We start from the raw sequence: 115343 nt of genomic DNA, 5'->3' as shown, positions 1-115343 counted from the left end.
GCGTCGAGAAGATCGTCCACGCAGGTGTCCAGCTCCTCCATGGTCAGTCTGCCCTCGTCAAGCGCTTTGAGAAGCTGCCTTGCGGAGTCCAGCCCCGGCGTCGGCATCTCCAGGTTCGAACGGCATGCCACGCCGCGGACATGGTCGTTGGAACCGCCCCAGTCCGTCACTACCATCCCGTCGAATCCCCATTCGCCCCGGAGGATATCCTTCAGCAAATGCTCATTTTCATTCGCATACGTTCCGTTTATCTCATTATAACTGGTCATCAGGGCTTTGGCCCCGCCCTCTTTTACCGCAATCTCGAATCCGGTCAGATAGATTTCCCGCAAAGTACGCTCATCAATGACGGCGTTCATTGCCATTCGCCTGAGTTCCTGGCTGTTTACCGCAAAGTGTTTCGGGCAGGCCGCCACTCCCTGGCTCTGTATGCCCCTGATATAGGATGCGGCCATTTTTCCCGCCTGGTACGGGTCTTCGGAAAAGTACTCGAAATTCCGGCCGCAGAGCGGGCTGCGCTTCATATTCAGGCCCGGGCCCAACAGCACATTCACCCCAAGGGCTGCCGCCTCGGCGCCCAATACCCGGCCCAGTTCCTCACCCAGCTCCTCATCCCAGCTGTTTGCGACCGTTGCCGCAGTTGGAAAACAGGTTGCCGGCAGAGAGGGATTCAACCCAAGGTGATCCCCCTCGCCCGCCTGCTTCCTCACGCCGTGAGGTCCGTCCGCACAGAAGATGGATGGAATGCCGAGATGCGGGATATCCCGGCTCTGCCATTCATTCTTGCCGCTTAAGAATGCCGCTTTTTCCTCCACCGTCATTTTTTCTATGATATCCATATGTTTCATAAATGCACCCGCTCTTTCTTTTCCCTCTTTAAAGCTTGGAATCCTCTGAATCATTTAACGGTGCGGATTCCAGGACTGGCGCCTCACCGCTTCTCTTTTTGTAGCGTTTCACAGCTACAAGTTCCAGACCGAGAATGCCGGCCGCAAGGATGACATCAATCACAATCGCCATTATCTGCCATGGCAGCAATCCGGTCTGTAAATTCTCCGCTTCATAGGCACGGCTGTTTACTACCGTATACATCACATTTTTGCATGCCTGGCGCATTGCCTTCACTCCGGTTGCGCTCTTCGTATCTTTTACATGGTTTGTTTCTGTGTCGTATGCCACCAGCATGGCGTCGGTGCCGTTCCGGATTGCCTGATCCGAACTCATGTAACCGTAAACACCGAAGTAGTCGGTCAGCACAAATCCTTTGAATCCCCATTCGTCCCTGAGTACTGTGTTGCACAGCTCGGAGGAACCGCCTGCCCATCTGGTACCGATATAGTTGAAGGAAGACATGACTGCCTTGGCTCCGCCCTCTTTCACCGCAATCTCAAACGGTTTTAAGTAAATTTCACGGATTGCCTGCTCATTCGTCCACGTACACAGCATGCTGGTACGGTTTGTCTCCTGATCATTTAATGCAAAATGTTTGATATAAGCGTATACACCGTACTGCTCCGCCCCGATGACCGCTTTTGCCGCAATCCTTCCGGACAGCACACCGTCCTCAGAATAATACTCAAAGTTACGTCCTGCAAATGCGGAGCGGTGGATGTTCATAGCCGGTGCATACCAGCCGGAAACTCCCATTTCATCGGCCATCTTTCCGATACTCTGTCCAAATGCCTCCGCAATGTCTTCATTCCAGGTACATGCGATCATAACTGCCGACGGGAAGCCGATGGAGCCGGTTCCTGTAAAGTTATTGTTGATGGAAGCCGGGCCGTCACAGTCGATGGTCTGCACCTTTCCGACGCTGCCCGCTGCCGAGGTCTGGTATCCGCCGAGGGCAATGACCGTATCCATGTCGCCGACCGTCATATTGTCGAGCAGGTCTTCCCACCGCGTATCGTCATAGGATGCGCCGCGCAGGTCGGCCAGTTTGATACTGTTCTTAGCTCCTGTCACCGGCATCTCATCGTCCGCCAGGTTCAGGCTCTCCGTATTATAATTGCTGTTGTTGATGAACAGCGCTTTTTCTTCGTCCTTAAGCGTCAGGCTTGCCGGTGCGGCCGTTGCCGCCTCATAGTTGGCAAATCCGTCCCTGCGTGAAAGGTAAGTCAGATCTCCCGCCGCGTAGTCAAACAGGTTGGTTGCCGTAAGTACATCGGTGGAACGTCCTTCCTCCCCTGTGTAGCGGATGGTTTCATCCACGGTATAAGTCTGTTCTGCCAGGATATTGTGGGAATCGCGGTTGATGCTGATGATATAGTCGCCCGCATCCAGCACATACCCCTTTGCATCCCGGTAATCATAAGACGCCATATCTTCCGCTGTAAATGTGATGGTCAAAGTCTGGGAAGCTCCCGGCTCAAGCAAATCCGTCTTGTCAAATGCAATCAGGTTGGCCGAAGCTTTTTCGATTCCACCGTTCTCATAAGGCGGATTGTAATAGACTTCCACCACATCCTTACCGGCGGTAGTCCCGGTATTAGTCACGGTTACATCAAAGCTTATTCTTCCGTCCTGCTCCGAGATTTCTCCCATTTCCTGTGTAAATTCCGTGTAGGAAAGTCCATATCCAAAGGGGTAAAGAACGGTTTTGTCATAATCGATCAGCCCCTCGGCCGCAGCCGTCTCGTAGAAACGGTATCCTACGTAAATGCCCTCCACATAATCGATAAAGGATGGGGTCGTGATCTCCTCTTTGCCGGTAAAGCCGGTCTGGGTCACCTTGAATTCATCCATATTGTCATAGGTAAAGTTTCCAAAATTATTTGACGTAGGCGTTGTTTCCAAATCAAATACAAAGGTATCGCTGGTTCTGCCGGACGGATTCACCTTTCCGCTCAGAACTGCTCCCAGGCCGTTAAAGCCGGACTGACCGGTTCCCGGACACCATACAACACTTTTAATCTGCTCATACTCGTTAACAAAACCGAGTTCCATGGCGTTTGCGCCATTGTAAACCACAACGACGTTGTCGAAGTTGGAGCAGACCAGATCGATCATATCTTTCTCCGTCTTATCAAGCTGGAGGAAATGTTCTCCCGGCTCAAAATCGTTATAGCTGTCGGAGTTATTTGTATAAGTCACCTGGCTGACATCCAGCGGCAGATCCGCGCCCTCACCGCCGACACGTGTAATTACCACCATTGCCGTATCCGAGAATGCCCTGGCGTTATCCAGCAGCTCTGCACTGTAGGAATCGGCCGTCGGCTCAGGAAGCGTCCAGTCCTGCTCCCACATTCCGACTACGGGACGGTCCGCGCGGTAGGATGTGTAGAAATCGGAAAGTTCGGTATTCAACTTGAAACCGGCGTTCTCCAGGCCCTGAAGAAGACTTACGGTCTCATAGGCATCGGACAGGGATCCGGAACCCGTACCGCCGTAGCAGGGGTTGGTGGATGCCCAGCCAAACACATTTAAATTGCCGCCTGCCAGGGGAAGCGTATTTCCCTCATTTTTCAGCAGTACGATTCCTTCCTCCGCAATCTCCGTACAAAGTTCCGTCGCCTCGTCGGATGTTTCCGTGGATATTGTGCCGTTACCGGTTGCGAGTGAAATCATGCTGGACATAGGTCCCCAGCAGATTAAATTTACGGTTACAACGAGCGCCAAAAGGATTGCGATCCCCGCCTCGGCGCGCACCAGTTTCCTCTTGTGCGCCTGCATCTTGTGCACTGCCACGATTGCAATAACCGCAAGTACCAGCACGACGGCAAAGCCGATAAGATATGGTTTGCAGGTATTTAATACATTTACCACATCTGCCATATTAATTGCTAACATATTCTACCTCCCTGTATCTATGTGTGCACCCGATAAAACCGCGGTGCTTTTGATGGTGTCACTTTACCATAATTTTTAGGGGCTGTGAAAAATTCTGCACAACTTGCAGGAAATGAGGCATGATTGGTAAAGGTGAATTGTTGGTTATGATAAGAATATCCCCCCTCCCATGTATCGGTAAAATGAGATTACAGATACATGGAAAGGGGGGGGCTGGAATGATGGAATGATGGTATAATGAAATAAGTCAATAATTGAATGACGCAGCAATGAGATGGCGCAATAATGGGATGGTGCGATAATGGGATGGTGCAATAATGGGATGGTGCAATAATGGAAATTGTCAAAACTCGTTTTCCTGATTCGCCTTTTCCGGTTCCCCCGCATATATTCTCATAGCCGCCTCTTCCTCAAACTGCCTGGAATACAGTTCATAGTAATATCCCTTTTTATTCAGCAGTTCCAGGTGGCTGCCCCGCTCTATAATCTTTCCATCCTTTACCACCAGGATCAAGTCCGCCTGGCGGATTGTGGAAAGGCGGTGGGCAATCACGAACGAAGTATGTCCCTTCAGCAGATGGTCCGTTGCATCCTGGATCAGCTTTTCCGTCTGTGTATCGATTGAGGAAGTCGCCTCATCCAGAACAAAAATAGCCGGGTTGGCAAGAACTGCCCGCGCAAATGAAATCAACTGCTTCTCACCGGTCGACAGCAGGCCGCCGCTCTCGCCCACATCGCTGTCATACCCCTTTTCCATTTTCGAGACCACCTTATCCGCGGACACACGTTCAGCGGCCTCCTCGATTTCTTCATCCGAGGCATCCAGGCGTCCGTATCTGATATTCTCCCGGACGGTTCCCGAAAACAGATGAGGGTTTTGCAGCACATAGCCAATCTGGCTGTGAAGCCACAACTGCGACCGCTCGCGGTAATCCACACCGTCAATCAGGATTCTTCCCCTGGTCGGCTCAAAAAAGCGGCCCACGAGGTTTACAAGCGTAGACTTCCCTGCACCCGTCTCGCCTACAATCGCGACATTCATACCGGCGGGTACATGAAGGTTAAAATGCTCCAATACATATTCCTTACCGTCCGGATACATAAAGGAAACATCCTCAAACACAATATCTCCTCGGATCCGTTCCCAATTTTCCTTATTGGGTGAAAAAGCATCCCCATACTTCGCAAGCACATCGGGCCGGTCCACCACATTCGGCTTCTGTTCCAGAAGGTCCATCACCCGCTCAATATTCGCCTGACAGGAAATGAGATCGGCCAGCAGTCTGGCAAGCTGCTGGATTGGTTCAAAGATAACGACCGCATAAGAGATAAATACGGACAAGGTCCCAAGTTTTATGAGATTCTCCTGCACCATATATCCGCCCTTTGCCAATACAACCGCGGATGCCACGGAGCTGAAAAATAAAATAGCCGGGATATAGACCGCATTCAGCTTCGCCGAACGGATCGCCGCATGATGCATATCCGATGTTCTTTCAAAAAACCGGTTTTCATTGTCATTTTCTATCACCATGCTCTTTGACGTCTTAACTCCGGTAATGCCTTCATTGTAAGAACTGGTAATCTGGGAATTAATCCGCCTGACCTTCCGGTTCCATTTTAGAATCCGGTTCTGGAAATACATCGTGAGCAAGGCGATGCATGGGACAATCACGGTAATAATCAGCGCCAGGCGGGCATTCAGGATAAACATAATCACAAATACGCTGACCACATAAATCAGGGCCCAGAACATATCCACCAGCCCCCATGCGATCATCCCCGCTATCCTCAGCGTGTCGCTCATGACACGGGCATGGATATAACCCACAGGCGTCGTATTGTAGTAGGAAAATGACAGTGTCTGCAAATGCTGGAACTGCGCTCTTTTTAAATCTTTTCCCACATTCATCTCGATCACCGTCGCCGCACGGACGGACAGGTAGACGCAGGCTGTCTGGCCTATAATGACTGCGATATAAATCAGTGCAAATATCCCAAGGCCATTCATATGGCCGGGTATGATAAACGTATCAATTGCATAGCTCTGAAACAGCGGTACGAGGATATCTACGCCCGCCAGCAGCATGTTGAGCCCCAGCGTAATTGCGAAAAACTTTTTATACGGTTTGAAAAATGGAGACAGCTTCATCCATATCCCGAAGCTGAAGGGACTGTTATATTCCTGTTCTTCGTACGCAGCCATCTTTTATTCCTCCATTTTCTCTCTGTCATCCCGGCTCATCTGGATTTCATAAATCCTGCGGTAGATTCCATTTTTCCGTATCAGTTCCCCATGGGTTCCGCACTCTTCTATTTTCCCCTGATTTAACACCATTATCTCGTCTGCTCCCATCAGTGAGGTTACCCGATGGGAGATCAGGATTACCGTTGCCTCCCTCATATGCTCTTTCAGCGCATGACGGATGTTATAATCCGTCTGGGAATCGACGGCCGATAAGGAATCGTCGAAAACCATAATCGGCGCTTTCTGCAGCAGCATTCTTGCAATGGCAATCCTCTGTTTCTGCCCGCCCGACAGAGTGACTCCCCGCTCTCCGACAAGTGTCTCATACCCGTCCGGAAAGTTCATGATAGCGTCGTCGATACACGCAATCTGCGCCGCATACCGGATCTCTTCCATCGATGCATCCGGAACGGAAGCCGCAATATTTTCCCGAATTGTCCTGGAATATAAAAACGGTTCCTGCAACACCATCCCGATATTTCTCCTGAGCGCCTCAATCGGAATATCCTGAATCGCTCTGCCGCCTATACAGATACTTCCCTTATTTCCGTCCAGCTCATACAGCCTTGAAAGAAGCTGGATAACCGTGGATTTTCCGCTTCCCGTTCCGCCTAAAATACCAAATGTCCGGCCCTCCGGGATCGTGAAGGAAACGTCCCGAAGCACCTCTTTTCCTTCCTCATAGCCAAAGGAAACATGGCGGAAGGAAATATCATATTTTCCGGTAGATTCTGTATTCTTCCTCCGGGATGCATCACATGATTTTCCTTTTTCGGATTCCTCCCCTTTTCCATATTCCTCTTCCTCGGAACGAATGATATAGTCTACTCGTTCAAAAGAAACGCCGGCTTTACTCATATCCGACAGGATACGGCCGAGGCCGCGGATCGGCCACACGAGCGTAGAATTATAAGCAGCAAACGCGATAAATTCCCCTACAGATATGGAGCCGTTTACCGCTTCCATGACTCCGAAAATAATAACCGCAACCACCTGCAGTCCCGTTATCAGATCGCCAATCCCCCAGTACAGGCCGGATAAAGTCCCCAGGCGGATCCACAGTTTTGCAAAAGCATTATTCTTCTCATCAAACCGCTCCATTTCAAACTGTTCACGGCCAAATGCACGTACCACCCGGACTCCTGTTGCATTTTCCTGCACCACAGTGGAAAGTTCTCCCTCTGCTTCATCCGCGGTGGTGAACCTTTTTGCTATCAGCCTATAAAATACCGTCGAATACACGATTACGACGGGTACAAACAGCAAAACGATGCAGGACAGCTTCACGTTCATGGAAAACATCATAACAAAAGAAATAACCACAAGAAATGCCGTACGAAACACCTCCAGAAGCTGTGTCACGACAAAACCGCGGATTACCTCCACATCGGAAGTACACCGCTGAATAATATCTCCTGTCTGATGCCTGTCGTGCCACTTCATCGGAAGTTTCTGGACATGGATAAATAATGTATCCCTTAAATTTTTCGCAAAATTCTCACCTGCTTTTGCCGTATTGGTACGGCTTATATAGGTAAAAATTCCCGAGGCTACCGCAACGGCCACTATCATCAAAGCCAGCACCCAGAGTTTATCCGACAGATAACTACCGCCGTTTCCGCTCAGCACCTCATCTACACTGAAACGGAAAATCTGCGGTGTCAGCGCATTTAATACGGTCGATATCAGCGACGCGGCTACCGCCACTGCAAAGTAGCCTTTTGAACCTTGAAGAAATCTAAATATTAAATCGATTTTTCTATTTTTTGATTTCATGATTTTTTCCTTGTTTTTATTTTGGTATTTTGGTCTATTATTACGAATCGGAGGGCAGATGTGATGTTAAATGCTGTTCTGCAAATTGCTGTTTTGATAACTGCCGTCTTGTTATCCGCTGTCTTGTTATCCGCTGTCTTGTTATCCGCTGTCTTGTTAAATACTTCCTCGCTGACTTTTGTCTGCCTTTTTTATTTTATCATTTTTAAAGAAGATTACAACTGAATGGCGAAGATATCTTTATAATAATCGTGTTACACGTTATTGTTCATATCGCATTGCGCTGTGAACAATAACACGTTTCGCGAAATAGCTCCCGAGTGAACAGTAACTGTTACACATTCAGCCGTTTATTCCATTTCTAATACAAATTCAAAACTTTATTATTTATCAGCATTATTTCCGCTGCATCTATGATAGTTGTCCGGTCCGCAAATAATGGGCCGGCTCTGAAATATTATGTGAACTTTATTATGATCAGATTCATTCCACATTCTTATTTATAGTAAATGAAAAAGCAGATATTCCTCACTCCCAGCCGGAATGTGCAATATCTGCCTTCTTTTTATTTATCCTGAATTTCTTACGCTAAACTCCTGCAGCCGTTATAATTTCATATCCGATTCATGAATATGGGGCTTCATCCACTTTGCGAATAAGGGCGGCGACGGAATATAACACACGTATTTCTGCTATATGTATAATAACCGGTATACGCCGGGTATAATGTCCACCTTTGCAATCATTATGCCTTGATTTCATAGCTTCCGTTATCAGATTTCTGAAATAACGGTAGCTTCTGCAGAAAGATAATGTCATCCCTCTTTGCCGCGTTTCCCTCTGCGAGAACCGCTGCTTTTTTAATGACAATTCCCTCTGCACTTTCAACCAGCGCTTCCAGTGCATAGAGAGACTCTCCGGTAGAAATCACGTCGTCAACAATACACACTCTTTTTCCCCGGATCCTCTCCGCATCATGACCATCCAGATACAGATGCTGCTCCCCTGAGGTAGTGATGGAATGCACGGAAACCGATACCACTCCGCTCATATAAGATTTAATGCTTTTTCTTGCAACGATAAACTCTTTTTTCCCGAGGATTCTGCTGATTTCATAGGCCAGGGCAATTCCCTTGGCTTCCGCCGTCACAATCACATCCACGTCCCCGATCTTCTTAACAAGCTCCGGTGCACAGGCCATAATCAATTCCGTATCTCCCATAATCACGAAGCTGGCGAAGGCCAGATCGTCCTCCAAATCGATAAAAGGCAGCTCCCGTTTAACACCAAAAAGATTCAATTCATAGGTTTTCATAAATGATTTCCTCCCTATACAGTCCAAGAATTACAGTCTAAAAATCACAGTCTAAGAATTACAGGCCAAGAATTCTGGCTGCAATTCCGGCAAGCATACCAAGAAATGGATTGGAGATTGCCGTAACAACGAGTGCACTTCCTCCTACCGCCGGATTAACCGCTAAAGCCGCCGGTGCATCAAGGATAAATGTCTTAAACAGGCCAAGCACAAGCAGAAATCCTGCAATAGACGAAGCCGGAACATAATTTCCAATCTTAGGAAGCAGTCCGCTTAACAGAATTGCGCCTACCACCATCATCATCGCCACACCTGCCCATACCGGGTGGGGTGCATTCGCGGTAGCGGAGATAATCGACTCAACCGGTGCACCGCCGAAGAAAGAGGAACCGATATCAGCAAGGGAAGAGATTAAAGTTAAATGATCCACATTAAAGGTGTCTGTTCCTGCCATACTGGCAGTGATTGCTCCGAAAGAAATATTGGAACCAATATTTAAGCAGACCATGCCGAGAGCGCCAAAAATAACCGTTCCGTTTATTGTAAATTTCTGACGCGTAAATTTGTCATCGGCAACAACAATATTTTTCTTTTCTTTATTAAATATGGCCGACGCTATACTGGAGACGGTGACCGAGATAACAATTGTGTAAACCAGTGTATTTGCACTGGTTCTGGTCAAAAGATAGGTAATCACCGCAGCGGCCAGAGAAACACCTCCGGCCAGACGATCCTCCTTAACCATGTTGACAGCCGCTTTTGTTAAAATCAGTCCTACTCCGGCCATCATTCCATTTGCAATATCCGTTCCGATAAACTCCACAATCCTGGTCAGCATTCCGCATGCTCCGACTACGGCAAGGATAACCGCTCCGATAAAAATCATGGTACACCGCTCCGAACGGTTTCTTCCGCTGGTACCTGCGTACGTTATCGTTTCCGCCTGAAATGAAATCGGCGCCACATTTCCAGTAATTACGTTTCCCGCTGCTCCGATAAAAAAAGCCATCGCCGTCGGAACGGCTGCAAATCCAAAAGAAAGCGCCAGAAGTCCCTGAGGCAGCGCGTTCAAAACAACACCAAATACGGCAAGTAAATCTGTCAGTAATGCATTCATTGTAATCTTTAGTCCCCCTTATTTTTATTAATTAGCATTACTTATAAAATATACATCTTTTATAAGTATACTTTTTTAAAAACAATTTGCATTGTAGCATATATTTTAATATAATAAAACTATCATTTTTACATAGTTATTATAATAATTTCATTATAATAAAAAGGGAGTTTTTACCATGACTTTAGAATCTTACCGGAATTTTATCGCAATTGTGGAATGCGGAAGTATTTTAGCTGCATCAAATAAATTATTGATTGCCCAGCCTTCTCTCAGCAATCAGCTCAAAAATATAGAAGCTTATTATGGAGCAAAGCTGTTAATCCGAAACCGGCACAAGCTGGAATTGACCGATGCCGGGCGTGTATTTTATCTGCGGGCAAGGGAAATCTGCCAGGCTGAAGAAAAACTTCACAACGAAATTCACAATAAAAAAACAGCTTTTTCCGAACTGTTAAAGCTGTCGATCCCAGCAGGGAACTCAGCCTATTTTCTTCACCATCTGTTCGATGATTTCCGGGCCGAATATCCCAATGTCAATTTTGATTTTTATGAAATTCCCAGCGATTTCGCGATTCCCAATGTCCTGAACCATGTGACGGAAATCGGGCTCATACGCTCCAACCTCCCCGGCTATGCTTCTCTGGCCGTATACCCCTATGAGAAAGAGACAATCGTGGCAATCTGCAGGCCGGAGCATCCTCTGATGCAGAAAGGTGATATGCTTGATATTTCCCAACTGGCAGATTATCCGCTGGCAGTTCCCTTTGACTGTCTGGATCTCGTCCGCTCTTCCTTTGGGCATTGCCTGCTGGCACCGAATATTTCAATTATCACTTCTTCCAATGCAACCGCAATCGAATGGGCCCGCTCCTTCGGCACAGTTGCCCTGGCCTCCCTGACAGCGGCCGATTTTCAGCATATTCATGACCTGTCGGTGAAACATTTTTCGGATGAAAATCTTTTTATTACCAGTGCTTTTATTGTTAATAAGGAATATCCGCTGTCGCAGGCGGCACGGAATTTTTTTGGGTTTCATGGGGTTGATGTTGAGTGAAGGGTGGGATAAGGAGCAATGAAGCTTTGTTATCTGCTCTGGAAAATTAAATTAACAGTAATGTAATTATTATTAGAAAATGGAGGAGTTTTTAGATTCACTTACTTTGAGTCTGTAAATCTCTATAGCCGGCCAGTAATTAAAGTTACTGGCTTTCATTTTGTTTATACTGCATAGTATTGATATTTTGATGCAGATAGAGAGTATTGCGTAGGGGAGAGGAAGATTTTGATTTTAATTCATGTTCCCGCTAAGGGAATGACTGATAGCATCCCGCTCCATTTTTACATTTCGCATATTTCAATCTATGTTCCCGCGAAGGGAACGACAATAGTCTTGCAACATGTTCTACGATCTGCTGTATTTCAATCCACGTTCCCCGCGAAGGGAACGACCAAGACCGACGTTGAAATAGGTCTCATCGCCAGACATTTCAATCCACGTTCCCCGCGAAGGGAACGACTTCTTTCTGGTAAAACGAGTCACTTAGATGCGCCGATTTCAATCCACGTTCCCCGCGAAGGGAACGACGGCGATTGACTACGCTAAGATCCAACAGATGCTTATTTCAATCCACGTTCCCCGCGAAGGGAACGACCATGTGATCGCCTCCTACGTTTATAAATCATGTATTTCAATCCACGTTCCCCGCGAAGGGAACGACAGCAAATATATCCAATATTATATCACAACACAGCCACATTTTTGTATTATTAGAATATTTCCTGCATAATACCACTCAAGAATCTAACCAAACATCTACTCTCTCTCCCCTTTTTGTGCACTTTTTCCGGTGCGAATCCCCCTGGATTTTCATGTGTGCTTCACATTCGCACTACAAAATCAGAGTGTCATCCGCCGCAATTCCTTTATCAACCCCTATATGCTCCACCTTCGTCTTATACTTATTGCCCAGATAATAGAACCTCAGGCTGTCGACCTCTTCATCTATAATCTCTGTCAAAATCGACTTCAGCAGCACACACTGCGCATTGTCCAAGATACACTCAAACACTGAATTTTGAACTCGGCGACCGTAGTTCACACATTGCTTGGCAACCTTTCTGAGTCTCGTTTTTCCTCCGGCTGTCTCCGTATTCACGTCATATGTAATCAATACCAGCAAATTCTCTCCTCACTTCCACAAAAATGGCGGATATGCGTCCAGATCGCCCCGCAGGTGTCTCGCAAGCAGCATTGCCTGAACATAGGGAACCATCCCCCACTCAACCTTTTCCTGTAAATACGGATGTGTCAGGGTTTCCTTTTTCCGGTTCTGCCACTCTGTGAGGAACCTTCTTCTGGCATCCTCCTTCATCAGAACAGCGCCATTTTCCTTTTTCAGGAAATCCCCCCGCTGAACAATTTTTTTGTTAACCATAGACAGAACAAAACGATCCGCCAGTACAGGACGCAGCTCTTCTATCAAATCCAGAGCCAGGGACACCCGGCCGGGGCGCTCCGTATGGAAGACGCCCACATAAGGATCCAGCCCGACAGTTTCCAGCGCGGCTGCAATATTATTTGTCAGCAGCGTGTATACAAAAGACAGCATTGCATTTACATTATCGGTCGGCGGCCTCTTGTTTCTTCCGGAAAAGGCAAAATCTTTCTTCTGCTGCAGAATCATTTCATCAAATATGCCGAAATAAACGCTGGCGGCCTCTCCTTCATAGCCCCTCAGGCGGTCCTTCGATTCGCTGGTGCGGATTCTGAGTGCAGCATCCTTAAGGAAAAGAGAGGCCCGTTTTACTTTCTCCGCATCAATCTGCATACCGTGATCCCGGACAGCGCGCTCCAGCACCCACCTCGCATTGTGTACCTTTCCAGTAATACAGTTTTTTGCAATCTCCAGACTCGCCGCCTCATCCATACACGTTCGGTACTGCTTGTCTCTCAACACTACATTTCCCTTTACTCTCCCCGTTACCCGTGCCAGAAATCTGCCGCTGGGGCTCACAAAGCAAAGAGAAATATTGCGCTCCGCACACGCTCCCATCAGTGCCGGGCTGGTTCCACGGTAACCGAACGAGACGATCCCCTCCAGATTATGGAGGGGAAGGCGCCCTATCTCCCGTTCCTTATCCAGCACAACAATATTTTCACCGTCCAGTGAAAGATAACTGTCTTCTGAAGTCACATATAAGGTGTTCAGCAGTTTTTTCATTTTTCTTCCTCCAGTGCCTGTTTTATATATGCTCCCACCGGCATGGTCTTTCCCAGCTTTGGCAGACAGATGTCTTTCAGGGAACAGCCGTTACAGCTCTTACTCCATCTGACCTTCGGAGTGTACCGCCGCTCATAGTACTGATGCATTTCCTGAAACATATCACGAACCCTGTCTCTCAGGTCATCTGTCATCTCTATGAGCTCACGTCGGCGTGTCTCACCGTAGAAAATAGCTGCTTCCGGTATGACCGTGGAAAACATTTCTTCCAGGCAGATTGTCTGGGCAGCAAGCTGCAGAATATCCTCCTCTGAAATCTTAGGTTTCCCCTTTTTATATTCAATGGGATAAATGCTGTATAACCCGCGATGCCCGTGGAGATGCACCCCATCTTCACTCCGATGAAATTCCACTACATCGCATTCCCCGCTTGCGCCCAGCGTCCGGGAAGAAACAGGCAGAGCCCTCGCAATGAGTACCTCCTTACGGTTTTCCGTCAAATACGGGTCATGCGCTTTTTTGTGCATCAACTCTCCCGTAACTGTATGCACATTTTCCGCCCATTGCTGCTCAATATGAATCAAGGCCCACTGCCTGCGGCAAAACACGAAATGCTGGATACCGGATATCATCAAATAATCTTCTTCCCTATATTCCACTATATTTTTCTATTTACCTCCACACATTCTACTTATATCTTTCTGATTACCTCCACCGTATCCGGAATCAGCTCTTCGTGAACCGTAACCTCATAGTCCTGGTACTTTCTCGGATAGAGAATTTCGTCCTTTTTCTTTACTTCCACGGCCTCAAACAACTTATAAGCAGGACAATCTCCCAATTCTTTACTGTGTTTGAATACAATTAATTCCCGAACAGCCATCTTTCCCCTTGCCGCCGAATGATCGTGTTCGAACATATTGATAATTGCCTCCCACAAGAGTTCCAGATCCTCCTCCGAAAAGCCGGTCACTTTTCTGGCAAGATTGGCAGAAATATATCCCTCCACACGGTAGAGTCCGTAAGGCACGATATTCTTTCTGCCCATCTCCGTACTCTTATTCCCCGCATCCTTTTCCGTTGTAATAGCCACTCGCGTGATCGTCACTTCCTGGCTCACAATTGGGTCAATACTTCGGGCAAAGCCCAACTGCACAGGCCCCCTCACCTGGCCGCAGTTTAGAGAAGCCTTTACAAATGTAGTCATAACTGCGCCAAATGTCCGGATATCAAAGAAGTTCTTACACATGAAATCTCTGATTTTCTGGTCTGCCTCGGGATCATTTTTCTTTAAATCCTTTGTTTTGGACTCGTCAATCTTTAAGTACTCAAATGCCTTGCTGTCGCTCCGGTTCAACGGAATATTCTCTTTTATATAGATCTGGTATCCTTCCTCCTCTTCTTTCACAATCTCCACATAATTACGGATTTTTCTCTTTAAGCAGACATCCGTCACCAGTCCGTATCCGCTCTCTGGATCGATTCTCGGCATATTTCCGGCATCCGGATCTCCGTTCGGATTGCCATTTTCCACATCAAACAATACGACAAATTCGTACCTGTTTTTAATCACTTCACCCATTACTTCTCCTCCTTTTTCTCGAAACGCTTCTGAACCTGATGGTAATATCCCAATATAAACATCCCCTGTTCTTCCAAGGACAATCTCCGCGGAAAGGCTAAAGGACATTCCTCTTCCACCTCGATCATCCCCTCGAGTCCGGTTAGCATTTTTTCATAAAAAATCCGTTTCCCGGTCTCCAATTTTCGGATATGACTGTTTTTCAGCTTCAACAAAATAGGAAATACCGACGCCGGCGCCGCACAGGCCGAGTTAAAATACCGATCTTTAATCGTCGCATTGATTCCAGGATTGGCGTCCTCCTGAATGGCCTCCAGCACAGCAAATTCCCTCCCCAATACATAAGCCACATCCTTACATTGTTCATTTAATCCCACAAAGCACCCCTCCTCTGTCCATTGTTTTCCGTGATTCCGAATCAAACAGGCCTTTATAATCGCCGCGCGCCCACGGGTGATTCTCCCCTGTTCCGCGCGAATCCGTATCAGCACATTGCTGTATAAGCTTTCCGGGTACTTTTTCCCAGACAAAATCGATTCAAACACCGATGCCGCCATGTTGGGCTGCGGTTTCTTTTCCTTGGATTTCTGGTTTACGGTCTCGAAAAGCACCCTCCAGGCACCCGGAAATTCAATTTTGTCCCAGGACGGCCTAATGATTTCCATCTGTTCATAGTGCTTTTTGATATTGGACAAAATTGTTCCAAAGTGATTCTCGTAAAAGAACCTGACCGACAGCCGCGCCGCATTGGGGGCCAGCCCCAGTATGTAGAATTTCTGCTCCGGATTGATCTGGATTCCGTCTACATCAATCCCCCGCCCGGCCTGCAGGTTGGAAAAAATCCCCCTCAGTGCCTCCTGGTTGTCGTCCGTCGGCTCCATTGCCCCCAGAAATAGATCCTGATAGAGCTCCTCGCCATCCTCCGCCCAAAAGAGAATCGTCGTATCTCCCAGCATAAAGATGTATTTTCTCTGAGAGAGCAAGTAACCTAGCGCCGTCGTATAGGCAAACATCGCATATTTCCCGACTGGTGCGTTAAAACTCTGCTCTTTTCCATAGGACTCAAAGGATGGTGCGTTGAAAGACACCAATGCCGCCCCGCTGGACTGTGCGCCCTGAACCCCCCGAATCACAGTATGAATCCGGGAAATCTCCGCCTTCTTTCCGGTCACAAGGCAAATTGCTTGGTTCTCGTTTCCAGCTGCCAAAAGAGCTTCATCCCAGGCATCACGTATATCCGGATCTTCCTGCGCGTACTGCGTTTCCACATAAAAAATCAGATTTCCGCCAGCCGTAATGTCTTCCCAATTCTCAAGCAGTTCCGGATTTTCCTTCGCTTTCATGGGATCCCAATTCTTAAAGAAATTTTTCACCGCCACAGCGGCCTTGCTCTGTACTTGTTCAAGAATGGACTCATGCTTTTCTCTAGCTGCCTGAAAACATTCTAAAACGCGTTTGCCGCTTCCATCCTTATCGATCCCCAGTAGATATTTGGAATTATCACACAAAAAATTTGCCGATACTCCTGAAGAACGGGCCGCCATCTCCGGCACTTCCATCATCTGCGGCACCCAGACCGTCTTTTTTCCCCGCTCCTCTTCCTGCTTGAGTGGAATCAGCCCCAGCAGTCTGCCTTCTGCGTCGATGTCCAGCGCATAGGTCACCTTTGCCCGACACCACCCCTGTCTCGACACTTTTCCCTGCTCCGCTAAAGTCTCATAGTGCTTTACCAACGCCTGCAGTATCATCGAATCACCTCGCAGTCCCTCAAATCCACAACACCCCGGCGCATGACAGCCCGAAAGAACATCGGCTGTATATCCTCTGGATTTGAGTAATCCATGTCGAAGAGCATAAATCCCAGATCCTTTTCTTCCACTACCTCATAGGCTCCATGAATCTCATCATCATAGAGACAGAAATTGACCGGAAATTCCCGGCAGCCAAAATAGGGTGTATGGTAACATTCTCCCCGCTTTAGCCGCCTCGTGATAATGTCCTTAAACTTTCCCGGATTGTCACTGTCATTTGCTCGATCCGTCATTTCAAAATGAGCCTCTATGACATACTCCACGTCCTTTAAAAGCAGCGAAGCTCTCTGGACAATCTCCTCTTTGCTGCTGATGAACAATTCCTTTTTAGCCCCGTTATAGACAGAAAGCGCATTGCTCGCCGAAACCTTGCTCTTGACCTCATTCCGTCGGATAGAGGTGAACTGAATCGGTTTCATGACGTGAATGCGGTCGATTCTCCACGCCAAGCCCGGATGCCAGTAGATGGCCTCCAGAATTCCCCGGGCGGCAGACGGCGTCATGATATCATAGCTGCAACGTTCCACTTTCATCTCTGGGCGGGAAAAAAGTGCATAATCACCCCAGACTTTCACTCTGACTCCCACACTCATCGCTTTCTCTCCCTTCTGTTGTATCTTGCATTTTGTATATTAACAATACGTAATTCTATATTGCTTAATATAAACTCATTTTCTACTTGTTTTTTGATTATGTGGTAGTACATACATTGTCATTTATATCTAAATAATTGTGATATAACCTCTCAACAAATAAAGAATTGTTGCTTTTCAACTATACATATACTTACAAATTTATGATATAGGTAAGGTAAAACTACAGGCTAAAAAATTCTTGAATAAATTTTTGAAATCTGTTACGATGTAAACATAAAAAGAACTATCGTCCACAAGTGGTCTAACCCATGAAGAAGGTAGAAAACACCGCTCTGACACCTGGCAAAGTTTCAAGGGTGGTTTTTCTACATGGCACTACTGAATAATCAGATAAATAAATGTCAGTAGTGCCAGCAAAAATAATCCAAATTGCATCAAATCACCAAAGCTAAATTCGTTCTTCATGAACACCACCCCCATTCTATGTAATATAGATCAACACTCCTGTGGACGATTGTTCTCTGAAACCAATATATCATAATTTACCAAGACATTCAATAAAAAGCATCACATTTCCTTTCTATTTACAATTAACTTTATTGAAATATTGTTTTTTATATGTTATACTATATTTGTCAGGATAAAACCTGTGGGTAGAAACAATAATGTTATGAGTAAAGAAGGGAATACTTCTCAACACAAGAGAAGTAAACTCTTCTTTATTTTTATCACCGTCGTATTTCGCAAGCTTAGTGTAATTTTTCAATCCACAGCGAGAGCCAGAATGAACCTGGCTCTCGCTGACATTTTACAACCACACCCCCGTCCCCAGCTCCACATGAATCTGCAAGCCAGTCTCTTCCGAATAATTCCCACAGTCCTTTAAAACAAAAAACTCTTCTTTCAACTCCTCCGATACCCCAACAACCATCCCGGCGCCATACAATTTTTGAAAAAGATTATCATAAATATTAACGCAATATTGTCCCGCCTCCCGGATTAATTTTTTTGACACCCCTTTCAACCTCAATTCCTCCGCAATTTCTTTGGCACGTTCTTCGATCGGAATCAAAATTGTTTTTGTATTCTGCTCGATCAGTTTAAATTCTCTTCCGACCGTGGAAAAAGCAAACCGGCCTTTTTGGAATTCATCTAAAATATTCTTTTTGTCCAGGGCAGATCCTTTAAAACGATATAATCTGGTAAAATAATCCTGAACCGCCTCGAGGGAAGCTATGTCTTCATGATTTCGGATTACCTGTCTTGCCGTTTCGATCTGCAGTTCCTGTCCTGGAATCTTTCTGGACTCTTCCAACTGAAAATAATAGGCAAAGCTGGTCTGGGCAGGCCGGTTCCCCTCTCTGTTGCACCGGCCTGCCGCCTGTATCATGGAATCCACGCCGGCCAGTTCCCTGTAGACGCTCTGAAAATCCAGATCCACGCCGGCCTCCACCAGACTGGTGGCAATGACAATACATTTTTTTCCTTTCTCTAATCTCTCCCGTATATCTTTCAGGCGATTCTGGCGGTGATTGGGATACATGAAGGTTGAAAGGTGATAGACTCCCTCCCCCTTGATTTTCTCATACAGCTTTTGTACGTTATTTTTTGTATTCAAAATACACAGCGCCTGTTCTTCCGTTCTCAGCCTTTCTAAGAGCTCGTCCTCCGGTATTTTTCCTAAATTTTTAAAGCTGGCTCTCTTGAAAAAGCGAAACTGTTCTTCCATGCGCGGACACAGCTCCGTATAATGCAAATCCTCTGGAAAGAATGGTTTCAAAGATGGCTGAGTCGCCGTACACAGCACAATGCTGCTCTCATAGTGCCGGATCAACTCCTCCATTGCGGCAATACACGGTAATAGATAATCATTCGGAAGCATCTGCGCCTCGTCAAAGATAATAACGCTGTTCGCAATGTTATGTAATTTTCTGCATTTCGAAGATTTATTGGAAAATAGAGACTCGAAGAACTGGACATTCGTCGTCACAATGACAGGCAGATCCCAGTTTTCCGTCGCCAGCTGCTTTGGCTTCAGTTCCTCCGTGCTTTCATAATCAATACCGCTATGATGTTCCAGAACATTTTCTTTCCCCAGAATATCGCTGAATACATTTGCGTTCTGCTCGATGATGCTGGTATACGGAATCACGTAGATGACACGCTTCATCCCATGCTCCGCCGCATGGTTCAGGGCAAATGCCAGAGACGCCACCGTCTTTCCACCCCCGGTCGGAACGGTCAGGCGAAACAGCCCCTTCTCTTTCTTTCCCTGCTCGATACAGTATTTAAGTATCTCCGTCCTTCGCCCGTTGATCGTATCCTTTTCTTCATTTACAACCCATTTCTCGATATGGCGATTCAACTTCTCCAAAAGTACCGGGATACATTCTCCCGCCATCCGGCCTGTACCGCCGTCCTTCATGAAGTCCTCTGTATCAAGATAATCGGCATCCACGAGGCAGGAATACAGCATGCGGATGAGAAAGCTCATGGTAAAGGTAGGATCTGTCTTCCCATCCCTCGTAAAAACAGGGGGTGAAAGAGGAGGTACTGATATCTCCTCTTGATATGCCCCATAGTCTTCTATTTTCTTCTTCATCCTGCCCAGGAAGGTTCCTCTTTCTCCCGTATCCGCGCTCGTTCCCGTGTCCGGAAGGCCGGCGTGATGGCCAGCAATACAGTACGCAGGGGCGACATAGAAACCGCCTTTTTGTTTGCCCAATTGCAGGCATAGTTGTGCTCCCGCCGTAGCATGATCTGCTGTCTCGCCGCTGCCTTTGATACGCCTCTGAAATTTAGCCGAATATTTCCCGATGTCGTGGAGCTTCCCGCAGAAATAGCCCCAGTCTCCATAACCGAACTCATTTGCAAACTTCTCTGCCAGGAGGGCCGTTCCCTCTAAATGATTTTTTATGCTTTGCTCCCGATTTTTATCTTCGCTGATATGCGCAAGGTATTCCATAAGCGGCTCCTTTCTGGCTGAAATTCAGCTATTAGTAGCTGTTCCTGATGTTCTGATTTTGAAAGACTCTTTACATACGCTTTCATTCCAACATAATGCAGTTGCCTCCTCTTGTTTTCCTCTGCTTCATATTTCTCAACTTCTTTGAGGAAATTTTGAACGGTTTCCGGCGCTATGGTGAATAACAGTGCCAGCATATGCTTACAAATCACACGTCTGCCATTCACAAAAGGGCAATTGCAGGTAGATTTTCTTGGATGCTGTTTATTAATATAAACGATGTAAGGCTTAGCACCATTCCCGTTTGCCTCCGTAAATATAGTGAGCAACACCCCAAACACTATCTAGAAATAGGGAAGCAGTGTGATTGTACGGTAGAATTCTATACCTGTAGCCGCTGGAATCCTGAAACCTGCCCATCGCCGAGCCCATAAAGTCAAAGTTTTGTCTTTTTTTCGCAGGATCGACTGTTCCAAAATTACTCTTTATCCGTTTTGTAATAATACATTTGCGGCTTCACATAGCCTCTTAAAAAAGCTTCTCTTTAATAAAAGCTTCTCTTATTGCCTTTTCATTTTACTTTTAAAATAGGCCTCCAATTTCTTGTTCGTAAAGTAAACTCTACACCCGTCCATGCCCCTGCTCAATAAAATGTAGTAATTATTTTTGATATATTCTACCAATAGAGAATCGTCAGGATCTTCTTTTTTTATAGTTTTACCATTCGTGTCATAAAACGAATCCCTGTTAGCGATAAGTTTACCATCGTCATCTATATCAATATCGTCACCAATGATCACTCCGATATAGTTTAAATCGACGCTTAAAACTGCATGTGTACACCCCACCTCATATTTAGAATTTTTCTGTTCCGTCCATTTTTCACTATTTGTATTCCACCGCCGCTTAAAATCGCCTTCTATGAAGTCAAATTTTCTAGGATCCTTTTTTGAAATCCACTCAAATGCATATCCCGATAAGATTCGGCTTCTTTCCGAACCAGGAAGCGACTGCTTTTCCTCTATCCATCGTTCTAATGCTTTCATACTGTGGACAATACCAAAATCATACTCTTCAAATACAGCGGGGTTATAGGATGCCGCCTCAATTTGCAATATATTTTTCAAGGCGCTAATATAATCCTTGCCATCCACCTCCTTAAATTGGCCCCTGATCCGAAACTGCTGTTCAAGCATAAGCTTATCAAACTCTTTACTGCCTCTTTCAAACGTCCCAATGTCGATGTCAGAAGGTCTTATCCTCTGATATTTATCGTAAAATATAACAAGATTATTTGTGATTTTCTTTAATTGCTGGAGCTCGTTATTCTCAATATTGTCCTTATCTAAATGCCTAAACATCCATCCGTCTTTAGAAAAATATTTTCTCAATCGCTGCCCTTCATCAACAATAATCGTATCATATCGCTTGCTTGAGTTTATAATCCCCGCTGCAGTAGCGACATTAACATTTAAGTTTAATTTTTTATATAGACTTCTAAAAAGCTTAGGAAGCGTTTTATTAGGCAATATTACAGCTATCGTTTCAGCAGAGAGCCCCTTTTCATTTACGAGATTATATACAATCGTATTGGTTAATAATGATTTCCCAGTACCCGGTTCCCCATAAACAACGATTCTATTCTGGGGCCTGTCCTTGTTTGTTATAGAATTACAAACAAAATTGACGATCATACGCTGTTGTTCCGACAGCGTTTTGAATGGAGAATAGCGGTATAGTAGAGTCATTTCAATATCTTTGTGGTTCAAAGTAACGAGTCCCTTTTTCTTCAAATCATTCCATACCGGGATAATAATATCACTATACGATTCCATTTTATTTGAATATTCTTTATACTTTTGATATACGCCTGGGTTCAATACCTCCCTTTTTTCAGCAAGAAAGCAGGCAATTAAAGCGGTTTCTAACTCTTTTATCACGCTCGAATTAAATAGACTTCCATAAATAATTAATAATCGCTTTAATCGTTCTCGTTTAATTATCTGTGAATGTTCCTGAAACCTTTCTAAAAATCTGCCAGACTCTCCAATATAAATTTTAGAATTATTATATAAGGCATATACTAACGGATAACTTTTATATGCACGGGCTTCGCCACATACTGTATCAAGCGGCTGACTCCTATATTGTTCATACTTAAGTTCAAAACCCGCAACATCAAAACTGTCAATTCTATAATTTAAGCCCATGATTATTTTTCACTTTCCAAATAAGCAGTATATTTATCACTCTTACCTTTGCATTTCTCTTTTGGATATTTTTTTCCATTTTTATTGATTTTTTCAATAACTGCACTAAAAATATCTATTTCCAAATCATCTGAAAGCATGAGCAGGTATATCAAGATATCAGCAATTTCATCTTTCATTCTATCCATATTTTTTTCTACTGCTTCCTCACTTGATTTCCATTGAAATAATTCCAGCAGTTCTGATGCTTCAAGTGAAATTGATATCGATAAATCTTTTGGATTGTGAAAACTTCTCCATTCTCTTTCGTCTCTGAAATTATTTATTTTGTTTATTAATTCCTGAATATTGTTATCTTTTGTCATAGCTGCTTACTCCCATCTGAATGATGTAATTCATTATTGTATCTATTCCCGACTGAGACTATGTAACTTAAATACCTATATTAAATATTTCTTTATCAAATTCATTTTTCTGAATATTCAAATAATTAATCAGATATTCTGTACTCATTAACCTCCTAATCTTATCTCTTTCTTCTTTTGTCACTTTCTTGTTCAGCTGTTTTCTTAGTAATAAATAATCATTTAGAATATTAGCTGTATATATTAGTGTAGTTTCTATAGATACAATACCTAGCATTAAAGAATCAATATAACTTGCAAAAACCCCAGGAGTTTTTATCGAATTATTACTTAGGCCAATATAAAAACTATGCACACTATTGGACAGCATATTAAATATAGCAGATTCTAAATCTGGACTAAAAATATCGACTCTTTTCCTTTAAAAAAATTGTTTTCCCGAAAGTATCATACTTTTTTCCTTATTACTAGCGTTTTGATATATGCTACTGTTCTTAATTTCTTCTCTTAAAAAACTAAAGTCATTAAGCCTCATCATAAAACTATTCATAGGAAAATCAAATTTCCGAAAAATATCTTTAATATTTTTATCATAATTTAAGACTTGTAAATTATATCTGAAATTCACCTCTTCTTCAGATATACCTCTTTCCGCAATATAAAAATATACATTCCCGCAGTCCATTATATTTCTTGCCGCCGAAGCAATTAACGCAAAATCTAATTCCGTATAATCTTTTAGACCTATACAAAATAATTGAGTAATGCTATTGCAATGCAACAAGACTTTTTCCACAATTTTTTCAGCCTCTGCTGATCTTAATGTTGTCGCTCTTTTATTATCAGTAATCAAACTAACTTTCTTCCCAATTTCGTATAACGCTTTCAATTCTTCCAATCTTATTTGGACTTTATCTGTACTCATGCTTTTTTCTCGTATTCAAATTAATAAATGAAGCCCAAAACTAGGCTTATATATTCGCTTAAATTGCCCAAAAATTATGCTTTTTTAACCTTCTTCAAATTGTTTTACTAAAATAGCAAACATTAAGCTATACCCTTATATATGTTTCCAAGTGCATTATTTTTTCATTAGTATCTCTCAGTTCAGAATTTTTAATTATACATGTTCTGCTAATGACACTTCAATATAGCTTTCCTCTCTTACCGTTAATTCGCGCAGATACTCTTACCCGTTATCAACACTATAGATACCACAGAAACAGATCACAAAGTCATGCTTTAATTTTGATTCATTTATATTTTTATACAGCTTACACTTAATACAATTCTTTCATATCCTCATAATCGCTTTCCTGTTGCCGTACTTACACGCTGCAACAGGACAACGCATTTTGTAAATCATTTACTGCATAGCCTTTTACTATGTAATCTCGAAGAACTTTATTTGCCCATTTGCGAAATGCAATACCACGTTTAGATTTTACTCGATATCCTCCAGAAATAATAACATCCAAATTATAGTGAGCAACCTGCCTCACTACAGTTCTTTCGCCTTCTTTTTGAACTATCGCAAAATTTGCGACAATTGCGGACTGATCCTGCAATTCCTCTTTCAAAGCATTGTTAATATGTTTTCCAATTGTTTTTACATCACGCTCAAATAATTCGGCCATCTGATTTCGGTTTAACCATACCGTATCCTGTTCCGGCGTAATGGGTACTTCTAACACAACATTACCATCTGTAAATAAAACAATTACCTTTTTATCCATTGTAACCCTGTCCTAATTATTTTGCATTACCTTTTTGCTGCAACAAAACTTCAATAAAATCGCCAGCCTATATTTTGAAACATCGAAACCCGAATTCAAAATCTTAACCATACCATAATCCTTGAAAATTATAACTACAAGAAACATTCTTTTCGCCAATAGCACTATATTTTGTGCTTAATCCCCTCTATTTTCCCTTTAAACCACAATTCCGCATCATTATTACTGACTCGACATGCGTTGAAAGGTGGATTTTATACTACATGGCAAAAGTATTTTCATAACATAATGGTACGACAATTTTACCCCTCTTACCCCCTTCCACCCCTTTATGAAAGAAATTCACTCCTTTTAATACACTTCCATATTCTATTTATCAATAAGAGACATAATAATATCTTTTTAACATATCTCTCTTAATAATTGCATAAAGTGAGTGATATCCATTAAATTTTGTATTTCAATTATAGCTCTAAAAACTAAAAATGCTTTTGTAAATTCTTCATAATCCTCCTGCCTATTTAAAGAAATAGTGAGTTGATACTCTTTATTATCATTATGTATTCTGAATTTAAAACTTCTATTTTCAACATCATAGCTATCTGAAAAATAAAATTCTTCTTCATTTTTTTTAATTGTCGCCTCTACCTCTCCCATTGTCATTAATTGCAAATTTAAATTTACAATCTCAATAATATTCCATATTAATTCATAGTAAACTTCCAAATCATCAACAGATGGTATTGTAAATTGATGTTCCATCCTATTCCGTATTTGATTAAGCTTGTTAACAGATTTATTTGGAAACATTCCAATGTCTGATAAAAATTGAGTTTTTCTTTCAAATTTCAAATTGTATTTGTTAAATATACCTTTTAAATTTATTGCCTCAAAGAACATATCAAGTTCACAATCAAGCGCCCTCTTTAAATTTGATATTACTCCAACCTTACCTTTTATATTATTTTCATGCAAATCAATTTGAGCATATTTCAAAAAGTCTTTTGGTGTTATCTCATAGGACGGGATATCAAATATCATACCAGTAGCTCCATCAACAACAAATTCGTCACACTGTAAAATCCAATTGACCAAATCCTTTATATTCTCCATATGTATCTCCCGTAATGCCATATATTCTTCTCATAATCTTTTAATATCTTTCAATAAAAGTATAAAATCTTTTGACAAAATCTTCATTTTCCTCCCCCCACCCCAGTAACCGGAAACTTATATCATTTCAATAAGTCAAAAAACACACCTACATATCCTGTCCAAATCCCTGAATCCCTTTGATTTACTGGTCTTTTCTCGTCAGAAGAGCCACGGTTTCGCAATGCCCAGTCATCGGAAACATATCACAACACCTAACCCTCTCCACCTCATACCCTCTCTCCCTCAAATACTTCACATCCCTGGCCAGCGTAGCCGAATCGCAGCTAACATAAACCACCTTCTTGGGCCCCATCCTGACAATTGTATCAAGGCAGACGCTGTCACATCCCTTTCTCGGCGGATCCACAACGATCACATCCGCATAAACCTTGTCCTTCTCATACTGTTCCGGCAGCACTTCCTCTGCCTTTCCAACAAAAAACTCGACATTCTCAATTCCGTTCAGTGCGGCGTTCTCTCTCGCATCCTCGATCGCCTGCGGCACTATTTCAACGCCATAGACTTTCTTTGCCTTCTGTGACAGAAACAGCGAGATAGTTCCAATCCCGCAGTATAAATCCCAGACTGTCTCCTCCCCGGTCAAACCGGCATATTCAAGCGCCGTTCCATAGAGCCGCTCCGTCTGGACCGGATTCACCTGATAGAAGGACAATGGCGAGATTCTATACTTTACATTTCCAATATAATCCGTAATATATCCCGGTCCATACAGATTGACAATTTCGCGTCCAAGAATTACATTTGTCTTCTCCGTATTCACATTATAAGAAATGCTGGTCATCCCCGGAACTTCCAGCAGTTTTTCCACAAAAGCATCCGAATGAGGCAGTTTTTTCCCATTCAGTACAAGGCATACCATCACTTCCCCGGTCTTAAAACCCTTCCGGATCAGGACATGCCTTACCAGACCGGAATGTGTCTCTTCCTGGTAAGGTTTTACTCCATACTGGTTCATGAGCGATTTTACTATCTCCAGAATCTCCCCATTCTCCCGAACTCCCAGCAGGCAATCCTCATTTTCAATAATACAGTGGGTTCTTCCCGCATAAAATCCGGCTATCACCTGATTCTCTTTATTCATGCCAAATGGAAACTGGGCCTTATTCCTGTAACGCCAAGGCTCTTCCATTCCAATAATCGGTTCCATCACTACCGGCTTCTGTTCGGCCACGGCAGACAGGCCGTTCTTATCACCCGGTAAATCCTCTCCAGGTAAGTAAAGATTCTCCAATTCGCCGATCCGTTTCAGATTATTAAATACTTTTCTCTCTTTAAATTTAAGCTGTTCGTCATAGTTCATCATCTGAAGCTGGCATCCGCCGCACTGGCGCGCCACGGGACATCTTTCTTTCACACGGCCTGCGGACGGTTCCAGCACCTGTAACAATCTGGCAAAACCATAATTTTTTTTCATTTTCATGGCCTTTGCCTCAATCCTGTCCCCAATTACTGCGTCCTTAACAAACCAGATGTAACCATCCAGTTTTCCAACGCCTTCACCGCTCTCACTCATGTCCTCTATTGTTAATTCAAATACATCATTTTTCTTAATATCCACGCGTTTATCTCCACATTTCCCTTATAATATTTTCGAATTTCCTATCTTAATTGTCTCTGTATCCATACCATCCCCGGATTTGTAGCTACTTGGTATCTGTCTATCTGCTAAATTTATACTTTTCCTGCGTCTAAGTCTTTTCGCCCCTATTTCCCCTGCCCTGCGTCTTCCTCGGTTCTCTATTTTCCTGGGTTCTCCATCCCCTGGGTTCTCCATCATCCCTGGCTCCCTATCTCCCTGAGTTCCCCATCAAAAATATCTCGCTCTCTCACCGCCGATATACTTAAGCCTGGTCCTCGCACAAACCACATGTGCCCCGCCAATCTCCTTCACCGCAATCCTCACCGGAACAGCAACTGCTCTCAAATGCATACCGATTAGCGTATCTCCGATATCAATCCCTGCATGGGCCTGAATCCGCTCCACTGCGGCAGGCGCCCTCATCCCCGCATATGCCGCCGTTGCGAATGAGCCTCCCGCCTTCAACTGGGGAACAACATTCACCATCTCATACCCATATTTTTCTGCTGCCTCTTTTTCCAGAATCAGCGCCCGGTTTAAATGTTCACAGCACTGAGCCGCCAGATAGATTCCTCTCGGAGCCAATTCCTCCATCAGCGCATTGTAAACTGTCTGCCCTATTTCCGCGCTGGAATAGGAGCCAATCCTGTGTGCCGCAATCTCACTGGAAGAACAGCCGATAACCATAATCTGGCCTTTCTCCATTTCCGCCGCATCCAAAAGCTCTCTCACCGCTGTTTTAACCTTGTCACCTATTTCCTTTAACTGATCCGCAGTTTCTGCCTCTTCCGATATTCCTGCCTGATGCTTTTCCTCTACCACAATCTTTTCCTCCACCACAATCATTTCTCCTGAAAATAGAACCTGTCGTTATCAATATCAAAAGAGACGCTGCACTCACTGCAGCATCTCCCACACTTCCTTATCTTAAAATCACAAACTTAAATCAAATAAAATTCCCGAATCCTGTCCATCTTCGACGTCATCCCCGCCAGCATCATATCCGCCACGGTAAATGCCGCCATCATCTCCACAACAACAACCGCTCTCGGCACAATAATCGGATCGTGGCGTCCTTTAATGGTGACCTCTATCTCCTCGCCGTCCCGGTTGACCGTTTTCTGGACAGAGGCAATCGACGGGGTCGGTTTAAAAGCAGCCCGGAATACAATCTCACTTCCGTCGCTGATTCCGCCCAGCACGCCTCCGGCATGATTCGTTCGTTTCCCAATCTTCCCTGGCCCGGCCGTCTCATCCGCCCCAGCCACATTCACCGCCCCGGCCGCGTCCAAAAACTGCCCATCATCCTTTCCCACAGCACAAAACTCATCATTATTCACAGACCCAACCGTCTTAGCCGCCTCGAATCCGTCGCCTATCTCAAATCCCTTCACCGCTCCGATCGAGCAGATCGCCTTGGCCAGATTAGCGTCCAGCTTCTCAAAGACCGGATCTCCGATCCCGGCCGGCACGCCCGATATCACGCATTCCACGATTCCCCCGGCTGAGTCCTTCTGAGCCATCTTCTCTTCCAGAAAAGCCGCTGCCTCCGCAGCAGCCACGGCATCCGGCATATAGAGTTTATTTCGCCCGCATTCTTCCAGATCAAACCGCTCCGGCTGCACCGATATAGGGCCGATGGCCTTTGTATAGGCAGTCACCTTAATTCCCAAGCCCTCCAGCATCTTCGCGGCCACTGCTCCGGCAGCTACGCGGGCGATGGTCTCGCGGCCGGAGGAACGGCCGCCGCCGCGGTAATCTCTAAAACCGTATTTTTCATCAAAGGTATAGTCTGCGTGGCCGGGCCTGTAATAGCCGGCAATCTCGCTGTAGTCCCTGGAGTGCTGATCCTGGTTTCTGACCAGCATTGCAATCGGGGTTCCCGTCGTCTTTCCTTCAAATACGCCCGATAATATTTCTACGGAGTCGCTCTCACTTCTCTTTGTCGTAAACCGGCTCTGCCCCGGTTTTCTTCTGTCCAGGTATTTCTGGATGTCTTCTTCCGTCAGTGAAAGACCGGCCGGGCAGCCGTCCACCACCACGCCGACTCCGGCGCCGTGGGACTCTCCCCAGGTGGTCATTGTAAGTATTCTGCCAAATGTAGAACCAGCCATCCTTATTTCCTCTTCTTCCCACCGGAATTTCCATCCGGTACCTTCGTAATCACGCAGCAGTTCGGCTCATTGACCGCAATGCTTCTGCAGCACATCACCAGCAGTCCCTTTTCATAGTCCACCTCAAAGAAGGAAATGCTGTTGCTGGCGTGATTGATGGAAGCCAGATGCTTCTCATCCGGGAAAACGGCGACATCCTTTGGATAATCTCCGCTGATCGGCAGGCAGCAAAGCAGTGTCAGTACGCCCGTATCGGTATCCCTCCGGTATACGCTGACCGAGTTATCCCCCGCATTGCTGCAGTAGAGATAGTCCTCTTTCGGTGATAACCGGATAGCACAGGCTGCGGTCAACTGGCTCAAACGCTCGGGAGCCGTCGATGCAATGGTCTGTATTTTTTCAAAACGGGGGACGCGGTCCCCTTCTTCATAATCATAGGTAAATACGTCGATTACGTTTTTGATTTCATACATCAGATATATAAATTTGCCGTCTTTGCTGAACAGGAACTGCCTCGGACCCGATTCCAGTTCGCAGCGGAGGGCGTCTACCTGGGTGAGGAGCCCCTTTTTCTCATCAAAACGGTATACCTTTACCTGATCAATCCCAAGATCGGCAACGAGCACGAAATGGCCGTCCGGCGTCCTGGCGCCGCAGCTTACATGCGGACGGAACGTACGCTCCGCAACACTCCCAAGGCCCTTATGGAACACACCGTCCGTAATTTCACCGACGGAACCGTCCTCATTCAGCCTCAGAACCGTCTCTTTTCCGTCGTGGTATCCTGAAACAAAAATATATTCATCGGCCGCGTCCGTGGCGATATGACAGCCGCGCATCGCCTTGATATTCACGCTGTTCAGCCTGGACAGGCCCCCGTTCTCCATGATACGGAAGGAAACAATGCCTTCGTCTGCAATTGAATACAGGGTTCTTCCATCGCTTGATACGGTCAGATAGGAGGAGTTGTCCACTTCCACTTCACACCTGTAATTAAAACAGCCCTTAGCCACATCCACGTCATAAACGGTGATACCCTTAGCCTGTCCGTTGTATGAATAAGAACCTACGTAAGCCATGTATTTATTCTGCATCTCTTTTCCTCCTCATATTCTGTCCCTTTAATTTGTCGGCCGCATGTTACCTTTCCCTGCGGTTATCTGTGTTCCCGCGCGCCGGTCCGGCTGCTCTTTCCCTCTATTTTACCAGCACCGCGTCATTTTTGCACCCACTTTAATCAGTTTTCGGGCATTTTTTACATCTATTATCATCTTTTTCATCCCTGTTGTCAATCGCCTCCTGAGGCAGGCCCGTTTTGCTTCCAATCCCTGCCATACGGAGCCTTGCCTCCCCGCCAAAATCCTGTCGGAACGGCCGATAAACACACTTCGACATTTTTCTCCGAATTCCCCCAAAAACTATTGACAGCAGTCGCAGTTCCTGTATAATGATACTTGCGCTATGTTTATTATTGCTAAACTTTTAAGTTAATTTTACATTCATTTAGTAATGGTAAACTTTTTCCTTATAATAACAGAATTAAAACGCAAAATAAGAGTACGGTAATAACAGTGCGGTTATCACGCGCTGCAAAAAGCATTCCGCACGAAAGGAGGAAGCCGTGAATATCGGAGCCAAACTGAAGGAGCTGCGGACGTTAAAGGGACTGACCCAGGAAGAACTGGCGGACCGCGCGGAGCTTTCCAAGGGATTTATCTCCCAGCTGGAGAGGGATCTGACCTCTCCGTCCATCGCCACGCTGATGGATATTCTGCAATGTCTGGGCACTACCATCGGCGAATTTTTCAATGAAACGCCGGAGGAACAGATCGTCTTTGGAAAAAGTGATTATTTTACCAAAGAGGATACGGAGCTTAAAAATGAAATCAAGTGGATTATCCCAAACGCCCAGAAGAACATCATGGAACCAATCCACCTTGTCCTGTCGCCCGACGGCTCCACCTATCCGGACGCTCCGCACGAAGGAGAAGAATTCGGCTACGTACTGCAGGGCAGTATCTCCATCCATCTGGGGAACCGTACTTATAGAGCTAAAAAAGGGGAATCCTTCTACTATATAAGCGACAAGACACATTACCTGTCGAGCAAATCGGGGGCAGCCATCCTATGGGTCAGCTCACCGCCAAGCTTTTGATCATTATTACACACGGAGGAAAACTATGAGCCAGCCATTAATTGATTTAGTTAACATAACCAAGAGCTACGACAGCAATGTTGTCCTTGATGATCTCTCCCTCTCCGTTAAGGAGAATTCCTTCGTCACCCTCCTCGGCCCCAGCGGCTGCGGCAAGACGACCACCCTTCGCATCATCGGCGGTTTCGAATCCGCCGACAAAGGAAAAGTGATTTTCGGCGGAAACGACATTACCAAACTTCCGCCCAACAAACGCCAGTTAAACACCGTATTTCAGAAATACGCTTTGTTTCCCCATATGAGCATTGCCGACAATATCGCATTCGGCCTTAAAATCAAGAATAAACCCAAGCAGTATATCGATGATAAGATCAAATACGCTTTAAAACTTGTCAATCTGGACGGCTTTGAAAACCGTTCCGTCGACTCGCTCAGCGGCGGACAGCAGCAGCGTATCGCCATTGCCCGCGCCATCGTGAATGAGCCGAAGGTCCTGCTTTTGGACGAGCCGCTCGGAGCCCTGGACCTCAAGCTCCGCCAGGACATGCAGTATGAGCTGATCCGGCTGAAAAATGAGCTGGGAATCACATTTATCTATGTAACCCACGACCAGGAGGAAGCGCTGACCATGTCCGACACCATCGTCGTAATGAACCAGGGCTACATCCAGCAGATGGGATCCCCGGAACAGATCTACAATGAGCCGGAGAACGCCTTTGTAGCCGATTTTATCGGTGAGAGTAATATTGTGGACGGACTGATGCTCCACGACGAGCTGGTGGAAATCTTCGGCGCAAAGTTCCCCTGCGTGGACCGCGGATTCGGAGTAAGACAGCCGGTGGACGTGGTCATCCGCCCCGAGGACATCGACCTTGTGAAACCGGAGCTGGGAACGCTGGAAGGCGTTGTCACCCACCTGATTTTCAAGGGTGTACACTATGAGATGGAGGTTACGACCCCCGACGGTTTTGAATGGCTGGTTCACAGTACGGATATGTGCCCGGTGGGCGAGAAGGTCGGCATCCACGTTGATCCTTTTGATATCCAGATTATGAATAAACCAGCCTCGGAAGATGAGGAGGCGGTAAGTATTGATGAATAAATCTGCAAAACGGCTTCTGGCCGGCCCCTATATTGTCTGGATGATCGGTTTTACCATCATCCCGCTTCTGCTGATCGTCTTCTACGGCCTGACCGACAAAAGCGGGGCGTTTACACTGTCAAACGTGATGGCAATCGGTACGCCCGAACACGCCAAGGCGCTTTTTCTCTCCCTCGGCCTGTCGCTCTTAAGCACACTGATCTGTCTCGTGCTGGCTTATCCACTGGCCATGATTCTTCGTAAAAAGAACATCGGACAGGGCAGCTTTATGGTGTTTATCTTCATCCTTCCGATGTGGATGAATTTCCTGCTGCGCACCCTGGCCTGGCAGACCCTGCTTGAAAAGAACGGCGTTATCAACGGCATCCTGAACTTTTTCCACCTGCCGAATATCGCCATCATCAATACACCGTGGGCCATCATCCTGGGCATGGTTTACAACTTCCTGCCCTTCATGATTCTCCCCATTTACAACGTGCTTGCCAAGATCGACGACAACACCATCAATGCGGCCAAGGATTTGGGCGCCAATGAGTTCCAGACGCTTACCCATATCTGGGTTCCCTTAAGCCTGCCCGGCATTATCAGCGGCATTACGATGGTTTTCGTTCCCGCCCTGACCACCTTCGTTATCTCAAACCTTTTGGGCGGCAGCAAAATCCTCCTGATCGGCAACGTCATCGAGCAGGAATTTACAAAAGGAAGCAACTGGAACCTGGGTTCCGGACTCTCCCTCGTGCTGATGGTATTCATTTTACTGAGTATGGCCCTCATTGCCAAATACGATAAAGAAGGGGAGGGTACTGCATTCTGATGAGAAAATATACGTTAAAACAGTTTTTCCAGGATTTTTACCTGGCGCTGATCCTGATATTTTTATACGCTCCCATTGTCACAATGATGGTTTTGTCCTTTAATAATACAAAGTCCAGAACACTCTGGGGCGGCTTTACGACAAAATGGTATTCGCAGATGTTTGAGAACCAGGCAATTATGAACGCCCTCTACAACACGCTGCTTATCGCCTTCGCCTCGGCGCTCATTGCCACGATTATCGGAACCGTGGCCGCCATCGGCATTAACAGCATGAAAAAAGTGCCGCGCACCATAGTCATGGGCGTGAACAACATTCCGATGTTAAATTCCGAGATTGTAACCGGAATCTCCCTGATGCTGGCGTTTATCGCCTTCGGCATCTCCCTGGGATTCAAAACCGTTTTAATCGCGCATATTACCTTTAACATTCCCTACGTCATCCTGAGCGTCATGCCGAAACTGAAGCAGACGAACAAGTCCACCTATGAGGCGGCGATGGATTTGGGCGCGGGCCCGGTGCAGGCATTTTTCAAGGTGGTCTTTCCCGACATTATGCCGGGAGTGCTGTCCGGTTTTCTGATGGCGTTTACCATGTCGTTAGACGACTTTATCATCACCCATTTTACCAGGGGCGCGGGGATCGACACCCTGTCCACGCTGATTTACAGCGAGGTGAGACGTGGTATTAAGCCGTCCATGTACGCGCTGTCCACGATCATTTTCGTGACGGTCCTGGTACTTTTAATCATCACTAATTTTTCTCCGGATGAACCGAAAAAGACCGCGGGAACGATTTCTCCGGATGAAAGTATCAGACGCAGGAAAAGAAACAGCAACATTAAGCGCGGCGTACTCGGATTTGCCACGGTAGTGATCATCTGCGTGGTCGGTTTTACCACCTATGGGCGTTACTCCACCAAGCATTCCAACGAACTTTTCGTCTACAACTGGGGCGAATACATCGATGATTCCGTCATCGAGGAGTTTGAAGCGGAGACGGGCATCAAAGTCACCTATGACCTGTTTGAGACAAACGAGGAAATGTACCCCGTCATCGAGGCCGGAGCGGTAAATTATGATGTCGTCTGCCCGTCCGACTATATGATTCAGAAAATGGCCGAGAACGGCCTTCTTGCCGAGATTGATTTTGACAATGTCCCGAACCTCGCCAACATCGATCCCAAATTTATCGAAATGTCGCGGGAATTTGACCCGGAGAACCTTTACTCCGTACCATACACCTGGGGCACCGTGGGAATCCTTTATAACACTAAAACAATCGAGGAGCGCGGCCTTCCGGTTCCCGAAAAATGGTCCGACCTCTGGAACCCGGCATACAAGGGAGAAATCCTTATGCAGGACAGCGTCCGCGACGCCTTCATGGTAGCCCTGAAAGCACGCGGTTATTCAATGAATACCGAAGATATCAATGAGCTTCAGGCTGCCAAGGCCGATCTGATTACACAGAAACCGCTCGTCCAGGCATATGTCATCGATCAGGTACGCGATAAGATGATTGGCGGCGAAGCGGCCCTGGGTGTTATCTACTCGGGCGAGATGCTCTACATCCAGGAGGAGGTGGAGGCCCAGAATCTCGATTACACCCTGGAATATGTCCTTCCCGAGGAAGGCACCAACCTGTGGATTGATTCCTGGGTCATCCCGGCCGGTGCAAAGAATAAAGAAAACGCCGAGAAATGGATTGATTTCCTATGCCGTCCCGATATCGCCCTGAAAAACTTTGAATACATCACCTATGCAACGCCGAATAAGGCGGCCAAGGCTCTTCTGGACGAGGATATGCAGAACAACAAAGCCGTTTTCCCGGATATGGATAAGCTGGACAACTGTGAAGTTTACCGTTATCTCGGTGATGAGACGGATGCGGTTTATAACAATCTGTGGAAAGAAGTAAAATCAAACTGATGGAGAAGACTTGAAAAAGCGGCAGGAAAAACGTACAATCATACTTAGCCGGCCGTTTAAATTCTTCATTCTGTAAACGATATGGCCGGCCAAACGTTTTAATGCAGAAAGCATGGAAAGGAAGGCATAACATGAAAATTGCAGTACCTTACACAGACGGCCAGGTGTTCCAGCACTTTGGCAAATCAGAGTATTTTAAAATTTATGACACGGTGGATGATGAGATCCTCTCCTCCGAAGTAGTCGATACCAATGGAAGCGGCCATGCCGCTCTGGCAGACTTCCTCGCGGAGAGAGGCGTTAACGTACTGATCTGCGGCGGCATTGGCGTCGGAGCCGTGGCTGCCCTTAAGAATGCGGGCATCCAGATTCTGGGCGGCGCTTCGGGTGACGCGGACGAGAGGGTAGCTGATTTTCTCGGCGGAGCGCTTCACTTTGACACAGCCGGTTCCTGCGCTACCTGCACCTCCTCCTGCGGCCACCATCATGAGGACGGCGAGGAAGAAGAGTGCGACGGCAATGTAAGCGCCTGCGGCAGCTCCTGTTTCTAAAAAACTGTAGAATGCGAAAAGAACATAGGGAAATAGCCCCGGAACGATGCGGCAGGCAAGACGCTGCATCGTTCCGGGGCTATATTATGTTGAAGTTCCGTTCCGTCTGTGGGGGGGACTCCTAAACTGCAGCTACGGCATATTCTTAAACCCATGCGATGTAGCAACCGCCATCACCCGATCCCTACTTTTCACTTCTCCCTTTTCAATCAGCTCTCTCAGTGCACCTAAAATCACCGCCGAAGAGGTTTCCAGGTAAAGCCCGTATCCTGCCATCTCCCTCACAAGCCCCATCACACATTTCTGCGGAACGCTCACCGCCGTTCCCCTGCTCTCTCTCACCGCAAGTTCCGACTGGTAAGTCACGGTCCAGCCGCCGATGGAGGGCGTCAGATCGTCGTCACCGGTAAACTGTCCCCTGTAATCCTCTCCTGAGAGCACGCGGCTGATTCTGGCTATTGGCTCCACGGCCACAAGGCGTGGTATTTTATCGATCCATCCCGCCTCCCTCATCTCCCGGAATCCCTCATAGATTCCCCACAGCAAATCTCCTCTGGCCACGGGAATCAGGATAACATCGGGAAGTCCGTCTTTTCCGAACGCTTCATAAGTCTCATAGGCAATTGTCTTATATCCCTGAATCCCCCATGGATTGCTCCCCACAGGATGAAGCAGATAATTTGTGGTGATATACCAAGTGCCATCCTTCTCCTTCCGGTCCATCAGCTCATACCGTTCTTCCGGTGAACCCGCTCTCACCAGCCTGGCTCCCGTGGATGCGATGGCGGCCTCCCATACCGGGCTGACCGACCCCAGCACCACAATATCGCAGTTCAGCCCCGTAAAGGCGCTGTACGCCGCCACCGAGGCCCCTGCATTGCCGCTGGATGCGGCGGCAACCGTCCTGATCTTTCTCTCCATTGCCCTGCTCACTACAAAGGGACTGGTCCTGTCCTTGTGGGAACCTGTGGGGTTCTGGAACTCATTTTTCAGATAAAAAGAAGCGAGCCCCAGATCCTCCGCCAGTCTGGGGACCTGAATGAAAGGCGTTCCTCCCTCTCCCATGGAAGGTATTTTCTCATATGGCAGAAAATCGGCGTAGCGCATCATCCCCTTTTCTTCTTTCCTGATACTGCCGCCTGGCCTGTATTTGAAAGCGATGCTGGCATAGTGGCCTTCTTTCGCACAGCAGGGGCATCCCGTCGGATAATCTCCCACCTCAAATGATTTGTGGCAGCGGATACAGTACATTCCCTCGATCCTGTCGTTATATTTTTCCAAAGTTCTCCTTCCCGGCCATTATCCGGCCTCATCCTCCAACAGTTCAAACGCCGTCTCCGCAAACAGGGCAGCCCCCAGAAACAGGACCGTCTCATCCAGTCGGAACCGCGAATTGTGAACCCCGTATGCCTTACCGTCGATCTCGCTTTTCATCGGGCACTGCAGGTAAAAATAGCACCCCGGAACTTTCTGGAAGAAAAACGCCGCATCCTCCCCTCCCATCTCCGGGCGGGCCATAATATGGGTATGGCCTTCCCCCAGCACCCGGTCGGCTGCATCCAGAAACCGCTCCACTACTCTCCTGTCATTGACAAGAGGAGGATAGGGATACTTAAATTCCAGGTCGTAGTCTCCTCTCATGGCCTTCACCGTATGATCCACGATCTCCCGGATCCGCGTTATTACATAATTTCTGGACTCTAAATCCACATTTCTCACCGTGCCGATTACCTCGGCCGTATCGGGAATAATATTATTCGCCCCATTGCCTGCCTTTACGGTTGCAATGGTGATCACGGAAGAGTTGAATGGCGATACCTCACGGCTGATAATATACTGCAGGTTATTGATCACCAGGGTGGCAATGGCGATGGGATCAATGCACAGATCCGGGCTGGCTCCATGGCCGCCCTTTCCTTTTATGGTCAGATAGAGCTGTTCATCGGACGCGCTGGTGTTCCCATAGCTTACTACCACGTCCCCGTTTATGTAATCTTTCCCCTTATTCGACACATGCAGAGCCAGGATATAATCCATCTTCGGATTTTCCAGCACGCCGTCCTTTACCATGGGTTCGGCCCCGCCCGGGAATTCCTCCCCCGGCTGGAAGATAAGCCTGACAAGGCCCGGTATCATTTCCTCATGGGCCTTCAGCATTTTTGCCGCGCCCAGCAGAATTGCCGTATGGGCGTCATGGCCGCAGGCATGCATGTTTTCATTAGTGGATGTAAACGGAAGACCTGTCTCCTCCCTCATCGGAAGGCCGTCCATATCGGCCCGGATTGCAATTGCCCTGCCTCCGCCTCTCCCAAGATCCACCGTGATACCGGAGTGGCCTTCGTAAGTCCGGTAAGCAATTCCCATCTCTTCCAGACGTTCTTTTACATAGCAGACCGTCTGCGGAAGAACCAGGCCAATCTCAGGGATTTTATGCAGGTCTCTGCGCCAGCTGACAATTTCCTCCGATATCTCCTGCGCCTCATGGCGAAAATCTATCTTCATCAGGTTATTCCTCCTTCATGTATCTTTCCTGTTTTTCTATTAGAGCGCATTAAAACGGCCCGTAACCAACCGTTGCCGCATAAATCAGAAATACAAAAGCAACCGCCCACCACATAAAGAACATGGGGGCCATAAATTTAATCCATTTTCCAAAAGAAATCTTTCCCATTGCCAGAGCCGCCATGATGGTGCCGCAGGTCGGCGCCACGATGTTGGTAAAAGAATCTCCAAACTGGAATGCCAGTACCGCCGTCTGACGCGTTACGCCGATCAGATCCGCCAGAGGAGCCATGATTGGCATTGTAACCGCCGCCTGGCCGGAACCGGAAGGAATCAATACATTGATGATATCCTGGACAATAAACATGCCGCAGGCGCTGAGACTTGCCGGAAGTCCCCTTAAAAGCCCGGCCAGGAAGTTAATGATTGTGTCGAGTATGCTTGCATTCTGAAGAATCAGCGTAGCCGCGCTGCAGAGGCCGATCATCAGGCATGCATAAAGCAGGTTTCCGCATCCTTTTATAAATTCATCCGCAATCTTTCCCGGCCTCAAACCTCCGAAAATTCCGGAAAGTATTGCAACAATCAGGAAAATAGCGGCCAGTTCATCAATATAAAAACCAAACTTGATAACGCCGACAATCAATGCCACAATTCCGCCGACAAAGGTGAGCAGAACGAGCTTATGGCGGGTGGTCAGCGTCGGAATATCATTGACGTCTATGCTGATCTGTTCCCCCATATCCACGCCGTACATATCGCTGCGTTCCGGATTTTTTCTGACCCGCATTCCGTACCAGGTCACATAAGCGATGCTGACCGCCAGCAGGGCGATAAAAGCTGCCATCCTGAGCCCAAAACCGGAAAACATCGGAAGACCGGCAATCCCCTGGGCCACGCCTACGGTAAATGGATTCGTACATCCTCCGGCGTAACCGGCTCCGGCCGCGCCGTAAACCATTCCAATGGCGGTGATCGAGTCAAATCCCATTGCCAGACATACGGCAATTACAAGAGGTACAAAAGCCAGGAACTCTTCAAAATTGGCTGCAAAACAGGAACCCAGGCCAAATACCGTCATACAGACCGGAATCAGCAGGATTTCTTTTCCCGACATCTTGCGGACCATATTTCCCATCCCGGTTTTGATCGCTCCCGTCGCGTCCATAACGCCGAAGGCTCCGCCGATGATGAGCAGGAAAAAGATGACATCTCCCGATTTCTGAAGTCCCAGTGTCAGGGACATAAAAATGTCGAACGGTTTAACTGGATTTTGTGTTACATAGTGGAATGTCGTGGGATCTACAACCATGCGCCCCGTGACGGCATCCTCCACCCTCTCAAATACACCTGCCGGCACGACATAGGTGGCAATTGCACTCAATAAAATAATCACCACAAGTATAATGACCGGATTCGGCGCTTTCAGTTTGAATTTCTTCTCCTTTTTCTCTTTCATAGTTTCCCCTTTCTTTTCTCATATGGAATTTTACCTGTCTGCCCCATCAATACTTCCTTTGTCAATAAATCCTCCCCTCTACTTTGTATTTGCCGACAGCAATATCTGTTTTTTTATTTTTACGGCATTTCTGCCGGTAATTGATCACGGCAAAGGCCGCCGACAGAAAGAAGAATCCCGAAGCCATAAAAAACGGCAGCTTATTCCCCATGCTGTAAATAAAACCTGCAAAAAGCGCTCCCAGTACTTTCCCACCAAACAAAAATGATGTGAACAAGCCCGATATAGTCCCGCTGTCCCCGGAAGCTCCCTCGTCCGTCACAAGCGCCTGCTGCATTGGAACGTACAGGGAATTGAATGCATAAAAAATAAAGTTTCCCATTATGTAAAATGATACATTTTTGATAAAGGGAACCATGCCCGATGTGACTGCGCATAAAATCAGAACGGGTATGATTGTCTTTCTGGAATTTGTCTTCCGTATCATCCAGAGTCCGACCGTAAAATCCACCACCAGCGCAATCACTCCGATTCCGGCCCGGATCAGGCCGTTGTAGTAATTCGGCAGATTGAGCGCCGCCTTCACGTAATAGTTATAGGCATTATCGTAAGCGGTCGTGGCAAAGCTGGACAGAAATACGGCCGTAAGGAAAATCAGGGAAGACACCCGCAGGGTTCCGGCCTTTTCTTTTCCCTTACCCGGCTGCTCCGCCGGGGCCCCGGGCCGCTCCGGATCCCTTAAGGTAAAACAGATTGCGGCGAAGGATACAAGCATTGCCGTAACCTGAAACCTGAATACCAGCATAATTGAAAAAGTGCCGATCATTCCCCCGATGGAATAACCCACCGCGCAGCCGATGGTGGCAATGGCCGAATGATACAGCATGAAACGGTACCTGTCCGCTTCCTCCGTCACGTCCATCAGATAGGACATCGTACTTACTGTACTGGCTGAGCAGGCCACCCCGGCCAGCATTCTCCAGAGGACAATGCCCGTCTGGGTCACCGAAATGCTGAAGAAACTCTGGGCAACGGCGTGCAGCAATATTCCCAATGCAAATACTTTTGTGCTTCCTATACGCCGGCACATCTTCCCCCAGAATGGGGAAAACAAAAAGGATGCACCTGCCATGGCGGCAAAAGCGACGCCAAACATATAATCCGGCATTCCCAGTTCCAGAAAAAGAGCCGGAGTGACGGGATTGACACAATTTGATATAACGGCAAAGGCGAGATGAAAAATAAGCAGGCGGGTTGCGGACGCTCTGCGGCATCCCATTTTAGAGTACGCTGTCAAATTCAGCCTCCTATCTACTGAAGTGATCCTGTTACAATTCACAGCCCCAAAACCGCAGCGCCGCCAACGGCAATACGTTTCTTGAAATATCAGTCGTGATTTGTAACATTATCTTTGAAGTTAATTTTTTGTTAATTTTGTTTCCCGCCTTTAATTGTAGTATAATGCCTTTACAACTATATGTAAAATTGATTATTTAGCGAACAGTAATCAATTTTTTCAATAACCTTTTATTGACTTAACGCAGAAAAGTTGATACCTTTAATTTATCGTAATAACTGCAGAATAATATGGAAACTGCGGAACTAAGGAGGCGTACAAACGTGAATATCGAAGATATAAAAACATTCCTGTATGTGGCAAAGGAAAAAAATTTCAGCCGGACGGCGGAACTGCTGTACATTTCCCAGTCAGCCGTCACCGCCCGGATCAAATCCCTGGAAAGTGAGCTGGGATGCACTCTTTTTGATCGCAATAACTCCTCCGTCAAGCTCACCGCCCGCGGGCATCTCTTCCTCAGATACGCTGAAAGTATTGCCGGTCTCGAGGATGAAAGTAAGCGGCTGTTCCATCTGTCGGAAAAGTATAACTCCTTTCTGACACTGGGCGCCCCGGACTCCGTCTGGCAGTTTCCGCTGAAGCCCTTCCTCGGCGTCATACACAGTAACCACCCACGTACCGCCCTGAAACTTGTCTGCGAGCATTCTATGGCAATCACAAATAGTGTTATCGATTCCGTTATCGATCTCGGTGTGACGATTGAAGCTCCGCAGCACAGGCTCCTGGAAACCAGAACGCTCTGGTCCAGCCGATATATTCTTGTCGCCAGCCCCCTGCTGGAACTGCCCTGCCCCTGCTTTACCCCCGAAACGGCCGGACAATTTCCCTTCATCGATATGCGCTGGAGCCACAGCTTCTGCGCCTGGCTGGAGCTGACTTACCGTGCCAGGATTTATCCCTATCAGACCGACCGTATTTTTCTGTTCCTGAACATGCTTCTCGGCGGCCTCGGCGTTGGTTTCCTTCCCTCCCGGATTGCATCTTCCTTCCTGGAATCAGGGCAGCTCATCGAAATACCATACGCGGAATCTGAAAGAGGTCCGCGTGAAGAGGGCTTTCTCATCTATTCCCCAAAACGGGCGAAAGAACTGGAGCTATATATTGAGGAATTTATGAAATTCTCTTTACTGTAAAACAGCAGCACAACTATCTCCTGTATACCACTCTTATTTTTATGTGGTATGCGGGAGTTTTTAATTTGACGGAACATTCTCAGAATTTGTTACTGATCACTCCGTGCCTTGACAGACGACAGCAGGTGGAAAAAAGTGGATTTATTGTACTCTGTTGTAAAAATTGCCGGATTACAAGCCTGTTTTATTCTTTACCGGGAATAGTTATTGTATAAAAGGACGAAATTCAAAAGAAACTCTGTCAGAGCTGGCTATTTTCGACAAAAATTTCAATCGACTTTCGGCATGAAGCACAATTGACAGCGAAAAAGTAGTAGATTACACTTTATGTATTAAATAATACATAAAGTGTACTGCGCAGAACATTTTGCCTTAAGGAGGTAATCAACCAAAATCATAAGGGGAACAAAATTCAAAGTGAACATAAGAAATCACGGGGAATACCGGATTTGTCCCGGTAAAGTATGATACGTAAAGGAGAAAGGTATGACGCTGACAGACGTTTTAATCGACTTTTCAATGATCAGTATTCTTCTCGTAGCGGGGGCCTGGCTGACTGGAACCGCACGGATAGGCCCCCAGAAGTCCTCCATGCTAAGCACCTTCGAACCTCTGACCAGTGTTGCGGCGGGCGCCGCCCTCTTCGGAGAACCGGTAACGCCGCGCACGGCGATTGGAATAACGTGCATCCTGTGCGCCGTGCTCCTGCTCGCCCGCGGTGAAAAGAGCGGGGACGATCGCAATAAGTTTTGACTTATTAAATGTGCAATGTTAGAATTGTTAATAAAGAAGCTGATATGCGGCGTTCCGGCCCTGATAGCGGGCCGGGACGCTTAAGTGATATTGGGAGGAATACTCCAGGCCTCAGAACACAGAGGAGGAATACAAATGGCAGATTTTATTAACAGGGTAACGGCACATTTTGATGAGCTGACGAAGTCGCATAAGGAAGTTGCGAATTATTTTCTGTATAATCTGGATAAAGTAGCGGTGGGAACACTGGAAGATCTGGCCGGACTGGTCGGAGTCAGCACTACGACGGTAATACGTTTTGCCAGGCAGCTTGGCTATGCCGGATTCACGGATCTTCAGAAAGATGCGCAGAACATTGTTTTAAATAAAGATTCCCTCCCCGGAGAAACCGACGGCGAACCGGGAAAAGAGAAGGTAAACAGCAGACTGGCGGCATCCTTTGAGAGAGAGATCAGAAACATAGAGAATACAATGAAGGATCTGAAGGAGGAGGAGCTTGACCGCGCGGTCGGACTCATGCAGTCCGCGGATTCTCTTTATATTATGAGTATGAGAATGGGATTTTCACTGTCCTATTACGCCTTCGCAAGCTGGGGACGAATCAGGAAGAACCTTCATCTTATCCGTTTTACCGGAATGGAATATCCGGAAGAAATGGTGAGCATGAAGAAGGGGGACGTATGTGTTGTCTTTGCCTTCCCGCGTTTTACCTCCCTTGCGATTCATCTGCTGGAATGGATGAAGAAGAAACAGATAAAGGTAATTCTGATCACATCCGCAACGTTTGTGGCTGCCAGGGAATACGCTGAGATTGTACTTCCCTGCCGGGTGAAAACCGCATCCTACCAGAATTCGCACGTTGCGCCCATCTGTCTGATCAATTACTTTACGATGGCCCTGACCGCAGAAAACTATGACGAGGCCGCCGAGCTTTTAAGGGACACGGAAGAACTTCTCGGCCCTGCATTCTATATTGGAAATTGACAGGAATCGGAAACTGAAAAGAATACGCTTAAAATCCCCTGCATACCGAACGCTTTTATGATTCCGGTACACAGGGGATTTTCCTCCTATATAAATCCGTATTCACTTTTCGGCCATATGCCCATCTAAGCAATTTCATCTATCCTGCTTTCCAGCTTTTCAATACAGCCGTCGTCGCCAAACCCGATCTCCAGGATTTCATCCGCTCCTGCAATTTCAAGTATTTCCCTTCCCGCCTCAATTCGCTGCGGATCGCTGCAGAGATCGGTTTTTGTAATCACGCCAATCACCGGCTTTCCGCTGAACATGGAACTCATCCTGGGTGAAAATGTATTCTGTTCGTCGATTGCGGACAGGAGAAGCAGGATTACGTCCGCCTCCACCGCAGTGACAATCAGCGCGCTGTAAAACTGTTTCTGTTCCAGATATTCTCCCGGGGTATCCACAATCCCGTCCCCTATCACCTGGATAGACTGGGTTTTCTGATACCGGACCGTCTCCCTCATCAGACGTTGTCCGAGCGTCGTTTTCCCACAGCCTATCTTTCCAATCATCATAATCTTCTTCATGGCCTAAGACCTCGTAATTTCCGTCATCGTAAAATGAAGTGTCTCTCCCAGAACGCGAAGGACATCTTTTAACGCTGCGTCCACCGCCGCCACATCACCGCAGATTACAAGGGAACCGGAGAAACGGTCCACAAATACAATCTCCACCTCGGCGGCTTTTGTCGCCACGTCGGCGCCAATGATGGCCGCCTCGCTGGGAGTGATGGTCAGAATTCCCAGAGCCCCTCTGGTTTTGCTGACAACGCCCAGCTTCTTATATAAATCATCATTGGGGTTGGCAATCAAATGAGCCATTGTCACCTGTTTTCCGGGAACAAACTCCTGGATAATCCTCTGTTTTGAATCAAAGGGATTTTGTTCTGTCATACCGCCGTCTCCTTTACAGTAACGCCTCAAAGATCTCTTTCCGCGGACTTGGAATTACGGTGCTGGTCACAGCCAGGCCCTTCTCCTCGCCCGTCGCCATACCGCAGCGCACGGCCTCTTCCACCGCCGCCACTTCTCCGGTGAGAATTGCAAAGGATTTTCCTCCGATTCCCACGCCGAGACGGACATCCATCAGTGTCACATCGGCCGCCTTAGCCGCCGCATCGGCCGCATAGACCGCAGCCGTGACGCTGAAGAATTCCATAACGCCGACGGCATTCACCCCATCGGGCGTGGTGGAGAGATTGATTGCCTGAATTACCTGCGGATGAACGCGGGGAATCACGACAGAGTCCACAAGATGGGCGTCGACTACTGCGGCTCCCGCATCCAGGGAGGCGTTTACCGCGGCTACGTCGCCGTAAAACAGGATCGTATATTTACCGGGACACACCGGTTTTGCGTATAAAAGTGTCGTGTCCGCCGCCTTCAGGACCGCGTCCGCCGCTTCAATTCCCTTGGCAATACTATTGCTTTCAAGGATTCCGATTGCTTCCATTCTCTGTATGCTCCTTTATCTGAATACTGTCTGTTGCGCAATGCAGTACAAAATATGGTAACTGTTCAGTAGGTAGTATTCCGCAGGGTGTTTTCATGCGTTTTTGCATGAAAATCCCGAGTTTTGCCAGCGCGAAACAGCGTTTTTTGCTGTTTCTGTGCATCGCGAAGCGGTAATTGTGAAGGTACTGAATAATTACAAAATATGGTAACTTCTTAAGGCCTGATTTCCAGGTACTGTTCCTCCAGCACCGCAACTCCGCTTATGGAGGCGTGCAGCGCAGAACCGAGACTTCCCTCCGGGCAGACTGCAATAAGCTGTCCTTCTTCCACCCGCTCGCCGTCCTTTACAATTGGCTGCGAAGGCGCTCCGATACTTTGGCGGAGAGCCAGGCGGACCGTCCCTGATAATGCAGGCGTAATCTCTTTCAACTCATCAATCCGGATCTCTTCAAATGCCGCCACCCCGGCTCTGGACGCCACCCTGGCCGTGGGCGCCTTGCGCATATTCCGGTTCGGATCCGGCTTCCACTCACCTTCGGTACGCTGGTAGCGGATGCCTGCCCCGGCCAGTTCCCTCTTCAGCAGGGAATTGACTTTTCTCGGCTGCAGTCCCATCGGACATGCGTATACTTCACAGATTCCGCACTCACAGCAGAGCGCCGCATTCCGTACATCCTGATCGTCCAGTATCTCCGTCAAATCGCGGCAGGAGGAGAGTTTTCGCATAATCCGGTGCGGTTCCAGCGGATGGCCGAGCAGCGCCCTTGGGCAGAGCTGGGAACAGAAACTGCACTGGATGCATGCCGATTTGGCACGGTTTAACATGTGTTTCAGCGTGACTTCGGAGCGTCTGGCGATACTGCTGTCCGTAGAGAGAACGATAAGCCCCGACATGGTCTTTGTCACGTGCGCAGACTCCGCCTCCTCCTTTGTCATGAGTTTTCCCATCATTGGGCCGCCGTTGACCACCACATAGTCCGAAAGCAGCGGGCCTCCCGCCAGTTTCAGGCACTCACCGACCGGTGTTCCGATCGGCACCTTTGCAATCACCGGATGTTTCACTTCACCGGTCACGGTCAGATACTTCTGTGTGAAAGGTCTTCCCTCCATTGCCTCGTAGATGCTGTACAGCGTGGCGACGTTATTTACAACGCAGCCCACATTCAGCGGGATTCCCGCGGGCGGCACCACCTTTCCGGTCACCTCGTAGACGATGGTCTGCTCATCTCCCGCCGGAAAAAAACTCTCAAGACGGTGAAGACGGACCTCCGAACCGAGTGACCGGATTGCCTCCTCCAGGGCTCCTATTTCTCTTGTATAGGATGCTTTAAGCGCAATGACACAGCCGCCCGCGCCGGTCTCACGGAGCAGCATATCCGCTGCCTTAATCAGTTCCCCGGCCTTGTTTCTCATGAGATAGCGGTCCGTCTGCAGAAGCGGCTCACATTCAGCTCCATTGATTATAATTGTTTCAATTGTTCCATTATATTTCGCGTGGGTCGGGAAACCGGCTCCGCCGCAGCCGATTATTCCGGCCTGATAGATAAGTTCCGTCAGCTGCATATTACTCACCCTTTTCCTTTGAGATCTCGAGGGAATCGATAATGCCGACAATAGCGCTGTCAATTGGAGAGTCATCAGAACCGATCGCCCGTCTGGCCGTACTTCCGCTTACCACCAGAACCTGTTCTCCAATTCCCGCTCCAACAGAGTCAGCCGCCACAAAGGTAGCCCCGTTTCTCCTGTTTGTCGTCACTTCCCGCACAATCATCAGTTTATGTCCGTTCAGGGCCTCTTCCTTTTTCGTTGCCCAGACATGGCCTACTACCTGACAAATCATCATATGGCCTACCTCCTCCCCTGCCAGAGGACTTCGATTCCCGACTGGCGCAAAACGTCTTTTGCCGAAGGTGTCAGAATGACTCCCTTGGCCACCGTAAGCGTTGATTGTTTTTCGGACGCAAGCCGGCGCGCCACCGCCTCGGTGATCAGCTTTCCTTCAAAAACCGCACCGCCTGCGGCAGGCTTCGGCGCTTTCCTGCCCGCTTCTTCTACTGCCATGGCGGAAATTTCTTCACATTTGCCGCTTCTGCGTGCCTGCTCTGGGCATATGTCTCCCAAAACCCTCATTCTGGCGGTAGCATTCTTTGGCAGCATACACGCATTGGCCTCGTCAAAATCAATGTGCATGGCAAGCGCCGCCTGGCTGCTGACGCGGCAGATGACATTTTCAAGTGTTATCTTCCGCTCTCCGCCGATGGTTACGGAAACTCTCTGTCCATCCATGATGCCGAATTCACCGGCCTCGGGCGGCGTAATATGGATATGGGCCTGCGCTATGATCACGCTCTCTTTTGCAAATATCATTCCTTTGGGACCGATGATATACACATCGCCCGCTCCAGCCAGATCTCCCGACATGCAAACCGGCGCGTCGATTCCCAGCGCCCTGCAGTCCGTCAGAGACAGTTCCGTCTGGACTTCCTCTCTCTCCGGTCCCAGCACCGCCACATTTTCAATTCTCCCTTTGGGCGTCACCAGGGTGACCCGTTCCTCACTCAGGAACTGTCCCGGCTGGGATAACGGCCTCTTTGGCGTCAGCCTTGCCCCGGCTCCGAACAGCTGTCCGACCGCCTCTTTCGTCAGATGGACGTGCTTGGCCGAAACCTCCACCGGAAAATCGAGAGGCAGCTCCCGGCCCATCATCTGTTCTCCGCATTCGGCAAGAACACGGAGAATAATTTCCTGTATCTGTTGTCTATTCATAAAATCCTCCCAGGGATAAAGCGGGATTACTATCCCACGCGTCACTCTAGAACGTGTTTGAAAATTGCTTTCCGTAAGCTGTGCGTCACTCTTTGTGGGATATTTGGCTCAAATGAGGGCAGCGTAGTGGGCTACGGCAACTGAATTTGGGCCAAATCTTCCGCGAAGTGGGGCGTGCAGATTGCGGGAATGAATTTTCAAACATGCTCTAATGTAATCCGGATACAACACGGCAGAAAAGAATATAGATGCCGCTGCTCAGCCGGTTTAAGTGTTCAATAATTCCAAGCGGATCGCCCTGCGGGAAAGCGTTTGCCGCGCTCAGCTCCGCCTCCCTTACCTGCGTGCGGAGAAGATTCAGTTCAAGAGCCGTTTCCCCCATCGTGCAGTCGGGAATCGGGTGCTCTATCCCGAAGTACTCCTTCACATTGTGGGACATACGCCTGATTTCACTGTGTTCCAGTCCAAACAGCCGCACCTCGCTAAGAGGCTCCTCTTTCACCTCAGCCCCGAGGATTTCCCTCAGGTACTGAAGGACACTGTCCAGCTCCCGGCAAAGCTCCCGATTATCCTGATTTTTTGCCTGCATTAGCAGTACGCGTGCCTGCAGCCCGTCTATCCGGCCGCGGAGTTCAATGCGCGGATGGGTCTTGGGAACCAGGAGGTTTCCACGCAGATGGGTCATATCCTCCGGTTTTTCACCATAGCCCTCACCGGTAGCAGCATCAATATATGTGCGGCCTCCTTGTTTTTTGATTGGGGTCCGGGTCATTGCGGCATGAGATGACGGGTTCACGCAGTCAAATATCAGTTCCACGCCGCGGTCACGGAGGAATTCTTTTGCCGACGGTGTGACAAAAGTGCCCTGCGGCACCCGGTATTCCCGGTCGGCCCGGGAAATCTGTTCCGTCCTTAAATCTGCTTCCGTCAATACTTTCATAGTTACATTCCCTATTCTTTAAACACTGCTGTTGTAACGGTCCGGACAAGTCTGAACGGTTACCTTCCCAGCGGTTACCTGCTGTTCTGCTAACTCTGCCGCCCGGTATCCTACTGTCGATGTCCACAGGTAATATCCCGAGGTACACGGCGCGAAACGGTGTTTTTTACCGTTTCTGCGCATCGCAAAGCGTGTTGCTGGTCACGGAGTGGACAGTAACATCCTACTCAGCGTTCTGTACCGGCAGAATCAGTTCAACCTCGCCGTGCGGACGCGGAATTACATGTACGGATACGAGTTCTCCGATGTTTCCCGCTGCTGCCGCTCCCGCGTCGGTTGCCGCCTTTACGGCTCCCACGTCGCCGCGTACCATTACCGTCACAAGGCCGCCGCCCACATGCTCTTTTCCGATCAGTGTCACGTTGGCCGCCTTCACCATTGCATCGGCTGCTTCGATTGAAGCAACCAGTCCTCTTGTTTCTATCATTCCCAGTGCCTGTAATGCTGCCATGATTTACTCTCCTTTATATTGTAACTATTCATTACCTTTATAGTTACTGTTTTTGTGTATCGCGAAGCGTGTTATTAGTAACAGTTCAGCCATGGTATATTAGTTGTGCGGCGCGAAACGGTGTTTTTTCCGTTTCTGTGCATCATTTTGTTGCAGTTTGGCCGAAGGCTGAACCGAAACTCCTGTTACTCTACATCCAGTTTCGGCAGAATCAGTTCTACTTCTGCATGAGGACGCGGAATTACATGTACGGATACGAGTTCACCCACGCGTCCGGCTGCTGCCGCTCCCGCATCGGTTGCCGCTTTTACGGCTCCTACATCGCCGCGTACCATTACCGTCACAAGGCCCCCGCCTACATGTACTTTGCCGATCAGAGTTACGTTTGCCGCTTTAACCATTGCATCGGCTGCCTCAATCGAACCAACCAGTCCCTTTGTTTCTACCATTCCCAGTGCCTGTAATGCTGCCATAATCTTTTCCTCCTTGGATTTGTTTCATTATTATCTCTTTATTTTTTATCTATTTTCTGAATTAGTGTTTCGCCCGCAGCCGTGCAATAACTGCGCGTGTAATCGCTTCTATGTCTTCTTCCCTCAAATCCTCCGTGCAGGCCGGCGCCGAAGAAGAACAGGAACACTCTGCCGGAGCGTTTTCCCTCAAATCTTCCAGCTCACAGAGACCGTATGCCACGCGGCGGATATTGATCAGGTTGAGTGGTGTAATATTATCTGAAGTTGCGCTGCCTCCGACGGCTCCGCAGCCCAGTGTCAGCGCCGGGGCCAGTCCCGTTGTGGCTCCCACGCCGCCGAGCGCTCCCGACGTATTGACGAGAATACGGGAAACCGGCTTTTTAAGGGCAAATTCCCGGACTACTTCTTTATTTTTCGTGTGCAGTGTCATCGTGTGGCCGGCTCCCTCATTTTTCAGGATTCTGATGCAGAGTTCACACGCCTCTTCCCAGCTTTCTACTACAAAGTAAGCCAGTATCGGACAGAGCTTTTCACGGGAATACGGGTTCTTCTTGCTGACATCAGCCGGATCCTGGCGTGAAACCAGAAGGCGTGTCCCTTCCGGAATCCGGATTCCCGCCATGTCGGCAATCTTTTCAGCCGTTTTTCCTACAATCTTCGGATTCATTGTGCCGTTGGCACGGAGCAGAAAACCGGACAGCTGTTCCGATTGTTCCGGCGTCAGGAAATAACCTCCCTGCCGTTTCAGCTCCTCCTCCACCTGGCTTGTGATGCAGCGTTCTGTGACGATTGACTGTTCCGAGGCACAGATTGTGCCGTTGTCAAAGGTTTTCGAGTCCATAATGCGTCGGATCGCCGCCGGAATATCGGCCGTGTGCTCAATGTAGGAAGGGCCGTTGCCCGGTCCAACCCCAAGGGCCGGATTGCCGGAAGAATATGCGGCATGTACCATGGCCTCTCCGCCTGTGGCGAGGATGATGCTGACATCCGGGTGTTTTAAGAGGGTGTCCGTCGCCTCCATGGTCGTGAGGCTGACGCAGCATACCGTTCCCTCCGGCGCACCTGCACGCTCAGCCGCTTCCTTTATAATTTTATATGTCTCTGTGATACAGTTTTTAGCTCCCGGATGGGGGCTGATTACAATGGCGTTTCCCGCCTTGATGGATATGATGCTCTTATACATTGCGGTTGAGGTGGGATTGGTGGATGGAATCAGAGCTGCCACAACTCCCATCGGCACACCGATCTCGCAGACTCCCTTGTCCTTATCCTCCCTTAAAACGCCTACCGTTTTCATATCCTTTACGGATTCCCAGGTAATCCGGCTGCCCAGTGTGTTTTTCAGGACCTTGTCCTCCCACTTGCCAAATCCCGTCTCCTGTACCGCCATTTTAGCCAGTTCCTCTGCATGCTCCATACATGCTGCGGCAATTGCCGCACAAATCGCATCCAGCTTTTCCTGAGGAAATGTGGAGAGTGTTTTCTCCGCCTCTTTTGCACGGGCTACCAAATTCCGCACTTCCTGGATGGATTGTAAATCACGATCCAATGTCAATCTGATCACGTCCTTTCTGTACATTCCTTATTTCTCAGTATGCCAACGGCTCCTCGGCTATCCGGCATACCGTCTCCGCAAATGCCTCACACGCTGCAAGGCAGGCCGCCTGGCTCCCGCAGAGCAGGCCTCCCGCAAAGTTGGTCTCGGTCGGCGGGCCGTAATACGTTTTAAGCTCCACATCGGCCGCTTTAAGCGCCGCATCCAGCCCCACCGTTGCCTCCAGGGGCGGGGCAATCAGATAGGCCATTGCCGTTCCCTCCGGTACCCCTGCCTGGGCGGACAGATAAGAACCGGTCCGTGAGATGCAGTGGGCAAAGTAAACGATGGAACCATCCTCGTTGGCCGTATAAAAATGTGCCTCGTTTTCAATATAGGCAATCGCAGCCTCCAGGCCGCTTCTGACCTCCTCGGGATTCGGGCCTGACAAAATGCCGATGAACTCTCCGGCAAGAGCCGTGTTTGCATTGGCAGAGCCTGCATACATGCTCTTTGCGTATGCAACCGATACATCTGCCTTTTTCGTAGCCTCATCTAACGCTGCATAAGATACGTCGTCGCAGTCCGTCGTAAAAATTCCAAGACTGCGATCCTCCGGACGGATGTCCAGGTTCGCACGCAGCATCGGATCGGCATTTGGAAGAATGTGTACGCCGAGCACCTGCGTGCCGATTTGTTTTGAAACCATATTTCACCTCCCGCCTTCGAGAACAAATACGCGGAATACGGCCGTGTGAGCCGTATCCCTGTCTCTACTTTTTCAAATCCACTCCGCTGGCCTGTTTTTCAAGAATCAGCGCCAGCAAATCCACAATGTAAGCTCCGGCCTCCACCGCCGGGACGCCGTCCTTATGAATGTTGGAAACAACGGTTCTCCTCGCCTCCGGCATTCCCACTTCAGCGTGATAGGCGATATAGGCGCTCATACTCTCCGCCGTTGCCAGTCCGGGCCGTTCGCCGATGAAGGAGCAGACCACCTTCGCTCCCACCAGTTCCGAGATCCGGTCCTGGGCTCCTACGCGCCCGTATTTCACAAAGATTGGTGTTCCTGCCTTCAGTCCCTTTTCCTTCAGCCCCTCCATCACAACGGGCAGGATACGCGCCGCATTGGCTTCGATGGCAGAGGAGGAAAGCCCGTCGCTGATAATAATCTGGACATCCGGATGGGAGACACACTTTTCCTTGATATATGCCTTTGTCTCCTCATCGAAATCCCGCCCCAAATCAGGTCTTGTAAGAAAATTGTTTTTATCGGTACAGCATGTGGCCACCGAAAACAATCCGAGCTTTTGAATCAGTTCCTCACTGACATCCATGAGCACCGCATCCCTCGCCGCAGCATGATCGGCGCGAAGTGTCAGGAGCGTCTTCGTCTTCAGCCTCGGACCCGACCGGCCGACGCCGATGCGGGCCGTCGTTTTGCCAATCATCCGCCGCAGGGCGTCGGGATCCTGCGGATTTTCCAGAAGCGGCGCTTTTCTGTCCAGCTCTGGCGGAGGCTCTGATATCAGTCCATCTCCGGCGTCTTTCCCATCCGGTTTTCCCGGCGGCATGCTGCCCGCAACCTCTTCTAGCTCTTTTTTCGCTTTCTGCCTGGCCGCTTCCCGGGCGGCGGCCTCCGACTTGGCCCGCAGGCTTCCGCTTTCAAATCTACCATCTCCCTGCAGTTCAGTAAGGATTTCCTCTGCAATCCGGTCTATCTCTGTCTGCCTCAGCATGCGCTCACCGTCCTTTCTTCGTAAATATCGTCGGATCCCCGGCCAGTTTTGTCAGCCTGCCGTTTTCCATGATTCCCATCCGTTCCAGCCACCGCTCAAATGCGGGAATGGGATGCAGTCCCAGTATCTCCCTGATTGTGCCGATATCATGATAGGCGTTCGTCTGATAATTGAGCATGATATCGTCGCTGGTCGGCACGCCCAGAATATAGTTGACTCCGGCCGCTCCCAGGAGGAGGGACAGGTTTTCAATATCATTCTGATCCGCCATCATATGGTTTGTATAACAGCAGTCACAGCCCATGGGCAGTCCGGAAAGTTTTCCCATAAAATGGTCTTCCAGCCCGGCTCTGATTACCTGTTTGGAATCATACAGATATTCCGGCCCGATGAACCCTACCACCGTATTCACCATAAAAGGATGATACTTTCTTGCAAAGGCATAGCACCTGGCTTCCATCGTCACCTGATCCGCGCCCCAATGCGCATTTGACGACAGCTCGCTTCCCTGCCCGGTTTCAAAATACATCACATTCGGCCCGGCCGCCGTTCCGTGGGTGCGCAGAAGGTCTAACGCCTCCTCCACGGTTTCCGATGAGAATCCAAAGGCCCGGTTGCCTTTTTCACTTCCTGCAATCGACTGGAAAATCATGTCGCAGGGCGCTCCCTGACGGAGGGCCTCTATCTGGGTTGTAATATGGCCGAGCACGCAGATTTGTGTGGGGATTTCCAGCGAATTCCGCACCTCATCAAACCGCTTCAGAACCTCCGCCAGACTGGAAACCGTATCATTGACGGGGTTCAGCCCAATCAGGACGTCGCCGCAGCCGTATGAAAGTCCCTCAAACAGGGAGGCGGTGATTCCTTCCACATTATCGGTCGTATGGTTCGGCTGAAGCCGTGTTCCCATGATTCCCCGCTCACCCACCGTTGTGTTGCAGCAGGCCGTGATGCGGATTTTACTGGCTCCGTATATCAAATCCATATTTGTCATGAGTTTACAGACGGCTGCAACCATCTCGGCCGTAAGGCCCCTGGAAATCCGGCGGATTGTGCTTTCGTCGGCATCATAGGACAGCAGCCACTCCCTCAAATCACTGACCGTCCAATTTTTGATTCCCTGATAAATCGTCTGGTTGAGGCCGTCGATGTTGATTCTCGTAACCTCATCTTCCTCATAGGGCGCCGCCGGATTCTCATACAGCTCCTTAAGCGTCATACCCGCGAGCGCTTCCTTCGCGGCAATCCGTTCTATATCCGACTGCGCCGCCACGCCCGCCAGGATATCGCCGGACTTATGTTCTCCGGCCTTTGCCAGGACTTCCTTCACCGAACCGAAGGTGAAGGTCTGCCCCGATAGTATTGTTTTATATTGCATATGTACCTCCAAGGTTGTAGTTACTGGTTGTTACTATTCACAGCCATTATTCCGCCAGGTGTTTTCACTCGCTTTTTGAGTGAAAATCCCGAGTTACACGGCACGAAACGGCGTTTTTTGCCGTTTCTGTGCATCGCGAAGCGTGTTACTGTTCGCAGAACCGCGCTTTTTTGCGGGGCTGTGAATAGTAACTACTGTTTGCAAAACAGCGGCTGTGAATCGTAACCGTGTGTAACCTGTCCTCACGTCCCGTCAGCCAAAAATCAGGGTCTTTACAACCACCGGGATGACAAGTCCGTTCATAATGGGACGTCCAAAATCCACAAAATTGTTTTGTTCGGCCTTCACGGTATCCACCGCCACCACAGGTCTTTTCCCGGCCATTCTCTGCCGTATTATCTGCCCCAGGGCCTTGGCGATATCCGCCTGCACGATCAGAATCAGCGGGGCGTCACCGGGCAGCGCCCGTGAAAGGGCATCCGCCGTCACCTCAGCCAACTGCTTCATCTCCTGATAATCGGGATCGTTTCTGCCCTCCAGCGCCAGCGCCATGCGCGACGCGTCGTTCTGCTCCAGAAACCACTTTGCTTTCTGATAGAGCGTCTCGCCGTCACCGTTCCAGCACTGTGTTTCTTCTTCCCGTGACAGCTTTAGCACCGGCACATTTTTCATTGGAAACAGCCCGTCCGTGTAGGCAATTGTGCTGCCGGAAATCGTGGTCGTATAACTTCCCGCTCCAATCACAGTAGCGCGTATCGTTTCGGCTGCGTCAATAACACGGAACGCCTGGAACAGACGGCCCCGGCGGATTGCATCTCCTAACAGCACGCCGATATCCCCGTAGGCAAATGGTTCCCTGCCCGGCTGGTAGATACAGTCCGCAACGCCTCCCGAAAAGCAGACATAACGGACGGCCCGGTCGGCCGGAAGTTGAAACAGTGCAGACCCCGGCGTCCTGACTTCCTCCAGAAGAGGCGTTGCCTCCGAGGCTCCCAGCATCTGTTCCAGCACCTCGCTCATACCGTCACACAACTTTTCTAAAACTTTCCGGGAGGCCGGTTCCCCTTCCCGCAGGCTCAGATGGCAGGCCTGCGCAATCCGCCCGGCGCTGGGACTCACGTAGGCAATCCTGCCCTGTTCGTCCACGGTTACCTGACGCCCTCCGATATCGAGGCATCCCCTTGCACGCACCTCTCCGCCATCGAAAAGAACCACATTCGTCGTTCCCCCTCCGATATCCAGGTTGACGACCACGGCTCCGTTTTCCTCTGAAAACCGTTCCGCCCCGCTCCCCTGGCCCGCAATCACGGATTCCAAATCGGGTCCGGCGGTCGACACTACAAAATCTCCTGCAAAACCGCTCAGCCGTTCCAATACCATCCGCGCATTCTCCTTGCGCGCCGATTCTCCGGTAATAATGACAGCCCCTGTTTCCACCTGTTCCGGCATTACCCCGGCCGCCGCATATTCTTTTTCAATAATGATGCGAAGGGCATCCCCATCGATCAACGACTCGTCAATCAGGGGGGTCCTGTAGACGGGACTCTGGTAAACGACTTCCTTGTCAATAATCGAGACAGCAGGCACCGAAAAATACCCGGCTGTATTTTCGACGGTCAGGCGGCTGAAAATCACCTGTGAGGTCGAGGTCCCAATATCAATTCCCGCGCTGAGCATCCGGGTATTTTCCATTCCCCACTCTCCTTTCCAAAAGCGTATTCCACTGCTTTCAAACATCCTCAATCGATATAATCTTAAAAAAGCAAAAAAGACCCAGAGTGCGGAACTGCCGGTTCCTCACTCTGAGCCTTATTGCTGTCACACCATACCCTGTTGTATGATGAAAATATTTAATTTGGGATTACTGGAACTATATGTTTTATTATATCGCCAGGGTATGCAGGATGTCAAGATGTATTTAGACAATAAGTAATGACCCCCAGTTTGTAAATTCGTGGATTTACCTGTATACTAAAGTTTGTTAAGAACAAAGGTAACAGGGATTACCGCATACAAATGGAGGTCATCAAATGAATTATAACACAGTTTACGTAGGAATGGATGTTCATAAGGAAAGTTTTTCACTTTGCAGCTTCACAATCGAAGAAGACAAAGCGTCCCATGTCCAGAAAGTCGAATCGGATTACAAACAAGTCCTAAAATATCTCGAGTTTCTGCGTACCATTTACGGAAAGGATGCGTATTTCATATGCGGTTATGAGGCTGGCTGTCTCGGCTTCACTTTATATCATCAGTTAACGGAACATCATGTTAACTGCGTAATCCTCGCTCCGACTACCATGTTACAGAAGCGTGGGAAGAAAAAAATAAAAACAGACAAACGCGACGCTGCCCTGATTGGCCGCTGCTTGGCCCAGCATAATTATAGCCCGGTCCATGTCCCTACGGAGCAGGATGAAGAAATCAAGGAATATCTCCGGATGCGAACCGACCACAAGCTGGCGCTTAAAAAGATAAAGCAGCAGATCCTGGCATTCTGCTTGCGCCATAATTATCGCTATGAGAGAGGCGGCAGCCACTGGACTCAAACCCATATCAAATGGCTCAGGGCATTGACCCCGGATGGCCTGTACAAGGAGATTCTCGACGAATATCTGTTGACCTTCGATCAGCTCAGCAATAAACTGGAGCGTCTTGAGCAGCGTATTGAGGAGCTTGGGTCCAGGGAGGAATATCGGGAAGATGTCAAAAAGCTCACCTGTTTACTTGGCGTCAAAACCCAGACCGCCTTGTCTGTCATAGTGGAGGTTGGCGATTTCAAGCGGTTTGCGACAGCAGACCGGTTTGCATCGTACCTGGGGCTGGTACCAGGCGAAGATTCCAGCGGGGACGGACGACAGAGGCTTGGCATCACCAAGGCAGGGAACACCCACGTGCGCCGGTTGCTGGTTGAAGCGGCGCAGAGTTATAGCCGTGGGCAAATCGGATACAAGTCTAGGGAATTAAAAGCCCGCCAGAGTGGAAATACACCACAGGTGATTGCTTACGCAGACAAGGCCAATGAGCGCCTAAGGCGGCGCTATTACAAAATGGTGCTTGGACAGAACAAGCGCAGCAATGTAGCAAAAACAGCAATCGCAAGGGAACTGGCCTGTTTCATGTGGGGAATGATGACGGATCACATAGCCTGATACGGTTACAGCACCGTGCGGCTCCGGTCAAGGCTGCTGCGCACCGCCTGCGGCGTCAGGGCCCTGACAGTAACCGCCCGCTACAGTAGCGGGTAAACAAGCCGATGTAAGCTGGCTAGCGCCACATACATCTAGCCACAATCCAAAGTAACAACTGAAGACATCTTGAAAGGGTTTCGGCCATTTCAAGGTTCGGGCTATCTACGCCTCAACTATGTAGGCACAAATATTTGTGATCCACGCAATTAGACGGTAGAGCCCACGGCGGACCATTGACCTGTAGGTAACCAATCCACGAATATCAGAGTGGCCAATGCCGGGAACTGACACTCCGAAGCTCTTTCCAGATGTCTTCAGAAACAAAAAATAAAAGTATGTGGTGAAGTTCCGCAATTTACACTTGACAAAAGTCATTACATATCAGTTGAGATGTAAGGATGTAAAAACGCCTCTGCCAGGTGGCAGCCTCCGGCCTGCGTTCTCATTTCTTGACTACCCTCAGATGGTGTAAAGCTCCGGCCTCCGGTCCTTGTAAGCCGGTAATTTCGCCCGCACCTGTTCAATACGCTCCGTATCAATCTCGGCGCAGATTAATGTCTCAACCTCCCCTGCACTCGCTGTTATGACGCCCATCGGGTCAACCACCACACTCTCTCCCATGCCGTTTACGCCAACCTGATCGCAGGCCACCATATATACGGTGTTCTCGATTGCCCTTGCAGAAATCAGCGTGCGGAACTGGGAGCTCTTAAGCGGACCCGGCACCCATGCGGTCGGCATGATAATGATGTCGGCGCCTTTGGAACGCTGATAGCGCGCCACCTCCGGGAAACGGACCTCGTAGCATACGAAGAGGCCAATTTTACCAAAGGGCGTATCGATCGGCTCAAAAAACTGGTCGCCCGGCTTGTTATCATCGGATTCCTTATAGCCAAATGCATCATAAAGATGGGTTTTCCGGTAGGTGGATACAATTTCTCCGCTGCTGTCAATGACTACGGTGCAGTTATAGTTACGGTCATCCCCGGGGTCTTCCACCTTTTCATTCATGCCGAAGATAATCCAGATTCCGTTGTCCCCGGCCAGTTTTCTCATCTCTGTCACAAACGGCCCGTCCAGAGTCTGGGCGGTTCCAAGGCAGACGGCCCGATCCGTCCCAGTCGGAAAATGGCTCATAAAACATTCGGGGAAAATCATCATGTCCGGCTTATAAAGCTCCATGGCTTCGGCGACCGACTTCTTTGCATTTGCCAGATTCTCTTCCGGCAGCCCCTTCTGTTCAAGCTGCGCTAAAACAAATTTACTTTTCATAGATTTTTACCTCTCTGATTCTTCCTGTCCATGTTACTATTCACAACCCCGCTGAAAAGCGCGGTTCTGCGAACAGTAACACGCTCCGCGATGCGCAGAAACGGCAAAAATGCCGTTTCGCGCCGTGAAACTCGGGATTTTCGTGCAAAATGCGCACGAAAACGCCTCGCGGAATATGGGCCGTGAATAGTAACCTATCCATACCCCCGCAAATAGAAGCCCGCTGCGGGCGGAATTGACATTATTTTACCTTGCTCAGTTCACCGATAGCTCCCTTAACCCCTTCTTTTACAAGGCGCTCCAGGTTTACGAATTTATCAACATATCCGCCTTCTGCAAAGTTTTCTCTCCATTTCACTTCATTGGCATCCATCGCCTTTGCCGCCTTTACCAGCTCCTCAAACTGGGATGCCGGGGCGCAGATAACTCCGTCCACGTCGCCGTAAACAATATCGCCCGGGCGCACTACGCAGCCGCCGCAGTTGACCGGCACGCCGTATTCGCCGTCAAGTCCCTTAAAGGTGTTTGTCACGCAGGCGCGTCCCGTGGAAAATACCGGGAACCCCATGGCGCGGATCGCTCTGGTATCGGTGTTTGGGCCGTCCACAACGATTCCCGCCATTCCCAGGGTTTTGGCGGATAGTGCCACCATCTCGCCAAGGCAGGCAATCCGCTTGTCACCCATTCTGTCTATGACAATCATGGAGCCCTTCGGCGCCAGCTTCATCGCATAGTAAAGCATCGCATTGTCCGTCCCTGGAAGACGAATGGTAAATGCCGGTCCGATGGCTTTAATTTCATCGCTGATTGGGTAAATTCCGGTCATATACCCTCCCTGGACATGGTGTCCAATCTGGGCCGGATCCGTAGTAAGTGCAATTTCAAATAATTCGTTCTGTGTCATGATGTTTCTATCCTTTCTTTTCCTATATTTATTGTTTTTATTTTTAATTTGGGTTATCGGCAGGACTATGGTATTTTAATACCGTCTCGCGCCGTATAACTCGGGACTTTCACTCAAAATGCGAGTGAAAACACCTCGCAAAATAGCCGCTGTGAATAGCAACAAAATCCTCCCAAACGCGCATCAGCCGCCGGCCAAAAGTCCCATAATCGTATTGGGAACAAAAGTTGTAATCGCCGGAATCAGCGACGTCAGGATCAGCGCGATTCCCAGAGGTATGTACATTGGTATCACCGACTTGATAACCTTCTCCGAGGGCACGTTGGCAACGCGAGAGACCGCATAGATGCAAAGCCCGAACGGCGGGGTGCTCAGTCCTATCATCAGGTTCATAACCATCATCACGCCGATGTAAACGGGATCCATCCCGAATCCCTGCGTTATCTGAAGCACGATGGGAGCCGTCAGAATCAGGGCGCAGTTGCTTTCCATAAACATTCCCATAATCAACAGGATGATGTTGACGATCAGAATGACTGCAATCGGAACATTGGCCACCGGTCCCAGCAGGGCAATAATCTTGGCCGGAAGATTTTCAAGCATCAGCGCTTTTGTAAAAATGCCGCCTGCCGTCATGATAACCATAATCGAGCTGACCGATTTACACGTCTCCTTCACGCATTTCCAGAAGCCGCGCCAGGTCAGTGAGCGGTGGAAGATTCCCAAAAGCAGCATGTAAAGAACCGCCATGCCGCCCGTCTCACCGGGGCTGAAGATACCGGAGAGCATGGTAATCAGAATTAAAACCGGAGCAATGGCAATCGGGAGGGCGCGCAGCAGTAATTCTCCCATGGACCGTTCCTCTTTCACCAGCGCTTTCGCCATCGGCGGGTTCACCAGTTTTTTCTTATCTACAAGAAGTACATAGAACAGAAGCATCAGGGACATCAGGATGCCCGGCCCCACGCCGCCCAGCAGCGACTTGACGCTTGAAATCTGTGCAATCGTTGCATAGAGGACCAGAGGAATACTCGGCGGGAAGATAGGGCCCACGGTGGAGGCGGCAATCGTCAGCGCCGCGCCGTAGTCTCTCTCGTATCCCTCTTCCTCCATTGAATCTACGAAAATTGGTCCCAGTCCGCAGACACCTGCGATAGCCGCTCCGGACATGCCGGCAAAAATCAGGCTCAGGACGACTGCGATACGGGAGGAATAGCCGCGTTTTCCCTTTGACAGGGCGCGGGCAAAATCAAACGCCCTTGTGGTCTCCCCCAGTTCACTTACCAGGTTTCCCATCAGAATGAATGCAGGGACAGCCAGCAGAGAGAATGACATCGTGGACTGGTAGAAGGAATAGGCTACCAGTGAAAGTGAAGTCCCCGACACAATATAATAGACAATTGCGGGCAGGCCCATGGCAACGACAATCGGCGCCCCCACGGCCAGCAGGCCCACAAAGCCGAGCAGCAGTAAAATCATATTCATGCTTTCTGTGCCCTCCTCTCCTTAAATATTTCAAACAGGCTGATGCATTCCTGTATAATCCACATGGCAGACCCCAGCACAATCAGATAATGTACATAGCGGATCGGGATATGGCATGCGGCCGTCGTCAGTTTCATTGTTGTGGGAATCAGCAGGGACTCACTGTAAATGACAAACGCGCAGTATATAATGCAGATCGTCTTCCCCGCCACATCCATGTAAAACTTTAATTTTGGCCAAATCTGGAAAAGAATTTCCAGCTGCAGGTGGGCTCCCTCTTTTTCGCACTGTGCCAGATAGCAGAAAATCAGGCCGACAAAGCACAGTTCCGCAACCTCCTCACTCCAGGTTGTCGAATATCCTAAAAAAGTACGGCAGAAAATCTGAATATCAAGAGCCGCGATAATGATGATACACCAAATCCCGCTTATGCCACTGATAAAGTTTCTGAATGCATTCCACGCTTTACCCAGTATTGACATATTAATTTCTCCTTTTCATTCAAAACGGTGTTACTGTTCTCTCTGTGAGCAGTAACAAAATGGTAACATCAGGCTGAACATGAGCCGTGAATAGTAACCTGATTTTACTTGACTGCACGGATCAGATCCGGCATCTCTCCCCAGTCATCGCCGAAATAGTCGTAAACGCTTTCGGCCGCTTCTTTGAATGCCGCCATATCGAGACCGTTATTCTCATCGATAATCTCCATTCCGTTGTCTTCACAGATTTTCTTATATTCCTCCACCTTATCCAGGATGTACTCGTCCATATAAGCGGATGCGTCATAAGCGGCCTGCAGTACTGCCTGCTGCTGATCCGGAGTCAGTCCTTCATAAGTGTTCCTGTTCATCCAGAGGCCATGGTTCGTCGGCAGATGATTGGTCTCCATACAGTATTTCTGAACCTCATATAAGGCATTGGTCACGATTACGGAATACGGATTCTCCTGGCCGTCGATTACATTGGTAATCAGCGCCGTCGCCACCTCAGAAAATGCCATCGGTGTTGCCGCTGCGCCGAAAGCAGTGAAAAGCTGCTGATAGAGGTCGGATGGAACCACGCGGATCTTCGCGCCCTTCATATCACTCAGGTTCTTAATCGGGAAGTTACATGTAATCTGGCGGTAACCGGAGTTAAAACTGCTGAGCAGCATAACGCCGTCATCTTCCAGCGCCTCATTGATTACCTTCAGCGGTTCCGAGTTGAACGGATCAAATACGGCGAGCCTGTGATCGGCGTCCCGGTAAATATAAGGCGCATCAAATGCTCCCAGCCTGCTGTCCAGATCACCCGCCGATGACGGGACATACTGGATGAAATCGCAGATACCGGCCTGCAGAGGCTGGATATCGTATCCGCACAGTGTATTATTAAAATACAAGTCAACCTGGATATGGCCTTTTGTATACTCCTTCACAAGATCGGCAAATTTCTGTTCCCACATACCGGCCGGTGAATCCTCCGAATTCTGATCCGTAAACTTTAATATCTTATCCGGAGTGGAAACTGTTTCCACTTCTCCCGACGCTTCCGCCGCAGTTGGGGCTGCCGCCGGAGCGCTGCCTCCGCCTCCGTTTCCGCTTCCACAACCTGCCAGTAAACTCCCCAGCATCGCTACAGTCAGTGTCAATGCTAACCCTCTTTTCATACCTTTTCTTCCTTTCTTTTGTCAAAATGTCTCCGGAGCCTTCTCACTGTTCTCCTTGTTTTCCCCGGAATTTGTCTTCCCTTCTGATTGTTTTTGGAATTCGGTGTTCGGTATACCAAAAATATGTCAAATAAAAGAAGGAAATTTCAATTTCCGTTTGACCACATTATATACCCTTCTCATTTATTTTGCCACTAAAGTTTTAGAAAATATCCTTTTTCTCCATTTTTGACAAAATATTCCCTAAAACTTTAGTTACTTTTAATAAACTCTTCTTTAATTTCCGCATCCCCGTCCTGCGGATCAAAGTTCAAGCGCTCCGGTATGACGAGAAGGCGTTTCTTCCAGGAACCGTAGTGGATATGGAGCAGTTCCTTCCCCTTTTCCAGATCTCCCTCTTCCACACTGTTCAAAATCCCGATGTGATCGGCGGCAAAATTCCTTCCCCCGTGCATACTGTACTTCATGCTCAGCACGGATGAACGGACTACTTTCTCACTGATGCTGTCCTGTATCTTAATCAGCTGGCTGTTGCCGGTAATACGGGCAAAATAGTTGTGGAAATTGGTGTCCATCTTCATCAGGGTGTAGTAATCATTGGCATTGCGCACGGCAAAAAGATCCATCTCCTCGATAATTTTCCGAAGATGGGCAATATGTGCCGGTGTCACTTTTGGAAAAGCCAGTTCAAAGCACAGAATATCCAGAGGTTCACGTATCTCGAATAACTCCAGAATGTCTCTCCACAGAAGGACCGCAATCTTACGGTTCTTTCCGGACTGTTCAATCCACCCCTCATTTTCCAGTGAACGGAGTGCGTCGCGCAGAGGTGTCCTACTGACATCCAGCAGCTTTGAATATTCTCTCTCATTGATAACCGTTCCCGGCTTAATCTGACCGGTGATAATCAAAAGCTTGAGCTGATTATATATTTTAGAACTGTATAACTCGTTTTTTTCGATTCTCTCGATCTTTGTATCAATTTCAGGTAACATAATCGCTCCCTTTTTCCCATTTGTTTGCAGTTTATCCTAAGTGAAACTGTAACGATTATTATACTATTTCCCGCCTTTGCTTGTCAATCAACGATCTGTCAGGTCCGGAAATCAAACGTGGCAGAGGTTCCCTCTTTGTCCGATGTGAGGTAGAGTTTGCCGCCCAGCTTGCCGCGGACCGTCATCCTGACGAGGGACATGCCGAAACCGAAGCTGTCCTCCCCGTTAAAATCAAATCCGGTGCCGTCATCCTGCACGGTGATGGAGGAATACATCTCCCCTTTTTTCATAATCACTCTTATCCGGCCGCCCGCAAGCCCGGTAAACGCATGCTTATAGGCATTAGAGACGAGTTCGTTGACCACCAGGGCGATATCGGTTGCCTTCTCCTGATCCACCGTCAGGTCGTCTCCTTCCAGAACAAGGCTTACGGATGCCCCCGCATCATAGAGCAGAGCCAGATTCTGCCTGAGCTTTTCCAGGAACGGCTTCAGTGGCACCGGGCCATTCTCTCCATAAGTCAGAAGCTCATTAATCGAGGCAATGCTCAGGACCCGGGCCGTATTTTCCCGGAAGGCCTGTCTCACTTCCTCGCTCTCCGTTTTGCGCGCCTGGATATTCATGATACTCGCAATCAGCTGAAGATGGTTTTTAATGCGGTGATGGACTTCACGGCGGGCCGCATCCTCCGGTGACACCTGGATGAGATCCTGTTTTTCCACCCTGCGCGCCAGCGCTTCATACTTCTGTTCCTGCCTTATATCGCGGCTCACATCGCGTTCGCCGATCAGCACGCCGATAAACCTGCCGTCCTCATCCGAGACTGGCACCACATCCTGTCGCACGGTCCGCTCTTCCTGGGTGACGGCCTTGATATCACGCACCGGGGAATTCGTCTCCATGGCGCGGTAGACAGCCGGTTCATCCTCCCGTTTGGCATAACAGCCTACCACGCTTTTCTGGTAGGAGGAGGGCATATGGCCCGGTTCTGCCTGCGCCGCGACGAACATCCGGCCGTCGGAGGGCTGCACGCAGTCTATAAACAGATCAGCTCCTACCAGATCGGCCATCAACGGCAGAACGGCCTCGATCTGCTCCAGCTTATGAAAACCTGATTCGCTTAGCTGTGCGCGGCTTATTACCTCGTCTCTGTTCATGTGATTCCTCCCTGTTCCAACAGTTGTCTGGCTGCTTCATTGACCGAAACCTTCCGTCTATTTGCCTCCTGTGAAAGCAGCCTGTACGCCTCCGGTTCGGTAAGCCTTTTCTGCTTCATCAGATATTCTTTGGCCCGCACCGCTGCGTCCCGTCTCGTCTCCCGCTCCAGAACGGCTTTGGCAATTGTAATGATTGGTACACGTTTCTGCATGGCAGCCTTCTGCATTTCACGGTAAGCATCCGACTCGGAAATCTTCTTTTCCTTTGAAAGCTTTCCTTTGGCCTGCTCAATCATCTTATTCTCTTCCAGACGCCGGCAGGCATCCTCCGCCTCCGCGCGTGTCTTTAAAAGCCGCTGTCCCTGGGCCCAGGCCACTTCCAGCGCCGGTTTCAGCATCCTCGGCTCAATCGGCTTTACCAGATAACCAGAGACGCCGGCGCGTCCTGCCCTCGCAATAAATTCTTCGTCTGCAAAAGCCGTGCAGATAACAACACAGCCTGCAAGATTCCCGTCAATAATCGTCTCCGCAGCCGTCAGCCCGTCAAAAAGCGGCATTTCCAAGTCCAGAAGCACCATATCGGGATGCTTCTGACGGCAGAGCTCAACGGCGTCAAATCCATCCTCTCCCTCCGCCACTACATGAAAGTCCAGTGATTCCAGCATCTGGCATAAATCCAGGCGGATTATCGGCTCATCATCCACTACTATAATTGTACGCTGCATTTCCCCTCATCCCCCATCACACGGCCGCTTTGCGCCTCTTAGAATGCATCATGGCCGTACCGTAAAAAATATATTCTCTGCTATGATTATATCGTTGTTTTTCATTGGTTGTCAATTACATGTCCGGCCGGAACCGGGAGTTCTGAAAAGTGAAGATTATTATTCTCTCCATCCCCGGCAGCGCCCTATAGTTCAGCAGCAAAGAACAGCCCACACGGCCGGGGCCGTTCGGGCTGTTCTTTATTTGTTCTGCATCAATTGTTCCCGCTGATAAGGGGCTGTAAAACGTGTATGAAGCTCCGGTTACTTCTCCGCTCCATCAGCTCACGTCACAGCTCCCCACTAGAATCAGCTCTGCTCACTCTTGGCCCCGACTGCCTGTTCACGCCTTTTTCCGTTTGCCTTCCCCATCACAATCAGCACCGCCGAAGTGAGGACACAGGTAATGCCTATGGCAGTACGGAAGTTAAGCGTTTCACCCATCAGCGCAATCCCCAGAACAAGGCTGGTCATCGGCTCGAATGTGCTAAGGAATGAAATTTTTTCCGCTCCGATTCTTTTTAAACTTTCCTGTGCTAATACAATTGCAAGAACGGTAACTCCCAATGCCAGAATTATGACAAATCCCCATGCTTTAAAAGGAAGCTTTATAACAAATTCATCCCGCAGAACGGCAAAAAAGGAAGCCTCCAGGCCACAAATCACAGAAATGTAAAAACAAAGCTTATATGGATTCATGAGCGCCATCCCACTTTTCTCATCAAATATAATGTAGAATGCATACGTCCACGCGGAACAGAATGCCAAAACCATACCAACTCCGGATGCCGCTTCTTCTGGAGTATAAAAACAGAACACTCCAGCCAGTCCCAAAACAGCGCATATCAACTTAATCCGGTCAAACTTCTCAGAAAAAATTGACACATGAATAAAAAAGACCAAAGCCGGATAGATAAAATGGATTGTTGTCGCCATACCGGATGAAATATAATTATAAGAAAAACACAGAAGTATATTAGTCAGAACATATCCCTGTGCTAAAAGAAACAATTTTCCGAACTCAACCAGCGTAATTTTCAAAGGTATCTTCATTATACGGACAATCAAAAATACTATCGGTGCTGCAAACAGAAAACGCAATGCAACCACCGTCAGTTCCGTCCCTCCGCAGGCGAAAATTTCCTTCGCAAGAAACGGCATAGTACCGTACAATACCGCGGAACCAATCGCAAATAAGTATCCCATTCTTTTTCCCCCCACTCTTTTTTCCCAATTTTAACCTTTCCTTAAATAACATAATAGGAAAATTCGGAAATTCAGTCATGTTGAGAAAAGGTGCTTCCCGATAATCAGAAGCACCTTCCATTCATTAGCCCGGCCGTTTCCGGATCAGATTGTATAAAGCTCCGGACGGCGGTCCTTATAAGCCGGTAATTTTGCCCTTACCTGCTCAATTCGCTCCGAATCAATCTCGGCGCAAATCAGAGTCTCCACCTCGCCGGCGCTTGCAACCACAACGCCCATCGGGTCAACCACGACACTCTCTCCCATGCCGTTCGCACCGACCTGATCGCAGGCCACCATATAAACAGTGTTCTCGATCGCCCTCGCGGAAATCAGCGTGCGGAACTGGGAACTCTTTAACGGCCCCGGCACCCATGCGGTCGGCATGATGATGATATCCGCACCTTTTGAACGCTGGTAGCGGGCAACTTCCGGAAATCTCACTTCATAGCATACGAAGAGGCCAATTTTTCCGAACGGGGTGTCAATCGGCTCAAAAAACTTGTCCCCCGGCTTGTTATCATCCGACTCCTTAAAACCGAACGCATCGTAAAGATGTGTTTTCCTGTAAGTGGATATAATCTCACCCTCACCGTCGATAACCACAGTGCAATTATAATTGCGGTCATCCTCCGGATCCTCCACCTTCTCGTTCATGCCAAAGATAATCCAGAGTCCGTTGTCTTTGGCGAGTTTTCTCATCTCTGTTACAAAAGGGCCATCCAGGGTCTGTGCGGTCCCGAGGCAGACTGCGCGCTCGGTACCCATAGGAAAATGGCTCATAAAGCATTCGGGGAAGATCATCATGTCCGGCTGATAGAGTTCCTTCGCCGTGGCAACCGCTTTTTTGGCGTTTTCCAGGTTTTCTTCCGGCAGCCCTTTCTGCTCAAGCTGGGCTAAAACAAATTTACTTTTCATAGAGTCTCACCTTTCAAATTATGTTTGTTTCAGGCTAACTGATCTGTCCCAGAATCCTGGGCAGAAAAAGTGTAATCTGAGGAATATAGGTTACTAATAAAAGCGTAATGACACTTGCAACTATGTACGGGATAACCGGTTTTACAATATCTTTAACCTGGATTCCTGAGACGCCGCAGGCCACATACAGGTTACAGCCAACCGGCGGTGTAACCATACCGATGGCAACGTTCATAACCAGCACAACACCGAGAACCACCGGGTTATAGCCAAGCTGTAAAGCAACCGGCAGAAAAATCGGAACGAAAATGTACATAATCGAATTGCCGTCAATAAAGCATCCTGCAATCAGTATAACAATATTTACAACAATCAGGAAAATCACAGTGTGTCCTCCTGAAATCTGGACAACAAAATTGGACAGTGCATTGGAAATACCAGAAACCGACAGCACCCAGCTCATTAAAGCCGCATTGCCGACCGTCCACATAACCGCGCCGGTCTGCTTTCCTGAATCCACAACGATTGCCACTAATTCTTTAACCCGCAGTGTCCTGTAGATAAATACTCCGACTAAAAGGCCATATACTGCCGCAACGGCGGCGGCTTCGGTCGGTGTAAAGATTCCGCCGTAAATTCCGCCCAGGATGATAACGGGCATCATCAGTCCCCAGAACGCATCCTTAAATGCTTTCCAGCGTTCCGCCGCACTTGCTTTCGGAGCGCGCAGGAGACTGCTTTTACGCGTCACCCACATGGAGGCCGCAAACAGGGAAAATCCCATTAAAAGTCCGGGAATAATACCAGCCATGAACAATGTGCCCACCGATACATTCGCAATAGAGCTGTAAACAACAAAGGAAATCGACGGCGGTATGATAATTCCAATGCCTCCGGCCGTGGCCATCAGCGCCGATGCATCCCCCTTCGAGTATCCGACGGCCGTCATAGCCGGAATAATGATTCCGCCGAGAGCCGCCACCGTGGCGGGACCCGAACCGGAAATCGCCGCGAAGAAACAGGCTACCAGTACGCATACCAGAGCCAGCCCTCCGTTAATATGTCCGACAAAAGACTGGGCAAATGTAATCAGCTTGGTGGAAATTCCGGCTTTTTCCATGATGTTTCCCGCTAAGATAAAAAACGGAATGGCAAGGAGCAGGAATTTGCTGATTGATGCATAGTAGTTGAACGGTACCATAGAAAGGCCCATTCCCGACGTAAGCAGCGCGGAAACGCTGGAAAGGCACATGGCCGTTCCAATCGGCGCGCCGATGATAACGCAGAGGGAGAATACCCCCAGCATAATTACTGCTGTCATTTCTCTTCCTCCTCTGTATTTTTATATACCCTGACCATAAACTGAATGCTGCGGAACAGAATAAAAGCCAGGCCAAGGGGTACAAAAGAACCATATACCCAGTTTGGAATCTTAAGGGCAATCGACAGGCTGCCAATCTTCATCTGGCTCTGTACCATAGTAATCCCCGTATACATCAATACGGCAGCCGCTACGCAGGTAAGCCCCGTATCTATGATTAAAAATACTCTCTTCATTCCCGGCTTCATCATCCCGGTAATCAGATCCAGTGTATAATGGCTGTTCTCTTTACTTGCCAGTGCGCCTCCCATTGTGGAAAGCAGAACAAACATCGCGCAGACAAGCTCTTCTGTAAAAGAAAATGAAAAGTGGAGCACATATCGGGAAATGACGCCCAAGAAAACTAATGTAAGCATGGTAAGCATTACAATCGTAGTAATAACCGATTCAAAATTAATTGAATTTTTTTTCATAGAGTCCCCTTCATCTATTTTTTATTCAACTCCCCAGGCTGTGCATGCTTCCGGTCCAACGATCTTTTTGTACTCTTCGATGGTCGGAGCGGCGCCCTCTTTGAATGCCTCTAACTCTTCTGCGGTCGGAACATAAATGTTTACGCCATAGTCAATCATGGCCTGTTTGACCTCCGCCTCCGTCTTACTCATATAATCGCGTCCCCACTTTGCCGCTTCGGTTGCGCACTCCTGGAGGAGAGCCTGTGTATCCGGGCTCAGTTTCTCCCATGCAGCCTGGTTTGCAAGGAAATCATAAAGTCCAAGTGTTGCATTGACCTCGGTTATGTATGGCTGTACCTCGTGCATGGAACCGGAGTACAATGTCTGATAACCGTTCATGTTTCCGTCTACCGCGCCGGTCTGTAACGCAGAGTAAAGTTCGGACCAGCTTAACTGCGTCGGATCCGCGCCGAGAGAACGCATCAGGGACATCTGAAGATCACCGTAAGTACGCATCTTTAAATTCACCATATCGGCCGGTGTATGAAGCTCGCGCTTATTATTTGCAAACTGCATAATACCGTTGGGGAACGTGCTTAAATATACAACGCCATATTTGGAAAACAGATTTTTACTGAATTCGCCTCCGGTGGAATCGGCCTTTTCCCATGCCTGATCATAGTTTGCAAAAGTAAACGGGATCGAAGTTACCTGGAAGGTCTGATCCACATCGGAGAAAGAGTTCTCACTGATAATGGCAAGCTCGAATGCTCCGCCTGATATCATCATTTCTACATGGCGCACCATATCTCCGCCGCTTAACTGGCAGTTGGGGAAACGGTCAATCTGCACCTGTCCGCCGCTCTTCTCCTCAACCAGACGCTCAAATTCAATTGCGGTAAGACCGTCCATCCCTGTATCACCCGTTGCATAGCTGAGCTTTAAAGAAACCTTATCATAGCTTTTTCCGTCTGCTGCCGCGCTTTCACCGGATTTTTCCGCCTGTGGAACTGCCGCCGCCTGGGTTGTCTGAGCAGGGGCGCTGCTGCTTCCGCATGCACAGAGATTTACTGCACATGCTGCCATTAATGCGATAGAAAGTATTTTTTTCATATCAATTTCTCCTTTTTTCAGGGAAAATCCCCAAACCGTATTTTAACTGACCAAACTTTGAGTCCCGATTCAGGGACCTATCCATTCATTTTTTACTTTTCAAGATAATTTTTCACACAGTCTTCCATCTCGTTCAGCATCAATTCCACGGCCTCCCTGCCCTTTTCGGCAGTGGCAACCTGCGCGTTGCCGAGTGTTCCCGTGTCGGTCATGCTGCAATATGGAACGCTCTTCATAATTGCCGGCCATTTATCATCAAACATCATTGGAGTATTCGGGGCCTTGGACATGTCCACCAGTTCCGGGTATAAGTACATCAGGACAGAGGTCTGCGCCTCGCTTGCATGTGCATGGGGAGCCGGTGTATCCCACATTCCGGTTTTATCGGAGACGGCCGGAAGATACTGCCATACACCCACCTGTGCGTACTTGATGCCATATCTGATTCTGGCGTCTTCCAGAACCTCATTTAACGGCTGGGTGTTGTGAAGGTGATTGTTCACAATGAAAAAGCTCTTAAAACCGAGGCGTACAAACTCTGCCACCATCTCGCTGTATACGGCCTTCAGAGTCTCCGCTGAAATTGCGATCGTTCCCGGGAAGGAAGTGAGGCTCTTGGACTGTCCTACCTCCAGGCAGGGACCAACAATTCCGTTTATACGCTCCGCCAGCATTTCCGACATCTTCTTTGCAACCAATATGTCTGCCCCTAACGGGTTATGTGGGCCATAAACCTCACAGGCACCCGACGGAAGAATAATTGTTTTTGCCGTTTTGCTTCTCTCTGCAAATTCACTCCATGACATGTCTCTTAATTTGTACTGCATCATACTTTCTCCTTTCAGAATATAACTTATTTAGTTACTACCCTGAATAAAGCAATTCACATGCCAACTCTGTCGAGGGAGAATATTATTGTAAAATATGCACTATAAATCCAAAAGTCACATCCACTATTATTATGCAATTACTCCAAATCGCCTCATTATCTTCTTGATTGGCCGGCAAATATAGTCTCAATTTTAAGACTGCCGCACACATAGATTCTTATATTTGAGACTATTTTAACTGATAATATCAAGTCTCTTTATCTGTTTTCAGCAAAAGAAGGCCGGAACATCCGTCTGTCAGATGTTCCGGCCTTCTTTATTGCGTTGTTACAATTGTGTTCTCAATCCCGGTTCCCGTCTCGGCCACCGTTTCTCCTTCGCTCCCGCCTCCAATTTTCCGATAATACGACGCCACACTGATTTCCAGACATCTGCAAATCTCCCGCACCTGTTCCTTGGTGGGGTGTCCCCCATAGCGGGCCGCATAATTTTTCAGTATTTCCTGTTCCCTGATACGGATACTCGATTTCAGCGGCAGGCAGGCCATATTTTCCTCGGGATGCTCCGAATTCTGTGAAGTCTCATTATTGAGACCGCTGATTTTCTGAGGAAGTACTTCCAGGGACAGCACCGGGCTTTTTTCAAACGTCATCATGTATTCTATACTGTTTTCCAGTTCCCTGACGTTGCCGGGCCATTGGTAATTTACCATCTTTTCCATGACCGAAGCCGAGGCCGCCCGTATCTCCTTTTCAAGGATTTTATTATATTTTACTATAAAATGCCGAATCAAAAACGGAATATCATCCGGGCGTTCCCGCAGCGGCGGAAGGTGGAGCGGCACAACATTCAGGCGGTAATATAAATCCTCCCTGAATTCCTTCCTCTCAATCATCTCTTCCAGATTCCGGTTTGTCGCGGCAATAATTCTCACATCCACATTGATCAGAGAGCTGGAACTGCTTCCAATGCGGTCCACCTTTCTCTCACTGAGGACACGGAGCAGCTTTGCCTGGAGATACAGAGGCATGTCTCCAATCTCATCCAGGAAAAAGGTGCCGTGGTTTGCCAGCTGGATTTTCCCAATCTTTCCGCCCTTCCTCGCCCCGGTAAAGGCGCCCTCCTCATATCCGAACAATTCACTTTCCATTAAGGATTCCGGAATCGCCGCGCAGTTCATTGCCACAAAGGGATGGGCCTTTCTGGGACTCTCAGAATGGATCAGACGGGCGAACATTTCCTTTCCGGTTCCGCTTTCTCCTGTAATCAGAACATTAGACGCATGCTGTGCCGCAATTTTGGCCTGATTGACCAGCGTCCGCATCTTCTTTCCGGAAAAAATAAGTTTCTCCGCTACTCCCAGCCCCTCCCTCTCATTCTGCGTAATGCTGTTCTGGATCTGGGAGAACGGATTAATTATGCAGAGAACGCTTCCCTCGCTGTCGCGGATAAATTTCGTCTTTACCTGGAGCAGATACTGGAAACCGTCTATATTTTTATGTATTTCCTGAACCAGATTCGGCCGCTCCTCGGTCGTCCGGGACGCCACCGATATCACCTCCGACAGCAGCGCTTCCTTCAGTTCGGGATCGTTAAAATGGAGATACTTCTGCACATACATGTTACTTTGGGAAATCCCTGCCGTCGGCGAGTATAAAAGGATCCCGTCCTCCATTGCCTCGACGACGGAGGTCAGCTGATTGTTCATGATCTGCATCTGCTCCATCAGCATCTCCTGCTCCAGTTTGCTTGAAATCAGATCCGATATTTTCTCAAGATAAGCCATGAGCTGCTGTTCTTTTTCCACGACTATCCGGTGCTGCTCTTCGTCGAAAGAAGCAATGACAATCACGCCCTCCAGTTTCTCTCTCGTGTTGATGGGATAAGCCAGGACTGAATAAAAGCGGCTGTCCACATTTTTCCTCATATTGGGAAACGCAAACACAAACTCTTTTGTATCAATTGCGACAATCGGCATCCCCGTCTCAATCACCTTCATCGTGTAACTGTTCTGCCACTGTGGAATGAGGCGGTTATTCTCATAGCAGACAAGATCCGATTGATACCAGACCCCCGTTGCGGCAACACGTTCCAGGGGATCCGAACTCAAAATCGTAAGTTCCAGATCCAAAACTGCCGAAAATGACGCCAACAGTGTATTTAAATAGTCCTTGATATCAGTAAGTCTCATCCGATTCCGTCTCCGTTTCCATTTCTTCTTTTGCTTCCTTCCGCTCCCTGGGCATTTTATATAGCTTCACGCCCAGCCAGATAAACACCAGCAGATTTATGAGAAAAAACACCACTCCTTCTGCGCGTCCCTTCCCCTTAAACAGATAGAGCATATTTCCCGCAAAGCTATAGGCAAGATATGGGACATAGAAAAGAAAAGCCCACAGGACTCCTCCTCTGCGCACTACAATCACCCGGGAGCCACCAGACTTTTTTCGGTAAATCAGGCGTCCGCCGATGTAATAAGCAAACAGGATGCCAACGACACCCACAAATCTTGCACACGCCAGCCCGGCCGGCATTTCCCATCCCTCAGCCAGATATCCACGCATAATCTCCGTCGATTCGGTGAAAATCCATTCCGTCAATGCACTAAGTATGAATACAATCTGAAGTCCGGTTATTTCCATCCGCTTTCCTCCTGTCTCCTCGAAATAAACTATCACTGAACCATAATATGTCTTACGGGTTCCTTCGTTTGACTTCCATCAAAATACACTTATTTTCCAATAGTTATACTTACATGTTACCATATCCACGCCTCGTTCTCAATGCATATCCAGATGGAGACACAAAGTTAACCGGCAATTACAGGCCTATTGGTGTCTTAACTAAGCTGCCTCCATGGACCGGAGTTACCACTCAACCGGACTTCCTGAGAATAGTAAAAACATGCGGCTAAATTCTCCTTATGAATCCTGAATTTAACCGCATGCTTAATATTTGTAGTCTATCTATGTTGTAATCTGACTTTTCCTGTTTCCGCTGTCCGTTTACACACCGCATCAGCCCAACAACTGCTTTTCGCCTCTGCAGTACGTCTGAACCACCTCGTAACCGTCGCCAAGAACCACCAGATCCGCATCATACCCCGTTGCCAGTCTGCCCTTTCTGTCGTCCACCCGAAGGCATCTGGCCGGATTGACCGTGCAGGAGTTGAGCGCGGCGTCAAACGGCACCATGGCTTCTTCCACAAGGAGTTTCAGCCCCCGGTTCATCTTCAGGGTGCTTCCGGCGATTGTTCCGGATTCTTTCAGCCTTGCCAGGCCGTCTTTTCCCACTTCAATTGCATGTCCGCCCAAGTCATAGCGTCCTCCCGGCTCACATGATTTTACGCGGAGGGAGTCCGTGATCATGATGGCAAAATCTCTTCCCTTGGCCGTAAAGTAATTATTCAGTGCAGCCAGATGGGAGTGACAGCCGTCACAGATAATTTCACCGTAGATATCCCGGATACGCAGAGCCGCGCCTGCGAGGCCCGGAGCCCTGTGGTTAAACGGCGTCATTCCGTTATATACATGGGTCATGGATGTCGCTCCGTTTGCAATAGCCAGTACGGCCTCCTCATATGTTGCCGAAGAATGGCCAATACTGACAACAACACCCGTCTTGGCACAATATTTAGTCAAAGCCAGTCCCTCATCGTGTTCCGGCGCCAGGGTGATATAGCGTATCATCCCCTTTGCCGCCTTCTGGTATTCGCGGAACTGCTCGGCGGAGGGAACTGCAATTGCCTCCGGAGGCTGGGCTCCTTTATATTCCATATCCAGGTAAGGCCCTTCAAAGTGAATTCCCAGAATTTCGGCGCCCTCATAGCCTTCTTCCATCACCTCAGCCACATTCTTTAAGGCGGCCGTAAGAATTTCCGGCATCTGGGTAACGGTGGTGGGCAGAATTGCCGTCACGCCCTCCTCCGGCACTCTCCTGACCCAGTCCCTGAGGCCTGCCGGTTCGGCGTCATTTGTGTCAAAACCGTAGGCTCCGTGTGTGTGTACGTCAATGAAGCCGGGGACAATACGGTCTGTGCCGTAATCCTCATCCGCTTCCTGAGTCCCATATGGCAGGATCCCCTGAATCACACCCGACTGAACTTCCAGCTGCAGCGGCGCAAACTGCCCCGCCACCCAGACTCTTTCACTCTGTATAATCATATCCTTGCCTCCTGTGTTCTACTATGGTAAAACGATAGTTTTATTTTCCCCCGGTTTCCGGTGGGAATGTTCTTTATATCCGGTGGGAATATTCTTTGTATCCGGCGGAAATGTTCTTTATTTCCAGTCAAAATTCCTCAGGTGGCCTTCCATGGTCATCTGCTCAAATCCATTCTGCCTCAGCGCCTCGTAAAGGATTATCGCCACAGAATTGGACAGGTTCAGGGAACGTGTTTCTCCCCACATCGGAATCCTGACACAAGTCTCCTGGTTCTCCACCAGAATGTCCTCCGGGATTCCCCGGCTCTCCGGTCCAAACATGATATAGCAGTCCGGTTCATATTTCACATCGGAATACACATTCGGCGCTTTCGTCGTAGCCATGTAAATCTTCGCTCCCGGATTGCGGTCCAGGAAATCCTTATAATCACTGTAAACCGTCACATCAAGATGGGGCCAGTAATCCAGCCCCGCCCTCTTGATCTCTTTATCACTGAGACGGAATCCAAGCGGCTCAATCAGATGGAGCCGCGTATTGGTCGCCACGCAGCTCCTGCCGATATTGCCCGTATTCATCGGCATCTCAGGCTCATATAAAACAATATTCACTGTTACTGCGCCGCCTTTCCGTCCAGTCTGTCTACGAAGCGCCGGATACGCGCAATCGCCTTCTGAAGGTCTTCCAGGGAATACGCATAGGATACACGCAGATATCCCTCGCCGCAGTCACCGAATGCGGTTCCCGGAACGATGGCAATCTTCTCCTCCTGCAAAAGCCTGTTGGCAAACTCGTCGGAAGTCATTCCAAACCGCTTAATACATGGGAACATATAGAATGCGCCGTATGGTTCGAAACAGTCCATGCCCAGATCCTTAAAGGCGCGCATCAGATATTTTCTTCTCTCGTCATAGGCTTTCTTCATCCTGGCAATGTCTTCATCGCCATTCTTCAGAGCCTCCACCGCCGCATACTGGCTGGTAGTCGGAGCGCACATGATGGCAAACTGGTGAATTTTCAACATCTGGGTCAGAATGATCTCAGGTGCCGCAGCATAACCGATCCTCCATCCCGTCATGGCATAAGCCTTGGAAAATCCGTTGATCAGAACGGTCCTCTCCCGCATGCCCGGGATTGCGGCGATGGATACGTGCTCTCCCTTATAGGTCAGCTCGGCATACAGCTCATCACTGATGACAAAAATGTCCTTCTCCTCGATTACTTTGGCAATCTCCTCCAGGTCTTCCCTCTCCATGATAGCGCCCGTAGGGTTGTTCGGGAACGGAAGGATCAGCACCTTTGTATTTGGTGTAATCTTCTCCAGCAGCTTTTCTTTGGTTAACTTAAACTGATCTTTTTCCTCCAGTTCGATTACGACCGGTTTACCGCCGGCCAGCGTGGCACATGGTACATAGGAAACATAGCTGGGCTGGGGGATCAGAACTTCCTCTCCCGGATTTAACATGGCGCGCAGGGCAATATCGATGGCCTCGCTGCCGCCTACGGTTACAAGCACCTCTTTATTAAAATCATACTCCACATGCATGCGGCGCTTCAGGTAATTACAGATCTCCATCTTCAGCTCTTTCAGGCCCGCATTGGAGGTATAGAAGGTACGTCCTTTCTCGAGGGAGTAAATCCCCTCCTCGCGGACGTGCCAGGGAGTGTCAAAATCAGGCTCTCCCACACCAAGGGAGATTGCTCCCTTCATCTCACTTACTACGTCAAAAAACTTGCGGATCCCGGAAGGCGGAATATCCACTATTGTATCTGATAAGGGGTTTCTCACGGTACGATCATCATCCTTTCATCCTGGGGCCCGTCGCAGAGTACGGTGCCATGGTCTTTATATTTTTTAAGTACAAAATGGGTAGCCGTGCTGAGCACAGAGTCAATTGTAGACAGTTTTTCAGCTACAAACTGGGCTACCGCCCTCATGGTCTTCGCCTCAAGCATCACGGTAAAATCATAACCGCCGGACATAAGATATACAGATTTCACTTCGCTGTACTGGTAGATTCTCTCTGCGATCTTGTCAAATCCCATCTCGCGCTGAGGCGTAACCTTCACCTCGATGAGAGCAATCACCTTCTCTTCATCTGTATTATCCCAATTAATCAGGGTATGGTAACCACAGATGACATGCTCACTCTCCATCTCAGCGATCTCGGCCGCGACCGCGGCTTCATTCTCACCTAATAAATCCGCCAGCTCTTTAACGCTGATCCTGCTGTTTTTTTCAATGACCGCTAAAATTCTTTCTCTCATAGTTTACCTCCTGTTAATTGAGTTTCGTTTCACTGCCCTCCACGGCGCTTTCGCCCTTCTCCGTGCTGCGGACAGTCACTTTATATAGTTCATCGGGTTTAGGCCGATCCAGGAATGTCTGTATTTCACCGTTATAAATCTGCCTTTTAATTCCTGTCTGCGTCCTCCCGAGCACTACCGCATGGATTCCCTTTTTCTCCAGTCTGCTAACCAGAGCGCCGCCGTTTGCGGCCGTGAGGAGTGCACACCCCTCCGATTGCAGCCTGTAGGGATTTACGTCGAACACCTCGCAGACCTCCACCGTCTCCTGCAGGATTGGGAGTCTGCGCAGTTCCATCTCAAATCCCAGTCCGTATCCGTCAAAATAATCCCACAGCGCCGTCATGATTCCGCCTTCTCCGGCCAGACACCAGGACGCGGCTCCTGCGCTTTCAAAAACCTGGGCTGCAAAACCTTCCGTTGTTTCCGAAGCTGAAATACCGGGGAGCTGAAACAGTCCCCGGATTTCATATAGGCTCTGGCAGCGCTTTACGTATTGCCTTGTAAAGCGTGCAAGCAGTTCTTCTTCTCTTTCAGCGGCAATTACAGACGTACCTTTTAGCGCTATGTACCCTGCAGCTACCAGATCCTGCCCGGCTTCCATAACACCGGTCACTGCCGTCATTCCCGCTCTCATCATCATGCTCCCGCATCCGGGGCCGGCGGCGCCGGATCTGCTGCAGGCGCCGGAGCCGGATCTGCCGCTGGGGCCGGAGCCGGTTCCGCTGCCGGCGGAGCCGCGATCTCGGAAGCAGGGCCGTCGGAGGCCGGACCGGAAGGCGGAGCCTGGGTCTCGGCAGGCACAGCCGGCTGCTCCGGTGTTGTCGGTACAACCGGTGCGATCACAGGCGCCTCAGGGCCTACACGGTAAATTGCTTTTGATGCCATATAGTTATCGGTGTGGAGGATCTCTTTTTCTGTCTCCACTCCGTCGACATAAACATATTTCCATAATCTGGAGCGGAGTCCTCTGTGAGCAGACTGCTCAAGAACTTTTGCTCCCGGCCTCAGGGACGGATCCACCTTAATTGTAGGCGCTCCCGGGTCCGATGTACCCAGAGTCTCCGACACGTATTTCACCTCGCGGTTAGCCGGTCTTGTCTCTTTTCCATAGATTGTAAATGTCAAGGTGCCGCCGCTTACGCCGCCTTCGATATAAACAGGCGTGTCGTATGGGTTTTTAAACTTCAGATCCTTAATGGTTCCGGCAATGGCGGCGTCCTGAGACGGTTTCACATATGCTACGAGCATGGAATGGTTCTGCCTGTCCGTAATCTCCATCTCGGCCTGAAGCGCCGCATTGTACATTGTTGTGCAGAGCTGGCAGGAGCCTCCGCCGATTGAATCAACTACACGGCCGTTCTCATAGGAACCGGCAGCCGCGTATCCGTTGGCGATGGTGAATGGCGTCAAAAGATTATAGGCGGAGAATTCTTCTCCCGGCATCAGTACGACGCCGTTGATCTTTGACGAGCCGTTTGCCAGGTTTTTGGATCTTGAAATATTGCCTGTGCTGAAATTGGTGCTGAATGTTCCAAGCACATCCTGGATCATGGCCAGATCTTCCGACTTTCTCGCCGGCTGGGTCTCGGTTACAACCGCCGCCACCGTCACAGGACTGTTCAGCCCGCCTTTCAGCGCCTCATCGAGCGCTTTCTTCGTCGCATCCACATCCACAGCCAGGCCGACCACGGAATCCGTGATCTGGAACGCACCGTCCACCCTCGTGATCTCGGCATCCTTTGCTTCCCTTACAAAGGCGCTGCATCTGCTTTCGACAAATTCCGCCACTTTTGCGGCGTCCACAGAGGTCTCAACTTCCAGCTTGAGCGGCTGTTTCTCAAGGCTCTTAAGATTTAAGTATCTTTCCAGCAGGTTGCCGCCGGCGTATTTCTCGGCCGCTTCTTCAATCTCCTCTTTATTGGTCCAGGAAAATCCCAGTTCTTCCGCCGTCGTGGTAATCTCATTCCCGTCGATCGTCAGAGTAATCTCCTGGTCCGACATTTCTTCTACATATTCCTCAATCTTCTGATCCGCTTCTTCCCCGGTCATACCGGTCAGTTCAAAGTTCCCCACTCTGATGCCGGCTGGAAGCGTGCCCGCGGCAGCCGTTTCCGGCGGGAACAGAAGTACCCCGGCTGCCAGCAAACAGGCCGCTGCGCCGGCGATCCAAAAATTCTTTTTCATATATATGCCCCTATTCCAATAACGATTGCGGTAAGATTTGTCCGGTACAGACTGTTCACCGCATAACACTCATGACGCACTCCCGCGTCCTGTCGAAATGTGCGGTTTACATTGCCATTGATAAACCGGCGAGTATAGTTCCACCTACCATTGCGAGAACTATAACGATAATAACAATGGAAGATACTACTTTCCTTGTCCTTTTATCACTGAAGTTAAACATTCCTTATCACCTCTTTTTATTCTTCCATACTGTGAGATAATTTTATCCGTCATCCTCGAAACTTCGTTCCGGGAGAGGTAGTCTATCTGCGCAGATACGTTTATTCTATGATATTTTAGTAAATCCCGCAAGACTTCTTTTTGCTTTTTTGTCGCCGGCTGCTCTTTTTTTACCTTATATAGCAAAGGTTTACAGGAAAATGCCTCCGGCATTGTGGAAAAATGTATTTTTTTGACGGCCTGGTACAGTAAATGGGCCGTCAGGGCATCCGCCATGGCGCGGTGGGCGCCCTCCTGTTTTACTCCGTAATAAAGGCTGGCATTGCCCAGATTCTTCCTCTCCTCCTCCGGCATAAACCGTCTGCAGAGGGTCAGTGTATCGATCCCGCTTTTTTCAAAAGGCAGCCCCTGATTGACGGCGGCCCGTTTCAAAAAGCTGTAATCGAAGATAATATGATGCCCCAGAAGTGGAAGGTCTCCGCAAAACTCCACAATACGGCCAATCACTTCATCGATATCCGGCGCATCGGCCACCATATCCATGGTGATGCCGGTCAGCTCCTCGATCCGTTCCTCCAGTTGCCTCCTCGGATTGACGAGGGAGGAAAACGTCTTCAAGACTTCGCCTCCCGAAACAAGGGCGGCGCCAATCTCGATGATTTTATCGTGTTTCGGATCCAGACCGGTTGTCTCCAGATCGACCGCCACGTAAGTATCCGGACCGCCGCAGAGATCTCCGGCCGTCTGCTCCCTGGAATTCATTTCTTCCCTTATTATGTGTGCAGATTCTTCCAAATTTATTCCTGCTTTCTCTCATTATTTAAAAATAACATTTCCTGAACTGTTATTTTGTGCTTTTCCGGCTCTTTTTAACCTTTTCTGTCTCAGCGCCGGGGCAGTTCTCTCTCAGGAAGCACTCGCTGCATTTGGGGCTTCTGGCAATGCAGATGCTCCTGCCCAGCGTGATAATTTGAATATTCCACAAAATCCAGTGCTCTTTTGGCAGAACTTTCATCAGATCATATTCAATCTTTTCCGGCTCCTCCTCTTTTGTCAGTCCCAGTTTCCTGGAAATCCGCTTTACATGGGTGTCCACCACAATGCTTGGTTCATCGTAAATATTTCCCCTGATTACATTGGCGGTTTTTCTCCCCACTCCGGCGAGGGAAGTGAGCTCTTCTATGGTTCTCGGAACTTCTCCGCCAAAGTCTTCGACCAGCGATTTACAGCAGGCGATAATGTTTTTCGCCTTCATATGGTAAAAACCGATGGAGTGAATGTCTTTTTCCAGCTCCTTTAAATCGGCGTTTGCAAATTTCTCCAGTGTGTCGTATTTTTTAAACAAATCTGCCGTTACAATATTCACCCTGGCATCGGTGCACTGAGCGCTCATAATCACCGCAATCAAAAGCTGCCACGGTGTCTCATGGTTTAAGTAACAGCGGTAGTCTGTCCCGTATTCCTGATCAAGCAGTTCCAGGATCCTCCGGACCCGCTCATCCCTCTGTGCCTTTGTCTCCCTCGGCATCGGTTACCTCCTGTGTAGTTTAGTTTGTCAAATTTCTGACGGTATAAGGGCGCCGTCTTTCATGACCAGCCTGAACGCTCTGGCGTTCCCCAGCAGGGCATCCCTGTTTTTATAGTCGAACAGAACCACGCTGCCGTCTCCCATCCCTTCGGCATGGGCCATCTTGCTAATCTGCCTGGAATCATACTCCTCATATCCTTTCAAAAGAAAAGGACATTTCGCCTCGCCGATGAAAAACTGCTTTACAGCCTCCTTAAATGGTGACTGTTCCCTTGCAAATGAGGGGCGGCTCTTCACATTTTCCCTGAGGTAGAGGTCGTACATCAAAAGATCACGGTACCGTTCCGCCTTGTTCCCGTTCTGAATATCCGGGACATTTTCATAGATAAAACGGAACAGAATCTCATAGCGGGCCAGGCGGCTGTGGCTGATTCCGGTCATCCGGTTTTCCTCATAGTACTCCGCAAGCGCCTGGAACAGATCAAAAGGTTCGTCAAATTCCTTCACAAGTTCCTTCAGAACCGTTCTGAACTGTCCGCTGTTGTAGTGAACCTCCACCATCTCTTCCACGCCTTTTAACCTGATTACATCACCATAACTGAGCCATCGGGTGGAAAGTACCTCGTAGGGAGGCTGTGACTTATAAAGCAGGCCGTATTCCCCGGCCATCTTCTCCATATAAGAGCCCTTCAGCACCTTCAGAAATCCCAGCTGAAGCTGCTCCGGCTCCATGCGGTATACATCGTTAAATGACTTTCTGAAACTCTCATAGTCCTCATAAGGCAGTCCTGCAATCAAATCGAGATGCTGGTGGATATTACGGAAGCTGTTGACCCGGCGCACGTTGTTTTCCAGTTTCACGAGATCCATCTTCCTCCGAATCTCCCGGATGGTATCGGGGTTCGTGGTCTGGACGCCGATTTCAAGCTGGATTAATCCCGGCCTCATCCGTTCCATCAGCGCCATCTCATCCTCATCCAGAAGGTCCGCCGATATCTCAAAATGAAAGTTCGTCACCCCGTTGTCATGCTCCAATATAAATTTCCAGATCTCCATGGAATGGCTTTTCTTACAGTTAAACGTCCTGTCCACAAATTTCACCTGGGGCACGCGCCTGTCCAGAAAAAAGGAAAGTTCCTTCTTCACCAGGTCCAGATCACGGAACCGCACCGTCTTGTCAATGGAGGAAAGACAGTAACTGCATGAAAAAGGACAGCCCCGGCTGCTCTCATAGTAAATAATCCTGTGTTCCAGCCCTTCAAGGCTCCCGTAGGAAAAGGGAATCCGGCTCAAATCCATCAGGGGAGCAGGCGTCCCGGTATGAATGCCGCCGTCCTTTTTCCTGAAGATCAGTCCCGGCTGCGCGGACAGAAAGGCCGGGTGTTCTTCCGCCATATACTGCTCCACCAGATGATAAAAGGTCTCTTCCCCCTCGCCCGCCATAATTCCCTTCACCTCGGGCAGTTCCCTGAGGACCGCTTCCGCATCGTAGGAAACCTCCGGGCCGCCGAGCCAGATCTGCACCTGCGGCAGCACCTTTTTCAAATCCCTGACAAGTTCCTTCACATAAAGAATATTCCAGATGTAGCAGGAAAACCCCACCACATCTGGACTGCGTCTGTAAATATCCTGTAATATCCATTCCATCTGATGGTTGATGGTATACTCCCCCATCTCTATCTGTATTTCCGGAAACTCTTCCCCCCGCGCTTTCCTGTCCGCAAACATGTCCTGCGCATACTTGATAAGGCTGTAGATTCCCAGATTGGAATGGATATATTTTGCATTGATTGCCACCAGTAAAAATTTCATTTTATAATGAAACCTCTATCTTTCTTCCCGTTTGGTTATACTGGTAATATCTGACTCCTGCCGAATCCAGCATGCGCTTGGATGCGCGGACCGCCGGTGTGTTGCCGTATTTGTCGCTGTCGTAGACCAGGGTCTTGATTCCGGCCTGGATGATTGCCTTTGCACACTCGTTGCAGGGGAAGAGCGTCACATAAAGCTTGCTGCCCTCCAAGCTGCCGCCTCTGTAGTTCAGGATTGCATTCAGCTCGCTGTGGGTGGTGTAAAAATATTTCGCATTGTAGGGGTCATCCGACTCGTGTTCCTTTCCCCATGGGAATTCATCGTCCGGGCATCCCTTCGGAAAGCCGTTGTATCCCATGGACAGGATTTTATTATCGTCGCTGACAATGCAGGCTCCCACCTGTGTGCTGGGATCCTTGGACCTCATGGCGGAAAGCTTGGCTACGCCCATAAAATATTCATCCCATGTGATATAGTCATTCCTCTTATCCGACATATGCAGCCCTCCCCGTATCTTTACCTGCTTCTCTTCCATTATAACCTCCCGTGTCCTCCAAAGTTCATGTTAATTATTGGTTACAGTTCTGTCTCCGGTCAAACCTTTACGATCCGGTATCCCGCAGCCTTGTTGAGCCTGTTCATAATCGCCTGTCCCAGATGATCGGCCGGAAATCCTTCCGAAAACAGATACTGGGCCCCTAAATCATCAAATTCCCTGAGGACGGCGTACAGATTATGGGCGACCGTCTCCTCTTTCGCCCTCTGGCCTATACTCCTCACCATTCCTGCAGGATATGAATCTCTCGTCTCATCGGTGCAGATAATCCCTACCTTATATCCCTCGAAAAGTTTTTCAGCCGCCAGGCGGTTAATCTCAGAGACCACTCTGTCCTGCGGCCCCTCAACCAATGTCAGCTCTGCATTGGGAGCATAATGCCTGTATTTCATTCCGGGCGCCTTCGGCTTTAAATCCGGACTTACGGGACCGAGAATCGCCGGATCGACCCTGACTTCCCCCACCACCGATTCAAGCATCTCCATGGTCACCGCACCCGGCCTCAGAAGCACCGGCACCTCTTCCGTCACATCCACAATTGTGGACTCCACGCCGATCCCCACAGGACCGCCGTCGATAATCATCTCAATCCGGCCTTCCATATCCTGATAAACGTGCTCCGCCCTCGTCGGGCTCGGCCTCCCCGATGTATTGGCGCTGGGAGCCGCCACCGGCACCCCGGCCAGCCGGATCAGCGTTCTCGCCACCGGATCGGACGGCATCCGTATTGCCACCGTATCAAGCCCTCCCGTCGTTCCCTGAGGTACAAGAGCACTCTTGGGAAATACAAGGGTCATCGGTCCCGGCCAGAATGCCTCAGCCAGCTTTCTCCCCATCTCCGGTATCCGGCCGACTAATGGCTCAATCCCCTCAAAATCCGCCACATGGGCAATCAGAGGGTTGTCCGAGGGTCTTCCCTTGGCCTCATATATTTTCCTGGCCGCCTTCTCATCCAGCGCATTGGCCCCCAGGCCGTACACCGTCTCCGTCGGGAACGCGACAAGTCCCCCGTGTTTCAATATTTCTGCCGCTTCTTTAAGGGATTCAAGCTCTTCGCCTGTAAAATTTCCTTTATCTGACACTTTTAATACTTTTGTATTCACTGCTGCGTCTTCTTTCTATATAAATGTAAACTGATATTTTTGTTTTTTATCATAGCACATGGGCGGGTAGGGTGCAAGAGATTCTAAGGGGGAATTGAGAAAAGAAGCCGTCGGAATAGTCGGGGGGCAGAGCAGTAACAGCATACTGACCGGCCTGATTTCAATGTCCTTCTCCTAACTAAACATCCGTTAATCCTGCATGAACGGCAAATCCCGGAATATACTTTTTATAACCGTTATTGATTTCAGGTGAAAATGTGTTAAAACGGATAGCAAAGCGGCTTACAGTGGAGGCGGCAGCCGGATTTGTGCTGCTGGCCGGTATATTTATGATGACGCGGTATGCGGGCCTGTCTGTGTCCGGGACCAGCGTACATATCGGAAAGGAACGGCCCGTTGTCGTGCTGGATGCCGGACATGGCGGGAACGACCCGGGGAAAGTGGGTGTGGACGGCAGCCTTGAAAAGGATATCAACCTGGCAATTACGCTCAAGGTCAAGGAATATCTGGAACAGTCCGACGTGGATGTTGTTCTGACCAGAGAGGATGACAAGGGGCTTTATAAGTCCAGCGACAGCAGCAAAAAAATGGCGGATATGAAACAGCGCTGTCAAACGATTGCGGAAACCGATCCCGACATCGTAGTCAGCATCCACCAGAACAGCTACCATCAGGAGGCCATCTCGGGCGGTCAGGTATTCTACTATAAAGGCTCGGATAAAGGGAAAAAACTGGCTGAAAAAATACAGAAACGGTTCGATTACGTTCTGGGAGAAAAGAACACAAGACTTGCCAAGGCCAACGACAATTACTATCTTCTCCTCCACGTGAAATGTCCTATCGTCATCGTGGAATGCGGTTTCCTGAGCAACTGGAACGAGTCAAAGATGCTGAATTCCGAAGATTATCAGGACCGGGTCGCATGGACCATACATATGGGGATTATGGAGTATCTGAATCAGAGGTAAGTGTGTTGAGGAATGAGAACGCCGCCGGGAGGGTCGGGGGGCGGGATGGTGAGGGGGAGGTTATGAGTCTTCAGTCCCGGCTTGCAGGGTGTCGCAGGTGGGGAATCCGGGCAGAAAAAGTTCCTGCGGGAAACGCTTGCGCTCTTTGGAGTACATAACGGTACTAACCTCGTGAAAAACCTCGGTAAGTGCCGATGAACTCCCAGGTTCCCTCCGGAATCTTTTTCTCCCGGATTCCCCACAGGAAGGTTATGGCCCGGGACTGAAGACGCGATGGTTGTCGCCATCCCGTACCCCGGCCTGCGGCCGCTGAATTGTTCTTATTCCTTCAAAGGGGGGAGGTATTGTCGCTGCCACTACATTTTCTCGAATTCCAGGAGAATACCTGTTTGGTATTAAATTGATGAGTCTTAGTTTTAGTGCCTGACCTGTCCTTGAATAGCCATTAAATTTTTAGATTAATCATAGCATTTAGCTTTGAATTTAGCTTTAATTTTTCTCTGAATTCAGCCCGAAATACCTTCATAAGGTAAAAGATTCACGACTACATAGTGGCCGCGACAATACCTCCCCCCTTACTTGACGAAAGAGACAATCAGCCCCTGAAGCCGGCGGACGGGGCAACAACCTTCGCTGAGTCTTCAGTCCCGTCGACAACCTGTCCGGGGAAGGAAGGAGAAAAGATTCCGAAGGGGACATTGGAGCCCGCCGGTGCTTGGCGAGGTTTTTCACGAGCTTAGCATCCGCTGTGCGCTCCACAAGCGGAAGCGAGTCCCCGTAGGAATCTTTTCTCCTGGATTCCCCCTCACCACACCCTACAAACCAGGACTGAAGACTCATCCACACCCTCCCACTCCCCCGTCCGCCGTCTTACAGAGGCGTCCTCGCATCTCAACTAATCCCCCTCATTCTTCGCATCAAATCCAACCGGCAGATACCGTTCGGGAATTATTTTCTCATAATCTATATCGGTAAAACCGTTGCAGAATGTCAGTTCCACATAAATCAGCCGTTTCCCTTCTTCATCCGCCAATGCATAAATATAGCCGAAATCACTCGCACTGACCGCCAGGACGGGATAGTTGAATCCGGTAGCTCCGTAAATCAAATCATGTTCCGGGTATTTTTTCGACTTCAGGCGGTCTGTCTCCGCTTCGTAAGCTTCATCGTCACAGGTATAGACCAGATAACCAAGGTAGCACGGATCCCAGGAATTATAGTACTCATAATAGAAATCCTCCGTTTTAGCGGATTCCGGCAGCTTTTCCGGGAAAATATCGTTGATTACCAGGTAGGACTCGCCTGTTTTCTTTTTGATATCGGCGTGCACTGTCCTGTGGATTCCATCCGGCCCAAAATATGCTTCATATTGGGCAATGTCTTTTACTACCGTCCTCTCCGTCCAGTTGGAAACAAAAAACAGGATGACTCCTCCAATCAGAAGGAACACCGCGATGACGGTAATCAGAATGATTTTTACAGTTTTTTTCATAAGTAACTCTCTCTTTCTCTTACTCCATTAATCAAAATAAATTAACTTCCATTTTCGGCACAGTGTACCGGATGGCATATGGAATTAAACTCCTATGTTTTTAAATTTTATCACACAAACCAATCATCCCGATGACAATATCCTTAATTTTCCATAACGTACTTTTTAATTTCCTGATTACTACTCCCGTGCATCCTCGCGGAGCATTTTTGGGTTCATAGGACGTAATTTCCTATGAAGCGAAAAAAAAGTGCATCTGCCGAAGCAAATACACTCTTTAATAGTTTGTTTATCATATTCTACTGTACCGCATCCGAGAAGTCCTTGAATCCCAGCCCGAATACCTCCGTCGTCTCAGTTACCATAACAAAAGCATTTTCATCCGTTTCCTGGATAATTCTCTTGAGGCGGGAAAACTCCGATTTTCTCACCGTACACAGGACAACCGTGGTCTCCTGGCCGCTGTATGCCCCTTTTCCCGGCAATATTGTGGCGCTCCGGTCTAATTCCTGTATAATGCGCTTTGCAATCTCATCGGCACGGCTCGTGATGATGGATGCATTGCTCCCCGCATCGCCTCCGTAAATGATGGTGTCAATCACCTTTGTCTGTGCATACAGACTGAGCATTCCAAACAGCGCCGCATCTATATTGTGGAATACAAACGTGGAGAGCGACAGAATCACTCCGTCTATGATCAGCAGCGCACGTCCGATTTGAAGATGGGGATATTTCTTCTGCATCAGATATCCGGCCACATCGCTTCCGCCCGTCGTGGAACCGGACATAAAAATAAATGCCATTCCAATCCCGACCAGGATTCCGCCGTAGAGACTGCTCATCATCCTGTCCCCCATGTAAAGCGGGCATATCGGCGCCACCACATAGTCCAGGATAACGGAACAGATTCCGCAGGCCACCGCCGTCCGGATGGCAAACCGGCGGCTTAAATAGAACCATGCCAGGATGAGCAGCGGTAAATTGACCATCAGGGTCATCCGTCCCACTGGCAGTCCGGTAACATAGTTAATCATCAAAGCGATACCGACCGCTCCTCCGGGTGCAATGTTAGCCGGCACAATAAAACTCTGGGTGCCCGCACTGTATATAAACGCTCCTATAACCAGAAGCAGTCCGTCTCTTACCGATCCTTTATTAATCTTTCCGCTCATGTTATTATGCCTTTCTCCCCGCCGGCCCTGAAAAATTTCCTCGCTAAAGGTTTCCTTCCGGGCTTACGCGTCCCGAAGGCAATTACCGGAGAATTCCGTATTGTTGAATTTTTCTTTGCAGGGTCTGCCTGGGTATATCAAGAATTTTGGCAGCCTCCGAGATATTGCCCCCGGTCACTTTCATTGTCCGGACAATAATGCTCTTCTCGTATTCATCGACCGCCTCTCGCAAAGAGGAGCAAAGGGTATTTCCCTCCTCCTTATTTTTCTTTGGAGTACTTGTCATTTCGTTGAATTTATCCTCTATATCCTCGAGCTTCAGCATATTGCTGTCCTCACCGACCATACTCATCCCGTAAACGATGATATGTTCCAGTTCCCGGACATTGCCCGGCCAGTCGTATTCTTCCAGCCTGGCTATCAGCTCCTTTGAAACATACTGTACCTTTTTATTAAATGTTCCATTGTGTTTGTTTACATAAAAATTGACAAAGTGTGCAATGTCCTTCTTCCGCTCCCGCAGCGGAGGAATTGTGATGGACATCATACTGAGCCTGTAGTAAATATCGCGTCGCAGATTGCCTTCCTCAATTGCTTTCAGCGGTTCGGTATTGATGGCTGCGATAATCTTTACGTCCACCGTCTTGATATCCCTCGCTCCCAGGCTTCTGAAATGCCCGTCCTGCAGAACGCGCAGCAGCTTGGACTGAAGATGGATCGGCATGGAGTTGATCTCGTCGAGAAACAACGTTCCTCCGTCCGCCAGTTCGAACAGTCCCTTATTTTCCGTAGCGCCCGTGAAAGCGCCCTTTGCCGTACCGAAAAGAATACTTTCAAGCAGCGTATCGGGAAGGGCCGCACAGTTCTGGGCGATAAAAGGTTTTCCCTTTCTCGCGCTGGTATTGTGGATCGCCTGGGCAAACACCTCCTTGCCCGTACCCGTCTCGCCGTATATCATAACAGGCAGATCACAGGCTGCCACAATTTTTATATACTCCCTGGCCTTCTGCATCTTTTCATCCATTGCGATAATATCACCGATTGTAAACGTCGCCGTATCGCGGCTGAGCAGTTTTCCCGAGCCGTTGATTGGAAAAAAGGCGGAGCTTAACTCAATCCGCTCCGAATTATCTGTCTCCACTGCATTTTCCTGCATGGACAGATCGATGGCGCCGACGATTCTCTTTCCGCTTTTAATTGGAATGGACAGAGAGGTGATCCGGATCTCTTCCTGCCCTTCGGCCTTCAGCGGCTGGTTTTCCACATAGACCGGCAGTCCCAGTTCCATGGCCTTGATGGTCGTACTCGTCTTTGGATCCAGATTCTCATAGACATCCAAAAACTTTTTTCCGACCAACTCATAATTTTCCTCCTGGCTGGAGAGCTTGTTGTTCAGCTTGGCAGTGAACAGAATCTCTCCTTCCAGGTTTATAATTGTAATACCGTCAATATATCCTTTTCCGTGGAACAGTTTTTCCATCAATTCCATAGTTTCCATCCCCCTCTGCTCTGTTTTCTCCGCCCTGTTTCCATAAAACGGTTAAAAAACACTTAAGAAAATAGTATCAGAGTTTGGATGGGATTACAATATATCAGATCCTCTGTTCCGTTTCATAAATCAGGCTTTGTCACGAGCCCTCCGCGCCCGGCAGCCCGGCCTTTAACTCTCTTCCCCTTCGGCAGGACGGTCTAACGGAAGCTTCAGCCACCACCATTTGAACACAATGTTGGCGATAATACAGGCCGCCAGTATCGCCAGATAGATACCGACGAACTTCCAATGGTTTCCATTTAGAAGCATCATCGGGCCTACGGACCAGGCGAACATCTCAATCGGCGTCGTAAACGGCGCGGCGAAAGCCGTATCGTTCAGGGTCTTGGACAGGTTGTCCGGATCCACGATACGAAGAAGAATAAATCCAATGGCAAATACGCCTGTGGAATAACCGAATACGAAGATGGAACGCTCGAACCAGCTTCCCCTGTTCATAGCTGGGCCGAAGAACATTAAGGTAATCACTACGATGACCATACCGCAGAGCAGCAGAAGCGCCAGCGGAGCTGCATATTTAATAATGACCGAAATCTTGATGGATGCAATACCAAAAAACACAAGATAGTCCGTGGCAGTTCCCGAGATTCGGCTGATCACGTTCTCATCTATGTATTTGCTGACTCCCACCTTCTTAAATGCAAGGAACATCGCGATGGCGATCAGGAAAGCGACCAGATAGGTCGGCAAGTCAAGACCTGTCACATTGAGGATCCATTTATTAAGAAGCATGCCCGCTCCGGAAGCCACGAGAAGAATGGCAAGATGCCAGGCCAGAGGATCTAATACCATGGAAGAAACGGTCTCATCACCCATGGATTTACGTTTTTCATTTGGGATCAGACCGGTTTTCAAATCACCGGAAATATACTGGAAGCTCTTAATATATTTTGTCCAGCCCTTCTTTGTGCCCATTTTGATAAAGAAAAGGCCGCCGAAGATACCGGAGAGAATTCCTACCGTGGCACAGGTCATGGCGATATCCATGGCATCCGGATCTCCCAGTCTCTGGAAGGTGGAACCAACTGCAGCCGCCGTTCCGTGCCCGCCTGAAAAACCGGCTGCCAGAAGCAGGCCGAAGCCATAATTGATATCCGGAAACAGTTTGGAAATTACGAGAATTGCAAACAGCGGAGCAAGGCTGAACTGGATAACCTGGGCCAGCACTTTATAGGAGAAGTAGGAACCGATTCGATCCACTTCCGATCGGAAATCATTTTTAGAAAATGAAAATCCGTTAATTCCAACTGCTGCGAAAATTACGATAATCAGCACACCTGCGTAGGAACCAATCCCTTCGGAAAACGGCAGGATATTCAGTCCTTGGCTTCCCAACGCCAATGCGATAAAACCGGCAATCATACTGGCCGGAACAAAGAATTTCTGTACTACTTTCACCTTTGCACGGATCAGCTGCCCGATCATAATAAACAGCGACGCTAACGCAAAATCAAGTAAAAAATCATTTACACTCATATAACCCTCCTGTATTCGTATTTACCGGCTCAGGAATTACCCCGCATTCCCGAGCCGTCTGTCTTCTGTATCAGGGTTCCCCCCAGAGATTCAGCTTTGTTCCAATTCCCTTTTCCAGTGCATTCCGGTAAATGGTATGGCCCCACGCCAAGTCCTCTATCGGCATCCCGTCCATGATAAATATCACTTTTTCCCTATCGTTAAGCCTGCCTTCCGCCTTGCCTGCCGCCACATCTCCCAGGCCTGTGATATCCTCCTTCCGGATTTTACCGCTCCAGACCAGATCCATCATGAATCCGCAGATGCCGCTCAAATTCTTTGCAAAACCGCCCGGGACATTTTTCAGTTCTTCCGCATATGCCTCGTACATCTCCCAGTTGTCAACCACAATACGCGAACTCTTCATCAGTGACTCACTGATATCCGCGCTGGCCGGCAGGGTCAGAAGAGCGCCCTCTCCAACCCATTCGTCTTCAATGCGGGGAGACACACTGCCCGATGTGGCCACATTGATCACATCGCTGCCTCTGACCGCCTCCTCCACAGAACCGGCCACCTTCACCGTCACGCCGTACTTCTCTTCCAGCTCTTTTGCATACCGGGAAGCGGCGTCCATATCAATGTCGCAGATGCGGATTTCCCGGATTGTTTTCAGGACGTCCATCAGGGAATCCAGGCATGCTCTTCCTATCACGCCGATACCGATGGCGCTCAGCACCTGTGCCTGGTTTTTCGCAAAGTATTTAGCTCCCACAGCCGGGATGGCCCCGGTCCGCGCCGCGCTCAGGGCGTTTGCGGACATAATGGCAATGGGCGCTCCCGTATCGGGGTCATTAAGCACCGTGGTCAGAATCGAGCGGGGAAGTCCTTTTTCCCGGTTGGCAAGATTGGAACCGTACCATTTCTCGCCGCAGACATGGAAACGGCCGCCGAGATAAGCCACCAGGGCCATAAATCTCCGATCCGGCCCCTTTACCGGCATTCCCGGAAACTGCGTCTCCTTTGGGAAATAAATTTTAATTCCATGGGAGTTATGATTTGGGGCACCCATCAGATAATCTCCCTGTCCCAGAAGATCAAATACTTCATCCATTACCTGTATGCAGGTATGTACATCATTGGCCCCCGCCTCCACGGCTTCGGCCTCCGTCAGAAATAAAAAGTCCAGATTATGATTCATGCCCGTATCCTCCTGTAAGTTCCTTAGAGTTTAATAAAGTTATCGGATTTCGTACTGGTTGCCGCCGGAGCCGGATCCAGTTTTTTATCTGCAATATTTAAAATGTCTTCCGGACGGATCCACGGTCTTCCCTGGATGGCGCTGGTTTCCTCATGTGTCAGGTAGCCCTTGTATGCGGTAAGGCTTCTTCTCAGGAAGCCGTCCCTTGCACAAGCCTCGGCTACTCCGTTGTTCATAATGCTCCTGAAGTGTGGAAGCACGGAAGCAGCGTATGCAATGGAGGTGGACTGTGAAATGGCTCCCGGGATGTTGCTTACGCAGTAATGTACAACTCCCTCTTCAATATAACGCGGATCGGCATGGGTTGTCTCATGGAATGTCTCAATGGCTCCCACGTCATTGCTGATGTCAACAATAACGGAACCTCTCTCCATGGAACGCACCATCTCGCGGTCGATCAGGAACTCTTTTGCCGTTTTCGGCCATTTAACACAGTTATAAACAACATCAACTTCAGGAAGAAGTTTCTTAATATTATAACGGTTGGAAATCTGAGTGTTTACTTCCTCATTAAACTGTTTTCCGATATCACGGAGTGTTCCGATATTGATATCCATTACGGTTACCCAGGCTCCCAGGGAATGAAGAACGGAAGCAACGGATTTACCAACAATGCCGCCGCCAAGAACCAGCGCCTTGATGCCGGGCGCTCCACCCAGGCCGTTAACGAATTTACCCTTACCGCCGTTGATGGCCAGAAGTGATTCCAGTCCCATCAAAGCTCCCTGCTTGCCTGCCGCCTCACAGTTCGGTGAGCCGTAGCGGTGGGAATCCTCTGCGGTGAAAGCGATACATTTGCTGTCCAGGATTGCCTGAACCTCTTCGCGGTGGGCTGCCGGATGGATACAGGTAAACACGATCTGGTTCTCGCGGAGCAGGCCGTATTCACACGGTTCAAATTCTTTTACCTTGGCAACGAAATCACATTCCTTATAAATCTCTTCCTTTGTATCAACCAGCTTTGCTCCCTCGGCAGCATAAGCTTCATCACTGAAACCGGAACCTTCGCCTGCGCCCTTCTGCACATAAACCTCATGTCCATCCATTGCAATCATACTTACCTCTGCAGGTGTGGCAATCACACGGTACTCCCCAACTTTGATATCCTTCAGTACTCCAAACTTCATGTTCCTTCCTCCATTTTATATAATTTTATTTTCCAGTGAAATGAAAAGCAGAATTCCATTATCACCGTTTTTTCTGCGGGTGTCCGCAGTTCTTTTCTTTACATTTATATAATAAGCAACTTGCGTGCCAACTTTTCAAGGGTGATGAAAAAGTGGTGTAAACGTTGTAAAATGGGGGTTTTTCCCTTCGCCAGAAATTTGGATACTTACGGGTGCTCATTTTTGAGCAAATAAATCGCCCGTTTATGGGCAATATGTGCCCGAAAATGAGCGCTTGTATTTTAAAAAGAGACGCCGGATTTTGTTTCCAGCGCCTCTTTTTTATTTATAAATAGTTCATTCTCACCCGTTCACACTCTGTTTCCTCCTAATAGCCAAACGACTTGCTGTCACGCCGGAAGTCCGATCCCCCGTACAGTTTTCCGTCCTCGCCATAATATACTGCATTGGCGTTTCCAAAATACTTATCTATATCCTCTTTCTTGTCCACCTCGTATCCCATTTCTATGAGTTCTTTAATTACAGTATCATCAATCCTGCCTTCATAAGCAACGGCACCGGTCGCTGTGTTAAATATTCTTGGGGCATTGATAGCCTCCTGAATTGTCATGCCATGGTCAATTACATTGCTGATAATCTGTGTCACTGTTGTGATAATTCTGGTCGCTCCCGGCGTCCCGAGAACCATGAACGGCGTCCCGTCTTCCTTCAATACTACCGTAGGACTCATGGAGGATAACGGAGTTTTTCCCGGTGCTATAGCATTTGGTGAATCCGGATCTGCCGAGAAATCGTCCATCTCATTGTTAAAAATAAATCCGTATTCATTCATTGCCACTCCGGACGGGTAATTGTGTGTCTGTGTAACCGCGACCATATTCCCGGCCTTGTCCGCTACTGAAAAATGGGTTGTATCCTTGTGCTCATAGGTCCATGGGTTTACTTCTTCATAAACAGTGGCCTTGTCCGGCCGAATCTGCTCCGCCTGCTTTTTCGCATACTCTTTGTTTGTCAGGCCGCCGATTGGTACATCCACATACTCGGGATCTCCCATATATAATGCCCTGTCGTTGAAAGCGATCTTAAATGCCTCCGCAAGATAATGAAGATTCTCGGCAGAATTATGTTCCATTGAGGCAATATCAAAGTTTTCCAGGACATTTAAAGCTTCTACGACATGAGTGCCTCCGGAAGATGGCAGTGGAGATGAAATAATCTGATATCCACGGTATGTGCCTCTGACCGGTTCCATTTCTTTAACGGTGTAATTCTCAAAATCCTCTACCGTAAAGACTCCGCCGTATTTATTTATTCTGTCCACCATAGCCTGAGCCATAGGTCCTTTATAAAATGCATCTTTGCCTTCCGCCGCAATCTTTTTCAATGTTTTAGCCAGGGCCGGTGTTTTGAACAGTTCACCCACCTCATAGGTCATTCCATCTTCTTTTAAATAGATATCACCGAACTCAGGATAATCTAACATCCACCCATAGTAATCCTTCCACACTTCCGCCAGGTTGGGCGCTACATAAAAACCTTCCTCGGCCAACTTAATTGCGGGCTGCATGACCTCTTCCCAGGTGACATTCCCGGATCCGTATTTTTCAAATGCGTAGCTGAGACCTGCTACCTCTCCCGGTACCCCGACTGACTTTCCGCCGATAGCCTTCTGGTTGCCGATGACATTGCCCTCACTGTCTTTTGGCCACATCTCCGGCGTTGCGGCCTGAGGCGCTCTCTCACGAAAATCCAGGAAAACAACCTCGCCGTCCTCGCTGTGAATAGTCATAAATCCTCCGGCTCCCAGGCCCGAGTAATTGCATTCCACTACACCCAGGGCAAAACCGACTGCAACCGCCGCGTCCACAGCATTGCCGCCGGCTTTCAGGATATCCACACCGGCCTGGGACGCTTCCACCTTTGCCGAGGCAATCATGGCATTTTCGCCCGTCGCGTCTCTGCCCTCCATATTCACCTGGCCTTCTTCGTCCCAAAGGTACCAGCCGTTTCCATCCGTAACCCGGCCCGTTTCCACTCCGCCCTGTACTTCTGCCTGACTTTCCGTCTCAGCAGCTTCACTGGTTTTGACCTCACTGGCTTGGGCTTCACTGGACGGCACCGCCGTCTCCTGCGGTTTTGGCGCCGAACAGCCGGCCAGCGATACCGCCGCCATTACTGCAGCCAGAGATAATGCTGTCAGCCTTCTTCTCATACTTTTTCCTCCTTCTCCTGTACCATAAAAACAACGGGTGATATATAACCCCATAATATCCCGCCGGTCCTGCAGTGTCTACTTTTTCTCATTTTTCTCTCAGATTTTATTGTAGTTTTATGTATGTTATCAATAAAATTTAATTTTTAAGATATTATTTTCTTTAAAATTTTAAATTGTTTTTCCTTTTTATTATTTATTACTCAAAAAAAGAGCGTCCTGTCGGATAGATTATCCGAAGAACGCTCTCAATCTTAAATTCTATTTCATTGCCTTATCACCACTCGAAATCCTGCCGCCATTAATTCAGATACTCGCCCAGCTTATGTCCGCCTGTTGTCAGCTCCTCATAAGTCGGCAGTCCTGTCATAATAATCTCGCCCTTTTCACTTCCGTACACCTCGGTAAAGGCTTTCATATATTCCGTACAGCCCTGCAGATGTCTACCGACACGCAGTTCCAGAGGAACGCCGTTCTCGTCGTAGGGGATGTAAAGGTAGCCGAGTTTGGAGGCCTTCATGTAGCAGTTATCCTTACCTGTCAAGATCAGGTTTTCATCAATCTTACCGTGTAAACGGCCCTGTGCCGGGTTTCCTGTCTCCATCAACAGAGCAAGGGTGCCCGTATGATCGCCCAGCTCACGGTGAGTTAAACCATGGAGCGAAACAGGTGATGGCTCAAGGGACATATTAATCCCCGCCATCTGCAGTTCCAGGATACCCATGGACGCCATATCCATCGCTCTCTCATGGGCTACGGTTGCATTGATTGTAGGATACTCAGGGGATGCTTCATGAAGGTCCATCTCCATATCAATATTAAGGGTATTAATCATGTTAGTAATTGCATACGCAATCTGCTCCGTCAGGGTGCCATCCTCTACACCAGGATAGGCGCGGTTGATGTTACGCATCTCACTTCCGGACAGAGTCTGCCCCGATGAATGAGTGTATACATCCGGATCAGGCCACTGGTCAATCGGGTTGGAGGCACGGGAGCCGTATACAAACTGGCGTCTTCCGCTCTCCGTCTCAATGTGGAAGAAATGCGGCGAGCCCTCCTGCGGGTCATTGTGGGTAAATGCGCTGTTGTCGGTTCTCGGAATTACATAAACGGTTCCGGCTTCCACTTTACCGCTCTCAACAATTGTAACGGCCGCCATATGGCCGGACGGCTCATTCGGGTGGGTTCCGCCGAGTACAAGGAAAGAACCGCCCTCTTTTTCACCCTGCATCACGTAAACCGTCGTGTCGCCGAAGGTGCCTTTTAAATTTGCATTATAATCACTTAACTGGAAAGTGGATGTCACTCCCTCACCCGGGATAATCACTTCCTGGTAATGTCTGAAATCGTAAAAATCTTTTCCCGCAACCACTGCAACGGCAATACTTGCCACAGCGCAGACTGCCGTAACGAGATTTTTATGTGTCTTAAAAAATTCCATTTTCAGTCCTCCTTATTTAATCATCAGGACGCGCAGTAAAAGAGGTACCATTACCATACAAGCGTTCACCTTCATTGACGGAGCATCTTCTTTGTACATATCAATAGCTGTAAATACAAGGAATAAAAGCGCTATGGCTCTGTAAATCAATGTAATCATATCTGTATCCCCCTTTTAGAACAACGCTGCAAGCGATTTTGAGAAGTAGATGAATGCCATTCCGTAGACAAGCATTACTGCCATCGGAACCATACATCTCTTCAGAACCTTCACGTAGTTTTCCACGCCCGTAATCTTGGCCGCAAAAAGACCTGCCAGAGCGGTCGGCGGCATCATGTCGCCCAGGGCTGCGATGAAGGACAGAGCTGCAATTGTAAATACGGTATCCATATTCAGGAATGCCAGAGCAAACGGCACGCCGAGTACGGAGGAAGCGCCAAAGGATGAAACGGCGCCGAATAACGGGATGGATACGCCGGCTGCCAGCAGACGCAGATTCTCAGGAAGTCCAAGGCAGGTCATAACGATAAATCCGCGCACACCTGTCAGTGTCATTACCTGGATAAACATACCTACACCCATCAGGATACCCATAACGGGAAGGGAGCTGTGAAGCGCCTCCTGAATGGTTTCCACCGGGTTAACCTTGCGTCCCGTGAACAGGCCGACCGCTGCGCTGACTAAGAACATCAGAGGCATGCCGATATCCGGAATCACTTTGAAAATCTTTGTGAGCATCATCAGAATAACCAACACGAACAGCGGGATATAAACACGGAATCCGTATTTCTCAGCCACCTCTTTGTTCAGATGGGGCTCCATTTTTTCGTAATCCATGTTCTTTGCCTGTTTCAGTCCCAGGAATAACGCTGAGAAGATAGCCACCGGAATGGTCAGGAGCAGAAGGGGAATGCCGAATCCTACGAAGGGAACGTCAATTCCGCCGCCGATGATCATGGCCGGAAGGTTAACAGGAGGTGCAATCATGCCCAGCAGTCCGCCCATTGCGATGAGAGCCGCTGCTGTTACCGTATCGAGTCCCATAATCAGAAGAACCGGAGCCATGATACTTCCTGCGGACAGAACGGCCGCTGTGGAAGAACCGGTAATCATACCCGGGAACATGATAACCGCCATGATAAGGATCAGCAGAATCGCCGGATGTTTGTGGAACTTTTTAATAATCACAGCGCTCAGTGCATCCAGAGTGCCCGATTTTTCAACCACCTTCATAAATACCATGGCAGTTGCGATAACAAGAATTGTGTCAATATAAGAGAAGGTACCTTCTACGAGATGCCGGATCGGAAGTCCCTCCCCGGCTACCAGACAGCCGCCGATAGCTGAAAGCATCATAGACACACCTACAGGAAGTTTTGCCAGGAAGCAGCCAACCATGAAGATGCCGATCATTGCAACGAAAATTATAAATTCGTGAGTCACTTTTTACTCCTTTCTGTCCCCTTGTAAAATTAAGGGGCCGCTTTACTGCGGCCCCGTTTGACAGACTTTACATTATTTACCGAAAATTGTCTTGAGAGGCTCTACTGCTCCAACCTGGTTATCAATGAAAGCAGCTGGAATTCCATTTTCTGTAACGATTCCCTTCATCAGGCCGTCGCTGTCGCCTTCAGATACAATGATAGCCGCATCTGATGCCGCCAGGGCGTCCGGAATGAATTTGTCCGATAAGGTACCGCGTCTTGCGCTGCCACCGATGTGAAGGGAAATGATTGTCATCCCCTGCTCTTTGGCTTTTGCAATAACGCCTTTCACACGGTCTAACTCCTGGTTCTCATCAACGCCTGCCGCGCCGAGTCCCTTGGAACTTCCTCCGATAGCCAGCACCAGTGTCTTGTAGCTTCCTAAATCATCTGCTGTAACAGTTGAGTTTAAGTCGGTCTCGATCTCACACTTTTTCATCAGAGTCTGGACTACATTTACATCGGCGCTCTGTCCTACGCTTGTGAGGACGATTGGGCCTTCTGCGATGGCTTCCGTGATCTCTTTTACGTCTCCGGATGCTGCCGCTTCACCACCTGCCGCAGGGGTCTCCTGTGCTGCCGGAGCCTGAGTTGCCGCCGTGCTGCTTCCGCCGCCGCAGGCCGTAAGGGAACCTGCCGCCATAGAAAGGCATAATGCTGCGATTGCTAATCTCTTCTTCATTTTCATATCTCCTTATTCTCTGTGTTTTTAACCTTTATTTTCCGTTTTCCAATTATTAATAACCGAGTGCTTTACCGTCACGCCTTGGGTCGGCGCCGCCTAACAGTGTTCCGTCCTCACCGTACATAACAGCGTTTACAGAACCGAAGGTACGGTTGAATTCTTCGTTCGGCTCTACCGTATTGCCAAGTTCCTCCAGCTTCTTGATGGAGTCTGCATTCAGACGCGTCTCATACTGAATTGCGCTTGTGGCATTGTTGTAGAGACGTGGAGCGTCGATTGCCTCCTGCATTGTCATGTCAAAGTCAACTACGTTACTGATAATCTGCGCTACCGTTGTGATAATCTTTGTTGCACCCGGGGAGCCCAGTACCATGAACGGTGAGCCGTCTTCTTTCAGGACAATGGTCGGGCTCATGGAGCTTAACGGCACCTTTCCGCCTGCAATTGCATTTGGCGATTCAGGATTTGCGGAGAAATCATCCATCTCGTTGTTTAATACAAAGCCGTATCCGTCCGGAATAATCTTTGCTCCGAAGAGGCCGTTTACAGTCTGTGTTACGGAAACCATGTTTCCCTGCGCGTCTGCCACTGAGAAGTGTGTGGTATCCTCATGCTCATACTGCCATGGGCTGATCTGCTCATATTTGCTTGCAACGGCCGGGTCAATCTGTGCAGCCAGTTCTTTTGCACGTTTTTTAGAAAGAATTCCGTTGACAGGAACATCTACGTAGTCAGGGTCACCCATGAATTCTTCACGGTCGTGGAAGCACATTTTAAATGCCTCGGTCATAACATGAAGCTTCTCAGGGGAATCAAATCCCATGGATGCAATATCAAAGTTTTCCATGATATTCAGGGCTTCGATTACATGTGTGCCGCCTGAAGACGGAAGCGGGGAGGAAATAATCTTATATCCGCGGTATGTACCGGTTACAGGTTCCATAACCTTAACCTCATAGTCGGCCAGATCCTGCATTGTGAACAGACCGCCGTACTTATTAACCGTGTCAACCATCTTCTGTGCGATTGCGCCTGTGTAGAATGCCTCTGCGCCGCCTTCGGAGATGGCTTTCAGTGTCTTTGCCAGATTCGGGTTTTTGAATGTATCTCCAACCTGATAGTTTAATCCGTCCTCGTTCAGGTAAACATTACCGAACTCAGGATAATTTACCATGGCGTCGTAGGAACCGAACATATCATTGTAAAGTGTCGGTGTTACGATGTAACCTTCCTCGGCCAGTTTAATGGACGGCGCAATCACATCTGCCCATGTCACGTTGCCGGAACCGTATTTCTCAAATGCATATTCCATTCCTTTTACATTTCCAGGAATGCCGACTGACTTTCCGCCGATGGACTTCTGGTTGCCGATTACATTTCCTTCGGCATCCACCTGCCACATATCCGGTGTTGCCGCCGCCGGTGCTTTTTCACGGAAATTTACGAAAACATCTTCTCCGTCGGCGCTGTGGATTGTCATGAATCCGCCTCCGCCGATACCGGAAGAGTTAGGCTCCGTAACGCCCAGTGCGAAAGATACGGCTACTGCTGCGTCAACCGCGTTTCCGCCTGCTTTCAGAACTTCAAGCCCTGCTTTGGATGCCTCATATTTACCGGATGAAACAACGGCTGTCTTTCCTTCCGCCCCTCTGCCTTCCAGGGTCAGATTACCGTTTTCATCCCAGAGGTACCATCCCTCTCCATCAGTCACACGGTTTCCGGCAGAAGCTGCTTCACCTTCTTCGGTTCCTGTCGTCTCGGCCGCTGATTCCGCCGGTTTTGTCTCTGCTGCGCTTTCGGCCTGGGTCGAAGCTGTCTGGCCGCCGGAGCATCCTGTCATGACCGCCATCAGGGCTGCCATTGAGAGGGCAATAAGTTTTTTAGACTTTCTCATAAATTTCCTCCTTTTCCTGTTCCCATTAAAAAGTTGATAAGGTTATGATAACCATGCGAAACTGTTTTGTCTATTTTTTCCCATTTTTCTCGCAAACGGGGGAGAAATTTGTTCAAGATTTACTTTTAGTTGATTGGGAGGACGCGGGGGGGCTTGTGGGGGCGTACCTCTCTTTCTTTTTTTCTCATATTTCTCTCTGCCGGTTTGGGCGGTTCTTTTTGATTTTTGGGGATTTTGCTGATATGATGGAAGGAATAGGGGATGTAATGTGGCAGGGGGTGTGATGATGGGGGTTTTTGTTGGATTTTTTACGGTGATGATTTTGTATTTTGTGATTGAAAACAGGATTAACCGCGCTTGTCTGGCTTCTTTTAAGGCTGTGATTCATGTGAATGGAATTCGGGGGAAAACTTCTACCTGCCGGTATATTGACGCTGCGTTGAGGAGCCGGTATAAGGTTTTTACGAAGACGACCGGCACTGATGCGATGATGATTCATGCGGATGGGCGGGAGACTCCCGTCAGGCGGCTGGGGCCTGCCAATATTCATGAACAGCTCCGTATTATCCGCCTGGCCCGCAGGGAAGGGGCGGAGGTCCTTGTCCTGGAATGTATGGCCGTTAACCCGGAGCTTCAGAAGATTGCTCAGGAACAGATCGTGAGAAGTAATATTACGGTGATTACCAATGTCCGTTATGATCATATTTTTGAAATGGGGGATTCTCTGGAAGAGATAGCTGCTTCACTGTCCTCGACGATTCCGGAACACGGGACGCTCTATACGGCCGATCGGAATGCCGCCGCCATGTTTGAGGAAAAGTGTAAAGAACGTGACTGCCGGCTTGTCTTCTGTCCTTCCGGTTGCGTGGCGGAGGAGAATATCTCGATTGCCAGGGAAGTTTCCGCCTCTCTCGGAGTGACAGAAGAAGAATTTGCAAAGAGCCTTTCCAATGTGAAAGAAGACTTCGGGACGAAGCGGATTTACCCGATAGCAAACAGGAACGGGGAGGTTTTCCACTTTCTCAACCTTTTTTCCGCCAATGATCCACAATCCACCAGAAATAATGTGGAGGACGCGGGAAATGGATATTCCGGTATCTATTTTCTCTATAACCACAGAGAAGACAGACCCGACCGCGCCCTCCTGTTTGCCCGGTATTTTTTTCCGCACTATAAAAATTCTCCTGTATTCCTGACCGGAAAAGGTGCCTTTCTTCCAAAGCGCCTTTTCTCCAAAGCCGGGCTGACCGATCTCAGGGTGACTCCCAATTACAAAGACTGCCTTGATTTACCGGCCGGATCCCTGCTCATCGGGATCGGCAATATTAAAGGGCCCGGATACGAGATGATAAAATCACTGGAAGAACAATCTTTAGAAGAGCGAGGTAGCCGCAATGAATGATATCCTTCTTTTGGGAATCTTTTTAAGTCTGCTGTTCACGGAACTGACCGACCTGTCTCCCGGCGGAATCATTGTTCCCGCCTATTTTGCCATGTATGCCTATGACTGGAAACGGCTGCTCGGAACGGTAATCCTCTCCCTTCTGTGCATGGTCATCGTCCACTTCATGTCCAAATATATGATTCTGTACGGTCGGAGGCGCTATGCCGTCTATGTTATGACCGGAGTTCTGCTCAAGTTTTTGTTTGGTTTCCTGGGCGCCGGAGCCGCCTTTTCAATTGGCAGCCTCATTCCCGGTATCCTGGGCCGTGACATGGAGAAGCAGGGCGTTCCAAAGACGCTGACAGGGCTTGGCATCGTGACGCTGCTGACGCGCCTGATCTACATAATCGTTAGATAGCCTTTACAGGCATCCCAAACATGCGAGGTAGTTTAATGAAACTGAAACAATACTGGCGTTTCCTGATCGTATTCTTCTTTCTTCTCTGTTCCCTTCTCCTCCTGGAACAGACGAAAACACTGACCAAAAAAGAGAACGCGGCCATGATGCTGGACGCTTCAACCCGGATGGAACGTGCGCTGTCTGCCCTGAAGGAAGAAAAGCAGAACCGCGGATATAAGATTTCACCCATCGACGACCCGAACGCCACCGGTATGATCGGGGAATCTTACACGGAAATCACGACCACTCTCGGCAGCCTGGAATCCAAGCGCTCGACGACAAATCCCAATACCGCCGCCATGGTGGTGGATATGCTGACGCAGTGCGGCGTGAAACAGGGCGATACCGTTGCGGTAAACCTGTCCTCATCCTTTCCCTGCTTAAACATCGCCGTTCTCTGTGCGCTGGACGCCATGGGGCTCAAAGGCTCCGTCATGAATTCGGTGGGCGCGTCCACCTACGGGGCGAACCTGCCCGATTTTACCTATCTGGACATGGAACATTTTCTGCTGGAGCATCAGTACCTGTCAAACCATTCCTCCTGTTTTTCCCTGGGAGGACAGGACGACATCGGCAGGGAGATGCCGCAGGACGTAAAGGATTCCATTACGGCCCGTCTGTCCGGCTATGGTTACCGGTTCCTGTATTACGAAGATCTGGAGGAAAATATAAACGCCCGGCTGTCCATCTATGAGGACGGGGGGGAACCTGCCTGCTTTATCAACGCCGGGGGCAATCTCATGTCCTTTGGAGGCGGAACCGAGATGGTTACCGCAGCAAACGGTATCATAAGCCCCGGCAGAACTGAGGTAAAAGGTCACGGTCTGATTCCTCTTTTCCTGAATAGAGGAGTCCCGGTTATTCACCTTCTGAATATGAAGGGCCTGCTGCCATCCTACGGTCTTCCCTTTGACCCCTCACCGGTTCCGGCCGCAGGAGAAGGCGGCGTTTATGAAACATGGCGGTATAACCTGCCCCTGGCATCCGCTCTCGCGGCCGTCGGCCTGCTTCTGCTTGTCTGGGCGGCAAAACATTATCCCCACAGAAAAATCCCCCTGTAGCTTCCGCTACGGGGGATAACCCATTAAATCCATCTGTACAACGTCCTCGGGCGGCCCATGTCACCATAGGAATACTGCTGTTCCACCCTGCCTTCTTTTACCAGATATTGCAAATAGCGGTACAGGGTCTTCTTCTTAATCTGCGTAATGTCCTCCAGCATATCGATATCCAGAAACTCCGTGATCCCCTTCATCTGATTTTCAATCTTCTGAAGCGTCATCTTGCTGATTCCCTTGTCGTAACTCTCATAATACTGGCTTTTCTCGTGATACTGGAGATGAACCTTGATTCTGGAAATCAGATCCACCGCCTTAACCGGCTTCAGGGAATAGTCATTTGCTCCGGCATTCATAAACCTGGACACGATATGCTCTTCCTCCTCGATTGTCAGAACGATAATCGGAACCTTGGGCAGTTTTTTCCGTATTTCCTTCACTGCGGATATCCCATCTACCCCCGGCATATGGTAATCCACCAGGATCAGATCTATCTTTTCTTTCTTTATGTATTTCTCCGCCTCCTCATATCCGGCGGCCAGCAGAGGCCTCCATCCCTGAAAATTAAAAATCTGTTCCAAAGTATAGAGGATGTCCCTGTTATCGTCAATTGCCAGAATTGTTTTCATACTCTCCATTTGGCTGCTCCCCCTTCCGTAAACAAATCACCACTTTCGTGTAGCGTCCCTTTTCACTTTCAACCCGCACTTCGCCCTTATGGTTCTCGATTACCTGTCTGACAAAGGGAAGTCCCAGTCCGGTGGACTGTTTTTCCGAATATCCGAGTTCCCAGATATGATCCATCTTCCACGGCTCGATGCCTGTCCCGTTATCGGCCACTGTGATGCAGACAAACTCCTCCTGTTCCTCCACGGTGAGACGGATCTTTCCCGTTTCCTTGTTCACCGCGTTGTAAGCATTGGTAATCAGATTGATTACCGCTCTGGACAGGCGGATTTTATTCCCCGTTATCACGGTTTCCGGACAGCCTATCTCATACTCCAGCATTTCCCTCGGCACCTGAATGGATACCTGGGCTAAAACCATTTTCATCAGTTCCTCCACCTTCATCGGTGAGTGCCTGTTTTCGTACAGAATTTCCGAAATCATCATGCTCATCGAAGTCAGGGAGGAGGAAATCTTCTTGAAATACTCCTGTATCAGTCCATCTTTCTCCATCATCTCAGCAAGACTGACCAGCCCCTGGACAATGGTGAGAGGTGTTTTTAAATCGTGGACAAGGCTCTGGACCTCGCTTGAGTTTCTCATCTTCAAAGCCTCTATCTGGGTATGGTACAGCTCTTTTTCCACCTGTCTCGTCTTCTCATTGGAGATTTTCAGCTTATGTTCCTTATAGAGCAGCTGCACCTGAATCAGCGATGTATACAGAAAAGAGAGGAACATGCTTAACGCGAAAACGGTGAGCAGATTCTTCTCCTCCATAATTCCGGCTGCGATCTTCACATCCATGGAAATTTCGCCGCGGCCGAACCCATAATCGGATAAATGCGGTATTACATCCAGCCACTGGATGCTCATCAGCAGAGAGGCTACAATCAGCAGCTTATTAAGCATACTGACGGAAAACAGATTCATATAGGACAGCAGAAGCACAAAACCAATCAGAATAAGAGCCGGTATGCCAAGATCATACCGGATACCGTATATCCTGTAAATTACATCGTAAATCAGCACGATCAAAGACAGCGTAAAGACAACATTAAATGCAAAACGCTTTTTCCCGTACAAGTACACATGCACCGATTCATTAATCAGGAATGCCCCCAGATAGTGGGGAACCGCACGGATTACATTCATCATAACGAGTTTAAGAGCCGCGATTATCAGGTAACTGGCCCTGTCGTTCATCATTCCAGCACGGAGTGATTCGTATATGCCAAGCTGCTCCTCCATGATAATCGCGGGTCCCACCACCCCCAGAAGAGCCAGGACGCAGCCCTGGATAAATAACTTCGAATTATACTGAATTCCCACTTTCTTTTCCATACCCATCCCCGCCTCTATTCACACACATCGGTCCGACGCCTCTCCCCCAACAGAAGCATCTCTTGCTGATAGTATATAATATTGCCGGTCTTTTTTCAATTCCTATACAAAAAGCCCTGTTACTGTTCACTCCGGGTCCAGTAACACGCTGTGCGAAAATACTACCGGAGAACAGTAACAAAGCCCTGCCGTAAACTACTGTGCGGCAGGGCTCATGTTCTTCTGAAAATATCGTTTTTATTCTTTTATATCCACACTGTCCGGGCATTTCCGGACGCTTACTGCTTTTATTCCAGAGGGTCTGCTCCCGTTACAGTCTGCATGTGGACCGCAACCTATTCCCACTTCATCACGTCCCAGACATCCTGTGTTTCCAGTCCCAGTTTCCATCCTGAAACACCGGCCAGATCATACTTTTTAACCAGATCCATCTTAAGTCCCAGTGATTTGGCGTCCTCCATCCAGAGGTAATTCATTCCGTCCTCTGTCTTTACCTCGCCGTAATTCTGTCCCACCGTATCGTCCCAGGTGAACTTCATTTCATTGTCCTCGGCCCACTTCTTAGCGGAACCCATTCCCATGGCCTTTGATGAAAGTTTCCCGTCCTTCTCCGTCCAGAGACGTGTGTAGAAAGGAACTCCGTTAATTACCTTCTCCTTTGGCACCAGATCCAGGGTGTTTTTGATTCCCGACTCGACATAGCCGAGGGAAGCGACAGAACCGGCGTCTCCGCCCGCATAATGCTCATCGTAGCCCATAATAATCACATAATCGGCCACAATTCCCTGCTCTCTGCGGTTGTAAAAACGGTTATACGGAGCCGGTACATAATTGTCCACGGACAATACCAGCCCTTTCTTCCTGCAGGATACGGACAGTTCCCTGATAAACTGAATATAGTGGACTCCGGCCGCCTCTTTCAGACTCTCAAAATCCAGGTTGATTCCGTCAAAACCATAGGTGTCGGCTTCGTCCATCAGACTGCTGATCAGCTTCTTCCTGACGGAAGTTTTAGACAGCAGCTCCTCGGACTGTACGTTTTTGCTTATCTCACGGCTGAAATTGTCCACTACGGCCCAGACCTGAAGTCCCATCGCATGAGCCTTTTCCACATAGCTTTTGCTGGCCAGAGATTCATAATTCCCTTCATTATCGCTCAGTGTAAACCAGGTCGGGGCGATTACGTTCACGCCCTTAGTGGAAGCAATCAGCTCCTCCATTGCATTATTGGCGGCATCAATTGTCACCTGATGCCAGACCATGCTGATTTTCTCGTCCAGTGATATATTCGTGTATTCCGGCGCCACAAATGTGCTGACCGGAGTCTCTTCATGAAGATTCTCGAGCTTTCTGTTCTCCATATATCCGATATGGCCGTCCTGCGTCATGACTTTAGCCCACTTATCCATGGTTTCCAGAACCACGACACTCTCGTCCTTTACTACCTCCGTGATAATCGGGCTCTTTACTCCGCCCTTGATCCGGAGCTTTCCATTCCGTCTGACGGTGGCAATCGGAACAGGCGACCAGGTATTCTCAACATAAATGCGTTTCTGATCTCCGCTGTCATAGGCATTCACCCGGATGTCTGTATAGTTCAGGATAAGTCCCAGCGCCAGGTAGACATTGCCGTTCCTCTCCAGAAGGATCTTCTTTCCTCCCGTACCGTCCGTCTCCGCATTCGCTGTGACCACCTCTTCCGGAAGGGCATAGACCAGCAGCTTCTCCCTGTCATCCCAGTAAAAGCGCTCGTTCAAATTGGCATTTACCCAGTCTATGGGCAGATAAGTCTGTCCGTCCTCGTAAATCCCTTTGATTTCCTGCTTCCCATAATTCAGGAAAACAGAAACTTCACCTTCCTTCCCATTATACAACCGGCTTAAATCGGCCCTCTCATTGGTAGGCATATATCGTTTATAGCCATAAACTCCGGCTGCACATACCACCAGAAGCAAAAGCACCAGAAACAGGGCTTTAAGCGGCGATCTTCTTCTCTTCATCTCTTCCTCCGGTATCCAATCATGTCTTTATATTACTATCATTAATACAGTTAGTATATCACACCTTTTCCGGGGATTGTTGAATTTTTTCTTACATTTCTTTATGATCGGGCAATTCAGTTTCTTCCGTATTCCTCCTGTTTTATTTATAATAAACCCTGTCAAAGCGAATTTCCATCAGCCGTCCGGTATCGGCTCCAATATAGTCTCCCATATAAAAAGAGCCATCTTCTTTCAGTTCAAATATTTTATCGTACTCTTCGGGCGGACACTCTTTGCCGTCTATCAGGATCGGGATTCCCCTCTCCCTGTACTTCTTCAAACCTTCCACAAATATGCGCTGCTGTTCTTTTTCCCGCCTTTCTTTCTCAAGCTGCCTTTTTTCTCTTTCGTTCATCGCTACCCCTCGAATCTCCGGGGACGGGATCCTGGGCGGTGTAAGGCGCGCTTTGCGGGCCTTACACTTCATCCTGTCAGAGACCTCAGGAAAGTATATTGTGATATATCAGTTCCCATCCCACTGGTATTTCAGGAATCTCCCCAAAAAAGCCATAACTTCTCCGGTAATGGTAAACGCATCCGGCTGCCAGGGAATACGGTTGACGCGGACTTTCAGACACCGCATGATCATATCTGCAGTCTCTTCATTTCCAAAAGCCGAAAAATATTCCCAGCCACAGTCACGTCTTGTCCGGGAAATCTGCTCCGTAAATGCCTCCAGCTTCCATTCGCTGAAAGCACCGAGCAGAAACTTTCGGTCACATCTCGAAAAATCTTCTTCGATTCCGTCACCGTATACTCCAAAATCCAGAATCACCGTGTTGAACCCCTGCCGTTGACATTCCAGCAGTTCTTTTCTGCCGGCTTTATTATAATAAGAGACTCCATAGGTAATAAACGTCTGATTCTGTCTATTTGTGACAGTTCTTGTCGAATAAATTTTCTGTATTCTCCCCAGATCGCCGCTGTCGTTCCACTCTAAAACCGCTGCTTTCCCGGCCGAAACTCCTGTCAGATAATTAGCGAGAAGAATGGAAAAATGGGTCACCCCGACGCAGCGGCCGCTTCCGGCAACCCCAATAAGCTCCGTCCTGCGGCGCTCTGTCCCTATCTGTCTTTTATTCCGTCCGCCTCTGCGGGGATGTGGAAAAATCCTGTTATCCTTTTCCGTACCGCACTTTTCCTCTCTCTCTTTCCTGTGCGTTCCTGCGCCAGGTTTCTTATTCTTTGCCCGCCTTTTGTGCCGTCGGCCACCGCTTCAAAAAAACGTCCGAAGTTTGTATCCTCGGGTGCCGTAAAGCAGGGCATTCTGTAATATGTGAGTCTTGCGATATCTTCCGGCAGTACGATGTCCGTTCCGGAAGAAATATGATTAAAAATGACACGCAGATTTGAGTTCTGCGCCAGATAATGGATCGCCGTTATGGATCTCCCAAGTTCCCACCACTTTCCGCCGCATACGAGAATGAGAAGATCGCACTCCTCCTTTAAAACCGACTGGAGTTCAGTTCCAAAGTCCACAACTACGGCGTCATAATCCGGCTGTTCCAGCCTGACGCGGCTTCCATACCTCGGTTTCAGCTCCCAGTTTCCCATATGAAAAATTCCATACTGGTCCGGGCTTTGCTCCAGATACCCTGCCATCGACGACACGGCCCCGGAGTCATTATTCTCCTGGTACAGATTTGAGATTCCTTTTTTTGTCAGATACGACGATACGCTTAAAGATACATGGGTTGCCCCCATGCCGTGACTGCTGCATGCTACAGCAATTCTGAGAAGTGACATTTGCTTTTCTTTGAAAACACCCTGTTTTAATTCCATAAGATCCGTGAGCACCTGGCCGACATCCCCATAACGCCCTTCGCTGTCCCGGTTCATACACCGCCCTGTTATGGCCTCCAGCCTCTCTTCCCATCCTGTTACCGCCGCTTTGCCTCCCGTTCTCACGCCCTCATCCTCAGACGGTATGTCCCTGGATGCAGCGCCTGCGTAAACGTCTGGGAGTCTTCCCTTCCACATATAGAAAAGGAGGGCGCCAATGGCATAGATATCGGTCTTTACATCCACCGGCCCGTCCGTATATTGTTCCGGAGCGGCAAAACCGGGCGTCCCGTAACGTCTTTCGGGCATCGCGGCCTGGGCAGCTGAAACGGCCTGATCAAAATCGATCAGCTTCAGTGTTCCTTTGCAGATTAAAATATTATGGGGCTGTAGATCTAAATACAAAATTGGATTGGGTTTAAACGAATGCAGATACTCCATGATTTGACAAAGCTCCGTTCCATATGAAACGATCTTTGTCCCTGTCAGACTGCCCTGTCGGTTCACAAGGGCATATAAGGACTCACCTTCAAGATATTCTTCGATGAGATAGTAATAATTTGAATCCTCTTCCAAGTCATATATAATCGGGATTCCCGGATGCTTCAGCTCCTTCAGCGCGGCTGTCTCCCTGAAAAAACCTCCGTCTCCCTTCGGCACTCTCTTGATGGCCCGGAATTCTCCAAGACCAAGATGCTCCGCCAGAAAAACGGTACCGCTTCTTCCTCCGCCAATCACCCGACATATCTGATATTTTCCAAATAAAATGGTGCTTTCTGCTCTTACACCTCCCTTCGGAAATATCACTTCTCAGAGCTTCATTCTAATACATTAGAGAGGGATTTACAACCTCTTTTTAAAAATTTTTTATAAAACATGAGGACGGGGCCGATCCCTACGCTGTCTTCAGTCCCGTCGCTCCCCCCGCCCCCTTTCCCCGGGACTGAAGACTCATCAAATACCTCCCCCGTCCGCCATCCCCCAGGCATCCCTGCCTTTCAACGAAATAATCCCTCTATCAGCTCCCATATCCTCCTGAAAATATTCGCAATCCGGTGGAAAATACTCCCGTCCGAGTGAAATTCTTCGTCCACACTGTTCCCGCTTTTTACCTTTTCCTCTTTGATTTCCTCAGTCCGCAGCACGATCTGGATTGTGCGCGGGGACGGGTTTCTTGTGGAGGTAAAGGAGACCGGCGCGGCATCCGGATCCACGTTCAGGATTGTGGTGTCTTCGGTGGTGTACTCATCCCACTTGTCGTCTATCATGTCCTTGATTGTGTTTTTAGCGCTCCTTAAGACGTTTGTCTGGCCCAGGCCTTCTCCTGCATCGTCCAGGATGCCCGCCAGACCGGTCAGCGTCTGTTTGGTACTGCTGTTCAGCGGGTCGCTTATGCTCTTTAACTGGTTTTCCAAAGCCGTGCTGAACACCGTCAGGGATATCAAGCTGTTGTAGGCGCTGTCTGTCAGTTCCCCCATGTCGTTCAGCGTGGACAGGATTTCATCGTGGTGTTCGTTGACCGTCCTGTTAATAGTGTCCACGGAGCTGATAACATCGTCCGCTGCGTCACAGATGTCCGCTGCCGTGCCCGCGATATCCCGTAGATTTTTAAGCGCACCGGAAATATTTCCCCTCTGTGCAGCCAGAACCTGCAATATCGTCTCAGACTGTGTAATCAGAGCCTCCACGTCGTCCGTCAGGCTGGTGTTTCCGATTGTGCCGTCCACCCCCTCCACAATGGCGTCCAATGCATCCTTCAACCCCGCCTGGCCGGCCCTGCTGGCCTCGGAAGCCGTTGCCGCACGGTCATTTTCCGGCATCAGGTATGCCACAAGCGTATCTATCTCATCAATCGTGTAATCCATGTTGTTGAACAAATAGGAAGCCGCCTCATCCTCGTCGAAGATTCCTGCATCTTCCAGCTCTTCGGCCAGTTCTTCCAGTTCCTCCCGGTCCACCAGCGCGGAAGCTTTTGTTTTCACCGCCCCGGCAGATGCAATCAGGCTCGGGATTGCGTCCGCAAGCCCTGCGACTGCGCCGCTCAGCTCACGCTGGGACACTTTCAGGTTCTCCAAATCCGATTTTGTCTTCTCCATCTGGCGTCCGATGCTCTCCGCCGCCATATCCACCGCGGGGTGGTTGATGGCTTCCCTCAAATCATCCATATCATTTCTCAGGCCCGCCACGTCGTGTCTGAGTTCCGACAGCAGAGGAGACAGTTCATCCAGGGATTCCACCAGATCGCTGATATCCAGGTTTAAATCGTTCAGAAGATCCCGGGCCTCCTTCATATGAGTGGAAAATGGGGCAAACTTCTGGGCCAGGGCGTCCATATTGCCGATTGCCACATCCGCCGCATCGTAGACCTGGGCCTTCGAACCGGCAAAAATCTCCCTCGTCTCATTCAGCCCCCTGATTCCGTCCGCTGCATCCGTCATGCTCGTCTGCATTCCGTCCAGTGTATTAAATATGACATCCAGGCTCTCACTGATGGAATCGGCCGAATCTTCCAGCGTCTCTTTGGCATCCCTGATATCCTCAACCTTGTCAAGCTGTGCAACCGTAAGGGGAACCATCGTAAATACCAGACCGCTGAATTTAAAATCATTGGTTCCGATCCGGATGGAATAGTGCTGTTCCTCCCCCGGCAGGGCAAAAAACAAAACCGCATTCAGATTCCCCATCGCCTGTATCTGTGTCCCCTCCGCTTCCAGGCTCAGGTTTTTATCCATGTCCACCACGGTTGTGGCCATCAGAGTCATATTGTTCCGGTAATAGTCAGAAATCCTTTTATTGGGAAGTAAATCTACATTAATTTCGATCAGTCCTGCCGCCCCGGCCAGTTCCTCTGCCTTTTTCTCCTGACCGTTCAGGCGGTATCCCACCCGGATCGTCCATGGCAGCTCTTCCTCTTTCACCTGGGTGACACCCTCAAAATAGAAACGATCCGCTGGTTTCTCAAGTTCAAAAGTCACTTTCCCGCCATCAACCGATGGCTCGGAGTGATCCGTCATATTGGTAATCCCGTCATATGTACCGTAATCCTCAATCCTGCTGCAGCCGTTAACCGTATATCCCTTGACGACGCTGCTCTCCCTGATTTCCCCGTACTGGTTCAGGGTGACATAAAGAGTCTCGTCGCAGACGGGTTCGTCTGCGGCGGCCCCGGCCGTCAGCACCGTCCCAAGCCCCAGAACGGCCGCCAGCACCGCCGACATAATGCGTTTATTTCTCTTCATGGCTTTCCCCTCCTTCTCGTTCCGGTTTTACTTCACACGGTTTTACTTCGCACGGCTTTGTTTCAGCCACTTCGGTTCCAGCCGCTTTCTTTTCCATCCTCCTTTTCATCCTCCGCTCCCTGCGTCCGGCCGCTTTCATCTGCTGCCGCCTGATCGGCTTATCAAAGGCGCTCAGCAGGGCAGGAAGCAGGGACAGCACGAGAACCATGCTGAGCATTGCCCCGCGGCCCACGAGCCTGCCCACCTGCGAGATAGCCTGGATGGAAGAGG

The 115343-nt window shown here is 48.8% G+C and carries 101 protein-coding genes, 2 pseudogenes and 1 CRISPR repeat array (2 of these 104 cut by a window edge); of the genes and pseudogenes, 15 read left to right on the top strand and 88 right to left on the bottom strand.

Annotated features, from left to right (window positions below):
* The 6 genes from V3C10_02450 to V3C10_02425 all read right to left on the bottom strand — a co-directional run.
* Positions 1-848, bottom strand: the 5' portion of a protein-coding gene (locus V3C10_02450) for a glycoside hydrolase family 3 C-terminal domain-containing protein (GenBank protein WVP62697.1). Its footprint begins 1675 nt before the window's first position; only the first 848 of its 2523 coding nucleotides appear in the window; the start codon lies at positions 846-848; its stop codon lies beyond the left edge, outside the window.
* A gap of 28 nt (positions 849-876) precedes the next feature.
* Positions 877-3789 (bottom strand): glycoside hydrolase family 3 N-terminal domain-containing protein, encoded by a 2913-nt coding sequence (locus V3C10_02445; protein ID WVP62696.1) that lies wholly within the window; start codon positions 3787-3789, stop codon positions 877-879.
* A gap of 343 nt (positions 3790-4132) precedes the next feature.
* On the bottom strand, positions 4133-5995 hold the full coding sequence (locus tag V3C10_02440; GenBank protein ID WVP62695.1) for an ABC transporter ATP-binding protein: 1863 nt from the start codon (positions 5993-5995) through the stop codon (positions 4133-4135).
* Positions 5996-5998: 3 nt separating this feature from the next.
* Positions 5999-7813, bottom strand: a complete 1815-nt coding sequence (locus V3C10_02435; protein ID WVP62694.1) for an ABC transporter ATP-binding protein — start codon at positions 7811-7813, stop codon at positions 5999-6001.
* 745 nt (positions 7814-8558) lie between these two features.
* The gene (locus V3C10_02430; protein ID WVP62693.1) at positions 8559-9128 is read right to left on the bottom strand and encodes a phosphoribosyltransferase family protein; all 570 of its coding nucleotides are present in this window, start codon (positions 9126-9128) and stop codon (positions 8559-8561) included.
* Between the two features lie 58 nt (positions 9129-9186).
* A complete protein-coding gene (locus V3C10_02425) occupies positions 9187-10245 on the bottom strand; it encodes an NCS2 family permease (protein ID WVP62692.1) in 1059 nt (352 codons plus the stop codon).
* Positions 10246-10423: 178 nt separating this feature from the next.
* Here V3C10_02425 and V3C10_02420 point away from each other — a divergent pair, with 178 nt between their 5' ends.
* A complete protein-coding gene (locus V3C10_02420) occupies positions 10424-11302 on the top strand; it encodes a LysR family transcriptional regulator (protein ID WVP62691.1) in 879 nt (292 codons plus the stop codon).
* 232 nt (positions 11303-11534) lie between these two features.
* Positions 11535-11966: a CRISPR direct-repeat array (repeat unit 33 nt; unit sequence ATTTCAATCCACGTTCCCCGCGAAGGGAACGAC).
* A gap of 171 nt (positions 11967-12137) precedes the next feature.
* On the opposite strand, the gene cas2 is transcribed toward V3C10_02420, so the two are convergent.
* The 17 genes from cas2 to V3C10_02335 form a co-directional block, all read right to left on the bottom strand.
* The gene (gene cas2 / locus V3C10_02415; protein WVP62690.1) at positions 12138-12428 is read right to left on the bottom strand and encodes a CRISPR-associated endonuclease Cas2; all 291 of its coding nucleotides are present in this window, start codon (positions 12426-12428) and stop codon (positions 12138-12140) included.
* Positions 12429-12437: 9 nt separating this feature from the next.
* Positions 12438-13469 carry a type I-C CRISPR-associated endonuclease Cas1c gene (gene cas1c, locus V3C10_02410; GenBank protein WVP62689.1) on the bottom strand — a complete coding sequence of 344 codons (1032 nt, stop codon included), beginning with the start codon at positions 13467-13469 and terminating at the stop codon, positions 12438-12440.
* Entirely contained in the window at positions 13466-14128 is a 663-nt protein-coding gene (gene cas4 / locus V3C10_02405) for a CRISPR-associated protein Cas4 (protein WVP62688.1), read from the bottom strand. The genes cas1c and cas4 overlap by 4 nt, the downstream gene beginning before the upstream one ends.
* Positions 14129-14160: 32 nt before the next feature.
* Positions 14161-15051 (bottom strand): type I-C CRISPR-associated protein Cas7/Csd2, encoded by an 891-nt coding sequence (gene cas7c / locus V3C10_02400; GenBank protein WVP62687.1) that lies wholly within the window; start codon positions 15049-15051, stop codon positions 14161-14163.
* Positions 15051-16799, bottom strand: coding sequence for a type I-C CRISPR-associated protein Cas8c/Csd1 (gene cas8c / locus V3C10_02395; protein WVP62686.1), 1749 nt, complete (start codon positions 16797-16799; stop codon positions 15051-15053). Before cas8c ends, cas7c begins: the two co-directional genes overlap by 1 nt.
* Positions 16796-17455: a type I-C CRISPR-associated protein Cas5c gene (cas5c, locus tag V3C10_02390; protein WVP62685.1), complete on the bottom strand. Its 660-nt coding sequence runs from the start codon at positions 17453-17455 to the stop codon at positions 16796-16798. Before cas5c ends, cas8c begins: the two co-directional genes overlap by 4 nt.
* 811 nt (positions 17456-18266) lie before the next feature.
* Positions 18267-20423 carry a CRISPR-associated helicase Cas3' gene (cas3, locus tag V3C10_02385; GenBank protein WVP62684.1) on the bottom strand — a complete coding sequence of 719 codons (2157 nt, stop codon included), beginning with the start codon at positions 20421-20423 and terminating at the stop codon, positions 18267-18269.
* Positions 20424-20983: 560 nt separating this feature from the next.
* Entirely contained in the window at positions 20984-22633 is a 1650-nt protein-coding gene (locus tag V3C10_02380; protein ID WVP62683.1) for a DNA/RNA helicase domain-containing protein, read from the bottom strand.
* Positions 22634-22635: 2 nt separating this feature from the next.
* The gene (locus V3C10_02375; protein ID WVP62682.1) at positions 22636-22998 is read right to left on the bottom strand and encodes a nucleotide pyrophosphohydrolase; all 363 of its coding nucleotides are present in this window, start codon (positions 22996-22998) and stop codon (positions 22636-22638) included.
* 421 nt (positions 22999-23419) lie between these two features.
* Positions 23420-23923 (bottom strand): hypothetical protein, encoded by a 504-nt coding sequence (locus V3C10_02370; protein ID WVP62681.1) that lies wholly within the window; start codon positions 23921-23923, stop codon positions 23420-23422.
* Positions 23924-24326: 403 nt separating this feature from the next.
* Positions 24327-24734, bottom strand: coding sequence for a RhuM family protein (rhuM, locus tag V3C10_02365; GenBank protein ID WVP62680.1), 408 nt, complete (start codon positions 24732-24734; stop codon positions 24327-24329).
* Positions 24735-25136: 402 nt separating this feature from the next.
* The gene (locus V3C10_02360; protein ID WVP62679.1) at positions 25137-25847 is read right to left on the bottom strand and encodes a hypothetical protein; all 711 of its coding nucleotides are present in this window, start codon (positions 25845-25847) and stop codon (positions 25137-25139) included.
* A gap of 184 nt (positions 25848-26031) precedes the next feature.
* Positions 26032-27468, bottom strand: coding sequence for a 23S rRNA (uracil(1939)-C(5))-methyltransferase RlmD (rlmD, locus tag V3C10_02355; GenBank protein ID WVP62678.1), 1437 nt, complete (start codon positions 27466-27468; stop codon positions 26032-26034).
* 21 nt (positions 27469-27489) lie between these two features.
* A complete protein-coding gene (locus tag V3C10_02350) occupies positions 27490-27687 on the bottom strand; it encodes a hypothetical protein (GenBank protein WVP62677.1) in 198 nt (65 codons plus the stop codon).
* 30 nt (positions 27688-27717) lie between these two features.
* On the bottom strand, positions 27718-28314 hold the full coding sequence (locus V3C10_02345) for a TIGR01440 family protein (GenBank protein WVP64563.1): 597 nt from the start codon (positions 28312-28314) through the stop codon (positions 27718-27720).
* A gap of 116 nt (positions 28315-28430) precedes the next feature.
* Entirely contained in the window at positions 28431-29603 is a 1173-nt protein-coding gene (aroC, locus tag V3C10_02340; protein ID WVP62676.1) for a chorismate synthase, read from the bottom strand.
* Between the two features lie 2 nt (positions 29604-29605).
* Positions 29606-30697 carry a lactonase family protein gene (locus tag V3C10_02335; GenBank protein ID WVP62675.1) on the bottom strand — a complete coding sequence of 364 codons (1092 nt, stop codon included), beginning with the start codon at positions 30695-30697 and terminating at the stop codon, positions 29606-29608.
* A 527-nt stretch (positions 30698-31224) separates the two neighbouring features.
* Between V3C10_02335 and V3C10_02330 the strand changes: the two genes are divergently transcribed.
* The 5 genes from V3C10_02330 (at position 31225) to V3C10_02310 (ending at position 36153) form a co-directional block, all read left to right on the top strand.
* Entirely contained in the window at positions 31225-31758 is a 534-nt protein-coding gene (locus V3C10_02330) for a helix-turn-helix domain-containing protein (protein WVP62674.1), read from the top strand.
* A gap of 25 nt (positions 31759-31783) precedes the next feature.
* Positions 31784-32860 carry a spermidine/putrescine ABC transporter ATP-binding protein gene (gene potA, locus V3C10_02325; GenBank protein ID WVP62673.1) on the top strand — a complete coding sequence of 359 codons (1077 nt, stop codon included), beginning with the start codon at positions 31784-31786 and terminating at the stop codon, positions 32858-32860.
* Positions 32853-33674: an ABC transporter permease gene (locus V3C10_02320; GenBank protein WVP64562.1), complete on the top strand. Its 822-nt coding sequence runs from the start codon at positions 32853-32855 to the stop codon at positions 33672-33674. Before potA ends, V3C10_02320 begins: the two co-directional genes overlap by 8 nt.
* Positions 33674-35602, top strand: coding sequence for an extracellular solute-binding protein (locus V3C10_02315; GenBank protein WVP62672.1), 1929 nt, complete (start codon positions 33674-33676; stop codon positions 35600-35602). Before V3C10_02320 ends, V3C10_02315 begins: the two co-directional genes overlap by 1 nt.
* A 131-nt stretch (positions 35603-35733) precedes the next feature.
* Entirely contained in the window at positions 35734-36153 is a 420-nt protein-coding gene (locus V3C10_02310; protein ID WVP62671.1) for a NifB/NifX family molybdenum-iron cluster-binding protein, read from the top strand.
* Positions 36154-36285: 132 nt separating this feature from the next.
* Here V3C10_02310 and V3C10_02305 read toward each other — a convergent pair whose 3' ends face one another.
* From V3C10_02305 to V3C10_02290, 4 genes are all read right to left on the bottom strand, one after another.
* Positions 36286-37434: a pyridoxal-phosphate dependent enzyme gene (locus V3C10_02305; GenBank protein ID WVP62670.1), complete on the bottom strand. Its 1149-nt coding sequence runs from the start codon at positions 37432-37434 to the stop codon at positions 36286-36288.
* Positions 37435-37452: 18 nt separating this feature from the next.
* A complete protein-coding gene (locus V3C10_02300) occupies positions 37453-38655 on the bottom strand; it encodes a M20 family metallopeptidase (GenBank protein ID WVP62669.1) in 1203 nt (400 codons plus the stop codon).
* Between the two features lie 49 nt (positions 38656-38704).
* Positions 38705-40114 carry an AbgT family transporter gene (locus V3C10_02295; protein WVP62668.1) on the bottom strand — a complete coding sequence of 470 codons (1410 nt, stop codon included), beginning with the start codon at positions 40112-40114 and terminating at the stop codon, positions 38705-38707.
* 61 nt (positions 40115-40175) lie between these two features.
* A complete protein-coding gene (locus V3C10_02290) occupies positions 40176-41411 on the bottom strand; it encodes an MFS transporter (protein WVP62667.1) in 1236 nt (411 codons plus the stop codon).
* 323 nt (positions 41412-41734) lie between these two features.
* Here V3C10_02290 and V3C10_02285 point away from each other — a divergent pair, with 323 nt between their 5' ends.
* From V3C10_02285 to V3C10_02275, 3 genes are all read left to right on the top strand, one after another.
* Positions 41735-42604 carry a LysR family transcriptional regulator gene (locus tag V3C10_02285; GenBank protein ID WVP62666.1) on the top strand — a complete coding sequence of 290 codons (870 nt, stop codon included), beginning with the start codon at positions 41735-41737 and terminating at the stop codon, positions 42602-42604.
* 486 nt (positions 42605-43090) lie between these two features.
* A complete protein-coding gene (locus tag V3C10_02280; protein ID WVP62665.1) occupies positions 43091-43357 on the top strand; it encodes an EamA family transporter in 267 nt (88 codons plus the stop codon).
* Positions 43358-43492: 135 nt separating this feature from the next.
* Positions 43493-44341, top strand: a complete 849-nt coding sequence (locus V3C10_02275; GenBank protein ID WVP62664.1) for a MurR/RpiR family transcriptional regulator — start codon at positions 43493-43495, stop codon at positions 44339-44341.
* A gap of 125 nt (positions 44342-44466) precedes the next feature.
* Here V3C10_02275 and eutP read toward each other — a convergent pair whose 3' ends face one another.
* The 6 genes and pseudogenes from eutP to pduL form a co-directional block, all read right to left on the bottom strand.
* Positions 44467-44910: a EutP/PduV family microcompartment system protein gene (gene eutP / locus V3C10_02270; protein ID WVP62663.1), complete on the bottom strand. Its 444-nt coding sequence runs from the start codon at positions 44908-44910 to the stop codon at positions 44467-44469.
* 3 nt (positions 44911-44913) lie between these two features.
* Positions 44914-45276, bottom strand: a complete 363-nt coding sequence (locus V3C10_02265; protein WVP62662.1) for a BMC domain-containing protein — start codon at positions 45274-45276, stop codon at positions 44914-44916.
* 13 nt (positions 45277-45289) lie between these two features.
* Positions 45290-45835, bottom strand: coding sequence for a BMC domain-containing protein (locus tag V3C10_02260; protein ID WVP62661.1), 546 nt, complete (start codon positions 45833-45835; stop codon positions 45290-45292).
* Positions 45836-46050: 215 nt separating this feature from the next.
* Entirely contained in the window at positions 46051-47400 is a 1350-nt protein-coding gene (locus V3C10_02255; protein WVP62660.1) for a 4Fe-4S dicluster domain-containing protein, read from the bottom strand.
* A gap of 1 nt (position 47401) precedes the next feature.
* Positions 47402-47680 carry a EutN/CcmL family microcompartment protein gene (locus V3C10_02250; GenBank protein WVP62659.1) on the bottom strand — a complete coding sequence of 93 codons (279 nt, stop codon included), beginning with the start codon at positions 47678-47680 and terminating at the stop codon, positions 47402-47404.
* Positions 47681-47685: 5 nt separating this feature from the next.
* Positions 47686-48744 (bottom strand): annotated as a pseudogene (gene pduL, locus V3C10_02245) (phosphate propanoyltransferase).
* Between pduL and V3C10_02240 the strand changes: the two are divergent.
* Positions 48721-48885 (top strand): annotated as a pseudogene (locus V3C10_02240) (DUF6783 domain-containing protein). The pseudogenes pduL and V3C10_02240 overlap by 24 nt on opposite strands.
* Here the strand turns inward: V3C10_02240 and V3C10_02235 are convergent.
* The 8 genes from V3C10_02235 to V3C10_02200 all read right to left on the bottom strand — a co-directional run bounded on the left by V3C10_02235 (position 48812) and on the right by V3C10_02200 (position 56870).
* Positions 48812-49543 carry a hypothetical protein gene (locus V3C10_02235; protein ID WVP62658.1) on the bottom strand — a complete coding sequence of 244 codons (732 nt, stop codon included), beginning with the start codon at positions 49541-49543 and terminating at the stop codon, positions 48812-48814. The pseudogene V3C10_02240 and the gene V3C10_02235 sit on opposite strands and share 74 nt — an antisense overlap.
* Positions 49544-49766: 223 nt before the next feature.
* Positions 49767-50054, bottom strand: coding sequence for an ethanolamine utilization microcompartment protein EutM (eutM, locus tag V3C10_02230; protein WVP62657.1), 288 nt, complete (start codon positions 50052-50054; stop codon positions 49767-49769).
* Positions 50055-50239: 185 nt separating this feature from the next.
* Positions 50240-50527, bottom strand: a complete 288-nt coding sequence (locus tag V3C10_02225) for a BMC domain-containing protein (protein ID WVP62656.1) — start codon at positions 50525-50527, stop codon at positions 50240-50242.
* Between the two features lie 61 nt (positions 50528-50588).
* Entirely contained in the window at positions 50589-52106 is a 1518-nt protein-coding gene (locus V3C10_02220; protein ID WVP62655.1) for an acetaldehyde dehydrogenase (acetylating), read from the bottom strand.
* A gap of 10 nt (positions 52107-52116) precedes the next feature.
* Complete coding sequence (gene eutL / locus V3C10_02215; protein ID WVP62654.1) at positions 52117-52770, bottom strand: ethanolamine utilization microcompartment protein EutL; 654 nt, start codon at positions 52768-52770, stop codon at positions 52117-52119.
* Between the two features lie 64 nt (positions 52771-52834).
* Entirely contained in the window at positions 52835-53800 is a 966-nt protein-coding gene (gene eutC / locus V3C10_02210; GenBank protein WVP62653.1) for an ethanolamine ammonia-lyase subunit EutC, read from the bottom strand.
* A gap of 4 nt (positions 53801-53804) precedes the next feature.
* Positions 53805-55178 (bottom strand): ethanolamine ammonia-lyase subunit EutB, encoded by a 1374-nt coding sequence (locus V3C10_02205; GenBank protein WVP62652.1) that lies wholly within the window; start codon positions 55176-55178, stop codon positions 53805-53807.
* A gap of 252 nt (positions 55179-55430) precedes the next feature.
* Positions 55431-56870, bottom strand: coding sequence for an ethanolamine ammonia-lyase reactivating factor EutA (locus V3C10_02200; protein WVP62651.1), 1440 nt, complete (start codon positions 56868-56870; stop codon positions 55431-55433).
* A 338-nt stretch (positions 56871-57208) separates the two neighbouring features.
* Here V3C10_02200 and V3C10_02195 point away from each other — a divergent pair, with 338 nt between their 5' ends.
* Complete coding sequence (locus V3C10_02195) at positions 57209-58330, top strand: IS110 family transposase (protein ID WVP62650.1); 1122 nt, start codon at positions 57209-57211, stop codon at positions 58328-58330.
* A gap of 498 nt (positions 58331-58828) precedes the next feature.
* Here V3C10_02195 and V3C10_02190 read toward each other — a convergent pair whose 3' ends face one another.
* The 27 genes from V3C10_02190 to V3C10_02060 all read right to left on the bottom strand — a co-directional run bounded on the left by V3C10_02190 (position 58829) and on the right by V3C10_02060 (position 86334).
* Positions 58829-59641 carry a carbon-nitrogen hydrolase family protein gene (locus V3C10_02190; GenBank protein WVP62649.1) on the bottom strand — a complete coding sequence of 271 codons (813 nt, stop codon included), beginning with the start codon at positions 59639-59641 and terminating at the stop codon, positions 58829-58831.
* Between the two features lie 241 nt (positions 59642-59882).
* On the bottom strand, positions 59883-60545 hold the full coding sequence (locus tag V3C10_02185; protein ID WVP62648.1) for an RraA family protein: 663 nt from the start codon (positions 60543-60545) through the stop codon (positions 59883-59885).
* Between the two features lie 183 nt (positions 60546-60728).
* Positions 60729-62030, bottom strand: coding sequence for a TRAP transporter large permease (locus tag V3C10_02180; protein WVP62647.1), 1302 nt, complete (start codon positions 62028-62030; stop codon positions 60729-60731).
* A complete protein-coding gene (locus V3C10_02175) occupies positions 62027-62512 on the bottom strand; it encodes a TRAP transporter small permease (GenBank protein ID WVP62646.1) in 486 nt (161 codons plus the stop codon). The genes V3C10_02180 and V3C10_02175 overlap by 4 nt, the downstream gene beginning before the upstream one ends.
* Positions 62513-62616: 104 nt before the next feature.
* Positions 62617-63681 (bottom strand): TRAP transporter substrate-binding protein, encoded by a 1065-nt coding sequence (locus tag V3C10_02170; protein ID WVP62645.1) that lies wholly within the window; start codon positions 63679-63681, stop codon positions 62617-62619.
* A 251-nt stretch (positions 63682-63932) separates the two neighbouring features.
* Positions 63933-64676, bottom strand: coding sequence for a GntR family transcriptional regulator (locus V3C10_02165; GenBank protein ID WVP62644.1), 744 nt, complete (start codon positions 64674-64676; stop codon positions 63933-63935).
* A 98-nt stretch (positions 64677-64774) separates the two neighbouring features.
* Positions 64775-65833: a sensor histidine kinase gene (locus V3C10_02160; protein WVP62643.1), complete on the bottom strand. Its 1059-nt coding sequence runs from the start codon at positions 65831-65833 to the stop codon at positions 64775-64777.
* The gene (locus tag V3C10_02155; protein ID WVP62642.1) at positions 65830-66558 is read right to left on the bottom strand and encodes a response regulator; all 729 of its coding nucleotides are present in this window, start codon (positions 66556-66558) and stop codon (positions 65830-65832) included. The genes V3C10_02160 and V3C10_02155 overlap by 4 nt, the downstream gene beginning before the upstream one ends.
* Before the next feature lie 348 nt (positions 66559-66906).
* Positions 66907-67803: a DMT family transporter gene (locus V3C10_02150; protein WVP62641.1), complete on the bottom strand. Its 897-nt coding sequence runs from the start codon at positions 67801-67803 to the stop codon at positions 66907-66909.
* Between the two features lie 144 nt (positions 67804-67947).
* Positions 67948-68760, bottom strand: coding sequence for a carbon-nitrogen hydrolase family protein (locus V3C10_02145; protein WVP62640.1), 813 nt, complete (start codon positions 68758-68760; stop codon positions 67948-67950).
* A 34-nt stretch (positions 68761-68794) separates the two neighbouring features.
* The gene (locus tag V3C10_02140) at positions 68795-70081 is read right to left on the bottom strand and encodes a TRAP transporter large permease (protein ID WVP62639.1); all 1287 of its coding nucleotides are present in this window, start codon (positions 70079-70081) and stop codon (positions 68795-68797) included.
* Positions 70078-70554, bottom strand: coding sequence for a TRAP transporter small permease (locus V3C10_02135; GenBank protein WVP62638.1), 477 nt, complete (start codon positions 70552-70554; stop codon positions 70078-70080). Before V3C10_02135 ends, V3C10_02140 begins: the two co-directional genes overlap by 4 nt.
* Positions 70555-70575: 21 nt before the next feature.
* Positions 70576-71649, bottom strand: a complete 1074-nt coding sequence (locus V3C10_02130) for a TRAP transporter substrate-binding protein (protein WVP62637.1) — start codon at positions 71647-71649, stop codon at positions 70576-70578.
* A gap of 92 nt (positions 71650-71741) precedes the next feature.
* Positions 71742-72479: a creatininase family protein gene (locus tag V3C10_02125; GenBank protein WVP62636.1), complete on the bottom strand. Its 738-nt coding sequence runs from the start codon at positions 72477-72479 to the stop codon at positions 71742-71744.
* Positions 72480-72795: 316 nt separating this feature from the next.
* Complete coding sequence (locus tag V3C10_02120; protein ID WVP62635.1) at positions 72796-74670, bottom strand: sigma 54-interacting transcriptional regulator; 1875 nt, start codon at positions 74668-74670, stop codon at positions 72796-72798.
* Positions 74657-75121, bottom strand: coding sequence for a hypothetical protein (locus V3C10_02115; GenBank protein ID WVP62634.1), 465 nt, complete (start codon positions 75119-75121; stop codon positions 74657-74659). Before V3C10_02115 ends, V3C10_02120 begins: the two co-directional genes overlap by 14 nt.
* A 375-nt stretch (positions 75122-75496) precedes the next feature.
* Complete coding sequence (gene nagA / locus V3C10_02110; protein ID WVP62633.1) at positions 75497-76642, bottom strand: N-acetylglucosamine-6-phosphate deacetylase; 1146 nt, start codon at positions 76640-76642, stop codon at positions 75497-75499.
* 117 nt (positions 76643-76759) lie between these two features.
* A complete protein-coding gene (locus tag V3C10_02105; GenBank protein ID WVP62632.1) occupies positions 76760-77251 on the bottom strand; it encodes a tRNA (cytidine(34)-2'-O)-methyltransferase in 492 nt (163 codons plus the stop codon).
* A gap of 2 nt (positions 77252-77253) precedes the next feature.
* A complete protein-coding gene (locus tag V3C10_02100; GenBank protein WVP62631.1) occupies positions 77254-78429 on the bottom strand; it encodes an aminotransferase class I/II-fold pyridoxal phosphate-dependent enzyme in 1176 nt (391 codons plus the stop codon).
* Positions 78426-78908, bottom strand: coding sequence for an Lrp/AsnC family transcriptional regulator (locus tag V3C10_02095; GenBank protein ID WVP62630.1), 483 nt, complete (start codon positions 78906-78908; stop codon positions 78426-78428). The genes V3C10_02100 and V3C10_02095 overlap by 4 nt, the downstream gene beginning before the upstream one ends.
* Positions 78909-78921: 13 nt before the next feature.
* Positions 78922-79590: a hypothetical protein gene (locus V3C10_02090; protein ID WVP62629.1), complete on the bottom strand. Its 669-nt coding sequence runs from the start codon at positions 79588-79590 to the stop codon at positions 78922-78924.
* Positions 79587-81134: a VanW family protein gene (locus V3C10_02085; GenBank protein WVP62628.1), complete on the bottom strand. Its 1548-nt coding sequence runs from the start codon at positions 81132-81134 to the stop codon at positions 79587-79589. The genes V3C10_02090 and V3C10_02085 overlap by 4 nt, the downstream gene beginning before the upstream one ends.
* A gap of 186 nt (positions 81135-81320) precedes the next feature.
* Complete coding sequence (locus V3C10_02080) at positions 81321-82118, bottom strand: 3'-5' exonuclease (GenBank protein ID WVP64561.1); 798 nt, start codon at positions 82116-82118, stop codon at positions 81321-81323.
* 82 nt (positions 82119-82200) lie between these two features.
* Positions 82201-82884, bottom strand: a complete 684-nt coding sequence (nth, locus tag V3C10_02075; protein ID WVP62627.1) for an endonuclease III — start codon at positions 82882-82884, stop codon at positions 82201-82203.
* 27 nt (positions 82885-82911) lie between these two features.
* Positions 82912-84696, bottom strand: a complete 1785-nt coding sequence (locus V3C10_02070; protein WVP62626.1) for a B12-binding domain-containing radical SAM protein — start codon at positions 84694-84696, stop codon at positions 82912-82914.
* 1 nt (position 84697) lies between these two features.
* Positions 84698-85231, bottom strand: coding sequence for a dCMP deaminase family protein (locus V3C10_02065; GenBank protein WVP62625.1), 534 nt, complete (start codon positions 85229-85231; stop codon positions 84698-84700).
* Positions 85232-85290: 59 nt separating this feature from the next.
* On the bottom strand, positions 85291-86334 hold the full coding sequence (locus tag V3C10_02060) for an L-threonylcarbamoyladenylate synthase (protein WVP64560.1): 1044 nt from the start codon (positions 86332-86334) through the stop codon (positions 85291-85293).
* A 350-nt stretch (positions 86335-86684) separates the two neighbouring features.
* On the opposite strand from V3C10_02060, the gene V3C10_02055 reads away from it, so the two are divergent.
* On the top strand, positions 86685-87323 hold the full coding sequence (locus V3C10_02055) for an N-acetylmuramoyl-L-alanine amidase (protein ID WVP64559.1): 639 nt from the start codon (positions 86685-86687) through the stop codon (positions 87321-87323).
* 895 nt (positions 87324-88218) lie between these two features.
* Here V3C10_02055 and V3C10_02050 read toward each other — a convergent pair.
* From V3C10_02050 to ggt (V3C10_01995), 12 genes are all read right to left on the bottom strand, one after another.
* Positions 88219-88815 carry a hypothetical protein gene (locus V3C10_02050; GenBank protein WVP62624.1) on the bottom strand — a complete coding sequence of 199 codons (597 nt, stop codon included), beginning with the start codon at positions 88813-88815 and terminating at the stop codon, positions 88219-88221.
* Between the two features lie 299 nt (positions 88816-89114).
* Positions 89115-89987 (bottom strand): YitT family protein, encoded by an 873-nt coding sequence (locus V3C10_02045; protein WVP62623.1) that lies wholly within the window; start codon positions 89985-89987, stop codon positions 89115-89117.
* 82 nt (positions 89988-90069) lie between these two features.
* Positions 90070-91476 carry a sigma 54-interacting transcriptional regulator gene (locus tag V3C10_02040; protein WVP62622.1) on the bottom strand — a complete coding sequence of 469 codons (1407 nt, stop codon included), beginning with the start codon at positions 91474-91476 and terminating at the stop codon, positions 90070-90072.
* 171 nt (positions 91477-91647) lie between these two features.
* Positions 91648-93015, bottom strand: coding sequence for a sodium/glutamate symporter (locus V3C10_02035; GenBank protein WVP62621.1), 1368 nt, complete (start codon positions 93013-93015; stop codon positions 91648-91650).
* Positions 93016-93085: 70 nt separating this feature from the next.
* Positions 93086-94195: a tyramine oxidase subunit B gene (locus V3C10_02030; GenBank protein ID WVP62620.1), complete on the bottom strand. Its 1110-nt coding sequence runs from the start codon at positions 94193-94195 to the stop codon at positions 93086-93088.
* Positions 94196-94218: 23 nt separating this feature from the next.
* Positions 94219-95382 (bottom strand): NAD-binding protein, encoded by a 1164-nt coding sequence (locus V3C10_02025; protein ID WVP62619.1) that lies wholly within the window; start codon positions 95380-95382, stop codon positions 94219-94221.
* A 367-nt stretch (positions 95383-95749) separates the two neighbouring features.
* Positions 95750-97594, bottom strand: coding sequence for a gamma-glutamyltransferase (gene ggt / locus V3C10_02020; protein ID WVP62618.1), 1845 nt, complete (start codon positions 97592-97594; stop codon positions 95750-95752).
* A 301-nt stretch (positions 97595-97895) separates the two neighbouring features.
* Positions 97896-99038: a succinylglutamate desuccinylase gene (locus tag V3C10_02015; protein WVP62617.1), complete on the bottom strand. Its 1143-nt coding sequence runs from the start codon at positions 99036-99038 to the stop codon at positions 97896-97898.
* A 12-nt stretch (positions 99039-99050) separates the two neighbouring features.
* Positions 99051-99197 carry a hypothetical protein gene (locus V3C10_02010; protein WVP62616.1) on the bottom strand — a complete coding sequence of 49 codons (147 nt, stop codon included), beginning with the start codon at positions 99195-99197 and terminating at the stop codon, positions 99051-99053.
* Between the two features lie 15 nt (positions 99198-99212).
* Complete coding sequence (locus V3C10_02005; protein ID WVP62615.1) at positions 99213-100481, bottom strand: TRAP transporter large permease subunit; 1269 nt, start codon at positions 100479-100481, stop codon at positions 99213-99215.
* A 72-nt stretch (positions 100482-100553) separates the two neighbouring features.
* A complete protein-coding gene (locus V3C10_02000; GenBank protein WVP62614.1) occupies positions 100554-101204 on the bottom strand; it encodes a DUF6305 family protein in 651 nt (216 codons plus the stop codon).
* A gap of 55 nt (positions 101205-101259) precedes the next feature.
* Entirely contained in the window at positions 101260-103101 is a 1842-nt protein-coding gene (ggt, locus tag V3C10_01995; protein WVP62613.1) for a gamma-glutamyltransferase, read from the bottom strand.
* A 283-nt stretch (positions 103102-103384) separates the two neighbouring features.
* Between ggt (V3C10_01995) and pgsB the strand changes: the two genes are divergently transcribed.
* Genes pgsB through pgsW form a run of 3 tightly spaced genes read left to right on the top strand, consistent with a single transcriptional unit; the run spans position 103385 to position 106006 of the window.
* Positions 103385-104503, top strand: a complete 1119-nt coding sequence (gene pgsB / locus V3C10_01990) for a poly-gamma-glutamate synthase PgsB (protein ID WVP62612.1) — start codon at positions 103385-103387, stop codon at positions 104501-104503.
* Positions 104496-104903 (top strand): poly-gamma-glutamate biosynthesis protein PgsC, encoded by a 408-nt coding sequence (pgsC, locus tag V3C10_01985; protein WVP62611.1) that lies wholly within the window; start codon positions 104496-104498, stop codon positions 104901-104903. The genes pgsB and pgsC overlap by 8 nt, the downstream gene beginning before the upstream one ends.
* Before the next feature lie 35 nt (positions 104904-104938).
* A complete protein-coding gene (gene pgsW / locus V3C10_01980; GenBank protein ID WVP62610.1) occupies positions 104939-106006 on the top strand; it encodes a poly-gamma-glutamate system protein in 1068 nt (355 codons plus the stop codon).
* A gap of 23 nt (positions 106007-106029) precedes the next feature.
* On the opposite strand, the gene V3C10_01975 is transcribed toward pgsW, so the two are convergent.
* From V3C10_01975 to V3C10_01940, 8 genes are all read right to left on the bottom strand, one after another.
* Positions 106030-106641, bottom strand: coding sequence for a response regulator (locus V3C10_01975; protein WVP62609.1), 612 nt, complete (start codon positions 106639-106641; stop codon positions 106030-106032).
* A complete protein-coding gene (locus tag V3C10_01970) occupies positions 106610-108010 on the bottom strand; it encodes a HAMP domain-containing sensor histidine kinase (protein ID WVP62608.1) in 1401 nt (466 codons plus the stop codon). Before V3C10_01970 ends, V3C10_01975 begins: the two co-directional genes overlap by 32 nt.
* A gap of 335 nt (positions 108011-108345) precedes the next feature.
* On the bottom strand, positions 108346-110010 hold the full coding sequence (locus V3C10_01965; protein ID WVP62607.1) for a glycosyl hydrolase family 18 protein: 1665 nt from the start codon (positions 110008-110010) through the stop codon (positions 108346-108348).
* Positions 110011-110152: 142 nt separating this feature from the next.
* Entirely contained in the window at positions 110153-110407 is a 255-nt protein-coding gene (locus V3C10_01960) for a hypothetical protein (protein WVP62606.1), read from the bottom strand.
* A 108-nt stretch (positions 110408-110515) separates the two neighbouring features.
* On the bottom strand, positions 110516-111058 hold the full coding sequence (locus tag V3C10_01955) for a hypothetical protein (GenBank protein WVP62605.1): 543 nt from the start codon (positions 111056-111058) through the stop codon (positions 110516-110518).
* Positions 111059-111117: 59 nt separating this feature from the next.
* Positions 111118-112641 (bottom strand): serine/threonine-protein kinase, encoded by a 1524-nt coding sequence (locus tag V3C10_01950; GenBank protein WVP62604.1) that lies wholly within the window; start codon positions 112639-112641, stop codon positions 111118-111120.
* Positions 112642-112832: 191 nt separating this feature from the next.
* On the bottom strand, positions 112833-115073 hold the full coding sequence (locus tag V3C10_01945; GenBank protein WVP62603.1) for a hypothetical protein: 2241 nt from the start codon (positions 115071-115073) through the stop codon (positions 112833-112835).
* Positions 115060-115343 carry the end of an MMPL family transporter gene (locus tag V3C10_01940; GenBank protein WVP62602.1) on the bottom strand. It continues 1966 nt past the right edge of the window, so the window shows 284 of its 2250 coding nt (coding positions 1967-2250); its start codon lies off the right edge, out of view; it ends in the stop codon at positions 115060-115062. Before V3C10_01940 ends, V3C10_01945 begins: the two co-directional genes overlap by 14 nt.

The organism is [Clostridium] symbiosum, from assembly GCA_036419695.1.
Taxonomy (GTDB): Bacteria; Bacillota; Clostridia; order Lachnospirales; family Lachnospiraceae; genus Otoolea; species Otoolea symbiosa_A.
Note: the sequence above shows the minus strand (reverse complement) of the source record. Positions and strands in the feature narration are given on the sequence as shown.

Coding starts and splice junctions, on each gene's coding strand:
- V3C10_02435 (WVP62694.1), bottom strand. CDS start 7,813: ATGAAATCAAAAAATAGAAAAATCGATTTAATATTTAGATTTCTTCAA.
- ggt (WVP62618.1), bottom strand. CDS start 97,594: ATGAGAAGAAGGCTGACAGCATTATCTCTGGCTGCAGTAATGGCGGCG.
- rhuM (WVP62680.1), bottom strand. CDS start 24,734: ATGGATAAAAAGGTAATTGTTTTATTTACAGATGGTAATGTTGTGTTA.
- V3C10_01965 (WVP62607.1), bottom strand. CDS start 110,010: ATGAAGAGAAGAAGATCGCCGCTTAAAGCCCTGTTTCTGGTGCTTTTG.
- V3C10_02085 (WVP62628.1), bottom strand. CDS start 81,134: ATGAAAAAGAATTTTTGGATCGCCGGCGCAGCGGCCTGTTTGCTGGCA.
- V3C10_02015 (WVP62617.1), bottom strand. CDS start 99,038: ATGGAATTTTTTAAGACACATAAAAATCTCGTTACGGCAGTCTGCGCT.
- V3C10_02180 (WVP62647.1), bottom strand. CDS start 62,030: ATGAATATGATTTTACTGCTGCTCGGCTTTGTGGGCCTGCTGGCCGTG.
- V3C10_02045 (WVP62623.1), bottom strand. CDS start 89,987: ATGAGCGGAAAGATTAATAAAGGATCGGTAAGAGACGGACTGCTTCTG.
- V3C10_02130 (WVP62637.1), bottom strand. CDS start 71,649: ATGAAAAAAATACTTTCTATCGCATTAATGGCAGCATGTGCAGTAAAT.
- V3C10_02050 (WVP62624.1), bottom strand. CDS start 88,815: ATGAAAAAAACTGTAAAAATCATTCTGATTACCGTCATCGCGGTGTTC.
- V3C10_02315 (WVP62672.1), top strand. CDS start 33,674: ATGAGAAAATATACGTTAAAACAGTTTTTCCAGGATTTTTACCTGGCG.
- V3C10_02425 (WVP62692.1), bottom strand. CDS start 10,245: ATGAATGCATTACTGACAGATTTACTTGCCGTATTTGGTGTTGTTTTG.
- V3C10_02070 (WVP62626.1), bottom strand. CDS start 84,696: ATGAAATTTTTACTGGTGGCAATCAATGCAAAATATATCCATTCCAAT.
- cas3 (WVP62684.1), bottom strand. CDS start 20,423: ATGGAATACCTTGCGCATATCAGCGAAGATAAAAATCGGGAGCAAAGC.
- eutP (WVP62663.1), bottom strand. CDS start 44,910: ATGAAGAAGATTATGATGATTGGAAAGATAGGCTGTGGGAAAACGACG.
- eutM (WVP62657.1), bottom strand. CDS start 50,054: ATGGCAGCATTACAGGCACTGGGAATGATAGAAACAAGAGGACTGGTT.
- V3C10_02090 (WVP62629.1), bottom strand. CDS start 79,590: ATGATGATGAGAGCGGGAATGACGGCAGTGACCGGTGTTATGGAAGCC.
- V3C10_02065 (WVP62625.1), bottom strand. CDS start 85,231: ATGGAAGAGAAGCAGGTAAAGATACGGGGAGGGCTGCATATGTCGGAT.
- V3C10_02010 (WVP62616.1), bottom strand. CDS start 99,197: ATGATTACATTGATTTACAGAGCCATAGCGCTTTTATTCCTTGTATTT.
- V3C10_02200 (WVP62651.1), bottom strand. CDS start 56,870: ATGGAAAATACCCGGATGCTCAGCGCGGGAATTGATATTGGGACCTCG.
- potA (WVP62673.1), top strand. CDS start 31,784: ATGAGCCAGCCATTAATTGATTTAGTTAACATAACCAAGAGCTACGAC.
- V3C10_02115 (WVP62634.1), bottom strand. CDS start 75,121: ATGGAAATAACCGGACTTCAGATTGTATTCATACTTAGTGCATTGACG.
- V3C10_02445 (WVP62696.1), bottom strand. CDS start 3,789: ATGTTAGCAATTAATATGGCAGATGTGGTAAATGTATTAAATACCTGC.
- V3C10_02055 (WVP64559.1), top strand. CDS start 86,685: ATGATGACGCGGTATGCGGGCCTGTCTGTGTCCGGGACCAGCGTACAT.
- V3C10_02080 (WVP64561.1), bottom strand. CDS start 82,118: ATGAATTCCAGGGAGCAGACGGCCGGAGATCTCTGCGGCGGTCCGGAT.
- nagA (WVP62633.1), bottom strand. CDS start 76,642: ATGATTATACAGAGTGAAAGAGTCTGGGTGGCGGGGCAGTTTGCGCCG.
- V3C10_02205 (WVP62652.1), bottom strand. CDS start 55,178: ATGCAATATAAAACAATACTATCGGGGCAGACCTTCACCTTCGGTTCG.
- pgsW (WVP62610.1), top strand. CDS start 104,939: ATGAAACTGAAACAATACTGGCGTTTCCTGATCGTATTCTTCTTTCTT.
- V3C10_02255 (WVP62660.1), bottom strand. CDS start 47,400: ATGCAGCTGACGGAACTTATCTATCAGGCCGGAATAATCGGCTGCGGC.
- V3C10_02300 (WVP62669.1), bottom strand. CDS start 38,655: ATGAAGATAGATTTTCGCCATGAGGCGCAGGAGATATCGGAGGAAATT.
- V3C10_02025 (WVP62619.1), bottom strand. CDS start 95,382: ATGAAGTTTGGAGTACTGAAGGATATCAAAGTTGGGGAGTACCGTGTG.
- aroC (WVP62676.1), bottom strand. CDS start 29,603: ATGGCTGGTTCTACATTTGGCAGAATACTTACAATGACCACCTGGGGA.
- V3C10_02280 (WVP62665.1), top strand. CDS start 43,091: ATGACGCTGACAGACGTTTTAATCGACTTTTCAATGATCAGTATTCTT.
- cas8c (WVP62686.1), bottom strand. CDS start 16,799: ATGATACTGCAGGCGTTGGTAAAGCACTATGAGACTTTAGCGGAGCAG.
- V3C10_02275 (WVP62664.1), top strand. CDS start 43,493: ATGGCAGATTTTATTAACAGGGTAACGGCACATTTTGATGAGCTGACG.
- V3C10_02030 (WVP62620.1), bottom strand. CDS start 94,195: ATGAATCATAATCTGGACTTTTTATTTCTGACGGAGGCCGAAGCCGTG.
- V3C10_02140 (WVP62639.1), bottom strand. CDS start 70,081: ATGACAGCAGTAATTATGCTGGGGGTATTCTCCCTCTGCGTTATCATC.
- nth (WVP62627.1), bottom strand. CDS start 82,884: ATGCCGAGGGAGACAAAGGCACAGAGGGATGAGCGGGTCCGGAGGATC.
- V3C10_02135 (WVP62638.1), bottom strand. CDS start 70,554: ATGAAAAAAAATTCAATTAATTTTGAATCGGTTATTACTACGATTGTA.
- pgsC (WVP62611.1), top strand. CDS start 104,496: ATGAATGATATCCTTCTTTTGGGAATCTTTTTAAGTCTGCTGTTCACG.
- V3C10_02370 (WVP62681.1), bottom strand. CDS start 23,923: ATGAGTACAGATAAAGTCCAAATAAGATTGGAAGAATTGAAAGCGTTA.
- V3C10_02190 (WVP62649.1), bottom strand. CDS start 59,641: ATGAAAAGTAAATTTGTTTTAGCGCAGCTTGAACAGAAGGGGCTGCCG.
- V3C10_02375 (WVP62682.1), bottom strand. CDS start 22,998: ATGACAAAAGATAACAATATTCAGGAATTAATAAACAAAATAAATAAT.
- cas5c (WVP62685.1), bottom strand. CDS start 17,455: ATGAGTGTGGGAGTCAGAGTGAAAGTCTGGGGTGATTATGCACTTTTT.
- V3C10_02380 (WVP62683.1), bottom strand. CDS start 22,633: ATGGGCTTAAATTATAGAATTGACAGTTTTGATGTTGCGGGTTTTGAA.
- V3C10_02335 (WVP62675.1), bottom strand. CDS start 30,697: ATGCAGAATAAATACATGGCTTACGTAGGTTCTTATTCATACAACGGA.
- V3C10_02120 (WVP62635.1), bottom strand. CDS start 74,670: ATGAGACTTACTGATATCAAGGACTATTTAAATACACTGTTGGCGTCA.
- cas7c (WVP62687.1), bottom strand. CDS start 15,051: ATGGGTGAAGTGATTAAAAACAGGTACGAATTTGTCGTATTGTTTGAT.
- cas1c (WVP62689.1), bottom strand. CDS start 13,469: ATGAAAAAACTGCTGAACACCTTATATGTGACTTCAGAAGACAGTTAT.
- eutC (WVP62653.1), bottom strand. CDS start 53,800: ATGCTGAGGCAGACAGAGATAGACCGGATTGCAGAGGAAATCCTTACT.
- V3C10_01975 (WVP62609.1), bottom strand. CDS start 106,641: ATGGAGAGTATGAAAACAATTCTGGCAATTGACGATAACAGGGACATC.
- V3C10_02035 (WVP62621.1), bottom strand. CDS start 93,015: ATGAGTGTAAATGATTTTTTACTTGATTTTGCGTTAGCGTCGCTGTTT.
- V3C10_02420 (WVP62691.1), top strand. CDS start 10,424: ATGACTTTAGAATCTTACCGGAATTTTATCGCAATTGTGGAATGCGGA.
- V3C10_02350 (WVP62677.1), bottom strand. CDS start 27,687: ATGATGGAGAACCCAGGGGATGGAGAACCCAGGAAAATAGAGAACCGA.
- V3C10_02175 (WVP62646.1), bottom strand. CDS start 62,512: ATGTCAATACTGGGTAAAGCGTGGAATGCATTCAGAAACTTTATCAGT.
- V3C10_01970 (WVP62608.1), bottom strand. CDS start 108,010: ATGGAAAAGAAAGTGGGAATTCAGTATAATTCGAAGTTATTTATCCAG.
- pgsB (WVP62612.1), top strand. CDS start 103,385: ATGATGGGGGTTTTTGTTGGATTTTTTACGGTGATGATTTTGTATTTT.
- V3C10_02310 (WVP62671.1), top strand. CDS start 35,734: ATGAAAATTGCAGTACCTTACACAGACGGCCAGGTGTTCCAGCACTTT.
- V3C10_02195 (WVP62650.1), top strand. CDS start 57,209: ATGAATTATAACACAGTTTACGTAGGAATGGATGTTCATAAGGAAAGT.
- V3C10_02155 (WVP62642.1), bottom strand. CDS start 66,558: ATGCAGCGTACAATTATAGTAGTGGATGATGAGCCGATAATCCGCCTG.
- V3C10_02295 (WVP62668.1), bottom strand. CDS start 40,114: ATGAAAGAGAAAAAGGAGAAGAAATTCAAACTGAAAGCGCCGAATCCG.
- V3C10_02235 (WVP62658.1), bottom strand. CDS start 49,543: ATGAAAGTATTGACGGAAGCAGATTTAAGGACGGAACAGATTTCCCGG.
- V3C10_02440 (WVP62695.1), bottom strand. CDS start 5,995: ATGGCTGCGTACGAAGAACAGGAATATAACAGTCCCTTCAGCTTCGGG.
- V3C10_02170 (WVP62645.1), bottom strand. CDS start 63,681: ATGAAAAGAGGGTTAGCATTGACACTGACTGTAGCGATGCTGGGGAGT.
- V3C10_01960 (WVP62606.1), bottom strand. CDS start 110,407: ATGAACGAAAGAGAAAAAAGGCAGCTTGAGAAAGAAAGGCGGGAAAAA.
- V3C10_02125 (WVP62636.1), bottom strand. CDS start 72,479: ATGATGCAGTACAAATTAAGAGACATGTCATGGAGTGAATTTGCAGAG.
- V3C10_02225 (WVP62656.1), bottom strand. CDS start 50,527: ATGGCAGCATTACAGGCACTGGGAATGGTAGAAACAAAGGGACTGGTT.
- V3C10_02160 (WVP62643.1), bottom strand. CDS start 65,833: ATGAACAGAGACGAGGTAATAAGCCGCGCACAGCTAAGCGAATCAGGT.
- V3C10_02320 (WVP64562.1), top strand. CDS start 32,853: ATGAATAAATCTGCAAAACGGCTTCTGGCCGGCCCCTATATTGTCTGG.
- V3C10_02165 (WVP62644.1), bottom strand. CDS start 64,676: ATGTTACCTGAAATTGATACAAAGATCGAGAGAATCGAAAAAAACGAG.
- V3C10_02095 (WVP62630.1), bottom strand. CDS start 78,908: ATGAGAGAAAGAATTTTAGCGGTCATTGAAAAAAACAGCAGGATCAGC.
- ggt (WVP62613.1), bottom strand. CDS start 103,101: ATGAGAAAGTCTAAAAAACTTATTGCCCTCTCAATGGCAGCCCTGATG.
- V3C10_02220 (WVP62655.1), bottom strand. CDS start 52,106: ATGTACAGAAAGGACGTGATCAGATTGACATTGGATCGTGATTTACAA.
- V3C10_02185 (WVP62648.1), bottom strand. CDS start 60,545: ATGACACAGAACGAATTATTTGAAATTGCACTTACTACGGATCCGGCC.
- V3C10_02360 (WVP62679.1), bottom strand. CDS start 25,847: ATGGAGAATATAAAGGATTTGGTCAATTGGATTTTACAGTGTGACGAA.
- V3C10_02040 (WVP62622.1), bottom strand. CDS start 91,476: ATGGAATTGATGGAAAAACTGTTCCACGGAAAAGGATATATTGACGGT.
- eutL (WVP62654.1), bottom strand. CDS start 52,770: ATGGTTTCAAAACAAATCGGCACGCAGGTGCTCGGCGTACACATTCTT.
- V3C10_02260 (WVP62661.1), bottom strand. CDS start 45,835: ATGGAAGCAATCGGAATCCTTGAAAGCAATAGTATTGCCAAGGGAATT.
- V3C10_02000 (WVP62614.1), bottom strand. CDS start 101,204: ATGAAGAAGAGATTAGCAATCGCAGCATTATGCCTTTCTATGGCGGCA.
- V3C10_02430 (WVP62693.1), bottom strand. CDS start 9,128: ATGAAAACCTATGAATTGAATCTTTTTGGTGTTAAACGGGAGCTGCCT.
- V3C10_02150 (WVP62641.1), bottom strand. CDS start 67,803: ATGGGATACTTATTTGCGATTGGTTCCGCGGTATTGTACGGTACTATG.
- V3C10_02250 (WVP62659.1), bottom strand. CDS start 47,680: ATGATGATTTGTCAGGTAGTAGGCCATGTCTGGGCAACGAAAAAGGAA.
- V3C10_02145 (WVP62640.1), bottom strand. CDS start 68,760: ATGAAAAGTAAATTTGTTTTAGCCCAGCTTGAGCAGAAAGGGCTGCCG.
- V3C10_01945 (WVP62603.1), bottom strand. CDS start 115,073: ATGAAGAGAAATAAACGCATTATGTCGGCGGTGCTGGCGGCCGTTCTG.
- V3C10_02265 (WVP62662.1), bottom strand. CDS start 45,276: ATGACAGAACAAAATCCCTTTGATTCAAAACAGAGGATTATCCAGGAG.